Annotated in this window: 117 protein-coding genes, 2 tRNA genes and 1 pseudogene (2 of these 120 cut by a window edge); 48 read left to right on the top strand and 72 right to left on the bottom strand. The window is 66.9% G+C overall.

The features are described from left to right. The 4 genes from ACOZ4O_RS11710 to ACOZ4O_RS11695 all read left to right on the top strand — a co-directional run. A protein-coding gene (locus ACOZ4O_RS11710; RefSeq protein WP_424525489.1) for a hypothetical protein crosses the window boundary here: on the top strand, window positions 1-1319 show its 3' portion. It extends 643 nt beyond the left edge of the window; 1319 of the gene's 1962 nt are visible here — the last part of the coding sequence; the start codon falls outside the window, past its left edge; it ends in the stop codon at window positions 1317-1319. Between the two features lie 62 nt (window positions 1320-1381). Next, a complete protein-coding gene (gene tbsP / locus ACOZ4O_RS11705; RefSeq protein ID WP_424525488.1) occupies window positions 1382-2203 on the top strand; it encodes a transcriptional regulator TbsP in 822 nt (273 codons plus the stop codon). A gap of 39 nt (window positions 2204-2242) precedes the next feature. Beyond that, window positions 2243-3943 carry a YcaO-like family protein gene (locus tag ACOZ4O_RS11700; RefSeq protein ID WP_424525487.1) on the top strand — a complete coding sequence of 567 codons (1701 nt, stop codon included), beginning with the start codon at window positions 2243-2245 and terminating at the stop codon, window positions 3941-3943. 149 nt (window positions 3944-4092) lie between these two features. Then, entirely contained in the window at window positions 4093-5382 is a 1290-nt protein-coding gene (locus ACOZ4O_RS11695) for an aminoacyl--tRNA ligase-related protein (protein ID WP_424525486.1), read from the top strand. A 75-nt stretch (window positions 5383-5457) separates the two neighbouring features. Here ACOZ4O_RS11695 and ACOZ4O_RS11690 read toward each other — a convergent pair whose 3' ends face one another. Further along, window positions 5458-6225, bottom strand: a complete 768-nt coding sequence (locus ACOZ4O_RS11690) for a proteasome assembly chaperone family protein (protein WP_424525485.1) — start codon at window positions 6223-6225, stop codon at window positions 5458-5460. 79 nt (window positions 6226-6304) lie between these two features. On the opposite strand from ACOZ4O_RS11690, the gene ACOZ4O_RS11685 reads away from it, so the two are divergent. Next, window positions 6305-7201, top strand: coding sequence for a mechanosensitive ion channel family protein (locus ACOZ4O_RS11685; protein ID WP_424525484.1), 897 nt, complete (start codon window positions 6305-6307; stop codon window positions 7199-7201). Here the strand turns inward: ACOZ4O_RS11685 and ACOZ4O_RS11680 are convergent. Next, window positions 7182-7586, bottom strand: a complete 405-nt coding sequence (locus tag ACOZ4O_RS11680) for a universal stress protein (RefSeq protein WP_424525483.1) — start codon at window positions 7584-7586, stop codon at window positions 7182-7184. The genes ACOZ4O_RS11685 and ACOZ4O_RS11680 overlap by 20 nt on opposite strands. Before the next feature lie 23 nt (window positions 7587-7609). Beyond that, window positions 7610-8980, bottom strand: a complete 1371-nt coding sequence (locus tag ACOZ4O_RS11675) for a bifunctional metallophosphatase/5'-nucleotidase (protein ID WP_424525482.1) — start codon at window positions 8978-8980, stop codon at window positions 7610-7612. A 70-nt stretch (window positions 8981-9050) separates the two neighbouring features. Between ACOZ4O_RS11675 and ACOZ4O_RS11670 the strand changes: the two genes are divergently transcribed. Both ACOZ4O_RS11670 and ACOZ4O_RS11665 read left to right on the top strand, forming a co-directional pair. After that, window positions 9051-9287: a DUF5816 domain-containing protein gene (locus ACOZ4O_RS11670; protein ID WP_424525481.1), complete on the top strand. Its 237-nt coding sequence runs from the start codon at window positions 9051-9053 to the stop codon at window positions 9285-9287. A 304-nt stretch (window positions 9288-9591) separates the two neighbouring features. Further along, window positions 9592-9897 carry a DUF7116 family protein gene (locus ACOZ4O_RS11665; protein ID WP_424525480.1) on the top strand — a complete coding sequence of 102 codons (306 nt, stop codon included), beginning with the start codon at window positions 9592-9594 and terminating at the stop codon, window positions 9895-9897. On the opposite strand, the gene ACOZ4O_RS11660 is transcribed toward ACOZ4O_RS11665, so the two are convergent. Both ACOZ4O_RS11660 and ACOZ4O_RS11655 read right to left on the bottom strand, forming a co-directional pair. Continuing rightward, on the bottom strand, window positions 9889-11070 hold the full coding sequence (locus ACOZ4O_RS11660; RefSeq protein ID WP_424525479.1) for a pyridoxal-phosphate-dependent aminotransferase family protein: 1182 nt from the start codon (window positions 11068-11070) through the stop codon (window positions 9889-9891). The genes ACOZ4O_RS11665 and ACOZ4O_RS11660 overlap by 9 nt on opposite strands. Window positions 11071-11123: 53 nt before the next feature. Next, complete coding sequence (locus ACOZ4O_RS11655) at window positions 11124-11501, bottom strand: DUF7522 family protein (RefSeq protein ID WP_424525478.1); 378 nt, start codon at window positions 11499-11501, stop codon at window positions 11124-11126. Between the two features lie 97 nt (window positions 11502-11598). Here ACOZ4O_RS11655 and ACOZ4O_RS11650 point away from each other — a divergent pair, with 97 nt between their 5' ends. Then, window positions 11599-12132: a mechanosensitive ion channel domain-containing protein gene (locus tag ACOZ4O_RS11650; protein WP_424525477.1), complete on the top strand. Its 534-nt coding sequence runs from the start codon at window positions 11599-11601 to the stop codon at window positions 12130-12132. Between the two features lie 50 nt (window positions 12133-12182). Further along, a complete protein-coding gene (locus ACOZ4O_RS11645) occupies window positions 12183-12548 on the top strand; it encodes a HesB/IscA family protein (protein ID WP_424525476.1) in 366 nt (121 codons plus the stop codon). Window positions 12549-12555: 7 nt separating this feature from the next. On the opposite strand, the gene ACOZ4O_RS11640 is transcribed toward ACOZ4O_RS11645, so the two are convergent. Genes ACOZ4O_RS11640 through ACOZ4O_RS11615 form a run of 6 tightly spaced genes read right to left on the bottom strand, consistent with a single transcriptional unit; the run spans window position 12556 to window position 17127 of the window. Beyond that, window positions 12556-12753, bottom strand: coding sequence for a dodecin (locus ACOZ4O_RS11640; protein WP_424525475.1), 198 nt, complete (start codon window positions 12751-12753; stop codon window positions 12556-12558). Between the two features lie 31 nt (window positions 12754-12784). Further along, window positions 12785-13423 (bottom strand): hypothetical protein, encoded by a 639-nt coding sequence (locus tag ACOZ4O_RS11635; protein ID WP_424525474.1) that lies wholly within the window; start codon window positions 13421-13423, stop codon window positions 12785-12787. Beyond that, window positions 13420-14184 (bottom strand): hypothetical protein, encoded by a 765-nt coding sequence (locus ACOZ4O_RS11630; RefSeq protein WP_424525473.1) that lies wholly within the window; start codon window positions 14182-14184, stop codon window positions 13420-13422. Before ACOZ4O_RS11630 ends, ACOZ4O_RS11635 begins: the two co-directional genes overlap by 4 nt. Window positions 14185-14225: 41 nt before the next feature. After that, the gene (locus ACOZ4O_RS11625) at window positions 14226-15146 is read right to left on the bottom strand and encodes a metal-dependent hydrolase (protein ID WP_424525472.1); all 921 of its coding nucleotides are present in this window, start codon (window positions 15144-15146) and stop codon (window positions 14226-14228) included. A 55-nt stretch (window positions 15147-15201) separates the two neighbouring features. Beyond that, window positions 15202-16482, bottom strand: coding sequence for a histidinol dehydrogenase (gene hisD, locus ACOZ4O_RS11620; protein ID WP_424525471.1), 1281 nt, complete (start codon window positions 16480-16482; stop codon window positions 15202-15204). A gap of 39 nt (window positions 16483-16521) precedes the next feature. After that, window positions 16522-17127, bottom strand: a complete 606-nt coding sequence (locus ACOZ4O_RS11615) for a class I SAM-dependent methyltransferase (protein WP_424525470.1) — start codon at window positions 17125-17127, stop codon at window positions 16522-16524. Window positions 17128-17233: 106 nt separating this feature from the next. Here ACOZ4O_RS11615 and ACOZ4O_RS11610 point away from each other — a divergent pair, with 106 nt between their 5' ends. Next, window positions 17234-18421 (top strand): hypothetical protein, encoded by a 1188-nt coding sequence (locus ACOZ4O_RS11610; RefSeq protein ID WP_424525469.1) that lies wholly within the window; start codon window positions 17234-17236, stop codon window positions 18419-18421. A 56-nt stretch (window positions 18422-18477) separates the two neighbouring features. Here the strand turns inward: ACOZ4O_RS11610 and ACOZ4O_RS11605 are convergent, their stop codons facing one another. Next, entirely contained in the window at window positions 18478-19563 is a 1086-nt protein-coding gene (locus tag ACOZ4O_RS11605) for a phosphotransferase family protein (protein WP_424525468.1), read from the bottom strand. A 421-nt stretch (window positions 19564-19984) separates the two neighbouring features. Then, a complete protein-coding gene (locus ACOZ4O_RS11600) occupies window positions 19985-20212 on the bottom strand; it encodes a hypothetical protein (protein WP_227261948.1) in 228 nt (75 codons plus the stop codon). A gap of 106 nt (window positions 20213-20318) precedes the next feature. Here ACOZ4O_RS11600 and ACOZ4O_RS11595 point away from each other — a divergent pair, with 106 nt between their 5' ends. Next, the gene (locus ACOZ4O_RS11595; protein ID WP_424525467.1) at window positions 20319-21278 is read left to right on the top strand and encodes a D-2-hydroxyacid dehydrogenase; all 960 of its coding nucleotides are present in this window, start codon (window positions 20319-20321) and stop codon (window positions 21276-21278) included. A 16-nt stretch (window positions 21279-21294) separates the two neighbouring features. On the opposite strand, the gene asd is transcribed toward ACOZ4O_RS11595, so the two are convergent. Genes asd through cofD form a run of 6 tightly spaced genes read right to left on the bottom strand, consistent with a single transcriptional unit; the run spans window position 21295 to window position 25732 of the window. Continuing rightward, entirely contained in the window at window positions 21295-22326 is a 1032-nt protein-coding gene (gene asd, locus ACOZ4O_RS11590) for an aspartate-semialdehyde dehydrogenase (RefSeq protein ID WP_424525466.1), read from the bottom strand. A 50-nt stretch (window positions 22327-22376) separates the two neighbouring features. Then, on the bottom strand, window positions 22377-22556 hold the full coding sequence (locus ACOZ4O_RS11585) for a 30S ribosomal protein S17e (RefSeq protein WP_145848469.1): 180 nt from the start codon (window positions 22554-22556) through the stop codon (window positions 22377-22379). A 24-nt stretch (window positions 22557-22580) separates the two neighbouring features. Next, on the bottom strand, window positions 22581-23180 hold the full coding sequence (locus ACOZ4O_RS11580) for a DUF447 domain-containing protein (RefSeq protein ID WP_424525465.1): 600 nt from the start codon (window positions 23178-23180) through the stop codon (window positions 22581-22583). Beyond that, window positions 23177-24013 (bottom strand): triphosphoribosyl-dephospho-CoA synthase, encoded by an 837-nt coding sequence (locus tag ACOZ4O_RS11575; RefSeq protein WP_424525464.1) that lies wholly within the window; start codon window positions 24011-24013, stop codon window positions 23177-23179. The genes ACOZ4O_RS11580 and ACOZ4O_RS11575 overlap by 4 nt, the downstream gene beginning before the upstream one ends. After that, window positions 24006-24743, bottom strand: coding sequence for a tRNA-dihydrouridine synthase (locus ACOZ4O_RS11570; protein WP_424525463.1), 738 nt, complete (start codon window positions 24741-24743; stop codon window positions 24006-24008). Before ACOZ4O_RS11570 ends, ACOZ4O_RS11575 begins: the two co-directional genes overlap by 8 nt. Next, the gene (gene cofD, locus ACOZ4O_RS11565) at window positions 24743-25732 is read right to left on the bottom strand and encodes a 2-phospho-L-lactate transferase (RefSeq protein WP_424525462.1); all 990 of its coding nucleotides are present in this window, start codon (window positions 25730-25732) and stop codon (window positions 24743-24745) included. The genes ACOZ4O_RS11570 and cofD overlap by 1 nt, the downstream gene beginning before the upstream one ends. Window positions 25733-25822: 90 nt before the next feature. Here cofD and ACOZ4O_RS11560 point away from each other — a divergent pair, with 90 nt between their 5' ends. Genes ACOZ4O_RS11560 through ACOZ4O_RS11550 form a run of 3 tightly spaced genes read left to right on the top strand, consistent with a single transcriptional unit; the run spans window position 25823 to window position 28584 of the window. Continuing rightward, window positions 25823-27070: an HD domain-containing protein gene (locus tag ACOZ4O_RS11560; RefSeq protein ID WP_424525461.1), complete on the top strand. Its 1248-nt coding sequence runs from the start codon at window positions 25823-25825 to the stop codon at window positions 27068-27070. 24 nt (window positions 27071-27094) lie between these two features. Continuing rightward, the gene (locus tag ACOZ4O_RS11555) at window positions 27095-28117 is read left to right on the top strand and encodes an amidohydrolase family protein (protein ID WP_424525460.1); all 1023 of its coding nucleotides are present in this window, start codon (window positions 27095-27097) and stop codon (window positions 28115-28117) included. Window positions 28118-28143: 26 nt separating this feature from the next. After that, window positions 28144-28584 (top strand): universal stress protein, encoded by a 441-nt coding sequence (locus ACOZ4O_RS11550; protein ID WP_424525459.1) that lies wholly within the window; start codon window positions 28144-28146, stop codon window positions 28582-28584. On the opposite strand, the gene ACOZ4O_RS11545 is transcribed toward ACOZ4O_RS11550, so the two are convergent. Together ACOZ4O_RS11545 and ACOZ4O_RS11540 are read right to left on the bottom strand one after the other, a co-directional pair. Further along, the gene (locus ACOZ4O_RS11545) at window positions 28581-29585 is read right to left on the bottom strand and encodes a biotin--[acetyl-CoA-carboxylase] ligase (RefSeq protein ID WP_424525458.1); all 1005 of its coding nucleotides are present in this window, start codon (window positions 29583-29585) and stop codon (window positions 28581-28583) included. The genes ACOZ4O_RS11550 and ACOZ4O_RS11545 overlap by 4 nt on opposite strands. A gap of 211 nt (window positions 29586-29796) precedes the next feature. After that, complete coding sequence (locus ACOZ4O_RS11540; RefSeq protein WP_424525457.1) at window positions 29797-31635, bottom strand: acetyl-CoA carboxylase biotin carboxylase subunit; 1839 nt, start codon at window positions 31633-31635, stop codon at window positions 29797-29799. 102 nt (window positions 31636-31737) lie between these two features. On the opposite strand from ACOZ4O_RS11540, the gene ACOZ4O_RS11535 reads away from it, so the two are divergent. Both ACOZ4O_RS11535 and ACOZ4O_RS11530 read left to right on the top strand, forming a co-directional pair. Then, window positions 31738-33129 carry an NCS2 family permease gene (locus tag ACOZ4O_RS11535; RefSeq protein WP_424525456.1) on the top strand — a complete coding sequence of 464 codons (1392 nt, stop codon included), beginning with the start codon at window positions 31738-31740 and terminating at the stop codon, window positions 33127-33129. 24 nt (window positions 33130-33153) lie between these two features. Further along, window positions 33154-33318 carry a hypothetical protein gene (locus tag ACOZ4O_RS11530; protein WP_424525455.1) on the top strand — a complete coding sequence of 55 codons (165 nt, stop codon included), beginning with the start codon at window positions 33154-33156 and terminating at the stop codon, window positions 33316-33318. Here the strand turns inward: ACOZ4O_RS11530 and ACOZ4O_RS11525 are convergent. The 4 genes from ACOZ4O_RS11525 to ACOZ4O_RS11510 form a co-directional block, all read right to left on the bottom strand. Further along, a complete protein-coding gene (locus tag ACOZ4O_RS11525) occupies window positions 33315-33581 on the bottom strand; it encodes an acc operon protein (protein WP_424525454.1) in 267 nt (88 codons plus the stop codon). The two genes, ACOZ4O_RS11530 and ACOZ4O_RS11525, sit on opposite strands and share 4 nt — an antisense overlap. Beyond that, the gene (locus tag ACOZ4O_RS11520) at window positions 33562-35106 is read right to left on the bottom strand and encodes an acyl-CoA carboxylase subunit beta (protein ID WP_424526172.1); all 1545 of its coding nucleotides are present in this window, start codon (window positions 35104-35106) and stop codon (window positions 33562-33564) included. Before ACOZ4O_RS11520 ends, ACOZ4O_RS11525 begins: the two co-directional genes overlap by 20 nt. Before the next feature lie 93 nt (window positions 35107-35199). Further along, window positions 35200-36543, bottom strand: coding sequence for a sodium-dependent transporter (locus ACOZ4O_RS11515; RefSeq protein WP_424525453.1), 1344 nt, complete (start codon window positions 36541-36543; stop codon window positions 35200-35202). A gap of 96 nt (window positions 36544-36639) precedes the next feature. Continuing rightward, a complete protein-coding gene (locus ACOZ4O_RS11510; RefSeq protein WP_424525452.1) occupies window positions 36640-37596 on the bottom strand; it encodes an NADPH:quinone reductase in 957 nt (318 codons plus the stop codon). Window positions 37597-37704: 108 nt separating this feature from the next. On the opposite strand from ACOZ4O_RS11510, the gene sucC reads away from it, so the two are divergent. Both sucC and sucD read left to right on the top strand, forming a co-directional pair. After that, on the top strand, window positions 37705-38847 hold the full coding sequence (gene sucC, locus ACOZ4O_RS11505) for an ADP-forming succinate--CoA ligase subunit beta (protein WP_424525451.1): 1143 nt from the start codon (window positions 37705-37707) through the stop codon (window positions 38845-38847). Further along, on the top strand, window positions 38844-39713 hold the full coding sequence (gene sucD / locus ACOZ4O_RS11500; protein ID WP_424525450.1) for a succinate--CoA ligase subunit alpha: 870 nt from the start codon (window positions 38844-38846) through the stop codon (window positions 39711-39713). Before sucC ends, sucD begins: the two co-directional genes overlap by 4 nt. A 139-nt stretch (window positions 39714-39852) precedes the next feature. Here the strand turns inward: sucD and ACOZ4O_RS11495 are convergent, their stop codons facing one another. Continuing rightward, window positions 39853-41004 (bottom strand): helix-turn-helix domain-containing protein, encoded by a 1152-nt coding sequence (locus tag ACOZ4O_RS11495; protein ID WP_424525449.1) that lies wholly within the window; start codon window positions 41002-41004, stop codon window positions 39853-39855. A gap of 90 nt (window positions 41005-41094) precedes the next feature. Here ACOZ4O_RS11495 and ACOZ4O_RS11490 point away from each other — a divergent pair, with 90 nt between their 5' ends. The 3 genes from ACOZ4O_RS11490 (at window position 41095) to ACOZ4O_RS11480 (ending at window position 43184) form a co-directional block, all read left to right on the top strand. Continuing rightward, window positions 41095-41379, top strand: coding sequence for a hypothetical protein (locus tag ACOZ4O_RS11490; protein ID WP_424525448.1), 285 nt, complete (start codon window positions 41095-41097; stop codon window positions 41377-41379). Between the two features lie 26 nt (window positions 41380-41405). Beyond that, window positions 41406-42425, top strand: coding sequence for a DNA-methyltransferase (locus ACOZ4O_RS11485; protein ID WP_424525447.1), 1020 nt, complete (start codon window positions 41406-41408; stop codon window positions 42423-42425). A gap of 63 nt (window positions 42426-42488) precedes the next feature. After that, window positions 42489-43184, top strand: coding sequence for a hypothetical protein (locus ACOZ4O_RS11480; RefSeq protein ID WP_424525446.1), 696 nt, complete (start codon window positions 42489-42491; stop codon window positions 43182-43184). Here the strand turns inward: ACOZ4O_RS11480 and ACOZ4O_RS11475 are convergent. Together ACOZ4O_RS11475 and ACOZ4O_RS11470 are read right to left on the bottom strand one after the other, a co-directional pair. Beyond that, on the bottom strand, window positions 43181-43498 hold the full coding sequence (locus tag ACOZ4O_RS11475) for a hypothetical protein (RefSeq protein WP_424525445.1): 318 nt from the start codon (window positions 43496-43498) through the stop codon (window positions 43181-43183). The two genes, ACOZ4O_RS11480 and ACOZ4O_RS11475, sit on opposite strands and share 4 nt — an antisense overlap. A gap of 88 nt (window positions 43499-43586) precedes the next feature. Beyond that, window positions 43587-43661 (bottom strand) — tRNA-Val (locus ACOZ4O_RS11470). A gap of 308 nt (window positions 43662-43969) precedes the next feature. Here ACOZ4O_RS11470 and ACOZ4O_RS11465 point away from each other — a divergent pair. Beyond that, window positions 43970-45676 carry an adenine deaminase C-terminal domain-containing protein gene (locus ACOZ4O_RS11465; protein ID WP_424525444.1) on the top strand — a complete coding sequence of 569 codons (1707 nt, stop codon included), beginning with the start codon at window positions 43970-43972 and terminating at the stop codon, window positions 45674-45676. Here the strand turns inward: ACOZ4O_RS11465 and ACOZ4O_RS11460 are convergent. Together ACOZ4O_RS11460 and ACOZ4O_RS11455 are read right to left on the bottom strand one after the other, a co-directional pair. Then, complete coding sequence (locus ACOZ4O_RS11460) at window positions 45666-46199, bottom strand: cob(I)yrinic acid a,c-diamide adenosyltransferase (protein ID WP_424525443.1); 534 nt, start codon at window positions 46197-46199, stop codon at window positions 45666-45668. The two genes, ACOZ4O_RS11465 and ACOZ4O_RS11460, sit on opposite strands and share 11 nt — an antisense overlap. A 1-nt stretch (window position 46200) precedes the next feature. After that, window positions 46201-46458, bottom strand: coding sequence for a glutaredoxin family protein (locus ACOZ4O_RS11455; protein WP_424525442.1), 258 nt, complete (start codon window positions 46456-46458; stop codon window positions 46201-46203). Between the two features lie 85 nt (window positions 46459-46543). Here ACOZ4O_RS11455 and aspS point away from each other — a divergent pair, with 85 nt between their 5' ends. Next, window positions 46544-47854 carry an aspartate--tRNA(Asn) ligase gene (gene aspS / locus ACOZ4O_RS11450; protein WP_424525441.1) on the top strand — a complete coding sequence of 437 codons (1311 nt, stop codon included), beginning with the start codon at window positions 46544-46546 and terminating at the stop codon, window positions 47852-47854. Window positions 47855-47913: 59 nt separating this feature from the next. Continuing rightward, window positions 47914-48549, top strand: a complete 636-nt coding sequence (locus ACOZ4O_RS11445; protein ID WP_424525440.1) for an NAD(P)-dependent oxidoreductase — start codon at window positions 47914-47916, stop codon at window positions 48547-48549. Here the strand turns inward: ACOZ4O_RS11445 and ACOZ4O_RS11440 are convergent. Both ACOZ4O_RS11440 and ACOZ4O_RS11435 read right to left on the bottom strand, forming a co-directional pair. After that, window positions 48546-49775 (bottom strand): ABC transporter substrate-binding protein, encoded by a 1230-nt coding sequence (locus ACOZ4O_RS11440; RefSeq protein ID WP_424525439.1) that lies wholly within the window; start codon window positions 49773-49775, stop codon window positions 48546-48548. The two genes, ACOZ4O_RS11445 and ACOZ4O_RS11440, sit on opposite strands and share 4 nt — an antisense overlap. A gap of 79 nt (window positions 49776-49854) precedes the next feature. Further along, on the bottom strand, window positions 49855-51129 hold the full coding sequence (locus ACOZ4O_RS11435) for an MFS transporter (protein ID WP_424525438.1): 1275 nt from the start codon (window positions 51127-51129) through the stop codon (window positions 49855-49857). Between the two features lie 77 nt (window positions 51130-51206). Here ACOZ4O_RS11435 and ACOZ4O_RS11430 point away from each other — a divergent pair, with 77 nt between their 5' ends. Together ACOZ4O_RS11430 and ACOZ4O_RS11425 are read left to right on the top strand one after the other, a co-directional pair. After that, on the top strand, window positions 51207-51371 hold the full coding sequence (locus ACOZ4O_RS11430) for a hypothetical protein (RefSeq protein WP_424525437.1): 165 nt from the start codon (window positions 51207-51209) through the stop codon (window positions 51369-51371). A gap of 221 nt (window positions 51372-51592) precedes the next feature. Then, complete coding sequence (locus tag ACOZ4O_RS11425) at window positions 51593-51853, top strand: MarR family transcriptional regulator (protein WP_424525436.1); 261 nt, start codon at window positions 51593-51595, stop codon at window positions 51851-51853. Here ACOZ4O_RS11425 and ACOZ4O_RS11420 read toward each other — a convergent pair. From ACOZ4O_RS11420 to gcvT, 5 genes are all read right to left on the bottom strand, one after another. Beyond that, window positions 51814-52230, bottom strand: a complete 417-nt coding sequence (locus ACOZ4O_RS11420) for a CopG family ribbon-helix-helix protein (RefSeq protein WP_424525435.1) — start codon at window positions 52228-52230, stop codon at window positions 51814-51816. The two genes, ACOZ4O_RS11425 and ACOZ4O_RS11420, sit on opposite strands and share 40 nt — an antisense overlap. Window positions 52231-52262: 32 nt before the next feature. Further along, window positions 52263-53687, bottom strand: coding sequence for an aminomethyl-transferring glycine dehydrogenase subunit GcvPB (gene gcvPB / locus ACOZ4O_RS11415; RefSeq protein WP_424525434.1), 1425 nt, complete (start codon window positions 53685-53687; stop codon window positions 52263-52265). Between the two features lies 1 nt (window position 53688). Then, window positions 53689-55017: an aminomethyl-transferring glycine dehydrogenase subunit GcvPA gene (gene gcvPA, locus ACOZ4O_RS11410; protein WP_424525433.1), complete on the bottom strand. Its 1329-nt coding sequence runs from the start codon at window positions 55015-55017 to the stop codon at window positions 53689-53691. Between the two features lie 153 nt (window positions 55018-55170). Beyond that, the gene (gcvH, locus tag ACOZ4O_RS11405; RefSeq protein ID WP_424525432.1) at window positions 55171-55548 is read right to left on the bottom strand and encodes a glycine cleavage system protein GcvH; all 378 of its coding nucleotides are present in this window, start codon (window positions 55546-55548) and stop codon (window positions 55171-55173) included. 3 nt (window positions 55549-55551) lie between these two features. Beyond that, on the bottom strand, window positions 55552-56631 hold the full coding sequence (gcvT, locus tag ACOZ4O_RS11400; RefSeq protein WP_424525431.1) for a glycine cleavage system aminomethyltransferase GcvT: 1080 nt from the start codon (window positions 56629-56631) through the stop codon (window positions 55552-55554). A gap of 109 nt (window positions 56632-56740) precedes the next feature. Between gcvT and ACOZ4O_RS11395 the strand changes: the two genes are divergently transcribed. From ACOZ4O_RS11395 to hmgB, 5 genes are all read left to right on the top strand, one after another. After that, window positions 56741-57181, top strand: coding sequence for an NYN domain-containing protein (locus tag ACOZ4O_RS11395; protein WP_424525430.1), 441 nt, complete (start codon window positions 56741-56743; stop codon window positions 57179-57181). A gap of 31 nt (window positions 57182-57212) precedes the next feature. Next, the gene (locus tag ACOZ4O_RS11390; protein ID WP_424525429.1) at window positions 57213-58055 is read left to right on the top strand and encodes a TatD family hydrolase; all 843 of its coding nucleotides are present in this window, start codon (window positions 57213-57215) and stop codon (window positions 58053-58055) included. 38 nt (window positions 58056-58093) lie between these two features. Continuing rightward, window positions 58094-58672, top strand: a complete 579-nt coding sequence (locus ACOZ4O_RS11385) for a DUF2150 family protein (RefSeq protein ID WP_424525428.1) — start codon at window positions 58094-58096, stop codon at window positions 58670-58672. A gap of 33 nt (window positions 58673-58705) precedes the next feature. Continuing rightward, window positions 58706-61309, top strand: coding sequence for a PA14 domain-containing protein (locus ACOZ4O_RS11380; RefSeq protein WP_424525427.1), 2604 nt, complete (start codon window positions 58706-58708; stop codon window positions 61307-61309). Window positions 61310-61371: 62 nt separating this feature from the next. Next, window positions 61372-62709 carry a hydroxymethylglutaryl-CoA synthase gene (gene hmgB, locus ACOZ4O_RS11375; RefSeq protein WP_424525426.1) on the top strand — a complete coding sequence of 446 codons (1338 nt, stop codon included), beginning with the start codon at window positions 61372-61374 and terminating at the stop codon, window positions 62707-62709. Window positions 62710-62904: 195 nt separating this feature from the next. Here the strand turns inward: hmgB and ACOZ4O_RS11370 are convergent, their stop codons facing one another. Continuing rightward, window positions 62905-63612, bottom strand: a complete 708-nt coding sequence (locus ACOZ4O_RS11370; protein WP_424525425.1) for a helix-turn-helix domain-containing protein — start codon at window positions 63610-63612, stop codon at window positions 62905-62907. Between the two features lie 78 nt (window positions 63613-63690). Here ACOZ4O_RS11370 and ACOZ4O_RS11365 point away from each other — a divergent pair, with 78 nt between their 5' ends. Further along, entirely contained in the window at window positions 63691-64317 is a 627-nt protein-coding gene (locus ACOZ4O_RS11365; protein WP_424525424.1) for a metal-dependent hydrolase, read from the top strand. Between the two features lie 24 nt (window positions 64318-64341). Beyond that, entirely contained in the window at window positions 64342-64827 is a 486-nt protein-coding gene (locus tag ACOZ4O_RS11360) for an N-acetyltransferase family protein (protein WP_424525423.1), read from the top strand. Here the strand turns inward: ACOZ4O_RS11360 and ACOZ4O_RS11355 are convergent. Then, a complete protein-coding gene (locus tag ACOZ4O_RS11355; protein ID WP_424525422.1) occupies window positions 64790-65341 on the bottom strand; it encodes a transporter in 552 nt (183 codons plus the stop codon). The two genes, ACOZ4O_RS11360 and ACOZ4O_RS11355, sit on opposite strands and share 38 nt — an antisense overlap. 121 nt (window positions 65342-65462) lie before the next feature. Here ACOZ4O_RS11355 and ACOZ4O_RS11350 point away from each other — a divergent pair, with 121 nt between their 5' ends. Beyond that, window positions 65463-66935 carry a replication factor C large subunit gene (locus ACOZ4O_RS11350; protein WP_424525421.1) on the top strand — a complete coding sequence of 491 codons (1473 nt, stop codon included), beginning with the start codon at window positions 65463-65465 and terminating at the stop codon, window positions 66933-66935. A gap of 32 nt (window positions 66936-66967) precedes the next feature. Next, window positions 66968-68023, top strand: coding sequence for a zinc-dependent alcohol dehydrogenase family protein (locus ACOZ4O_RS11345; RefSeq protein ID WP_424525420.1), 1056 nt, complete (start codon window positions 66968-66970; stop codon window positions 68021-68023). Here the strand turns inward: ACOZ4O_RS11345 and ACOZ4O_RS11340 are convergent. Genes ACOZ4O_RS11340 through ACOZ4O_RS11325 form a run of 4 tightly spaced genes read right to left on the bottom strand, consistent with a single transcriptional unit; the run spans window position 68020 to window position 71324 of the window. Beyond that, window positions 68020-68760 (bottom strand): amino acid ABC transporter ATP-binding protein, encoded by a 741-nt coding sequence (locus tag ACOZ4O_RS11340; RefSeq protein ID WP_424525419.1) that lies wholly within the window; start codon window positions 68758-68760, stop codon window positions 68020-68022. The two genes, ACOZ4O_RS11345 and ACOZ4O_RS11340, sit on opposite strands and share 4 nt — an antisense overlap. Beyond that, a complete protein-coding gene (locus tag ACOZ4O_RS11335; RefSeq protein ID WP_424525418.1) occupies window positions 68757-69575 on the bottom strand; it encodes an amino acid ABC transporter permease in 819 nt (272 codons plus the stop codon). Before ACOZ4O_RS11335 ends, ACOZ4O_RS11340 begins: the two co-directional genes overlap by 4 nt. 7 nt (window positions 69576-69582) lie before the next feature. After that, entirely contained in the window at window positions 69583-70404 is an 822-nt protein-coding gene (locus tag ACOZ4O_RS11330) for a basic amino acid ABC transporter substrate-binding protein (protein ID WP_424525417.1), read from the bottom strand. A gap of 53 nt (window positions 70405-70457) precedes the next feature. After that, window positions 70458-71324, bottom strand: coding sequence for a COX15/CtaA family protein (locus tag ACOZ4O_RS11325; protein WP_424525416.1), 867 nt, complete (start codon window positions 71322-71324; stop codon window positions 70458-70460). A gap of 115 nt (window positions 71325-71439) precedes the next feature. Between ACOZ4O_RS11325 and ACOZ4O_RS11320 the strand changes: the two genes are divergently transcribed. Next, window positions 71440-73686, top strand: coding sequence for an NADP-dependent malic enzyme (locus tag ACOZ4O_RS11320; protein WP_424525415.1), 2247 nt, complete (start codon window positions 71440-71442; stop codon window positions 73684-73686). A 183-nt stretch (window positions 73687-73869) separates the two neighbouring features. Here ACOZ4O_RS11320 and ACOZ4O_RS11315 read toward each other — a convergent pair whose 3' ends face one another. Next, on the bottom strand, window positions 73870-74478 hold the full coding sequence (locus ACOZ4O_RS11315) for a ribonuclease H (protein WP_424525414.1): 609 nt from the start codon (window positions 74476-74478) through the stop codon (window positions 73870-73872). 89 nt (window positions 74479-74567) lie between these two features. Here ACOZ4O_RS11315 and ACOZ4O_RS11310 point away from each other — a divergent pair, with 89 nt between their 5' ends. From ACOZ4O_RS11310 to ACOZ4O_RS11255, 12 genes are all read left to right on the top strand, one after another. Beyond that, window positions 74568-76187 carry an ABC transporter substrate-binding protein gene (locus ACOZ4O_RS11310; RefSeq protein ID WP_424525413.1) on the top strand — a complete coding sequence of 540 codons (1620 nt, stop codon included), beginning with the start codon at window positions 74568-74570 and terminating at the stop codon, window positions 76185-76187. 10 nt (window positions 76188-76197) lie between these two features. Next, on the top strand, window positions 76198-77244 hold the full coding sequence (locus ACOZ4O_RS11305) for an ABC transporter permease (RefSeq protein WP_424525412.1): 1047 nt from the start codon (window positions 76198-76200) through the stop codon (window positions 77242-77244). After that, a complete protein-coding gene (locus tag ACOZ4O_RS11300) occupies window positions 77244-78320 on the top strand; it encodes an ABC transporter permease (RefSeq protein WP_424525411.1) in 1077 nt (358 codons plus the stop codon). The genes ACOZ4O_RS11305 and ACOZ4O_RS11300 overlap by 1 nt, the downstream gene beginning before the upstream one ends. Window position 78321: 1 nt before the next feature. After that, window positions 78322-79506, top strand: coding sequence for an ABC transporter ATP-binding protein (locus ACOZ4O_RS11295; RefSeq protein ID WP_424525410.1), 1185 nt, complete (start codon window positions 78322-78324; stop codon window positions 79504-79506). Then, on the top strand, window positions 79499-80716 hold the full coding sequence (locus tag ACOZ4O_RS11290) for an ABC transporter ATP-binding protein (RefSeq protein ID WP_424525409.1): 1218 nt from the start codon (window positions 79499-79501) through the stop codon (window positions 80714-80716). Before ACOZ4O_RS11295 ends, ACOZ4O_RS11290 begins: the two co-directional genes overlap by 8 nt. A 21-nt stretch (window positions 80717-80737) precedes the next feature. Further along, a complete protein-coding gene (locus ACOZ4O_RS11285) occupies window positions 80738-81238 on the top strand; it encodes an HPP family protein (protein ID WP_424525408.1) in 501 nt (166 codons plus the stop codon). Window positions 81239-81263: 25 nt separating this feature from the next. Next, complete coding sequence (locus ACOZ4O_RS11280) at window positions 81264-82172, top strand: DMT family transporter (RefSeq protein ID WP_424525407.1); 909 nt, start codon at window positions 81264-81266, stop codon at window positions 82170-82172. Between the two features lie 225 nt (window positions 82173-82397). Continuing rightward, complete coding sequence (locus ACOZ4O_RS11275) at window positions 82398-85145, top strand: BGTF surface domain-containing protein (RefSeq protein WP_424525406.1); 2748 nt, start codon at window positions 82398-82400, stop codon at window positions 85143-85145. Window positions 85146-85260: 115 nt separating this feature from the next. Then, complete coding sequence (locus ACOZ4O_RS11270; protein WP_424525405.1) at window positions 85261-85509, top strand: type II toxin-antitoxin system HicB family antitoxin; 249 nt, start codon at window positions 85261-85263, stop codon at window positions 85507-85509. Continuing rightward, window positions 85506-85898 carry a type II toxin-antitoxin system VapC family toxin gene (locus tag ACOZ4O_RS11265; protein WP_424525404.1) on the top strand — a complete coding sequence of 131 codons (393 nt, stop codon included), beginning with the start codon at window positions 85506-85508 and terminating at the stop codon, window positions 85896-85898. The genes ACOZ4O_RS11270 and ACOZ4O_RS11265 overlap by 4 nt, the downstream gene beginning before the upstream one ends. Window positions 85899-86044: 146 nt before the next feature. Then, entirely contained in the window at window positions 86045-88432 is a 2388-nt protein-coding gene (locus tag ACOZ4O_RS11260) for a bacterio-opsin activator domain-containing protein (protein ID WP_424525403.1), read from the top strand. 80 nt (window positions 88433-88512) lie between these two features. Beyond that, window positions 88513-89172: a hypothetical protein gene (locus ACOZ4O_RS11255; protein WP_424525402.1), complete on the top strand. Its 660-nt coding sequence runs from the start codon at window positions 88513-88515 to the stop codon at window positions 89170-89172. Here ACOZ4O_RS11255 and ACOZ4O_RS11250 read toward each other — a convergent pair. From ACOZ4O_RS11250 to ACOZ4O_RS11115, 28 genes and pseudogenes are all read right to left on the bottom strand, one after another. Then, entirely contained in the window at window positions 89169-89402 is a 234-nt protein-coding gene (locus ACOZ4O_RS11250; RefSeq protein WP_424525401.1) for a HalX domain-containing protein, read from the bottom strand. The two genes, ACOZ4O_RS11255 and ACOZ4O_RS11250, sit on opposite strands and share 4 nt — an antisense overlap. Window positions 89403-89422: 20 nt before the next feature. Beyond that, a pseudogene (locus ACOZ4O_RS11245) lies at window positions 89423-89692 on the bottom strand (response regulator); the annotation flags it as partial. Between the two features lie 338 nt (window positions 89693-90030). Beyond that, window positions 90031-90100, bottom strand: a tRNA-Pro gene (locus ACOZ4O_RS11240). 49 nt (window positions 90101-90149) lie between these two features. Next, the gene (locus tag ACOZ4O_RS11235; RefSeq protein WP_424526170.1) at window positions 90150-91019 is read right to left on the bottom strand and encodes an RNA-guided pseudouridylation complex pseudouridine synthase subunit Cbf5; all 870 of its coding nucleotides are present in this window, start codon (window positions 91017-91019) and stop codon (window positions 90150-90152) included. Next, the gene (cmk, locus tag ACOZ4O_RS11230; RefSeq protein ID WP_424525400.1) at window positions 91016-91594 is read right to left on the bottom strand and encodes a (d)CMP kinase; all 579 of its coding nucleotides are present in this window, start codon (window positions 91592-91594) and stop codon (window positions 91016-91018) included. The genes ACOZ4O_RS11235 and cmk overlap by 4 nt, the downstream gene beginning before the upstream one ends. Before the next feature lie 43 nt (window positions 91595-91637). After that, complete coding sequence (locus ACOZ4O_RS11225) at window positions 91638-92525, bottom strand: DUF106 domain-containing protein (RefSeq protein ID WP_424525399.1); 888 nt, start codon at window positions 92523-92525, stop codon at window positions 91638-91640. Between the two features lie 63 nt (window positions 92526-92588). Continuing rightward, window positions 92589-93236: an adenylate kinase gene (locus tag ACOZ4O_RS11220; protein WP_424525398.1), complete on the bottom strand. Its 648-nt coding sequence runs from the start codon at window positions 93234-93236 to the stop codon at window positions 92589-92591. A gap of 157 nt (window positions 93237-93393) precedes the next feature. Next, the gene (locus ACOZ4O_RS11215) at window positions 93394-95763 is read right to left on the bottom strand and encodes an amino acid permease (RefSeq protein ID WP_424525397.1); all 2370 of its coding nucleotides are present in this window, start codon (window positions 95761-95763) and stop codon (window positions 93394-93396) included. Window positions 95764-95851: 88 nt separating this feature from the next. Continuing rightward, window positions 95852-97411: a TrkH family potassium uptake protein gene (locus tag ACOZ4O_RS11210; RefSeq protein WP_424525396.1), complete on the bottom strand. Its 1560-nt coding sequence runs from the start codon at window positions 97409-97411 to the stop codon at window positions 95852-95854. Next, a complete protein-coding gene (gene trkA / locus ACOZ4O_RS11205; protein ID WP_424525395.1) occupies window positions 97408-98742 on the bottom strand; it encodes a Trk system potassium transporter TrkA in 1335 nt (444 codons plus the stop codon). Before trkA ends, ACOZ4O_RS11210 begins: the two co-directional genes overlap by 4 nt. A 108-nt stretch (window positions 98743-98850) precedes the next feature. After that, on the bottom strand, window positions 98851-100311 hold the full coding sequence (gene secY / locus ACOZ4O_RS11200) for a preprotein translocase subunit SecY (RefSeq protein ID WP_424525394.1): 1461 nt from the start codon (window positions 100309-100311) through the stop codon (window positions 98851-98853). Window positions 100312-100314: 3 nt separating this feature from the next. Then, window positions 100315-100776 (bottom strand): uL15m family ribosomal protein, encoded by a 462-nt coding sequence (locus ACOZ4O_RS11195; RefSeq protein WP_424525393.1) that lies wholly within the window; start codon window positions 100774-100776, stop codon window positions 100315-100317. Window positions 100777-100778: 2 nt separating this feature from the next. Then, on the bottom strand, window positions 100779-101243 hold the full coding sequence (gene rpmD / locus ACOZ4O_RS11190) for a 50S ribosomal protein L30 (protein WP_424525392.1): 465 nt from the start codon (window positions 101241-101243) through the stop codon (window positions 100779-100781). Further along, complete coding sequence (locus ACOZ4O_RS11185; protein ID WP_330990986.1) at window positions 101243-101878, bottom strand: 30S ribosomal protein S5; 636 nt, start codon at window positions 101876-101878, stop codon at window positions 101243-101245. The genes rpmD and ACOZ4O_RS11185 overlap by 1 nt, the downstream gene beginning before the upstream one ends. Window position 101879: 1 nt before the next feature. After that, window positions 101880-102431: a 50S ribosomal protein L18 gene (locus tag ACOZ4O_RS11180; RefSeq protein ID WP_424525391.1), complete on the bottom strand. Its 552-nt coding sequence runs from the start codon at window positions 102429-102431 to the stop codon at window positions 101880-101882. Continuing rightward, the gene (locus ACOZ4O_RS11175) at window positions 102431-102880 is read right to left on the bottom strand and encodes a 50S ribosomal protein L19e (RefSeq protein WP_424525390.1); all 450 of its coding nucleotides are present in this window, start codon (window positions 102878-102880) and stop codon (window positions 102431-102433) included. Before ACOZ4O_RS11175 ends, ACOZ4O_RS11180 begins: the two co-directional genes overlap by 1 nt. After that, entirely contained in the window at window positions 102873-103592 is a 720-nt protein-coding gene (locus ACOZ4O_RS11170; RefSeq protein ID WP_424525389.1) for a 50S ribosomal protein L32e, read from the bottom strand. The genes ACOZ4O_RS11175 and ACOZ4O_RS11170 overlap by 8 nt, the downstream gene beginning before the upstream one ends. Window positions 103593-103595: 3 nt before the next feature. Continuing rightward, complete coding sequence (locus ACOZ4O_RS11165) at window positions 103596-104129, bottom strand: 50S ribosomal protein L6 (RefSeq protein WP_424525388.1); 534 nt, start codon at window positions 104127-104129, stop codon at window positions 103596-103598. Continuing rightward, window positions 104129-104521: a 30S ribosomal protein S8 gene (locus tag ACOZ4O_RS11160; protein WP_145846470.1), complete on the bottom strand. Its 393-nt coding sequence runs from the start codon at window positions 104519-104521 to the stop codon at window positions 104129-104131. The genes ACOZ4O_RS11165 and ACOZ4O_RS11160 overlap by 1 nt, the downstream gene beginning before the upstream one ends. Before the next feature lie 2 nt (window positions 104522-104523). Next, window positions 104524-104673 (bottom strand): 30S ribosomal protein S14, encoded by a 150-nt coding sequence (locus ACOZ4O_RS11155; protein ID WP_145846467.1) that lies wholly within the window; start codon window positions 104671-104673, stop codon window positions 104524-104526. Then, on the bottom strand, window positions 104670-105191 hold the full coding sequence (locus tag ACOZ4O_RS11150; protein WP_424525387.1) for a 50S ribosomal protein L5: 522 nt from the start codon (window positions 105189-105191) through the stop codon (window positions 104670-104672). Before ACOZ4O_RS11150 ends, ACOZ4O_RS11155 begins: the two co-directional genes overlap by 4 nt. Further along, window positions 105184-105885, bottom strand: a complete 702-nt coding sequence (locus ACOZ4O_RS11145; RefSeq protein WP_424525386.1) for a 30S ribosomal protein S4e — start codon at window positions 105883-105885, stop codon at window positions 105184-105186. Before ACOZ4O_RS11145 ends, ACOZ4O_RS11150 begins: the two co-directional genes overlap by 8 nt. Continuing rightward, a complete protein-coding gene (rplX, locus tag ACOZ4O_RS11140) occupies window positions 105882-106238 on the bottom strand; it encodes a 50S ribosomal protein L24 (protein ID WP_424525385.1) in 357 nt (118 codons plus the stop codon). The genes ACOZ4O_RS11145 and rplX overlap by 4 nt, the downstream gene beginning before the upstream one ends. Window positions 106239-106240: 2 nt before the next feature. Next, on the bottom strand, window positions 106241-106639 hold the full coding sequence (locus tag ACOZ4O_RS11135) for a 50S ribosomal protein L14 (protein WP_424525384.1): 399 nt from the start codon (window positions 106637-106639) through the stop codon (window positions 106241-106243). Next, window positions 106639-106965, bottom strand: a complete 327-nt coding sequence (locus ACOZ4O_RS11130) for a 30S ribosomal protein S17 (protein ID WP_424525383.1) — start codon at window positions 106963-106965, stop codon at window positions 106639-106641. The genes ACOZ4O_RS11135 and ACOZ4O_RS11130 overlap by 1 nt, the downstream gene beginning before the upstream one ends. Next, entirely contained in the window at window positions 106956-107345 is a 390-nt protein-coding gene (locus ACOZ4O_RS11125; RefSeq protein ID WP_424525382.1) for a ribonuclease P protein component 1, read from the bottom strand. The genes ACOZ4O_RS11130 and ACOZ4O_RS11125 overlap by 10 nt, the downstream gene beginning before the upstream one ends. Before the next feature lie 4 nt (window positions 107346-107349). Then, window positions 107350-107547 carry a 50S ribosomal protein L29 gene (gene rpmC, locus ACOZ4O_RS11120; protein ID WP_424525381.1) on the bottom strand — a complete coding sequence of 66 codons (198 nt, stop codon included), beginning with the start codon at window positions 107545-107547 and terminating at the stop codon, window positions 107350-107352. Then, window positions 107547-108250 carry the 3' portion of a 30S ribosomal protein S3 gene (locus tag ACOZ4O_RS11115; protein ID WP_424525380.1) on the bottom strand. It continues 280 nt past the right edge of the window, so only the last 704 of its 984 coding nucleotides appear in the window; the start codon falls outside the window, past its right edge; it ends in the stop codon at window positions 107547-107549. The genes rpmC and ACOZ4O_RS11115 overlap by 1 nt, the downstream gene beginning before the upstream one ends.

Raw genomic sequence — 108250 nt, 5'->3', positions numbered from 1 at the left:
TCGGCGCGAGCGTGACGGTCGCGGACGGCCCGCCGCGCCTCCACGTGCCGACCGCGGGCGTGGACGAATCCCTGGCTGACGGGCGCGCGGCGTCGGTGCTCGAACGCGCGTTCTGGCTGGACACTCTCGCGTGGTACGGCGACCGCGACCGCCTCCGCGCGCTCGACATCGATCCCGGGATAGCGGCCGCGTCACCGGCTGACCGCCTCGCGGACGCGCTCGACGCGCCGTTCGAGGCGGTCTCGCTCCCGGAGTGGCCGCTCGCGATGTACGTCGACCCGACGCCCGAGAACGTGCGGGCGCTCCCGGGCCTCCTCCATCGACTCGCACACGTCTATCCGGCGGAGACGACGCCGCTCGACAGTCAGGAGCTCGTGTCGCGGACGCTCGACGACTTCTACCGAGCGACGCCCGGCCCCGTCGCGACCGTGGAGATGGAGAATCCGCGGCTCCGCGCCGGCCGCCGGCATGGCTGGCTCGCGGACGGCACGCCAATCGACGTGTTCAAGGCCGTACCAGAGGCGTACGACCGGTCCGTCGACCCGGTGAACGGCGAGCTCTCCGTGGACGTGGTGCTGAACGACCCCGCGATGGCGCGCGAACGCGACCGCGTCGCCGACGTGTACCTCAACCGCGCCACCGACTGCCCCATCGACGTGACGCTACACGCGGACCTCACGGTGGCAGAAATCGCGGGCGTGTTCGAGTCCGACACGGACTTCGTCCACTACATCGGCCACTGTGACGAGGACGGCCTGCTGTGCGCGAATGGCCGCCTCTCAGCGAACTCGCTCGACGCTGTGGGCGCGCGGACGTTCTTCTTGAACGCCTGCGGGTCCTACCACGAGGGCGTTCGGCTCGTCGAACGCGGAAGCGCCGCGGGCGCCGTGACGTTCCGGAAGGTCTTGGACGAGCACGCGGCGCAGGTCGGCACGGCGTTCGCGCGCCTGCTCGTCGCCGGATTCGACATCGAGCGCGCGCTCTCCGTCGCCCGACGCCGCATCGTGATGGGGAAGGACTACGCGGTCGTCGGGGACGGCACGTGGTCGCTCCCGCACTCGGGCGTCCGGTCGCCGGGCGTGTTCACGGTCACGCCGACCGACGACGGCTACGAGGTCGCGTACGAGGGCGGGAGCGTCCGGACGCACGGCGAGTACGAGCCGTCGCCGTTCCCGCAGAACCACGCGGGCCCGTCCGGCCGCCGGGAAACCGCGACGCTGACCGAACCGGAACTCCGCGCGGTGCTGTCGGACGCGGACGCGCCGGTGGTGCTGGACGGCGAGTTCGTCTGGACGGACACGGCTGTTACGCGGCTCTGACTTACTTTACTCGCGACCAGTATCGAGTAAATTATATACGATACCCGACCTTACGTGAGGGTATGGCTGCCCAGAACCTACTCGGCGCGACCGTCTCAGAGGTCGTGACCGCGATTCTCGACGAGGAACCCGATACACTCCACGTACGAAACCCGTCAGCGGATGTCATCGAAGCCTTCGTCGACGCTGCGACCGAGACTGACGCCGACCTCCCGTCGGTCCGTCTCGTCGCCGAGGAACGCCTCCTCAAGGACACGATGGACGACTTCATCGTCGCGAGCAACACCGCGGACCTCGTCGAGGCGGACGTGCTCTCGCTCCGCACGACCGAGGAACCGCCGCGGAGTTCGACGTTCGTCACGGACGAGCGCGTCGTCTCCCTGGTCGACGCCGGCAGCGAGACCGGCGGGCTGACGACGGACGACGACTCGTTCGTCGCGGACGTCGTCGCCGCCGCCGAAGCCGACTGGGAATCCGCGGACGAGTTCTCCCTCCGCACGCCCGGCATCACTCGCGTCGAGCGCACGCTCACCGACGAGATCGGAAGTGAGGTCGAGGCGGACTTCAAGTCCGCGCTCGCGGCGATGGAGACCGCGCGCGGCGACGGCGACAGCATCGACGAGGTCACGCTCAGCCTGCTCGTCGCGGCGAAGAACCGCGTGCTCCTCTACGACATCTCGAAGTGGGGCGAGGACGTGGGAATCGCGTCGAAGGCGACGTTCAGCCGCACGAAGACGAAACTCGAGGACCTCGGCCTCATCGACACGGAGAAAGTCCCCATCGATGTCGGCCGACCGCGTCTCCGCTTGAAGTTCGCGGACGAACGCCTGCAGGACGCGAAGCCGAGCGAACTCGCGACGGTCGCGCAGTCCATTCTCGCGTAATCCGCCACGTCTTTCTTCTCGCTCTCTGTTCGCGTAGTCATGAGTGATATCGTCGCGGTCGTCGGTGGCGGGTCGGCCGCGGACGCCGTCCGAAGGGCGCTCGCGGACGCGGACGCCGACGTGGTGGACGCGGACGTATCCGATGCCGCGGACGCGGACCTCGCCGTCGTCGTCGGACTCGCGGGAAGCGACGGGTTCGCCGCCGCGAACCGAACCATCGACGGGCCGTGGATCGCCGTGGAGGTCGGCGGACTCGGCGGGCACGCGCTCGAGGACGTTGACGCGTCCGTCTCCGGCTTCTGGCCGAACGAGGGCTGTTTCGCGTGCCTGCACTCGCGGGTCGCCGCGAACGACCCCGAAGTCGTGGACGCGCCGAGCGCGGACCGGAGCACGGTGCGAGTCGCGGGCGCGCTCGCCGGCCGACTGGCAGTGCGGGCGCTCGCCGGCGAGTCGTTCGGCGGGCATGTCGTCGAAGCGCCGCACACCCAGCGGTCGTTCCTCCCGGTGCCGACGTGTCCCGCCTGCGGCGGCGAGCAGTCCCACACGTTCGACTGGGGCGAGGAGACGCGGAGTGTCGAGGCGGCGGCTGACGCGGCGGCGCGCGCGGTGGACGACCGCGTGGGCGCGGTGGCGATGGTCGGCGAACGCGAGTCGTATCCCGCGCCGTACTACCTCGCGCAGGTGAGCGACACGAGCGCGTTCAGCGACGCGACGGCCGTCCGGCAGGCCGCCGGTGTCGCGACCGACTGGAACGAGGCGTACATGAAGGCCGTCGGCGAGGCGCTCGAACGGTACGCGGCGGGCGTCTACAGGACGAGCGCGTTCGAGACCGCGATGCCGACCCATCCGGACGCGGTCGCGCCGAGCGCGTTCGTGCTCCCCGACGGCGCGCCGACGCCCGCCCCGGACGACGCGCTCCGGTGGGTGCGCGGCGAACACCTCGAATCGGGCGACGACGCCCTTCTCCCCGCGGAGTTCGTGCAGTTCCCGCCGCACGAGGAACGCTACCGGGACTCCATCACCACCGGTCTCGGACTCGGGAACAGTTCGCGCGAAGCCGTTCTCTCCGGGTTGTACGAGGTGGTGGAGCGGGACGCGGCGATGCTCGCGTGGTACTCGACGTACGACCCGCTCGGCCTCGCCGTCGACGACCCGGAGTACGAGGCGCTCGCGAAGCGCGCACGCAGCGAGGGCCTGGAGGCGACGGCGTTCCTGTTGACCCAGGACGTGGACGTGCCCGTCGTCGGCGTCGCGGTCACGCGCGAGGAGTGGCCGCGGTTCGCGCTCGGGTCGAGCGCGTCGCTGAACCCCGACGCGGCCGCCCGGGGCGCGCTCGAAGAAGCCGTGCAGAACTGGATGGAACTCCGGTCGATGGGCCGCGAGACCGCCGCACAGCAGGAGGGCGCTATCGGCACGTACGCCGACTACCCGGGGCGCGTCCGCGACTTCGTGAACCCGGACACCGCGGTTCCGACCGACTCAGTCGGCCCCGACGACATCCCGGAAGACGAACTCGACGCGGTCGTCTCGCGGCTCGCGGACGCCGACCTCGACGCCTACGCCGCCCGCCTCACCACGCGCGACATCGAGCCACTCGGATTCGAGGCCGCGCGCGTCCTCGTCCCCGACGCCCAACCGCTGTTCGTCAATGACCCCTACTTCGGCGAGCGCGCCGAATCCGTGCCCGAAGACCTCGGGTTCAGCCCCGACTTGGAGAAGGCGTACCATCCGTTTCCGTAACTGGTTTGACGACCGAGCGGAGAGAGTTCGGTGATGCATCACGCATCCATCCGCGAGTTCAGCACGGCTCGTGGACGTGTTCCGAGATAGTACTGTTCCTGCCGTCCGTCAGCGCACGCTCCGTAGTTGCGGCTTCAGAGGTGACATGGATGCGTCGTAGCGACGCGTTCCTGCCCGCGAGCCGCGAGACCAGGGGCGCGGGCTCCGAGACGGCGAAACTCCTCGCGCGCGCCGGACTGATTCACGGATTCGGAAGCGGGCTCTGGGGGTTTTCGCCCGCCGGCCACCGCGTCCGCGAGCACGTCACCGCGTGCGTCCGCGAGCGGATGACCGAAATCGGCGCGCAAGAAGTGTCGCTGCCCGGCCTCCAGTACGCCGACCGGTGGCGCGAATCCGGGCGCTGGGCGAGCTTCGAGGGCGAGATGTTCACGTTCGAGAACCGCGACGGGCAGGCGATGTGCCTCGCGCCCAGCCACGAGGAGGGCGTCGTCCACCTGTTCGACGGTCTCGTTCGCTCCTACGACGACCTCCCCCTGCTCGTCTATCAGGTGGACGCGAAGTTCCGGGACGACCGCGCCCGCGACGGCCTGGTTCGCGCGAAGGAGTTCCGGATGAAGGACGCCTACAGCGTCCACACTACCCAGGAGAGCCTCGACGCGACCTACCGCCGCGTCCGCGACGCCTACGAACGCATCCTCACGGATCTCAGCGTGGACTACGCGGTCTGTCGCGCCGAGAACAGCGTGATGGGCGGGACGCGTTCCGAGGAGTTCGTCGCGGTCGTCGACACCGGCGGGGAGCGCCTCAAGCGGTGTCCTGACTGCCGGTTCGGCGTCACGGACGAGCACGGCGACTTCGAGGCTATCGAGGCATGTCCCGACTGCGGCACACGCGTTCGAGAGACCGCCGGTGTCGAGGTCGGACACGTCTTCGACCTCGGCACGCGGTACTCCGACGAAATGGAGTTCACCGTGGACGACGCGGACGGCGACGAGCGCGCGGTTCTGATGGCGAGCTACGGCCTCGGCATCGACCGCCTCGTTCAGACGCTCGCACGCCAGCACGCGGACGAGGACGGCCTCCGGTGGCCCGTCACGGACTGGGGCTGCGTCGCTCCCTACCGCGCCGCCATCGTCCCCATCGGCTACGATGGCGACGTAAAGGAGACCGCGGACGCCATCCACGACGCCTGCGACGGCGTCCTGCTCTACGACGACGCCGACCAGTCCGTCGGCGAGCGCTTCGCTGAATCCGACCTCCTCGGCATCCCCGCGAAAATCGTCGTCGGCAACCACTACCGCGACACCGGCCGCGTCGAACTCGAAACCCGCGACGGCGACCAACACGACCTCGCCCCCGACGAAGTCCCCGACGCGATAGCGAAATACGGAACCAAGTCAGCAGCGCATTCACAACGAGAGGCTCGAAGCGCCCGGTAGTTCGCGGCTTTTTTTAGTGGAGGTTTTTGCAGTGAGTGGGTCGCGATAGCGACCCCGAACTGGAAAAAAGTCCGTCTACATGTACATGCGGTCGTCGGGGCGCTGGGAGTCGTCGACGTCCTCGACGCGGGCGTTGAGTTCGGCGTAGTAGTCGCGGACTTGTTTGGCGAACTGTTGGAGGGGTTCGGTGTCGAGGTCGAGGTCGTAGACGGTGTCTAAGGTGTCGAGGAGGCGGAGGCTGGCTTCGACATCGGGGACTTCGGCGTGGGCGGGGGTGACGTAGGTGGCGGCGGCGAGGTCGGTGTCGATGGCGTGTTCGAGGATGCCGGCGTTGACGCCGTCGAGGAAGCCGGAGCCCATCGGGGGGATGTCGTGGTCGGTGAGGCGTTTCTCGTGGTAGTCGGGGGTGGCGATGTAGAACGTGCGGTGGTCGTCGGGACCGTGGGCGAGCGGAATACCGGCGGGAACGGCGATTTCCTGCACGTCGTTTTCACCGACCCAGTCGGTGATTGCGGTGGTGAGTGCGTCGGCGGCGAGCTGGGGGACGTAGAGTTCGCCGGTGAGGACGGTGATGTCGAGGTCGTCCCGGGAGAAGAATCGGGTGTGGTGGCGGGGTCGGCCGTTCTCGAAGGGCGTGATGGAGGGGAGTGAGTCGACGGTGATGTGGCCGGTTTCTTCGAGGTCGAGTCGGTCGACGAGGTAGTCGACGGCGGTGAGGCCGGCGAGGCCGAAACTGGAGAATCCCGCGATGAGAGCGCCTCTCGGATCGGTTTCGTGGGTGATAGAGAAGTCTGGTTCGTCGTGCGTGAGCGGGGCGGCGGCGAACCGGTTCGCGTTCGTCATGCCCTAGGCTATTCCGGGAAGGGGCTTAGGGGTTGCCGCGGTGGGCAACGGTTTAGGGGGCCGGCGTCGTGCGTCCGGTATGGTCGCGGAGGGATTGGTGTCGCTCGACTGGTGGGGCCGCGAGGAGTGGAACCTCTTGTTCGCGGTCGTCGTCATCGTCGTCGGCTGGTACGCGGGGAAAGTCCTCGTGCGCGTGCTCGGCCGGCGGGTGGCGCGGCGGTTCCAGCGCCCGAGCGTCTCTCGAACCATCCTGCGGGCGCTCCGCGTCGGCTCCCTCCTCGTGGGCGTGTTCGCCGCGATGGGGTTCCTCGGGCTGGGACTCGGCGACCTCGTGCTCTCCGTCACGGTGTTCTCCGCGGTGCTCGGTCTCGTGCTCGCGCCCATCGTCGGGAGCGTCATCAACGGCGTGTTCGTGCTCGCCGACCAGCCGTACGAAATCGGAGACCTCGTGGAAATCACGGACACGGGCGAGCGCGGGTTCGTGGAGGATATCACGCTCCGGTACACGAAGGTGTTCACGCTCGACAACACGTTCCTGGTGGTTCCGAACGGGACGATGCGCGAGCGCGACATCATTAACTACTCCGCGGAGGACGAGCGCACGCGGCTCTCGCTCAAAATCGGCGTGACATACGAGGGAGATCTGGACGAGGCGCGGCGGCTCATCGAGACGGCGGCGGGCGAGGTGGACGACGTCATCTCCGGCGGGCCGGGCGTCCGCATCGGGAGCGCGCGCTATCCCGCGAAACCGACGTGCTACATCGACGAGTACGGCGACAGTTCCGTGAACCTCACGCTCCGGTACTGGGCGCGCGAGCCGTACAAGCTCCTCTCCGTCCGCTCGAAGGTCCAGGAGAAGGTGTGGGAGAAACTGTCGGAGACGGACTCCGTGAACATCGCGTACCCGCACCGGCATCTGGTGTTCGACGACACGAGCGAGCGTCCCGACCCGACTGTCAGCGACCGGGAACGCTGATGAGGTCGCAGTCGAGCTCGGCGCGGAGGAAGGACTCGATGTCGGGCGTGCCGAACAGCCGGCGGAGCGTGCGCCGCCATCGCGGCATCTGTTTGTGGCCGATGACGACCACGTCCGCGCCCTCGTCCGCGACCTCGTCGAGGATGGCCTGTTCGACGAGGAAGCTCCGCCGGACGACGTACCGCGCGAAGTCGAGCGTCCCGAACGCGCGCTCGACGGCGTGCTTGAGCGCGGTTCGCGTCACCCGCCGGTCGTCCTGATAGAGGTTTACGTGGAGAATGGTGAGGTCGGCGCCGCGGTCGCGCGCCTCCTCGATAGCCGCCGAGAGCGTTCCCTTCGAGTGTTCCGTGAGCGGATAGCGAACCGGAACAACGACGAGTGTCATGGGGACGCGTACACTCGGGGGGCCTAAGCCTCCTTCGTCGGCCGCCGCCGAATCCGTCCCTCGACAGCGGGGTCGATACCGAACTCGCGGGCGTACGCGGCGAGCACCTCGTACTGGGTGTCCAGCGTGCCCGTGCGGTGGTTGTGGTCGAGCAGCGGGAACTCGTGGTCGGTGTGGAAGAGGTAGTCGTTCGTCGCCATGGTGTACGTCGCATCGGGGTCGAGCGGGTCGCCGCCGACCGTGACCTCGACGAGTTCTTCTCGTGTCGTGTCCCAGACGAGTTCGACGCCGCTGACGTGGGAGTGCCACCAGTCGGCCTCGCCGAACCCGACGGTCGCGCCGTGGGATTGCCGGAGGACGGTGCGGAGTTCCTCGCCAGTGAGTTCCGCGACGGCGACGGGTTCGTCGAAGGGGACGACGGAGACGAGGTCGCTCACGGTCACGTCGCCCGCGAGGTCGGGGCCAGAGCGGATGCCGCCGCTGTTCTGGAGGCCCACGTCGGCGTCGCCCGCCCACCGGTACGCGTCCGCGACGAAGTTCCCGATGCGGCTCTCCCCGCGGAACGTCGTCGCCTCGGAGCGCTCGATTGGGTCGGTGACATGCGCGACAACTTCGTCCAGCGCGGCGTCGGACTCGCGCTCGCGGAGCGCACCCGCGACAGATTCGTTCACGCCGAAATCCGCGACGCGGTGGCGGGTGACCGCGGGGTCTCGTCCGAGTTCGACCTCGTAGACGACCTCGCCGTTCACGCCCGGACGGGTGAGGAGCGTGCCCTCGATGCGCTCCTGGAGTTCCGAGTGGACGTGCCCGCCGAGCACCACGTCCACGTCGGTCTCGACTGCGAGTTCCTGGTCACCGTTCCCCAGGTGACTCAGCACGACAACGTACTCGGCGCCCGCGTCACGGAGTTCTGCCGCGGCCTCCCGCACCGCTTCGATCGGATTCTCGAACGTCACCGCGCCCGCGTTCGGATTTATCGAGGGCGTTTTGGGGTCGGTGACGCCGGTCACGCCGACGCGAGTGCCGGCGCGCTCGATGACGAGCCACGGCACGACACCCTCGTCCGCCGCGAACCGTTCGCCGTCCTCGCGGACGTTCGCGCTCACCCACGTCTGGGGGGACGCCGCGACCACGCGCCGCGTCGCCTCGACGCCGTAGTCGAAGTCGTGGTTTCCGAACGTCTCCACGTCCGTCCCCGCCGCCTCGAAGAAGTCCACGGCCTGCATTCCTTCCGTCACCAGCGGCAGCACCCCCGGGGACGTGTTGTCGCCCGTGCCCGCGACCACGGTCCCGTCGTCGGCGAGTTCGCGGAGCGCGCCCGCGAGCCGCCCGATGCGCTCGGGGTCGTCGTGGGCGTTCTCCACGTCCGAATAGTGGAGGAAACGAAGACTCATACAGACAGCTATCGGCCCGCGGCATTGAACGTGTCGTCATCGCTAAGGACCGCCATCGCCTTCTCCCGATATGTTCGAAATCACGGCCGACGGCGAGACTCTCTACGTCGCCGAGGACGAGGGCGAACGCGGCGAGAAAGCGCCCTTCCTCACCGTCTACCGCGACCTCGACCGAGAACGCAAATACGGCTGGTACTGTCTCAACTGCGAAACCCTCGACAACGCCATGGACTCCATGGGCCGCATCCAATGCAACGACTGCGGCAACCTCCGCAAACCCGACGAATGGGACGCGGCCCATGAGTGAAGTCGGAGACTTCACTCACGCGCCTGGCTCTCACTCGCGGGAACGCGGCACACGAATAGTTCGAAGAACTACTCGCGTTTACTGAATTCACTCGGTCACAAGAGTTAGACTCTCATCTAGCGTCCTGCGGTAATGGCGCGGTGGCGGTTCTGTCGGCGCATCGGAGATGCGCCGTTCCCCGGTCGGCGAAGCCGACCGGCCTTTTTGGTCCAGATTTTTGCGGGGAGCGGTGCGCGAAGCGCACCCGACCCGCAAAAAGGTGGGCGGTAAAGCTTATCACACTTGTCGATGTAGAGTGTGGTAGATGGTGTCACACATCGGCCCACCGTCTGAGGAAGCCAAGTCGATCTTCGCCGACCTCGGGTACAGCGTCGCGGGCGACGGCGCGACGTTCACGGCGGCCCGGGATTGGAAGGAGGTCGAGGTGCTCGCGGTCACGGACGACGTAGACACGCCGTCGGGCGACCGAATGCGTTGTTTCGTGACGTGGAAAGACTACGTTCCGGACCTCGGGGAACTTCTCGACCGAGCCGCACCGGACTACGACTATGCGGTCATCGGGGTCGAGGAGGACGGCGAGTACGAGGTCGCGCGAGCGCCCTCAGAGTGAGTCGCGGGCCGCGTCGAGACCGCCCGTGGGGTCGACGTTCGCACCGAGGCTGTCGAGGGCGTCGGCGAGCGCGGTGAGGAGGAACGCGACGTTCTTCTCGCGCGCGCCGTGTCCCATGCAGCCGATTCTGAATATTTCTCCGGAAAGGTCGCCGAGTCCGCCGGCGATTTCGAGGTCGTAGTGGTCGCGGAGGAAGTCGATGACGGCGGCATCCGTGACGCCGTCGGGGACGCGAACGGCGTTCAGGCTCGGGAGCCAGTAGTCGTCCTCGGGGTTCAGTTCGAGTCCCATCGCTTCGACGCCTGATTTGAGCGCGCCGGCGACTCTGCGGTGGCGCGCCCAGCGCTCCTTGATGCCCTCCTCGGCGACGAGGCGGAGGGCTTCGCGGAGCGCGTACACGTTCGTGACGGGCGCGGTGTGGTGGTACGCGCGCTCGTCGCCCCAGTAGCCTTCGAGGAGGCTGAGGTCGAGGTACCACGAGCGCGCGGGCGTCTCTCGTGAGAGGACTTTGTCCATCGCGTCGTCGTTCAGCGTGAGCGGGCTCGCGCCGGGCGGACACGACAGGCACTTCTGGGGGCCGGCGTACGCCGCGTCGATGTTCCAGTCGTCCACGCGGAGTTCGACGCCGCCGAGCGACGTGACGGTGTCCGCGACGACGAGCGCGTCGTGACTGTGCGCGATACGCGTGAGTTCCGACACCTGGGGTTGACGGACGCCCGTCGAGGTTTCGGCGTGCACGAACCCGAACAGGTCCGGCTGGTGCGCGTCGAACGCGGCCTGCACGTCCACGGGGTCGAGCGGTTCGCCCCACGGCGCGTCCACGTGAACGACCTCGCCGCCGGCGCGACGCGCCATCTCCGCCATCCGCCCGCCGAAGTAGCCGTTGGTCGGAACGAGCATCGTGTCCCCGGGTTCGACGAGGTTGCCGATGGCGGCCTCCATCGCCGCGCTCCCGGTTCCGGAGACTGGCAGCGTCCACTCGTTCTCCGTCCGGAACGCGTACCGGAGGAGGTCCTGCGTCTCGTCCATGATGTCGACGAACGCGGGGTCGAGATGGCCGACCAGCGGCGTGCTCATCGACCGCAGCACGCGCGGATGAACGGGACTCGGCCCCGGTCCCATCAGGGTGCGGTCGGGCGGCGTCAGTTCGCCGACCTCGGGTGGATTCTGCATACGTCCGCGTACCGACACCGCGGGCAAAAGCGTTCACGTTCCGGCGACGGCGACTACCGGCGGTCGTCGAGCGCGCGCTCGGCCCGGTCGGCGACCGAGTCGGTACCGCCGATGTCGCGGTCGAGGCCGACGGCGAACCCGCGGGTCTCGGAGACGGTGTAGTTTATCTCGACGCCGTCCGCGAAGAACCGAACCGTGCACTCGAAGTCGCCGTGCACGGGCTTGAAGAGGTCGCGGAGGTACGTGCTCTGTAACGCTTCCATCCGCGTCTCCTCCGCGATGCGTTCCATCCGGTCGTCGGCGTAGCCGGACTCCACGTCGTCGCGAACGTAGAGGTCCTCGTAGCCGTCCGCGTTGTAGTGCGTCACGGACCGGAGCGCATCACCGAACTCGCGCCGCAACCGGTCGACGACTGCATCGGCGTCACTCATGCGTGTCTACTGTTCACCGCTCCGCGACCCGTCTCCTTAACCCTCCGGGGTCCGCGCGGCCGCCGTGTTTTATTCGCCGGCCTACCCAACGCGGCGTATGGGCATCATCGACCAGACTGTCTCCGAGTTCGTGGACGGCGTCGTCGGCGCACTCCCGAAAGTCGCGTCCGGCGTCATCTTCCTCGTGCTCGCCGCGATTCTCGTGAAACTCGTCGGGTACGTCGTGAAGGCGTTCCTCCGACGTGTGTTCGACGACCAACCGCTGTACGTCACGTTCTGCTGGACGGTCATCGCCGTCTTCCTCTGGTTCGGCGTGATACTCGGATTCCTCGCCATCGTCGGCCTGAACGACATCGCGGCCGCGCTCGGCACCGCGTCGGGCTTCCTCGCGCTCGGCGTGTCGTACGCGCTCTCCGGGATGATCGCGGACGCGGTCGCGGGCATCTACCTCCTGCGCGACCCCGACTTCAACCCCGGCGACACCGTCACCGCCGGCGACACCACCGGTACCGTGGAACAGATCGAACTCCGGAAGACCCGCATCAGCGTCGACGACGACACCGTCGTGCGCGCGAACGCCGAAATCGAGAAGAAGTGGACGAAGCGCGCGGGCGAGTCGGCGGAGGAGTGAGGACTGCTGGGGGCGGCATCCTTATTCCGCTGGGCGAGGAATAGACGAGTATGAGCACGACTGCCGAGTCCGGCGGCGACGGCACGCCGGTCACGGTCACCGAGGACGCGGCCTCTCAGGCCATCGACCTCCTGGAGAGCGAAGGCCTCGACACGGACATCGCGGGACTCCGCCTGTTCGTCCAGCAGGGCGGCTGCGCGGGTCTCTCCTACGGGATGCGGTTCGACGACGAACCCGAGGGCGACGACACCATCACCGAACACCACGGGCTCCGTGTGTTCGTCGACCCGAGCAGCATGAAGTACATCGAGGGAAGCGTACTCGACTACGAGAACGGCCTGCAGGCCGCGGGCTTCCACGTCGAGAACCCCAACGTCGAAGCCGAATGCGGCTGCGGCGAGTCCTTCCGCACGTAACGCGTAGTTAGTCGAGCGCGAACGCGACCTCTACTTCCGCCTGATACTCGCGGTCTTCGACGCTCGCTACTTCGACGCCTTGTTCGACGACCTCGACCCAGGAGACGTTGTCGAGGGTTTCTTCCGCGCGCTCGATTGCGTCGTCCACTGCGGCCTCGAAGTTCTCCTCGCTTCGTCCGATTAGGGTGATTTTCTTGTACACCATGCGTGCGTGTTGATGACAGGGACCGTTAAAACTACTCGCCACTGACGAAGCGCTCGCGGACCGCGGACGCCACGTCGGCGAGGTACGCCGTTCCCCAGATAGCGACGATGACGCCGCCGAGCGTGTTGTACACGAGGTCCTTGATGGTGTCCTCGAGGCCGTACTGGGTGAGGACGGACCCGCCCTGGCCGAGTGCGTTCCCGGCCTCGCTCAGCGCGAACTCGAGGACCTCCCAGAACACGCCGAAGGCGAGGACGACGAGGAGGATGAGCGCGAACGAGAACCGGGGCGGGAACGCGATGTCGTCGCTGTGTTCGTCGACCGCGCGCGTGAACGCGTAGCCGGCGCCGGCGACGAGCGACGAGGAGAGCGCGTGCGTGACGTGATCCCACCACGCGACGTTCTGGTAGGGGCCGAGCGTGCCGACCGCGTGCAGGAACGCCGCGAGCGTCATCCAGAGGACGAGCCCCGAATCCATCGGGAGGTTGTAGTCGCGCTCCAGAAGCGCGGGGACGTACGTCACGCCGAAGGCGATTGTGCCGTTCACGACGATACCGGGGTTGCCGCGGTCGAGGCCGACGAAGACGATGCCGATGAGCGAGAGCTGCATCGCGCGCGTGATGCGGCGCTGGTTCGTCGCGCTCACGCCGATGGCGTCCCGGAGTTTCATTCGCTTCCCTCCGCGATATCAAGCGATTCTTCAACGCCCTCGGGCAGGCGGAGGCGGGCGTCGGCGCGCCGGCGGAAGTAGCGTTCGAACACGACGCCTGCGAGCAACCCTACGAGGGTCGCGGCGACGAAGTCCCACATCAGGGTGTTGAGCGCGGCTTCCTCGACGCTCGGCGGGACGTAGAGCGCGGTCGGCCCGGTGAACGTTGTGCCGACGAACACGTCGGAGAGCCAGAGCAGGGTGTCGACCGCGCCGCCGTCAGCCACGTCGGCGGGTATTTCGGGCGGTTCGGGGTAGAGGAAGTCCGTGCGGAAGAACACGTCCGAGAGCCACTGGCCGACGGCGAGCACGCCCGCGGTGGCGAGCGTGGAGAGAACGACGAACAGCACGGCGAACCACTCCGTCATGCGGACGGTGGTGAACACGTCGAGTTCGACGGCGACGACGAGCGCGAGCGCCGCGACCGAGAAGTACGTCGCGAGGTCCACGATAAACGGCGTGGAGAGGAGTGCGCGGGCGAGTTCCGGGAGGAACGCGAGCGCGAGCACCTCCCACGGCAACATCACGCGAGGGTTGCTGTAGGCGACCGGCGGGACGACGGCGAGCACGGCGACGACGAGCGTGACGCCGACCCACACCCAGTCGGCGTCGAGCGCGCTCTCCACGGCGACCAACGCGACGAACGCGACCAGTATCCAGGCGAGTACGGCGTTCAGACGCCGGTCTTCGAGGAGAGATCCGAGTTGTTCCGACTGACTCATCACACCTGCTTGGAGGGCGGCCGTTACGAAACTTTGGGGGGCTACGCCGCGACGTACGCGATCGCGTACGCGAGTCCGGCGACGGTGACGGCGGCGAGACCGGTGACGGCCGCAGTCGGGAGCGGTGGGAGGCGGCGTTTCCAGTCCGGGACGACGCCGACGAACCCGACCGCGAGCACGCTGAACACGAACTGGTAGGACGTGTCGAGGGTCGGCGGCGCGATGACGAACGCGGCGAGCGCGTACGCCGCACCTCCCGCGGCGCGGACGTTCAGGTGTCGCCACGGCGAGCGCTCGGTGAGGTGGAGGTAGGTGAGGACGCCGAGCCAGATGGCGGCGAGTTCGACGCCGAACGCGCCGAGCAGGTGGAGCGTCGGGTCGCTCGCGAGCGCGACCCGGCCGTCGAATACGACGCCGGAGAGCGGGTAGAGGAACTGCGGGGCCTCGCCCGTGAACAGGTCGCCGAACGGGTGCGTGACGAGGCCGGCGAGGGCGACCGCCGCGACCTCCCGAGAGCGAAGATTGAGCCGACGGGTGGCGAGCACGGCGACGGCCGCACCTGCGACGACGTACACGCTCATGACGAACGCGCCGAGCGCGCCGCTGGAGACCGCGGCGACGCCGACCAGCGCGAGCAGGACTGGAACGGCGAGCCACCGGTTCCGGGAGTCGTGCGCGGCGAGCGCGAACCCGAGCGCGGCGGGGACGGCGACGACGAGCGAGTGCGTCATCGCGCGGTGAACCACGGTGGACGCGCCCCAGAACGCGTTCGCGGCGGCGAACGCGCCCGCGGAGTCGAGTCCCATGAGGCCGGCGGGCGCGTACACCATGTCCACGTCGGGGACGGCGGCGAACGCGGCCGCGGCGATGCCGAGCGCGAGCGCCTCCGGTCGCGAGCGGCCGAGTCGGAGGGCCGCGAGGGCGACCAGCGCGAACGCGAGCGTCTCGTGGCCGGCGAACATGACTAGGGAAAGCAGGTTCGAGAATATAAGTTCGCCGTCCGTACTGGTCGTCGGACTACTCGTCGCGGAAGCGGGCGTCGACGCTGGCGGCGTGGCCCTCCAGTCCCTCGGCGTTCGCGAGCGTCGTCACGGTGTCCCGGATGTCGCCGAGGGAGTCGCGGTCGAGTCGCTGGACGGTGGTCGCGCGGAGGAACGTGTCCACGCTCAGGCCGCCGGTGACCTTCGCCCGGCCGTTCGTCGGGAGGACGTGGTTCGTGCCGGTGGCGTAGTCGCCGGCCGCGACGGGCGTGTACGGTCCGAGGAAGACACTGCCCGCGTTCGAGATGCGGTCGAGGATGCCCTCGTCGTCGGCGGCCTGAATTGAGAGGTGTTCGGCGGCGTACTCCTCCGCGAACAGCACGGCCTCGCTCTGCGAGCGCGCGACGAATACGCCACTCGCGTCACTTGAGAGGCAGTCCTCGATGATGTCCGCGCGTTCGCGCTCCGCGAGACGCGCGTCTATCTCCTCGCAGACGGCGTCCGCGGTGTCCTCGTCGTCGGTCACGACCACGACGGACGCGTTCGGGTCGTGTTCGGCCTGCGCGAGCGCGTCTGCCGCGACGAACGCGGGGTCGGCGGTGTCGTCCGCCAATACCAGGACCTCGCTCGGCCCCGCGAGGAAGTCGATTTCGACCTCGCCGCGGACTTCGGCCTTCGCCGCGGTCACCCACTTGTTTCCGGGGCCGACCACCAGCTGGACGGAGTTGACGGTCTCGGTGCCGTACGCGAGCGCGCCGACGGCCTGCGCGCCGCCGACGGCGTACACGGTGTCCGCGCCCGCCGCGTGAATCGCCGCGAGCGTCACCGGGTTCATCTCGTCCGCGGGCGGCGTCGCAACCGCGACCTGCGACACGCCCGCGACCTTCGCCGGGACGACGCCCATGATGGCCGAGGACGGGTAGGCGGCCGCGCCGCCGGGGACGTAGACGCCGGCGCGTTCGATGGGGCGGAACCGCCGGCCGAGTTCGCGGCCGTCGAACTCCTCGCGCCAGTCCTCGGGGAGTTGGGCCTCGTGGAACTCGCGGACGTTCGCCACGGCGTCGTCGATGGCGCGCCGGGTGTCCTCGTCGAGGTTGTCGTACGCGCGTTCGGCCTCGTCGGTCACGTCCAGATTCCCCACGTCGGTGTCGTCGAACTCGCGCGCGAACTCGCGGAGCGCCGCGTCGCCCTCCGCGCGAACCCGCGAGAGGATGTCGCGAACGTCCCCGCGAACCGCCTCCACGCCCGCGTCGCGTTCGAAGAGCGCGCGGCGTCGCTCGGGACCGAGGTCCGCGACGCGCTCAGGGTCGAGAGTCATACCCGAATCGAGGGCCGCGAGACGTGAAAACCGTTCGCCTCACCGCCGGCGCAGCACCGCGAACACCGCGGGCGTCGCGCCCCACCGGCGCTCGAACGCCGTTTCCTCGCTGTAGGCGAGTTCCCAGCGGTCGCTCGGGAAGCGCTCGCGTAACTCGGGGACGCTCACGCCGTACACGTCTCGGTCGTTCTCCCGTCGGTCGCCGAGCACGCAGTAGAGGCCGCCGGATTCGAGGATGGCGGTGAGTTCGCGGACGAACGCGTCGCGCTCGGCGTCACCGAGCACGTGGAACATCGCGGAGTCGAGCACGCTCCCGAACCGGAGGCCGGCGTCCGCGAACGCCGACAGTCGGAGCGCGTCCCACACGAGGAAGTGCGCCGGGACGCGCCGCCACCGCGCTTTCTCGCGCGCCTGCGTCACCGCCAGTTCGGAGAGGTCGACGCCGAGCACGTCGTAGCCGTGGCGCGCCGCGAACAGCGCGAGCTCGCCCGTCCCACACCCTACATCGAGAATCGGCCCGTCGAGCACGCCCGCCTCCACCAGCCGAACGAACGGCCGCTGCGGCCGCCCGATGTCCCAGTTCGGCACGCCCGCGTACGCCGCGTCGTACACCCGGCCCAGCGGCCGCTCACTCCCCGCGCTCACCGCGACCACCAACCGTTCATACAGGCCGTTCGACGGACGGCACCGTAGCCGTTCCGACGGCCGCTACCCACTGGACTTTTTTATCGGCACTCCCCACGTGCATAGTATGAGGTCTCCGACACGACGCGCAGTCCTCGTCGGCTGCGTCGCCCTCCTGCTCGTCACCGCCGGCTGTAGCAGCGGGACGCCCACCACCGTCACCGAGACGACCACACCGACGACCAGCGCCGCCACGGGGGCAACGACCAGCACGACTGGCACGCCCACGACGACGGCCGGGACGTGGTCGCCGAACGTCAGCGCGGAACAGTACCCGCCGGGGGTCGCGGCGAACGGCACGCTCGTGAACGTCTCCAGCCTCCTCGACGCATACGTCGCCGCGACGGCGAACGAGTCGATGGTGCTCACGCAGCGGTGGACGAACCCGAACGAGACCGTCGTCCGAAGCTACGCGCACGGCGCGGACCGGACGCCGTACTACAGTACGTTCGAGCGCACCGCTGACGGCCAGCGCGTCACCGAGGCGTTCTACGGGACGGACGCGCGGGAGTACTCCCGAGTCACCGCGAACGGCGAGACGTACTACGGCGTCGTGCAGAACTCCATCACCAATACTCGTGCGTGGACGAACGACGATATATTCGGCCCGCGGTTCGCGCTCTATCAGGCGCTTGCCGCGGGGAACTACAGCGTGAACGGCACCGTCGAGCGCGACAGTCGGACGTTCGTCCGGCTCAGCGCCGACGACGTTTCACTCGCTCAGCGTCATCTGTACGACTCCTACGAGGGAACGGCGCTCGTCACGCCCGACGGCGTCGTCCACGACATCGACGCCGTGACGACCGCGGACTCCGACGGCACGGAGATACGTACCGAGAACTCGATAACGCTCGACGCCGACGCGGAGTGGACCGGACCGCCGTCGTGGGTCGCGGAGGTTCCGCACCTCTCGCTGTCGATAGTCGAGGACGGCAACGCGGTCGCACTCCGGAATACCGGCGGCACGGCGCTCCCGGCGAACACGACGCTCCACGTCAGCGCGTCGACCGAACCCGTCTGGGGACCCAATCCCCCCGCGCGCGCCGGGGACGTAGCGGGCACCGTCACCACGAACGCGCGCCTCGAACCCGGCGACACCGTCTACGTGACCGCGAACCAGAACGGGTCGACCTTCGCGCTCCACGACGAACCCGCGCGCGGCGACTACACGTTCGGGTTCGCCGGCGTTTCCGGGACGGAACGGAACGTCACCTATCGACTGGTGGCGGGCATCGAGAACGCCACGGACGACTGAGAAGCACTACCGCTATCGAGTGAGATGCCCCCGAAACACTCCGAGCAGGCTCGTCTCTACTCCGCCAAGTGTTGGTTCACGACGCTTCGGTGCTCCGCTGCGCGTTCGTTTCGTTCCTCCGGAGACGCATCCTGATACCAGAGCGGGAGACACCCCATCGCGCCCAACCGACAGACGAGTCGATACACGTCGATTCGTTCGCGTACCGACTCGGTAAACTCCCAATCGGTTCTCGCGTCCGCGTAGGCAGTACGGAACGTCTCGCGGAGCCGACTGGTACGCCGGGGACCGTCTGCGACCGGGTTTAGGAGGTAGAACTCCGTCTGTCCGAGATTGTACGCTGGCTCGGCCGAGGAGAGGTTCGCCCAGTCAAGAACGGCACGTGTTTCGCCCGTGTCCGGATCGATCAGCAGATTTCCGGTCCGGTAATCCCAGTGGCAATACGTCGGCTCCTCGGGTTCTGATAAGTCCGGAACACGCTCCCGGACGTGCTCCCGTAACTCCGGCACGAGATCGGCGAAGCGTTCCGGGTCGTCTGCGAGGTCCGGGTAGAAGCCCCCGGCAGTGAGAGTGTCGAGTGTCTCCATGCAGTCAGCCAAAACTGCGTCGTGGAAATCGTCGTGGCGAGGGTAGTCGTCCGTGTCGAGGACACACAACTCGCCGTCTTGCACGCCGATTTTGCCAGGCGCGGGCAGCGGTCCGAGTTCGTGGAGTTCCGCGAGATTCTCGCCAGCTTCTCGAAGCAGCGTCTCACGGGCGGTACGTGGGAGCTCCTCCAAGCGGTTCTCGTAGTTCGCTCCCTCGACGTAGTCCATCACGTAGAACGGAGCGGGATAGTGCCTGTGGTCGTCACAGTACCCGAACACCGCCGGGACGGGAATGGTTGTTTCGCGGTGGACGAGTTCGAGTAGCCGTGGCTCGGAGCGCGCAATAATCGGGTCGACAAAGTCAGCGGTCGTCGCCTTCAGCACGACAGACTGCGGCTCCGGCGTTCGAACCTCGAGGATAGCAACGAGGTCAGTCCCGTAGGGACTCCGTTCGATCGAGGTGACCTGCCAATCGGGCTTGAGTTCCGCGACCATCTCGCGCACCATCGAATCAGAGACGTCAGCATCACCTGACTCGGGTGCTTCTTCAGCCATAGCAGCAATTGCTTTCAGTCGTATCAAAAGTATGCCGATAAATACACACACGTACTCAGTTCCGGGTGCGCTGTACACCAGTCTTCTATTCGAACGAGTCGGGAGCCGGTACGGATGGGAGAGGCGTTGCTCCCGGAATTTTGAGATGGCGCCCGCGACACTAACGGCCGGCGTCATCCCGAGGCGGCGTGCCGCGTCAGCCGGGAAACCCTCGTGGCGGGCGAGCGGTCGGACGCTACCCCGGAGCCGTACTCGCCGGCTCCGAAACCGTGGCTGCGTGACGCAGCCTCCGCGTTCAGTCGAGCAGGGCTCGACTTGTCGCACGCCGGGGTTCTCCAGTCGTCATCGCGCCCGTAGTGGGTGTGCTCGGGTGGGGACAAACGGCGCGCACGGGAGACTATGGCGGGCGCGGCTAAGAGGGCTACGCCTTCGCTTCTTCGAGGAGTGCGTACACCTGTTCGCGTGTCTCGCAGACGCCGCAGACGCACTCCGCGCGCCCGGCCTCCACGAGTTCGTCCATCGCGGTGGCGGCGTCCGCCTCCGAGATACGGGCTTCGTCCGCTATCTCGCTCGGGGAGAGGGGGCCGCGGTTCGCGAGCACCACGCGGGCGAGTTTCGCGTGACAGGACAGGCTCGCATCGTCGCTCATACTCCGAGGGTTGCCGATGCCCGCCAAAAACCCTTGGCAAACCGGCGAACGCGGACGCGACGCGGCGACGGAAACGGATTAGGCGGTCGCGGGCGGAGACGCGAACGTGACTGACCGACCCACGATTACGGTGTTGCGCGCGGACACCCACGGATTGTCCTCGCGCGAGTACGCGGACGCGCTCGACGAACGCCTCCCCGACCACGAGATTCGGTACGCGGCGACCCCGGAGGCCGAACGCGAGGACGTTTCGGACGCCGAGATAGTGACCGGAACGAGCATCGACACCGACCTCCTCGACGCCGCGAACGACATCGAGTTGTTCGCGTGCGCGTACGCCGGCTACAACCACCTCCCGATGGACGCGCTCCGCGAGCGCGGCGTCGCGGTGACGAACGGCGCGGGTATCCACGCCCCTGGTATCGCCGAACAGGTGCTCGGCTACCTGTTGACGTTCGCGCGGAACCTCCAGCAGGGGTTCAGGCAGTCCGAGCGCGGCGAGTGGCGTCACTACAAGGCCCACGGCGAACTCACCGATTCGACCGTCACCATCGTCGGATTGGGCGCTATCGGGACCGAGGTCGAACAGCGCCTGCGCGGGTTCGGCGCGCACACCATCGGCGTCCGGTACACGCCGGAGAAGGGCGGGCCGACGGACGAGGTCGTGGGGTTCGACCCCGCGGACGTGCACGACGCGTTCGCGCGCAGCGACTACGTGGTGCTCGCGTGCCCGCTCACCGAAACCACGGAAGGACTCGTGGACGCGGCGGCGTTCGAGACGCTCGAACCCGACGCCGTGCTCGTGAACGTCGCGCGCGGCGGCGTCGTGGAGACGGACGCGCTCGTAGACGCGTTGCGCGGCGAGAGCATTCGGGGGGCGGCGCTCGACGTGACCGACCCCGAACCGCTCCCGCCCGACCACGTGCTCTGGACGCTCGACAACTGCCTCATCACGCCGCACAACGCCGGCCACACCCCACGACACTGGACGCGGCTCGCGGACATCCTCGCGGAGAACGTCACTCGTCTCGAAGCGGGTGAAGAACTGAAGAACCGCGTGGACTGAACGAAACAGGAACGGACTACAGCCAGCCGTCGCGCTCGAGGAGTTCGCCGTTCAGGACGCTCGCGCCCGCGGCGCCGCGGATGGTGTTGTGCGCGAGCGTGTTGTACTGGATGCCGCTCTCCGTCTGCTGGATGCCGCCCGCCGCGACCGCCATGCCGCCGCCGAGCATGCGGTCGAGACGCGGCTGGGGGCGGTCGAGTTCCTCGAACACGTGAACCAAGGGGTCGGGCGCGCTCGGGAGGTCCTGGGTCTCCGCGGACGCGAACGCCTCCGCGACTTCCGCGACGCTGGGGTCGTCGTCGAGTTCCGCCCAGACGTTCTCCAGGTGGCCGTCCAGGGTGGGAACGCGATTGCACGAGGCAGAGACATCCACGTCGTGCCAGTCGACTTCCGCGCCCGTGAACTCCCCGAGGAGTTTCCGGGACTCGGACTCCATCTTGGACTCCTCGCCGCCGATGTGGGGGAGGACGTTGTCGAGGATTTCCATCGACGTGACGCCGGAGTAGCCCGCGCCCGACACCGCCTGCAGGGTGGCGACGTGAACCGTGTCGAGGCCGAAGGAGTCGAGCGCCTTGAGAGTGGGAACCATCGTGATCGTGGAGCAGTTCGGGTTCTTCACGAGCGCGCCGTCCCAGCCGCGCTCGTCGCGCTGGACCTCGATGAGGTCGAGGTGGTCCGCGTTCACTTCGGGGATGACGAGCGGCACGTCGTCCGCGGTGCGCTCGTTCGACGAGTTCGAGGACACCACGTAGCCCGCCTCACAGAAGTCGTGCTCGACGCGCTCCGCGACCGACGACGGGAGCGAGGAGAAGAGGAGGTCGACGTCGTCCGGAATCGCGTCCGGTTCGGTTTCGCGAACTTCGAGGTCCGCGACGTCCTCCGGAATCGGCGTGTCCACGCGCCACTTCGCCGCCTCCCGGTAGGTGTCGCCCGCGGACTGTGGACTCGCGGTAACGGTCGCCAACTCGAACTCGTCGTGCTCGGCGAGCAACTGGATGAATCGCTGTCCGACAGCACCAGTCGCTCCGAGTACGCCTACGTTTACCATACCCCCCTCTAGTCGGGAAGAACTTCAAAGCGCTTCGGTTGCGGGGAAAACTACTGTCGCTTGTGCGTGATGTAGCCCGCGATGCGGTTGCGGACTTCCTTCGACTCGATGTTCGTGAGTTCCACGACGGCGTCCTTGTTGTGCTCGAAGTCCTCGCGGCTGAACGCGTCGGGGTATCGCTCCATGAGGATGTTCCCCGTCTTCTTGACGTAGTCGGGCTTGATGGCCATATCGGGGGTTTGTTCCGCCGAGCGTTAAAAGGATTCGTTCTCGTACGCGCTGTACGACGCGACGAGCGCCATCGCCTCGCGCTCGCGGTCGCCGCCGCAGCGCTCGACGACGTCCGCGAAGTAGTCGAGTCGCTCCCGGAGCGTTTCCTCGTCGTAGGCGGGTACGTCGAGTCGGGACGCCGCCACCGTCGCCTCCACGACGGCGTAGTACCCGCGGTTCGTCGTCGGCACCGACTCGCGCACGACGCGGGCCTCCACCGGCGTCAGCGCCCACTCCACCCACTCCGTCCCGTCGGACTCGCCCGCGTCGACGCGTTCGACCGTCACGCGCGCCCAGGCGTCCGCCGCGTCCAACACGGGGTCGTCCGTCTCGTGAACCGAGAGCGCCGCCCGCACGAACAGGACGGGGTCGGTCGTGAACTGCACGTAGCCCTCGCCGCGGCGCTCGAAGTTCCCGCGCGTCCGCGTCCGCCCCCACGTCGTCGCCGTCGCGGGCGACTCGCCGTCCTCGCCGCTTCGCGGCGCACGGACGCCGAGGGCGGCGGCGTTCCACCGGTCGTTGGGTCCGCGCGTCGTCACCACCGTCTCGGTGACGCCCCGAAGGGCGGCGGGCCAGTCGGTCACACCGACACCCCGCGTTCGAGCGCGACGAACAGCGCGGCGCTCGTGATGTCCGCCGTCGTTCCGGGGTTGACGCCGCGCGCCACGAGGTCGTCCGCGAACGCCGCCACGTCCGCCCGCGGCGCGTCCAGAAGTTCACTCGCCCGTTCCGACACCTCGCGCGCGGTTTCGGGGCCGTGCTGGCCGGCGACCAGCGAGTCCGGTTCGTCCGCGAGCAGGAAGAGGAAGGCGTCCGCCGCGCGGTCAAGTATCAACCCGTCGCCGGACTCGATGTGGTCCGCGGCGGCGAACGTCCGCGGGAACCCCGAGGTCCACTCGACGGCGTTCCCGTCCGCGGGCGCGCTCTCCGCCATGACGTCGGAGAGCGTGAGACCACGAGATTCGAGTTCGGGGACGGCGTCGCTTCCGCGGCGTACGTCGAGGGCGTACGCGTCGTCGGGGAGGTCGGGGACGGCCACGTCGACGTGGTCGAACGCGCGGTAGAACCCGGCGGCGTCCGCGACCGTCGTGTGTTCGACGACGTTCGAAACCGATTCAGGCGTGAGGCCGCGCTCGGCGGCGGCGCGGACGAGCGGCGTGAGGAGGAGGAGACAGCCGAACTGGGTGTTCCCGCCGGACTGGTCGCTCATCCCCGCGACGGCGCGCTCGAACGCCTCGCCGACGGGCGCGCCGGATTCCGCGTCAGCGAGTCCGGGACGCGCGCCGACCGCGCCCGCGAGGAAGTGCTCGAATCGCAAGCCCGCGAGGTCGCGGTGTCGGTCGACGTTCCCGGGTTTCGGCGTGCCCGCGACTTCGAGGAGGAGCGCGAGTTCGGCGTTCGCGGCGGGGCTACGCATCGAACCACTCCGCGGTGGCGTCGCGGACGCGCGCGAGGACGCGAGGGTTGTCGCTCGGCCGACCGACCGACACCGCGTCCGCGCCGTAGTCGAGGTACTCGTGGACGGTCTCCCGGCCGCGCACGCCGTTGTTCGCGACGAGGAATCCGTCGAACGACTCGCGAACCTCCCGAATCACGGGCTCAGAGTCCATCGCGTCGACGTGCAGGCAGTCCGCGCCCGCCGAGTCGAGTCGGGCGGCGAGCGCCGGGAGGTCGACGCCGTCCACCTCGGCCCGTACCTTCACCGAAACCGTCGCGCCCGCGTCGCTCGCGGCCGCGACCTGCTCGGCCAAGCGTTCCCCGTCGCGGAGGAGGGACTCGCCCGCACCCGCGTCGCACATTTCGGATTGGCGGCAGTGCGCGTTCACCTCCAGCACGGCGTCCCGGCGAGCGCACTCGCGGGAGGCCGCGCGGAGCGGCGCGAGCGTCGTCGTCCGAACGTTGAACCCCGCGCGGATGTCGGCATCGGCGAGCGCGTCGAGTTCGCCGGCGAGGAAGTCGATGGGGTCGTCGGGGAGGAATTCGGTTCGGTCGCGGTCAGCGACCATCTCGCGCGCCGCCCGCTGGGTCGCGTCGTCCAGTGCGAGGCCGCCGAGGACGGCGAGGCCCGCGTAGTCGCTCGCGTCGCGCGCCCACGCCGCGTCCGCTTCGCCGCTCAGGCTCGCGAGGGCGACGCGTGGTTCGAACATCACGCCACCTCCAGCGCGTCCGCGACGGCCTCGGCGACCCGGTGCGCGTCGGCGTCATCGTTCATCCGCGTGTCCGTCCGCACCGTCGGGCGCGCGAGGTCCGTGCGGTCGTCGGTGTCGAGCACGAACGCGTCCGCGAAGTCGTAGGCGTCCGCGACGCCGCGCGTGCTCGCGTCGTACCCCTCGGCGTCCATGAGTTCGGCCGCCGGCCCGCTGAACACCTCGTCCTCCACGAACGGCGACACCGCCACCACCGTCGCCTCCCGGAGCGCTTCGCGCAGTCCGTCGAGCGCGAGCATCGGCCCGATGCTCGTAATCGGGTTCGACGGCCCGACGACCACCGGCCCCTCGCGTATCGCCGCGAGCGCCGCGTCGCCGGCCTCGGCGTCCGCCGCGCCGCGGAACTCCACGTGCTCCACCGTGGGTTCTGCGCGCTCCGCTACCCAGTACTCCTGGAAGTGGAGTTCGCGCTCGGGGGTGTGGACGATGCTCGCCACCGGGTCGTCGCTCATCGGCACCACGTCCTCCGGGACGTCGAACGCGTCCGCGAGCGTCCGCGTCACCTCCGTCAGGGTGTGCCCCTCGTCGAGGAGGCTGGTTCGAAAGACGTGCACCGCGCGGTCCCTGTCGCCGAGTTCCATGAACTCCCACGCGCCCGAGAACCGCCGCCACCGCGCGATGTCCCGGCCCGCCGTCTGTTTGTCCGGGGGAAGGTAGCGGGGTTCGGGGGCGATGTCCGCCTCGGTCGCGAGGCGTTTCAGTTCCTCGTGGGTCTCCGTCGTGTCGCCGGCGATGCCCCACCACGTCTCCCGGTCGAGCACGCCGCCGCCGTCGAACAGTACCGTGTCGATGTCCGGCGAAACGAGGACGCCGCCGAGCTCCACGTCGTCGCCCGTGTTCCCCACCACGGTGTGCGGGCCGTCGAACACCGAGCGCGCGCCGGCGAGGAGCTTCGGCGTCCCCGTACCGCCGGCGAGAAACGTCACCATACAGGAGCGTGCGGCCGCCGCGCGCTAAACGCTTGCGTCGCCGGCCGACCTGGCCGGTCGTTTTTACGTGATGCCGGCGAACCCCGGAGTATGCACACGGTGAAGGACAGCGTCCACGACCACATCGAGGTCGAGGGCGTCGCCGCCGCCCTCCTCGACACCCCGCAAGTCCAGCGGTTGCGCCGCATCAAGCAACTCGGCACGGTCTCCTTGGTCTATCCGTCCGCGAACCACACGCGCTTCGAACACAGCCTCGGCGTCTACCACCTCGCGTCACGAGCGCTCACCCATCTCGGCATCGACGGTCCGCGCGCCGAACGCGTGCGCGCCGCCGCCGTCCTCCACGACATCGGCCACGGACCGTACAGCCACAACGTCGAGGACCTCATCCACCGCCACACCGGCAAGTACCACGACGACGTGGCCGGCCTCGTCGAATCAGACCCAATCGCGGGCGTACTCGACGACTACGGTCTCGACCCCGAGCGCGTCACCGCGCTCGTCACCGGCGAGGACGAACTCGGCCAGCTCGTCGCCGGCGAACTCGACGTGGACCGCATGGACTACCTCGTTCGGGACGCGCATCATACGGGAGTGCCCTACGGCACCATCGACACCGGCCGATTGGTGCGCGAGTTGACGTTCATCGACGGCCGCCTCGTGCTGAAGGAGGGGAACGTCCAGACCGCGGAGTCACTCCTGCTCGCCCGCGCGCTGATGAACCCGACCGTCTACAGCCATCACGTCGCCCGCATCTCGAAGGCGATGTTGCGCCGCGCGAGCGAACGCCTCCTCGACGCCGGCGACGTGACCGGCGAGCGCCTGCGGCGGATGGACGACTACGAACTCCTCGTCCGCCTCCGCGAGCACGACGCCTCGCGCGCGCTCGCCGACCGACTCGCGGACCGCGACCTCTATAAACGCGCCGTCTGGGCCGAACTGGACGACGTGGCGGACGACGTGTTCGACCCCGAGGAGCCGCTGTTCGACCCCGACCACGACACCGTGCGCGCGTTCGAGGCCGACATCGCCGCCGACGCCGACGTCGACCCCGCGCACGTGATTCTCGACGTGCAGGGCCAGCCGTCGATGCGGGAGTCCACCACGGGCGTGCTCGTGAACGGCGACGTCCGGCGGCTGGACGAACAGTCCACGCTCGTACGCGCGCTCCAGATGGCGCAGCGCGAGCAGTGGCGACTCGGCGTGTACGCGCCCGACGACCTCATCGAACCCGTCGGCCGCGCCGCGGAGCGCGTGCTCGGCCTCGACATGGACGGCGCGCTCATCAGTGAAACCACCACGGGCGAGTACGCGAGCCTCGACGACTACAACGAATAAGGCGATGGCGGCCCGACAGCGAGTATGGAACTCGACGGAACCATCCTCGCCGGCCCGACGTTCGACGCAATCGAGGGCCGCGTCGTGGTGGAGGACGGCGAAATCGCGGCGGTCGAAGAGGCGGAGACGGACTCCGACGACATCGTTCTCCCGGCGTTCGTGAACGCGCACACCCACATCGGGGACTCCATCGCGAAGGAGGCGGGGCGCGGGTTGACACTCGAAGAACTGGTCGCCCCGCCGGACGGCCTCAAGCACCGATTGCTCCGGGAGGCGTCGCGCTCGGAATTGGTAGCGGCGATGGGGCGCTCGATGTCGTTCATGGAACGCACGGGCACCTCGGACTTTATCGAGTTCCGGGAGGGCGGCCGGCGCGGCGTCGAGATGCTCCGCGAGGCCGCGGAGGGCCGCGCGCTCCGGCCGTTCGTGATGGGGCGTGGTGACGCAGACGACGTGCTGCCGGTGGCGGACGGCTACGGCGCGACGGGCGCGAACGACGACCAGTTCGGCGCGGAGCGCGACGCCGCGCGCGACGCGGGGAAACCGTTCGCGATTCACGCCGGCGAGCGCGACGCCAGCGACATCCATCCCGCCATCGACCTCGACCCCGACCTCCTCGTCCACATGGTGCACGCCGACCCCGAACACCTCACGCGCGTCACCGACAACGACATCCCCATCGCGGTCTGTCCGCGCTCGAACCTCACGACGGGCGTCGGCCTCCCCGACATCGCCGAACTGAGCGACTTCACGACGGTCGCGCTCGGCACGGACAACGTCTTCCTCAACAGCCCCTCGATGTTCCGGGAGATGGAGTTCGCGGCGAAGCTCAGCGACTGCACCGCGCCCGAGATACTGGGCATGGCAACCCGGAACGGCGCGGAGATACTCGACCGCAACTACGGCACCGTCGAGGAGGGCCGGGAGGCGCGCCTGCTCGTGCTGGACGGCGATTCGGACAACCTCGCGGGCTACCAGGACGCGGTGCGCGCGGTCGTGCGGCGCGCCGGTGCGAGCGACGTGAAGCGCGTCCTCCTCAAGAGTTAAGCCGCGTGCGAGCCATTCACACGTAAATGGGGCTCTACGACCGGGTTCTCGTGCCGACCGACGGCTCCGCGGAGACGCGTCGCGCGGTCGAACACGCCGTCTCGCTCGCGGCGGAACACGACGCCACCCTCCACGCCGTCTACGTCGTCAACACCGCGACGTTCGCTTCGTTGGGAGCGGAGACGACCACGGAGGGCGTCTCGGACCTGCTCGCGGACGAGGGCGAGGACGCGCTCGACGCCGTCGCCGAGGTCGCCAGCGAGGCGGGCGTCCCGGTCGAACGCGTGCTTCTCAACGGCACGCCGAGCCGCGAAATCGTCCGGTACGCCGAGGACAACGACATCGACCTCATCGTGATGGGAACGCACGGCCGCGGCGGCATCGACCGCCTCCTCCTCGGGAGCGTCGCGGAGAAGGTCGTGCGCTCCAGTCAGGTTCCCGTTCTCACCGTCCGCGTCGCGGACTAAACCGGCCGCAGGTGCTCGCAGTCGCCCGCGTGCACCACGCGGCGCTCCTCGCCCGTGTCGACGACGAGCGCGCCCGTCTCGGTCACGTCCACCGCGCGTCCGACTAAGTCCCCGTCCGGAAGGTGGACGCGGACGCGCCGCCCGAGCGTGCTCGTGCGCTCGCGCCACGCCGGCAGCACGCCGTCGAAGTCATCTCGGAGTTCGTCGAAGCGCTCCAGCACGCGCTGAACGAACACCCGGCGGTCGACCCGTCCCGCCTCTGAGCGGAGACTCGTCGCGCCCTCGTAGAGGTCCCCGGGGTCGACGTTCGCGTTCACGCCCACGCCCACCACCACCCACGACACCCGCCCCGACTCGCCCTCCATCTCCGTCAGAATCCCCGACAGCTTCCGCCCTCCAGAATCCTCCGACGTGCCCTCGTTCGCGTTGCTCACGAGACTGTCTCCGGACGACGCGTCCGGCGTGCCCTCGCTCGCGTTGCTCACGAGGACGTCGTTCGGCCACTTGATGGTCGCGTCCACGCCGTGTTCGCGCGCGGCGTCGGTGACGGCGACGGCCATCGCGAGCGTGAGGAGGGGGGCGCGGGCGGGCGGGATGTCGGGGCGGAGGACGGCGCTCAGCCAGATGCCGCCCGACGGCGACTCCCACGCGCGGTCGCGCCGACCACGCCCGCCCACTTGGCGGTCCGCGAGCACGACGACGTTCTCCCGGCCGTCGGTCGCGAGTTCTCGCGCTCGGTCGTTCGTGCTCCCCACGGTGTCGTGGTACTCCACGTCGAACGACGCGTCCAGCCCGAACGCGACGGCGTCCGCGCCGTACTCGGGTATCGCGGTGAGTTCGTAGCCGTCCTCGGTGCTCTCGACGCCGAACCCCTCGTCGCGGAGCGCCTCGACGTGCTTCCAGACGGCCGCCCGGGAGACGCCGAGTCGGTCGGCGAGCGTCGGACCCGTCACGGGGCCGTCCGCGAGCGCCGCGAGGACGGCCTGCCGGGTGTCAGTCATACCGGAAGCTAGGGCTGGGCGCGGTAAGAAGCCCGCGTTAGGCGACGTCGTTCCCGCGCTCACCGCGTCCGCGATTATTTTGTAGAGGATTCTGATCGACCCCGCGTAGACGATAGCGCCGCCGAGGAGCACGAGCGCGCCGCCGAGGAACAGCATGCTCGTGTTCGGCTCGGCGGCGTACCCGCACGACCGAAAATAAAGGTTGGGTCGCTTACTCGATGACGACGAGCACGTCGCCCATGTCGACGGATTCGCCCTCCGACACGACGACCTGCGTGACCGTTCCGCCGCTGGACGCGACCACGTCGTTCTCCATCTTCATCGCCTCCAGCACGAGGAGGACGTCGCCGGGCGCGACCTCGTCGCCCTCCGCCACGTCGACGGAGAGGATGGTGCCCTGCATCTCGGCTTCGACGCGCTCGCCGTCGCCCTCCACGACCACTTCGTCGTCGCTCTCGTCCGCGCCCTCAGCGCGCTCGGGGCGCTGTCCGGTACTCCCGTCGCCGCCCGCGGAGACCTCGATAGGTGCCGCGCCGCGCTCCTCCAGGTCGACGTCGAAGCGCTTACCGTTGACCTCGACGGTGAACTCGCGCTCCACCACGTCCCCCTCGCCGGACTCGGAGGTAGTCTCCGTCCCCCACGTCTCCTGGGCATCGGCGACGGCGTCCTGGTCGAGTTCCTCGTCCAGGTACTTTGTCGTGTGCTCGCCCGCGACGAACGCGTCGTCCGTCAGCATCAGGCGGTGGAAGGGAATGATGGTCGGAATGCCCTCGATCTCGTACTCGGCGAGCGCGCGCTGCGAGCGCTCGATGCACTCCTCGCGAGTGTTCCCCCAGACCACGAGTTTCGCGATCATCGAGTCGTAGTCCGTCACGAGGTCGTCGCCCTGCCGGAGCGCGTCGTCCATCCGCACGCCGATGCCGCCGGGCGTGTCGTAGGTTTCGAGCGTCCCGCCGGTCGCGGGCGCGAACTCCTCGGCGGCGTTCTCGGCGTTGATGCGGAATTCCATCGCGTGCCCGTCGAGGTCGACGTCGTCCTGCGCGAAGTCGAGCTCCTCGCCGGCCGCGATTTTGAGCTGCCACTTCACGATGTCGATGCCCGTCAGTTCCTCCGTGACGGTGTGTTCGACCTGAATCCGCGTGTTGACTTCGAGGAAGTAGAAGTCGGCGTCCGCGTCGAGCACCTCGCCCGCGCCCTCCTCGCGGGTGTCCTCGACGAGGAACTCGAACGTCCCCGCGTTGTAGTAGTCCGCGGCGTCCGCGCCCCGGCGCGCCGCCTCGCCGATCTGCTCGCGGAGGTCGTCCGTCAGCGCCGGACTCGGCCCCTCCTCGATGACCTTCTGGTGGCGGCGCTGGAGGCTGCAGTCGCGCTCGCCGAGGTGGCGGACGTTCCCGTGGTGGTCCGCGACGATCTGGACCTCGATGTGACGGGGATTCTCCAGATAACGTTCGAGGTACACGGTGTCGTTGTCGAAGTACGCCTCGCCCTCGCGCTGCGCGGATTCGAGTTTGTCCGCGACCTCGTCCGGCCCGTGCACGACCTTCATCCCGCGACCGCCCCCGCCGCCCTCCGCCTTGATGGCGACCGGATAGCCGTGCTCCTCGCCGAACGCCTCGACTTCCTCAGGGTCCGTCACCGGGTCGGTCGTTCCGGGGACGATTGGGACGTCGGCGGCGGACATCGACTTGCGCGCCTGCGTCTTCTCGCCGAGGCGGCGCATCGAGTCGCTGCGCGGCCCGACCCACGTCACGCCCTCCGCGTCCTCGACCTTCCCCGCGAACTCCGCGTTCTCCGCCAGGAAGCCGTAGCCGGGGTGGATGGCGTCCGCGCCCGCCTGCTGGGCCGCGTCGATGACGGCCTCGTGGTCGAGGTAGGAGTCCGCCGCCCGCGCGGGCCCGATGTTGTACGCCTCGTCCGCGTACCGGACGTGGCCCGCGTGCTTGTCCGCCTCGCTGTACACGGCGACGGTGTCGATACCGAGTTCCTCGCACGCGCGCATCACTCGCACGGCGATTTCCCCGCGGTTCGCCACCAAAACCTTCTCGAACATAGATGGGGGTTCACTCACCGGCCTACTCATTGTGTCGGTTCAACGTGAGTCGAGACGGGAACCGATACCACTAACCGGCCCACCCCCACCAGTGGGTGAAGGATGACCGTACGCGCCTGGCTCACCGCCACGTTCGACCTCGACGACCACGACACCGACTTCAGAACGGAGATTCTCGCGGGACTGACGACGTTCCTGACGATGAGCTACATCGTCGTCGTCAACCCCGCGATACTCGCCGCGACGGAGGACAAACCCGGCATCGCGATTCCCGGATACACCGTGTCCGAAGTCCAGCAAATGCTCGCCGTCGTCACCATTCTCGCCTCCGCCGCGGCGATACTCGTGATGGCGTTCTACGCGAACCGACCGTTCGCCCTCGCACCGGGCCTCGGCCTGAACGCCTTCTTCGCGTACACGGTCATCGGCGTGATGGGAATCCCCTGGCAGACCGCGCTCGCCGCCATCGTCACCGAGGGCGTCCTCTTCATCGTCCTCACCGCCGTCGGCGCACGCGAATACGTCGTGAAGCTCTTCCCCCAGCCGGTGAAGTTCGCCATCGCGAGCGCGCTCGGGCTCTTCCTCGCCATTATCGGCCTTGAGGGAATGGGCGTCATCGTCAGCCACCCCGACACCATCGTCACGCTCGGAAACATCGCCCAGAACCCGGTCACCGTGCTCGCCGTGCTCGGCCTGTTCGCCACGCTCGCCCTCCACACGCGGGACGTGCGCGGCGCGATAATCCTCGGCGTGCTCACGACCACCGCCGTCGGCTGGGCCGTCGCGTCGCTCGGCATCGCCCCACAGCTCGCCCCATCCGTCCCCGAGCCCCAGTACGACATCACGCCGCTCGCCGGCGCGTTCGTCGAGGGCTTCCAGCACGTCGAGGCGTTCGGGTTCGCGCTCGTCGTGTTCACGTTCTTCTTCATCGACTTCTTCGAGACCGCCGGCACCCTCACCGGCGTCAGTCAGGTCGGCGGCTTCCTCGACGAGGACGGCAACCTCCCCGAGATGGAAAAACCCCTGATGGCAGACGCGATCGGCACGACCGTCGGCGGCATGCTCGGCACGTCCACCGTCACCGCCTACATCGAATCCGCCACCGGCGTCGAAGCCGGCGGCCGGACGGGCCTGACCGCGCTCGTCGTCGGCCTCCTGTTCCTGCTCGCGCTCGCGTTCGTCCCGCTCGCCGCCGCCGTCCCCCTCTACGCGAGCCACATCGCGCTCGTCGTCGTCGCCATCATCATGCTCGGGAACGTCAGCGAGGTCGACTGGGACGACCCGACGCACGCCGTGCCCGCCGGCCTCACCATCATCGTGATGCCGTTCACGTACAGCATCGCGTACGGCATCGCCGCCGGCATCGTCTCCTATCCCCTCATGAAAGCCGCCGCGGGCGAGTACGACGAGGTCAGCCTGGGCCAGTGGCTGCTCGGTGCCGCCTTCGTCTTCTACTTCGCCGTCCGCACCAGCGGCGTTCTCGCCACAATCTAAGACCCCGGAACTCGAAGGACGGGTATGCTCGATTCGACGGGAATCTTCGTCTCCGCGGTCGCGTTCAGCGCGCTCGCGTGGGCGGCGCTGATACCGACGCCCGCGCTCGCTGCGTACCCGCTCGCCGCCGCCACCGCCGGCGCGCTCGTCGTGTTCGCCGCCGGCGCGGCGAGCGGCCGATACCGCTAGAAGCGCTCCGTTCGTCCCGCCGCACTCCACGCGTCAGTCGGCGCGCCGTCCGGCACCCGGACTTCGCGGGACTGGAGGTTGGCCACGCGACCAGCGAACCCCCAGCGCTCGCCGTCCCACGACGGTTCGTCGGTCTCGGCGGCGGCCGCTGCGGCCGCGGCTTCCCGGTCGCGGAGGTGCGCGCTCACCGCCGCCGCGATGGCCGCGGCCTCGTCCTCGCTCGCGTCGTCCGGGAGCGAGACGTTATAGCGGGATGTTTCCATGTTTCTTCTCGGGCTGGTCCACCCGCTTGCCTTCGAGCATTTCGAGGTCGTCGATGAGCCGCGGCCGCGTTTCCTGCGGTTCGATGACGTCGTCGAGGTAGCCGCGGTCGGCAGCAGTGTACGGGTTCGCGAACTTCTCGCGGTACTCGTCGATAAGTTCCTCGCGCTTCGCGTCGGGGTCGTCGGCCTCCGCGAGCTCCTCGCGGTAGAGGACGTTCACCGCGCCCTTCGGCCCCATCACGGCGATTTCGGCCGACGGCCACGCGTAGTTCACGTCCGCGCCGATGTGCTTCGACGCCATCACGTCGTACGCGCCGCCGTACGCCTTCCGCGTGATGACCGTCATCAGAGGGACGGACGCCTCGCTGAACGCGTAGAGGAGTTTCGCGCCGTGGCGAATGATTCCGTTGTGTTCCTGGTCGGTGCCGGGCAGGAACCCGGGCACGTCCACGAACGTGAGTATGGGGATGTTGAAGGAGTCGCAGAACCGCACGAACCGACTGCCCTTCTCGGACGCCTCGATGTCGAGCGTCCCCGCGTTCACTCGGGGCTGGTTCGCGACGATGGCGACGCTCCGGCCGTCCAGTCGCGCGAACCCGACGACGAGGTTCTTCGCGAAGTTCTCCTGCACCTCGAAGAACGATCCCTCGTCCACCACGGAGTCGACGACGTTCGTCACGTCGTACGGCTTCCGGGGCTGGTCGGGGACGATGCTCTCCAGTTCCTCGTCGCGGCGCTCGGGGTCGTCCCAGGGTTCGACGCGCGGCGGGTTCTCGACGTTGTTCTGCGGGAGATAGGAGAGGAGGCGGCGGATGTTGTCGAGCGCGTCCTCCTCGGAGTCCTCGGCGAAGTGCGCGACGCCCGACGTGCTGGAGTGCGTGGTCGCGCCGCCGAGTTCCTCGAACCCGACTTCCTCGCCAGTGACGGTCTCGATGACGTCGGGGCCGGTGATGAACATGTGACTGGTGTCCTTCACCATGAACACGAAGTCCGTGATGGCGGGCGAGTAGACCGCGCCGCCAGCGCACGGCCCCATGATGGCCGAAATCTGGGGGATGACGCCGGACGCCTGCTGGTTCCGGTGGAAGATGTCCGCGTACCCGGCGAGCGCGTCAACGCCCTCTTGGATGCGTGCGCCGGCGGAGTCGTTCAGGCCGATGACGGGCGCGCCGACCTCCATCGCCTTGTCCATCACCTTCGTCACCTTCTCCGCGAACACCTCGCCGAGACTCCCGCCGAACACGGTGAAGTCGTGCGCGAACACGAACACCTTCCGCCCGTTGACCTCGCCGTATCCCGTCACGACGCCGTCTCCGGGAATCTGGTCTTCCTCCATCCCGAAGTTGTGGCTGCGGTGGGTTCGGAGTTGGTCGAACTCCTGGAAGGTGTCGTCGTCGAGGAAGTAGTCGATTCGTTCGCGCGCCGTCATCTTCCCCTTCTCGTGCTGGGACTCGATGCGGTCCTCGCCGCCGCCCTTCGCGGCCTCGGCCTTCTTCTCGCGGAGCTCCTCGATGCGGTCGTCCATCGTCATCGACTCGAACACCCTGTCATTACGCGAGCCAACGACCAGCAGTCAAAAAGGCGTTCCGACCTTGCCATACCGTCCCACTACCTGCGGTCAGCCGAGGAAGACCGCGGATTCGAGGACACCCCCCACCACGAGGAGTTCCTGAACGCCGAGGACGAGCGTCAGGAGGATACCGGCCGGGATGACGATTCGAACGAACCACAGCCAGACCGTGTTGAACGTCGCGCTCACGCCCGACCCCTGCGTGAGTTCGTCCACCGCGCCGGACGGATAGACCCAGCCGATGAACAGCGCGAGCAGGAGGACGGCAGCAGGGAGGAACAGGTCGTACGCGAGGAGGTTGAACCACATGAGGTAATCGGAGTAGAGCGCGGACGGAACCCCAAGTAGGAAGACGAGCGCTCCGACGCCGACCGCGACGGTAGGTCGACTGTAGGACGTGTTCTCAACCGCGAACGACGTGACGACTTCGAGGAGGCTGATGGCGCTCGACAGCGCGGCGAGCAGGAGGACGAAGAAGAACACGACGCCGACGAGTTCGCCGGATGGAATCTGCCCGAACGCGCCGCCGAGCGTCTTGAACGCCGTTCCCGAGCCACCCGAGCCAGGTTCGATGCCGAGATTGAACAGGATTGGGAAGACGACGAATCCCGCGAGCAGTCCGACGAGCGTGTTGAAGATGACGATGATACCGCCGTCGCGGGGAAGGCTGTCGTCGCGGCCGAGGTAGGAGGAGTACGCGATCATCGCACCCATCCCGAGTGAGAGCGTGAAGAACGCCTGTCCGACCGCCGAGGGGAGGATGGACGCGATATTGTTGACGATGACGTCGACGTCCGGCGAGAGGTAGTACTCGTAGCCCGCGCCCGCGTTCGCGAGCGTCGACGCCCAGACGCCGAGGCCGAGCAGGAGGACGACGATGCTCGGGACCATCACCTTCGCGGAGCGCTCGATGCCGTCCTCGACACCGAACGCGACGATACCGATGACGAGCAGCATGAACACCGCGTGCAACGCGACCGCTTCGGGACCGGTCGCGACGGCGTTGAAGTACCCGGTCGCGTCACCGAAGTACGCGCCGGTGACGCTTCCGCCGAGGTAGCGCAGCACCCAGCCGCCGATAACGCTGTAGAAGGAGAGAATCCAGAACGCGGTGAACGTCCCGACGATGCCCGCGACGGCCCACGCGCCGTGGCCGAGTTCGCGGAAGGCGTCTATCGGGTTCCGCCGGCTCCGTCGGCCGACGACGAACTCCATGAGTATCGCGGGGAAGCCGATGAGGAAGACGACGGCGAGGTAGACGACGAGGAACGCCGCGCCGCCGTTCTGTCCGGCTTGGAACGGGAATCCCCAGATGTTTCCGAGACCGACTGCGCTACCGACCGCCGCGAGGATGAACCCGAGACGGCTCTCCCAGGTCTCTCGTTCTGCCATAGTGTATCACGACAATCGACCACCCGGATACTTAAGCGCATAGAAGGACGCCCAGGAAACCGCTCGTGCGAGCCCGATTACTTCCGGATCAGACACTTACGGCGTGATGACGAGCTTCCCGAACACGGAGTCGTTCAGCACGGCGTCCTGCGCGGCCCCGGCCTCGTCGAGGTCGTACGTCCGCGACACCTCGGGCGCGAGGAGGCCCGCCGACAGCAGGCGCGCGAGCCGACCGAGAACCGCCGAGATGTCGGGCGTGTTGAACATGCTCATCAGCGACACCGTGAGCTCCGCGCGGCGCGCCGCCGTGATGTCGGAGAACCCCGCGGCGGCCGTGGTGTTCCCGATGCCGACGAGCCGCGCGCCCTGCGCGGCGACCGCCGCGTCGAAGTCGAGGTACTCGTCCAGCCGGTGGTCGAGAATCACGTCCGGCCGCCCCGCCTCCACGACCGCGTCCGCGAGGTCGTCGCGCTCGTAATCGAGCACGACGTCCGCGCCCAGATTGGGGAGCGAGCGGCCGTACTCCTCGTTCGCGGTCGCGAGCACGGTCGCGCCCGCGGCGTCCGCTATCTGGACCGCGACGTGTCCGACGCCGCCGCTCCCGCCGTGAATCAGGCACGTCTCCGCCGGGTCGAGGTTCGCGTGGTCGACGAGCGCGCGCCACGCCGTCACGCCCACCAACGCGACCGCCGCGCCCTCCGCGTACGACACGCCGTCCGGGAGCCGCGCGAGCTGGTCGGGTCGCGCGACCGCGTACTCCGCGTACGTCCCCTGCTGGGTGCGCCCCAGACCGGTTCCGAACACGCGGTCGCCCTCGCTGAACGCCGTGACGTTCGCGCCGACGGACTCGACGACGCCCGCGAGGTCGGCGCCCGGCGTCATCGGGAACGCCGGCGGCTCCCGGTTCCCCCGGCGGCTGTACGTGTCAACGGGGTTCACGCCCGCGGCGGCCACCTGCACCAGTACCTCGTCCGGCCCGGGCGTCGGCGTCGGCACGTCCTCGACGCGAAGCACGTCCGAGCCCCCTGTTTCGTGGAATTTGACTGCGCGCATACGCCGACTCGTCGCCGCGAACCCCGATAAGTGTTCGTCGTTCCCGGAGTGGTACGCTTGCACAAATGGACGGCTTTAAGCGACGGCCGACGGGAGTAACGAACGCACATGAGGCTTCACGAATATCAGGCGAAGGACGTATTCGCCGACGCCGGTATCCCGACGCCCGGCTCGGAGGTCGCGTCCACCGTCGACGACGTCGTCTCCATCGCGGAGCGACTCGGGTATCCTGTCGCGGTGAAGGCGCAGGTTCACGTCGGCGGACGGGGGAAAGCCGGCGGTATCAAGCTCGCCGAGGACAGCGACGAAGCCCGTGAGGCTGCCGAGGACATCCTCGGAATGGACCTCAAGGGCTACACCGTCGAGAAGGTCCTCGTCGAGGAAGCGGTCGACTTCACGAACGAACTCTACGTCGGCGTGACGATGGACCGCGGCGAGGGCAAGCCCGTCGCGATGGTGTCCACCAAGGGCGGCGTCAACATCGAGGAGGTCGCCGAGGAGGACCCCGACGCTATCGCCCGCGAACACATCGACCCCGCGTTCGGCATGCATCCCTATCAGGCGCGGAAGGTCGTCTACGACGCCGGCGTCGACAAGGCCGTCGCGCGTGACGTGGCGAGCATCCTGACGACGCTCTACGACCTCTGGGCGTCCAAGGACGCCGCGGACGCCGAAATCAACCCGCTGATGGTCACGAGCGACGACGAAGTCGTCGCCGCGGACGCCGTCCTCAACATCGACGAGGACGCGCTGTTCCGTCACCCCGACCTCGCGGAGATGGAAGACGAAGCGGCAGGCGACGAACTCGAAGCGAAGGCGAACGAGTACGGCTTCGACTACGTCCGCCTCGACGGCAACGTCGGCATCATCGGGAACGGCGCCGGTCTCGTCATGACCACGCTCGACCTCGTCGACCACTACGGCGGGAAGCCCGCGAACTTCCTCGACATCGGCGGCGGCGCGAAAGCCGAGCGCGTCGCGAACGCCCTCGACATGGTGTTCAGCGACGAGAACGTCGACTCCGTCGTGTTCAACATCTTCGGTGGTATCACGCGCGGTGACGAAGTCGCGAAGGGCATCAACGAAGCCCTCGAACAGTTCGACGAGATTCCGAAACGCGTCGTCGTCCGGCTCGCCGGCACGAACGCCGCGGAAGGCCGCGAAATCCTGAACGACGAGCTCGTCACCGTCGAAGAAACCCTCGAAGGCGCCGTGCAGCGCGCCGTCGAATACGCGGAGGAAGACCAATGAGTATCCTAGTTGACGAAGACACCCGCGTCGTGGTACAGGGTATCACGGGCGGCGAAGGCAAGTTCCACACCGAACAGATGCTCGAATACGGGACGAACGTCGTCGCCGGCACCTCGCCCGGCAAGGGCGGCCAGGAAGTCGCCGGCGTCCCCGTCTACGACACGGTCGACGAAGCCGTCGAAGCGGAGGACGCCGACGCGTCCGTCGTGTTCGTCCCGCCGGCGTTCGCCGCTGACGCCATCTTCGAGGCGCTCGACACGAGCCTCGACCTCGTCGTCGCCATCACGGAAGGCATCCCGACGCAGGACATGGCGAAAGTGAACAAGCGCCTGCAGGAAGTCGACACCCGCCTCCAGGGCCCGAACTGCCCCGGCATCATCACGCCCGGCGAGTCGAAGCTCGGCATCCTTCCCGGCAACATCTTCGAGTCCGGGAACGTCGGCCTCGTCTCCCGCTCCGGCACCCTCACCTATCAGGTCGTCGACACGCTCACGTCCCGGGGTATCGGCCAGACCACCGCCATCGGCATCGGCGGCGACCCCATCATCGGCACGGACTTCATCGACGCCCTCGAAGCGTTCGAGAACGACCCCGACACGGACGCGGTCGTCATGTGCGGCGAAATCGGCGGCGAGGACGAGGAAGAGGCCGCCGCCTACATCGCCGAGAACATGGACACGCCCGTCGCCGGGTTCATCGCCGGCCGCACCGCACCCCCCGGAAAGCGCATGGGGCACGCCGGTGCAATCGTCTCCGGCAGCGGCACCGGTACCGCCGAATCGAAGATCAACGCCCTCAACGACGCTGGCGTCCCCGTCGGCGACACCCCCGCGGAAGTCGTCGACCACATCGAAGACCTGCTCTAGCAACCCCTAAACGGTCGCCGGAGGCGACCGTTTACCCGTTGCAGATCCCCACCCGACCGCGCGGCGGTTGGGTCGAATCGCGACTGCGTTTTTCTTGCGGAATATCGAGCGGTCGATACCGTCGTGGGCGGTCGTGTTGCTACTCGGCGAGGAGTTCGTCGAGGAGGTTGCGGTGGGCGGCGCGGAGGTGCTGGTGGAAGGTCGCGGGCGCGATGTCGAGTGCGTCGGCGAGGTCGTCGCCGCTCGCGTCGCGCGGCCACTCGAAGTAGCCGTTCTCGTAGGCGGCAGTGAGGACCGTTCGCTGGCGGTCGGTGAGCGCGTCGAGCGCATCCTCGTGGGTCGCGTCGGCGCGGTCGATTTCGCGCTTCGACGCAATGGAGACTGTGGCGGCGACGGCGTCAAGACGGTCCACGACGGCGGGGATGGTCGCACCGGGCGCGAGTCGCGCGGTGAGTTGGGCCGTGCCGTTCTCCACGCTGCCGTCGGCGAGCGTCGCGCCCACGTCTGCGAGCGCACCGAGCACCGACCCGGCGGGGCGCGTCGTCTCCACGACCACGCCGCCGGACGGCGGTTCGGACACTCGAACGGTGTCGTCCGTCGCGTTCCGAACGCGTTCCGCGGTCGCGTCCGGGCCGGTGATGCCGAACGTCACAGTGAACCCCGCGGATTCGTCGGTGTAGCCGAGCATCGTCGCGCGACAGTCGAGGTCGCGGGTCGCGTCGTAGGGGAACAGTCCGGCGTCCGTGACGCGGAGGTCGAGTTCCACGAGGCGGCCCGCGTGGAGGCGACGCCGGCGTTCCGACGCCGCCAGCCCCGCGCCGACGAGCGCGCCGACCTCGGACAGCATCCCTACGAACGCCGGGGGGAGAGCGTCCTCGCGCGCGGCGTGCGTGACGAGAACGCCGTACAGGGCGTCGCTCCACTGGAGCGGAACGGCCGCGACCCGTTCGACGCCACGGGCCTCCGCGGCCGTTCGGCGTTCCTCGTCGGCGACCGCGTCGACGGACGCGACGGCGGGTTCGCGGTCGGCGAGCGCGCGCCCGACCGGCCCGCCCTCCCCGCCCGTAGTCGGTTCCAACGCGCGCTCGAAGTTGTCGTCGAGTGGCGCGGCCGCTCGCGGTTCGACGGAGGCAGTCATCCGCCGCGTCCCGAGCCACGCGTACGACACGCCCTCGACGCCCGCGACCGCCTCGCAGACGCCGTCTTCGAGGTCGCTCCGGCCGGACGCCTCGACGAGGCGGTCACATACCCGGTGGAAGAGCGCGTTCTCCCGGGAGAGCCGCGAGTCCATACCGAGAGTGCGGTACGCCGACACTTAGGCGCGTTGTCCGACCTCGCGGAAACCGCACCACACTTCTCCCCCGCCCGCGTACCCGACTCCATGTCCGTGTTCGGCTCGGTTCGCGCGTTCCTCAATCGGTTCGTTCACCCGTGGATCGCCGCCATCGTGCTCTCCGGGCTCTCCCTCATCACCGTCGCCGCGGTCGCGGCCGTCGTCGCGGTCGCCGCGGGGAACCTCGGCTACTATCGGTTCGAAGCGCGGTTCGTCCCGCTCTCCGCGCTCGTCTCCCTCCTCGGCATCCTCGTCATCGCGGTCTGCATACTCTACCTCGCCGTTCTCCGCGTCCTCCAGGTCGCCGGGCTGGCGGAGAGGAAAACACCCTAGTGGCGGCCCGTCGAGTACGCGAACGAATGCAGACCACCCACCGCACGCTCGCCGCGGACGCCCGCGACATGGCCGCCATCCCCGACGGCTCGGTGGACCTCGTCGTCACCTCACCCCCGTACCCGATGATAGAGATGTGGGACGACCTCTTCCGCGAGGCCGACCCCGCGGTCGGGGACGCGCTCGACGCCGCGGACGGCGAGGCGGCGTTCGAGCGGATGCACGCCCAGTTGGACGCGGTCTGGGACGAACTCGCGCGCGTCCTCGCCGAGGGCGGTATCGCGTGCGTGAACGTCGGGGACGCCACGCGGAACCTGGACGAGTTCCGCGTCTACCCGAACCACGCCCGCGTCACGAGCGCGCTCACGGAACGCGGGCTGAGCCCGCTCCCCGAAATCGTCTGGCGGAAACCGACGAACAGCGCCGCGAAGTTCATGGGGAGCGGGATGCTCCCGCCGAACGCGTACGTCACGCTCGAACACGAGTACGTCCTCGTCTTCCGCAAGGGCGGGAAGCGCGGGTTCGAGCCGATGGACGACGACCGCTACGCGTCCGCGTACTTCTGGGAGGAGCGAAACGAGTGGTTCAGCGACCTCTGGACGGACATCACGGGCGAACTCCAGTCGGTCGAGAACGCCGACCGCGAGCGCTCCGCGGCCTTCCCGTTCGAACTCCCCTACCGCCTCGTGAACATGTACTCGACGCGCGGCGATCTCGTTCTCGACCCCTTCTGGGGAACCGGCACCACCACGACCGCCGCGATGTGCGCCGGCAGGAACTCCGTCAGCTACGAACTCGACGCGTCGCTCGTCGAGCGGTTCGCGGACACCGTCTCGGCGCTCCCGGAGCGCTCGCGAACCGTGGCGCGCGAGCGCCTCGACGCCCACCGCGCGTACGTCGAACGAACCGACGACGACCTCGCGTACGACGCGTCGAACTACGACGTTCCCGTCCGCACCAAGCGCGAACGCGACATCCAACTCTACGCAGTCACCGACATCGAAGCCATCGAGGACGGCTACCGCGCCACCCACACCCCGGTCTGAGCCGCCCGAGATTCGTCCGAACGGCCGCTCGCTTTTTGTCGCGCGCGCCGGAACGCCCGACTGATGGGTGAGCACGCGATTCCGAAGGGCGTCGACCGCGACACCCTCCTCGACATCATCTCGGGGTGGGCGGCGGCCGGCGCGACCGACGGCCCGGTGTACACGAAGGACGCGGCGAGCGAACTCGACGTGAGCGACGCCGTCGGCCGACAGACGCCGTTCCTCGAATCCCTCAGCGTTCTCGAACCCGACGGCCAACAGCACGAACTCACCGCGGACGGCGGCCGATTCGCGAGCGCGCTCCGGGACGGCGACGAGGACGCCGCGCGCGACCACGCCCGACGCCTCCTCGACGACTGGCCGCCCACCGCAGACATCCGCGGCGTCCTCCGCGACAACCCACTCACCGAGGACCGCCTCCACGCCTTGCTCGCCGCCATCACCGGCCACGAACCCGAGGGACGCGCCGACACCGGCCTCCACACGCTCCTCGACCTCTACGACTGGGCGGGCGTGCTCGACCGCGACGACGACACCTACCGACTCCCCGACGACGCGAACGAGACTCAGCCCACCGACCTCGACAGCCTGGTGACCACGCTCCTCGCGAGCGACGCGCTCGACGTGAACACCGACCCCGGAACCCAAGCCGGAAGCGACGCGCTCGCGCTCAGCCTCGACCTCAGTCTCGACGCCGAACCCGACGAAATCGAAGCCCTCGTGCGCGCAATCCGCCGCGGCCTCACCGACGAAAACTAGTCCAGTTGCCGCCACCGCGACGACGTGCTGAGCGCCGTCACCACGCCCTGCACGTCCCGCTGCGTCGTCTCGTAGAACCGCTCGCGACCGACCGGCGTCCGCACCCGCAACAGCACCGTCTCCCGCGTCGCCACGAACACCGACACCTCCCACGACGACCCCACGGTCCCCCACCGACCGCGGAGCGACGACGCCGCAGCATCGGCGACCTGCGACCCATTCTCCCAGTTCTCCCGCGACACCCGAGACACCTCGAACGGCACCACCTCGGGCAACCGCGCACGCGACCCACCAGCGGAACCACGACTAGGCATACCACACCAACCGCGCTCCACCGACAAAAATTGTCGGAATCACTGCGCACGGATTCGTCGCTCACTGAACGTTCACGACAGAAGACAGTGGGTCGGGGCGGATTCGAACCGCCGGCCTGCTCCGTGTGAAGGAGCCGTCATAACCGAACTAGACCACCGACCCTCACTCATCGGTAGTCGGGTGGAAAACTTAAGACTGCTTATTCCGACCGGGCGTTGTTGGGGCGGTCGCGAGACGTAGTGCGGTCGTCCTGGGCGGTCGTACCGGTGCGTTCGGCGTGGTGTCGGCGGCCACCGCAGCAATATTTTAGGCTGACCTAAATCGGAACGCTTTAGTCGTTGTTAGGCGTGCCTAAAACTAGCGTCGGTTGGCATCACTTCCGGCGTTGTCTGTCCCACTCCGGCGGCTATCACAACCGCTTTCACGCCGCCGGAACACCCCATTCCTATGCCAGAGACGGAGTGGTCCCCGTGAGCGACATCCAGCGCGTCGCACGCGGCGACCAGCACGCCGACCTCGTCGTCCGCGGCGGCCGCGTCTACCGCCCCGAAACCCGACAGTTCGACAGCGTGGCCGTCGCGGTCGTGGACGGCACTGTCGCCGCGCTCACCGACGACCCCGACCGCGTCACCGGCCCCGACACCACCGTCGTCGAAGCCAGCGAGAAAGCCGTCGTCCCCGGGTTCGTGGACGCTCATACCCACGTCGACCTCCACCAGGCGTTCGACTACGCGTACCAGTACGCGCTCCGCGGCGGCACCACCACGCTCGTCACCGAACTCGCGTCCTGGGGCGAACTCGCCGGCCCCGACGCCGTCGACGCGATGCTCGACGCCACCCGCGACCTCCCCGTCTCCGTCTACACCACCGTCCCGCCCGGCCCCTGCCTCGACACGTTCACCAGCCCGCTCTGCACGCCCGACGACCTCGCCGCCACCCTCGACCGCGACCGCGTCGTCGGCGTCGGCGAAGCCGCGTGGATTCACGCCGTCGGCGAACCGAGTCCCGTCCACGACCTCTACGACGCCGCGCACGACCGCGGGCTCACCGTCGGCTCCCACGCCGCCGGCTGCCGCGGCGATGCGCTCGCGGAACTCGCGACATGGGTGGACGACGACCACGAATCCATCAGCGGCCGCGACCACGTCGCCAGAGTCGAGAACGGCGTCCACAGCATCGCGCGCGTCGGCACCATCCGCGACGACGCGGAAGCCCTCGGCGAGGCCTACGCGGACGTCGGGGACGCCGACTTCTCGCTCTCCACCGACGGCACGTGGCCGCGCGACCTCGTTGACGGCGCGATGGACACCGCCGTCGAGCGCGCAATCGAGGAAGGCGTCGACCCCGTGGACGCGCTCCGGATGGCCACGCTCACGCCCGCGAAGCACTTCGGACTGGACGGGAAGGGCACGCTCGCGCCGGGCTCGGACGCCGACATCCTCGTCCTCGACTCGTTGGACGACGTGGACGTCTCCACCGTCGTCGCGGGCGGCGAGGTCGTCGTGGACACCCACGACCTCCAAGTCAGCCCTCGACCCCACGACTACCCCGAAGACGCGTCCGACACTACGCCCCGACTCCCCGACGACTTCCTCACGGTTCCAGCGCCCGACGACGCCGAGCGCGTGCGCGCCATCAAGCACGAGGGCGGCCTCCTCACCTCGGAGACGACCGTCACGCCGGACGTTCGGAACGGCGAACTGCACGCGAACCCGGACGCGGGCGTGCTGAAGGCCGCGCTCTACGACCGGAGCCCCGCGGACCGCGGCGGGTTCGTCGGCTTCCTCACCGGCGTCGGCATGGACGCGGGAGCGGTCGCGACCACCATCACGTGGGAGACCGCGGGCGTGCTCGCCGTCGGCACGAACGACACGGACATGCGAACTGCGGCCGACCGCCTCGCCGACCTCGGCGGTGGCTGGGTCGTCGTCGAGGACGGCGAGGTCGTCACGGAACTCCCCGCGCCGCTCTACGGCTTCTGCACCACGCTGGACGTGACCGAAACCGAACAACACATCGGCGCCGTCGACGAAGCCCTCCGACGCATCGGCGTCACCGCCGACCGGCCGTTCCTCGCGCTCCAGACGCTCACGTTCGTCGGCGTTCCCGCGCTCAAACTCACCCCGGACGGCTACGCGGACGTGAAGAACAGGGAGACCGTCGGGCTCAGTACGTAGGCGACTCCTCGGGCACGCCCTCGCGGGCGTTCACGAGGCGCGCGAACTCGAACAGCGCGTCCGACAGCCGATTCAGGTACGCGACCGCTTCCTCGTTTATCTCCTCCTCGCCGGCGAGCGCGACGACGCGGCGCTCCGCGCGCCGACACACCGACCGCGCGTGATGGAGTTTCGCCCCCGCCTCGCTCCCACCGGGGAGGACGAAGCGCTGTAACGGCTCCAGTTCCTCGTCCGCGGTGTCGATGAACGACTCCACCTGCGCGGTGTGTTCCTCCGCCACCACCGGGTCGCCCTCCTCCGGTTCGGGGTTCGCGAGGTCGGCCTGCACGACGTGCAGGTGGTTCTGAATCGTCTCCAGCCAGCCGTCCACGTCCTCGTAGCCCGTCGGTCGCACCGTCCCGAGCAGCGAGTTCGCCTCGTCCACCGTCCCGTAGGCCTCGATGCGGTGGCTCGTCTTCGACACCCGCGACATGTCCCGGAGGTCCGTCTGCCCCTCGTCGCCGCGCTTCGTGTAAATCTTCATCTCAGGCCTCCGCCCGCGGCGCGAGCGTCCGCTCCACGTACTCCAGAATGTTGCTGCTCTCCGGCATCGTCACGCCGCGCTCCTCGTCGATGAGGACGGGAACGGCGCGCTGGCCGCTCACGCGCTTGACCTCGTTGCGCTTCGAGTGCAAGCCCTCCACCCACTTCGTGTCGTAGTCGATACCGTGGTCGTCGAGGGCGTCATGAACCCGCTGGCAGTACGGACACCCGTCGAGCGAGTACAGCACGAGGTCACTCATACACGAAACTGGGACGGCCGGCCACATAGAAGTTTCCGGGCAAGATAGCAGTAGTCAAGTGGACGAGTAGACTACGCGACTGTAGATGATAGACCGCACCTACACCGGCGACGTGACGCCGGAGATGGACGGCGAGACCGTCGCCGTCGCGGGGCACGTCCACGAACTCCGCGACCTCGGCGGCCTCGTCTTCGTCATCGTCCGCGACCGCGACAGCCTCCTGCAGGCCGTGTTCAAGGAGGACCGCGAACCCGAGCTATTCGAGGCCGCAGAAGACCTCGGCGCGGAGGACGTCGTCCGCATCGAGGGCGAAGTCACGGAGTCCGGGCAGGCCCCGGGCGGCGTCGAACTCGTCCCCGAATCCCTCGACCTCATCGACGAGGCGGACGCCCCGCTCCCGCTCGAAATCTCGAAGGACGTCGACGCCGACCTCTCCACGCGCCTCGACAACCGCGGCATCGACCTCCGCCAGCCCGACGTGAAAGCCATCTTCACCCTGAAGTCGGTGCTGATGGACGCGATGGAGGACTGGTTCGAACAGGAGGGCTTCGTCGACGTGGACACCCCCCTCATCTCGAAGGGCGGCGCGGAGGGCGGCGCGGAACTGTTCCCCGTCGTCTACTACGAGGAGGAAGCCTTCCTCTCCCAGAGCCCCCAGCTCTACAAGCAGATCCTGATGGCGTCCGGATTCGACAAGATCTACGAGACGGGCACGGCGTTCCGCGCGGAGGACTTCGCGACCAGCCGCCACGTCTCCGAAATCGCGATGTTCGACGTCGAACTCGCGTACATCGAGGACCACAACGACGTGATGGACGTGCAGGAGGAGAGCCTCCGCTACGCGCTCGAACAGGTCGCGGAGCACGCCGCACCCGAACTCGACGAACTCGGCGTCGACCTCACCGTCCCCGACGAGGACTTCCCGCGCGTCACGTTCGACGAGGCGCTCGACATCCTCGAAGACGAGTTCGGGCACTTCCCGGACGACCCGACCGACCTCGACACGAAGGGCGAGAAACTGCTCGGCGAGTACTTCGAAGACCAGGGTCATCCCGCCTTCTTCGTCGTCGGCTACCCCGACGAGAAGTTCTACTACATGCAGAACGTCGAGGGCGACGACATCGCCTCCCGGAAGTTCGACCTCATCTACAAGGGCCAGGAGCTCTCCTCGGGCGGCCAGCGCCAGCACGACGTGGACGCGATGCGCGAGATGATGCAGGCGGAGGGCGTGGACGAGTCGAACTTCGAGTTCTACCTCAACGCCCTGAGCTACGGCACGCCGCCCCACGGCGGGTACGGCCTCGGTATCGACCGGCTCGTCCAGCAGGTCTGCGAGCTCGAGAACATCAAGGAGGCGATCCTGTTCCCGCGCGACCCGAACCGCCTCGCGCCCTAAAGCCGGCAGCGCGCGCTCACTCGCGAACGCCTTTTCTCGCGGCGACGAATCCTCCGGGTATGCGCGTACTACTGCTCGGCGCGAGCGGACGCATCGGCCACCGAATCACGGACGAACTCCTCGACCGCGGCCACACCGTCACCGGCGTCTCCCGGAGCGGCGTCGACGACATCGAAGGCGAGGACTTCACGAGCGTCGTCGGCGACGCCACCGACCCCGACCAGATAGCGCGCCTCGCCGCCGGCCACGACGCCGTCGCGTCCGCGCTCGGCCCCGCAGGAAGCGAGACGCCCGACGTCCTCCCCGAGATGATGGACGCCGTGCTCGCGGGACTGCGTCGCGCGGACGTCGACCGCCTCGTCTGGACGGGCGGCGCGGGCGGCCTGCACGTCGCGCCCGACACGCTGCTCGTCGACACCGACGAGTTCCCCGACGACTGGGAGGGCCTGGCGCGCGCCGCAATCGACGCGCTCCGCCGCCTGCGCGAGGCCGAGGACATCGAGTGGACGTACGTCGCGCCCGCGGCGATGATAGAACCCGGCGAGCGCACCGGCGAGTACAGAACGAGCGTGGACGAACTCGTCGCGGACGACGACGGCGAGAGCTACATCACGATGGAGGACTTCGCGGTCGCGTTCGTGGACGAACTCGAAAACGAGGCGTTCGTCCACGAGAACGTCGGCGTCGGCTACTAGAGGTCGCCGTTCATGATGGCCGCGACCTCGTCGCGGTCGAACAACTGCTCCTCCTCGGGAATCGCGGGGTACGGGCCGCCGTCGTAGCCCGGCCACTCGCCGAACTGCTCGGGGTAGAGCTGTTTCGCGGTCATCTCGAGCTGGAAGAGGTTCATCACGGGCCCCTGGAGGGGGTTGCCGCCCGCGTACACGCGGTCGTTCTGCACTGCGGAAAGCCGGCTGCCGACCGCGTTCTCTTCCATGCTCTGCCGGACGCTCGAAATGTCGTAGTAGGAGTAACTGTAGCGGTTGATGATGACGTCGGGGTCGACTTCGAGCATCGTCTCGTAGTCGTACGCCGACTGGTAGGATACGTCGCTCTCCGTGAACGCGCCCGGGGCCTGCATCGGTCGCGTGTGGGCGTGCGCGAACCCGTCCGCGTTGAACTTGGAGGGGTAGAAGGTGCCGTCGATGAAGATGACGGACGCGACGGTCGGCCGTTCGGACTCCGGCGGGAGGCCGGACTGGATGGTCGAGAGCAGGTCGTCGTGAATCGCGGCGAGCGCGTCGTAGCGCTCCTGCGCCTGGAACACCTGCGCGACTTTCTCCGATATCTCCCAGAGCGTGTAGTACTCGTAGCTGTCCGCGTAGGCCGCCGGTGGTTCGGTGTTCCGGCGGCTGAGAACGTTCCCGAACCAGGGCGCGACGTCCTCTCCGATGGTGTTCACGTCGTCGATGTCCCACCCGTCGAAGCCGACGACGAGCGCGGGGTCGATGAGGTGGAGGTCGCTGTCGAGGTCGTAGAACACCTCCTTGTCGACGGTGATGCCGGTGCCGCCCTGATTGAGCTGGGTGAGGCCGGACTGGTCGAAGGAGACGCCGTCGAGCTGGTCGTAGTAGGCGTGGAGCGACCCGGCGGCGTTCGTGCTGAATCCGAGGGAGTTCACGGCGTCGCCGTAGCCGTACGCGACTGCCATGTCGGCGTAGAGGAGGCTGTACACCATCACGTTCGTCGGCGGTTCCTCGAACTCGACCTCGCCGACGGGCGCCATCGACACCGAGTACGGTCCGCTCGCATCGGTGGTTCCGGCGGTCGTGGCGTCCGTGGTCGCCTGCGTCGTCGTGTCGGTGGTCGTTGTCGCGTCGCTGCCGCCCTGACAGCCCGCGAGCAGGGCGCTGCCGGCGAGCGCGCCGGCGGATGCGATGTATCTCCTGCGCGTCGTGTTCGTGGGTTCGTCCGAAGCCATACGATTTAGGCAGGCCTAAAGAACTAAATGCGTTACTGTCTGCCCCCGGGACGTAGAGTTTCGTATAGTCGCCTATGGTTTATTGTGGTTGGAACCGCTTGCCGCGGGCGAGGAAGTAGAGGACGCCGAGCGACCCGACGACGGACGCGACGGCGAACGCGAGAACTGGGTCCCTAGTGTAGAGCAGTCCGCCGAGGAGGGCGCTCGGAATTACGACGACGTTCCGCACGAGGTAGTACGCGCCGGTGGTGCTCCCGCCCTCGTCGCGAGCAGCGGGACCGACGATGAGCGCCTTGTGCGCGGGGAGGCCGGCGAACCGGAGCCCGGAGAACGCGAACAGCGCGACGAACACCCAGGGGTCGGCGGGCGCGAGAATCAGAAGGACCGGAAAAATCGCGTATACCGAGAACCCGAGCGCGACGACGGGTTTGAGGCCGGCGCGGTCGGCGAGCCGGGCGACGGGGAGCATGCTAAGGAGCGCGACAGCCATCTCGACGGCGAGCAGCACGCCGAAGAACGCGGCCGGGGCGAGCGTGACGCCGAACCCCGTGAAGGAGACGGTGCGGAGGTCGGTGACGACGAGCACGAAGAACACGTACACCATGCCGTTCCCGAAGCGGACGAGCGTGTCCGCGACGAGGAGCGGGCGGAGTTCGCGCGGGAGGCCGCGGAGGTCGTCGAGGACGCTCGACACGCCCGAGAAGGATTTTCCGAGGGAGTCTCGGCTGGCGTCGTACAGCCAGTGCTGGCCGAGCGTCGCGAGCAGCGCGAACGCGACGCCGACGAGGAGCACCCCCCGGAACCCCGCGGTGAAGTCCGCGGTGAGCGCGAGGATACCGGCGGCGAGCAGCGGTCCGAGGAGGAAGCCGACGCGGCGGAAGGTCTCCGTGCTCGCGAACCCGGTGGCGAGCCGGTCGGGCGAGACGCTCTGCTTCACGATGGCGAACGTCGCGCCGAGTCCGAGGGATTTCCACGCCTGCGTGAGGAACAACCCCAGGAAAATCCAGAGCCACGCTGGAACGGTCGGCGTCGCGAGCACGGGCGCGGCCCACCACACGAGGAAGCCGAGCGTGGAGAGCGCGCCGAACAGCGTGAGCGCGCGCCGCGACCCGACGCGGTCGGAGAGCCGGCCGCCCGGATACGGGTAGACGGCGCTCACGAGGTTGCTGACGCTCCCGTAGAGTCCGACGACACCTGCGCTCGCGCCGAGGACGCTGAGGTATTCGGGGACGTATCGACTCGTCATCTGGAACGCGAGGCTGAACGCGAACATCGCCACGGACACGACGAGCACGCCGCGTTCGAGCGCCGCGAACTGTCGGAACGCGTCCAGCGGGTCCGGGCTGTCGGCCATCACGTGGGTGCTCGCGCCCCCGACTATTGAAGGGTCGGACCGAACGATTCAACACGACACGGGTCGAGACGCCGAGTATGGCCCGCGAACTCGACCACGACTGCCCGGAGTGCGACGAGGAACGCGAGTTCTACCGCAGCGCCGCGACGCACCTCCACCTCGGCCTGAAGACGAAGTGGCACTGCCCCGAATGCGACTTCGGGTTCGTCCGTATCAACGGAATCGACTCCACAGCGGTCTAACGCGCCCTTCTTCGCCCGTTTTATCCCGGTGAGACCGCAGTCCGCGCTCCGGCCCATAAACCGTATTTTGGGATAGGAAATCGAATAGATGGGAGTGGTGGATGAGTGCGCGGGTGGGTCGTTAAGTGAGTGGTTGGCGCTCGTGGATACCGGCTATGTCTGTCGCGAGGGAAACCGCTACGACCATCCAGTGAGATGAGCGGATATGGCACAGCAGTCCAGTGGTCGTTTTTGCCGAATCACGTATTGAGTCCCTCCCGCCGAGCGCGAAGCTCGTGTACAAGGTTCTGGAACTGGAGTCGCCGCTGACGCAGGCGGATATCAGGGAGCGCAGCCGACTGTCGAAGCGCACCACAAGGCACGCCATCGGGTTGCTCGCGGACGCGGGGCTGGTGGACGATCGCGTGTACCCGCTCGACGCGCGGAAGAAACTGTACGCGCCTCAGAGCCCGGTGAAGCCGTCGACGGGGATGACCGAGTAGTCGACGGTGAGCGTGTCCTGAGTCGCGCGGACGCGCCCGACGAACTCCGATATCTCTTCGAGCGTGCCGTCGAGAATGAACAGTTCCATGCAGTAGTGGTCGCCGACGTGGTTGTGGACGTTCGAGGACACGAGCCCCTCGTACTCGTGGCGCAGTCGAATCATGCGCTCCTCGACGGTCGTGCTCTGGTAGTCGAAGAGGACGGTGACGACGCCGAGGAGTTCGCGGTCTTCGAGGCGTTTGTCCTCGAACTCGCCGAGGAGGTTGCGCGCGGCTTCCCGGAACACTTCGCTGCGGCCGGTGTAGCCGTGGGAGTCCGCGAAGTCGTCGATCCGTTCGAGGAGTTCGTCCGGCATGGAGACGCTGACGACGGCCATATGCTAACTCGGCCGGGAGAGATTATTAATCCTTAGTTATCGAGGGCGTACCAGGAGAGCCGTGGATTGCGCGCGGCTTCGGTCTGGTCGATGCGGCGCGCGGTCGTGCGTTCGGGCGCGTCCGCGAGCGCGTCGTCGTCCTCTCCGGCAACGGCGTTGAACGCGGCGGCGAGCTGGTCGAGCGTGCGCTTGCTCTCGACCTCGGTCGGTTCGGTCATCAGCGCTTCGCTCACGATTTCCGGCCACTTCGTCGTCGGCGGGTGGACGGCGTAGTCGAGCATGCGCTTCGCCACGTCGGCGGCGTCCTGGTCGCCCGCGGACGCGACGAACTCGTGGTGGAACGGCTCGAACGGAACGTCGTACTCGACCTGTTCGGCGAGGTAGTTCGCGTTCAACACGGCCTTCGCGGAGGCGTCGCTGAGGCCGTCGTCGCCGAGTCGGGCGATGTACGCGTACGCCTTCACGAGCACGAGCCAGTTCCCGTAGAACCCGTGGACCTTCCCGATGCTGGAGTCGGGTTCGAAGAACTCGAAGGCGTCGTCGGTCTCTCTGACCTGTGGGTTCGGGAGGAACTCCGCGAGGTCCTCGGTGACGCCGACCGGACCGGCGCCGGGGCCGCCGCCGCCGTGCGGGGTGGCGAACGTCTTGTGGACGTTGAAGTGCATGATGTCGAAGCCCATGTCGCCGGGGCGGGCGCGTCCGAGGAGCGCGTTCAGGTTCGCGCCGTCGTAGTAGAGCAATCCGCCGGCGTCGTGGACGATGTCCGCGATCTCCTCGATGTCGCGCTCGAACAAGCCGAGCGTGTTCGGGTTCGTGAGCATCAAGGCGGCGGTGTTCTCGTCGACCGCGGCGTCAAGCGCGTCGAGGTCGACGCGGCCGTCCTCGGCGGACGGGAGTTCGACCACGTCGTAGCCGCCGAGCGCGGCGGACGCGAAGTTCGTGCCGTGCGCGGAGTCCGGAATGACGATTTCGTCGCGCTGCTCGCCCTCGCCCTGGGACTCGTGGTAAGCCTTTGCGAGCAGGATGCCGGCGAACTCGCCGGCCGCGCCCGCTGGCGGTTGGAGCGTTACCGCGTCCATGCCGCCGATTTTCGCGAGTTGCTCTTGGAGGCCGTGGAGGAGGCCGAGCGTTCCCTGCACGCTCTCCTCGGAGCGGTCGGGGTGGACGGCCGCGCTCGGGCGCGCCGCGAGGTCCTCGGTGAACTTCGGATTGTACTTCATCGTACAGGACCCGAGCGGGTACGGGCCGGTGTCAACGCCGTAGTTCTGCTGGCTGAGCCGGACGTAGTGCCGGGCGAGTTCGGGTTCAGAGAGGTCGGGAAGTTCGAGCGAGTCCCGCGTGAGGTCGTCCGGCAGCGACGACTCGACCTCGACGTCTTGGGTGCTCTTCTCGGAGAGCAGTGGCTCGTACTCCACGTCGTCCTCCTGACTGAACCGGGCTTGGTCGTAGCGCTCCATCTCAGGCCACCTCCTCGAACGCCGCGATAAGGTCGGGTATCTCGGGTTCGTTCGCGTCCGTGACGCAGACCTGGAGTTCGTGGTCGCCGACGGCGTGCACGGCGAACCCCTCGGCTTCGAGGTCGTCCGCGACCGCCGGTGCGGGCTGGTCGGTGTGCGCGACGAACTCGCGGAAGTGATGGCCGTCGTTGACGGGCGCGCGAACGCCGCGAACGTCGTCGAGGTCGCTCGCGAGGTCGCGGGGGAGTTCGACCATTCGCTCCGCGAGGTCGACGAGCCCCTGCGGGCCGAGCTGTGCGGCGTGAATCGCCGCGCGGAGCGCGACCCACGCCTGGTTCGTGCAGATGTTCGAGGTGGCGCGCTCCCGGCGGATGTGTTGCTCGCGCGTCTGGAGCGTCAGCGTGTACGCGCGCTTGCCCGCCGAGTCCTCGCTCGCGCCGACCAGCCGGCCGGGGACCTGCCGGAGGAAGTCCTCCCTGCACGCGAACAGCCCGAGTCCCATGCCGTAGCTCGTGGGCATGCCGAGGACGGCGGCGTCGCCGACGACGACATCCGCGCCCACGTCCGCGGGGCGCTGGAGGAGGCTGAGCGCGACCGGGTCGCTGCCGAGGCAGAACAGGGCGTCGTGGTCGGCCGCGAGCGAACCAATCTGCTGGAGGTTCTCCTCGATGACGCCGTCGGTGCTGGGGTTCTCCGCGTACACGAAGAGCGTGTCGTCGTCCGCGGTCTCGCGGAGCGCGTCGAGGTCGACGGTTCCGTTCTCCGTGGGGTAGGTTTCGACGGTGAGGTCGTTGCCCGCGACGTAGTTCTCGACGACGCCGACGCGCTCCTCGCGCGTGTTTTCGGGGAGGAGGACGCGCGTGCCGTCCGCCTGTCGGACGCGCTTGGCGAGCAGGACGGCCTCCGCGAGCGCGGTCGCCGCGTCGTACATCGAGCAGTTTGCGATTTCGAGGCCCGTGAGCTCGACGAGGAGGCTCTGGTACTCGAACAGCACCTGGAGGAAGCCCTGCGTGACCTCCGGTTGGTACTGCGTGTAGGACGTGATGAACTCGGAGCGCTGGCTGATGGTGTCCACCAGCGAGGGGACGTAGTGGTCGTAGTGGCCGCGTCCGAGGAACTCCGTCAGGTCGTCGTTCGCCGCGAGCAGGTCACCGACCTCGCGCCGGGTCTCCTGTTCCGTTCGGGCGTCGAGGCCGTACTCGCCGTCGAACCGGACCGACTCCGGAATGTCGAAGAGGTCCTCGACGGAGTCGGCGTCGACGGCCGCGAGCATCTCCGCCGTCTCGTCGGGCGTGTGGGGCGCGTACGGGCTCCCTCCCGCGCCGCTCATCGCGTCTCACCACAGTGTGTTCGCATACGTGTCTCATGCGAACGCGCGGATATCATACTCCCGGTTCCGGAACGCGAACCACCCCGGAAAAATACACATTCGTGCATCACACCCGGGCGAATCAGCGCCGGAGTGCGCACGGACGCCGCAGAATCACTCGATTTGCTCGCGGTACTCCTCGGCGGTGAGAAGGTCGTCCAAGTCGCTCTCGTCCACGCCCTCGACTTCGAGCATCCAGCCGTCGCCGAACGGCTCGTCGTTCACGAGTTCGGGCGCGTCTTCGAGGTCGGTGTTCGTGTCCGAGACCTCGCCGGAGACGGGGCTGTAGAGGTCGCTGACGGCCTTGATGGACTCCACGACACCGAACTGGTCGTCCTGCGCGAGTTCGTCGCCCTCGTCGGGGAGTTCGACGAACACCACGTCGCCGAGTTCGTCCTGCGCGAAGTCACTGATACCGACGCGTCCGGTGTCGGGGTCGTACCATTCGTGCGATTCGAGGTAGTACAGGTCGCTGGGTACGTCGAAGCTCATGGTTCAGTCGAGGAAGCGGGGTGTCCTAAGTTCTGCCTTCTTCTCGTCGCCGCGAATCACGACGCCGACCCGGTCGCCCGGTTCGAAGTCGACGGAGACGTAGCCCAGTCCGATGGGTTCGTCGAGGGTCGGGCTCATCGTCCCGCTCGTGAGTTCGCCGATGACCGTGCCGTCGCCGTCGGTCACGTCGTAGCCGTGTCGGGGGACGCCGCGCTCTCGGAGCACGACGCCGCGGAATTTCTCCTCGACGCCCTCCTCTTTCACGCGTTCGAGCGCGTCCCGCCCGACGAACTCCGTATCGAGTTTGACCGTCCACCCGATACCCGCCTCGTAGGGCGTTCGCGGGTTCGACTCGGCGTCGAAGTCCTGTCCGGAGAGCAATAGGCCGGCTTCCATGCGGAGAGTGTCGCGCGCGCCGAGCCCGCACGGCTGGCAGTCGAACGCGTCCCAGACCGTTTCGGCGTGTTCGTTGTCGTAGACGAGTTCGAAGCCGTCCTCGCCCGTGTAGCCCGACCGGGAGACGAGACAGGGGACGCCCGCGACCTCGGTTCGCGTGGTCTCGAACATGGAGAGGTCGAGCACGTCGCCCGCGCTCGCGTCCGCGACGAGGTCGGGCGCGTTCGGACCCTGTACGGCGACCATTCCGTACTCAGTCGTGTGGTTCTCGACGGTCGCGTCCAGTTCCCAGTCGTCCCGGTGGCTGGTCCAGCGGTCCATCATCTCGTCGTCGTGGCCGGCGTTCGGGACGAACAGGAAGCCGTCCCGGTCCGGGAGGGCGTAGACGACGGTGTCGTCGATGAGGTGGCCGTCGGCGTTCACGATGCTCGAATACTGGGCGTCGCCCGCGTCGAGCGCGCTCACGTCGTTCGTGGTGAGGCGCTGCAGCAGGCGTTCGGCGTCCGGGCCCGATACCTCGATTTGGCCCATGTGGGAGACGTCGAAGATGCCGGCGTCCTCGCGGACGGCGGCGTGTTCCTCGCGGATGGAGTCGAACTCGACGGGCATCTCCCAGCCGCCGAAGTCGGTGAACGTCGCGCCGGCGGCGTCGTGGACGTCGCGGAGCGGTGGAGTCCGCAGTGACATACCGGAGTCGTCTCACGCCGGGGTGAAAACTACGCGGGTTCGATAGCGGCGAGAGCAGGTGTTGGCGTGGACCGGAACCATTAGGCGCGGTCGGCCCCCTCTCGGTAGTATGGGACTGCGCGACCTCGTGGACGGCGGGCGGCGGGTGGGCCTGTTCGTCGACGGGCCGAACGTGTTGCGCGAGGAGTTCGACGTGGACTTGGACGACGTGCGGGAGGCGGCGGCGGACGCCGGGACGCTCGCGGTGACGCGGCTCTACCTCGACCAGCACGCGACCCCGGGATTGATTCAGGCGGGCGAGGCGCGGGGCTACGACGTGCGCGTGACGAGCGGGGACGTGGACGTGAAGCTCGCGGTGGACGCGACCGAACTCGCGGTGAGCGGCGGCGTCGACGTGCTCGCCATCGCCTCGCGCGACATCGACTTCAAGCCCGTGCTGGAGAAGGCCGCGCGGGAGGGCGTGGAGACGCTCGCGGTGACGCCCGGCGAGCACGGGAGTTCGGACGCGCTGCGGAACGCGGCGACGGACGCCGTGCTCCTCGAAGAGTAGGTTATTCAGTCGGCCGCCCGCTACCACGGGTATGCGCGACCTCGGCACGCCGGTTCTGGACAACCACATGCACCTCGACCCCGAGCACGCGCGGGGCATCGAGGCCGTGAAGGACTTCGCGCGGAGCGGCGGCACCCACTTGCTCGTGGTGAACAAGCCCTCGTGGCACCTCGGCCCGCTCCCCGAATCGAGGGATGGTTTCGAGCACGTCTTCGAGACGACCATCGACGTGGCGGCGCGCGCGAGCGAGGAACTCCGGGGGCGGGCGTGGCCCGTGCTCGGCGTCCACCCCGGCCTGATTTCGCAGTTGGTCGACGACGGCTACAGCGCGGAAGACGCGGGCGAGCTGATGCAGGCGGGTCTGGAGGTGGCGGCGGAGTACGCGGTGGAGAGCGACGCGGTCGCGCTGAAGTCGGGGCGGCCGCACTACGACGTATCCGAGGCCGTGTGGGCGGCGTCGAACGACGCGATGCGGCACGCGTTCACGCTCGCGGCCGACCGCGACCTCGCCGTCCAACTCCACACGGAAGCGACCGAGGACCTGACCCAGGTCGGCGAGTGGGCGGAAGCCGAGGGATTGTCCGCGGAGCGCGTGGTAAAGCACTACGCGGCGGGCGAACTCGCGGGCGTGACGCCGAGCGTGATGAGCGAAAAAGACCGCCTGGAACGCGCCGCCGAGGCCGGGAAGCCGTTCCTGATGGAGACGGATTTCGTGGACGACCCCGACCGGCCGGGGATGGTGATGGGACCGAAGACCGTCCCACGGCGAGTGAACTGGCTGCTCGAACACGGCTACGAGGCGGCGGTGCGGAACGCGCACGTGAAGACGCCCGCGGCGGTCTACGGTATCGACACGCACGCCACCCTGGCCTAAAAGAAAGGACTTTCACCCGGGCGGCCGGCGTTGTGGGTATGAGTGAGAACGAAGAAGAGTACTACGCGGACGAACGCTGGCAGAACTGGCTCGACCGACTGAGGGACGAGGACCTCGACCCCGAAGAAGAGGACTCGGCTCGTCTCCTCCTGAACCTCCAAGACGACGTGGCCATCGCGGTCGCGAAAATCGTCACCGACTACCAGGACGGCGACCTGGACGAGGAGGAGACTCTGGACGAACTCGCGAAGATCCGGGACACCGTGCTCGCGGAACCCGACATCGCGGACGAGGACACGCTGATGCTCGTGGACGGCGTGCAGACGAGTCTCGTCGCCGTGTTCTACTCCGCGGAGCAGTACGTCGCGGACGGCGTCGCGGACGAAGCCGACGTGACGGAGTACGTGCAGGCCGCCGCCGGCGCGGAAGAAGAAGAAGAGTTCGACCGCGCGCTCGGCCTCGCCGCCTGCGCGGGCACCCGAATCATCGACGGCGAAGAACTCCCGATGGAGCTCGCGGACGACCTCGAATACGGACTGGTCGTCGAGTGGGTGAACGGCCTGGACAGCCTCCAGAGCGCCCTCGCACAACCGGAAGTCGTCGAAGAGGACGAGTAAGGATTTATCCCGCTCGGACGGGAAACAGAGGTAATGCGACTCCTGGAGGACGAGCGCGGGGTGACCGTCCAAATCGGCGCTATCCTGATGTTCGCCATCCTCGTCATCCTCCTCTCCACCTACCAGGCGTACGTCGTCCCCCAGGAGAACGAGGCCATCGAGTTCCAGCACAGCCAGGAAGTCGAATCGGATCTGGTCGCGGTTCGGAACGCGGTTCTCAGCGCGGCGGCGTCCGGCGGCGGCCGCCCCGAGTCCGTGGCGCTCGGCACGCAGTATCCGGTGCGGACGTTCTTCGTAAACCCACCGTCAGCCACGGGAACACTGCAGACGGAGGCGGTCGGGAACGCGACCCTCTCCATCGCGAACGTCACGGCGGTCGGTGACCCCGAGACCGAGGATTTCTTCGAGCGACAGAACGGCACGCTGACGTATCCGACGAAGTCGCTCGTGTACGACGCCCAGTACAACGTCTACGACGGCGCGCCCTCGCGCGTGCTGGAAAACGGCCTGCTGTACAACGACTTCGGCGACGTACACACGGTGCCGTCGGCGTCGACCCAAGTGGTCGTCGATGGCACGACCATCACGCTGGTCGCGCTGAACGGGAGTTACTTCCAGAACGGCGTGACGGCGTCGGCCGTCGACCCGAGCGTGTTGAGCGGACCGTCCAATCCCGTGGACGTAACGAACACGACCGGGAACGTCACGATAACGTTCAGTTCGCGGATGCCGGCGTCCGAGTGGCGCAACCGAACCTCGCTTGGGAACCAGCAGCACGTCGTGAGCGTTACGCAAGCCGGGGAGAACCAGGTACGGGTCGTTCTTGAGGACGGCGTCGAGTACTCGCTGCGCGCGGCGAAAATCGGCATCGGGTCACAGACGGCCGATACGGACGCCGCGTACATCACCCGCGTCGGCGACAGCACGGTCCGAGTGGGCGACCCGGTGACGTTCGAGGTTCGAGACGAGTACAACAATCCCGTTCCGAACGCCGACGTCACGGTGTCCGGCGGGACTGTCGACGGGTCGGCGACCCAGTCGACAGGAAGCGACGGCCGCGTCACCTACGAGTTCAGCGACGTGAGTTCGAACACCCGCGCGACAATCGGCAGCGACACCGACGACGCGGACCGAGTCGAGTTCGATGTCGAAGAGGCGACTGGTGGCGGGAACGGAACCGGTAGCGCTCCGTACAGCATCGAGTGGCAGCCGGAACTGATGGATGACCAGCCCGGTGTCGAGTACGTTAACGGAACAATCGTCATCACGCCGAGCGAGGCGTCGTCGCCGATAGACGCGATTTCGCGGGCGATCACGTCCGCGAACAACGGCGTGAGTGGGGTGTTCGTGGATTACTCGACGGAGAACGCGTCCGTGGCTACGTTCCCCTCGTCCTCGTCCAACGACGACACGAACGCGACCGGGTACTCGACAGTCTCGATGACGTACGACACCGGGAATACGACGGTCTACGTGTCTGGACTCGTCGGGAGCGACACACTGCCGGTGTCCGTACAGCGAGCGGAGAACGGCGTCTACTACCGCTACTACGAAGGCGATTACGGTGGTGGCGGAATGCCGAACTTCGACGCGCAGACGCCGCAGGCCACCGGGAACGTCGATACGTTCGACATCAGCCCCCGAGAGCGCGATAACGACTTCGGGTTCCAGTACACGGCGTACATCGAGGTCCCGGAGAGCGGGACGTACACGTTCTCCACGAGTTCCGACGACGGTAGTCGGCTCTACATTGACGACCAGCTCGTGGTGAACAACGACGGCGAGCACCCAGAGCAGACGGTTTCCGGCGATATCAGTCTGTCCGCGGGACGACACAACATCACGGTGACGTACTTCGAGAACCAGGGAGAAGAGGTACTCACCACGTCGTGGGACGGTCCCAGCTTCACAGAGGAAGAGATACCGTCAAGCGTGCTGACGCCACGAGTGCCGAGTGACGACGGTGGCGGGACGAGCGAGCCGACACCGGAAATTGCGTTCCGGCTCGATGACCTCACCCACCAAGACCAGGATTCGGTTGAGTATATCGGGTCGTACAGTGTTTCGAACACGAATAGTTCGTTCCAGCGTGTCGAGGTGGATTACACGAACACGAACGAGAACAGCGCGAGTCAGACTCTGCAGAAGAGCGGAACGCGAGGTGGGCTAACGTATACGAGTTCGAATGGGGCAGGAGATGCGTACGACGTAACGGTTCGAGTTATCTATAGCGACGGAGCAGGTGGCGAATACGTGGTGGCTTCGGAGACCGTCTCAGACACAGCGGACGCAGTAAATCCATCCGGCAACGACAACATTGGAACGTCCGCAACCGCTACACTGGACAGTTCAACAATTACAGACAAATCTAGCAATGGGCAGGGCCCACGCTATCGGTTCGACTACACGGTCTCAGCTAGTGGAAGTCACTCGCAGACTCGTCTTGTCGCCGTTTCAACGACCACAGGAGGAAAAGCCGAAACGACACGAACAGCACGGAGCGGCAATAACGTTAGAGTGAGCCCAGGATATGGATACGACGAGGAGTTCAAGGTGACTATACTCGTGTTCGGGGGAGATGGTGCAGTAGTCGATTCATATGCAGTGATAGATGATGCTGACGGCAGCGGACCTTGATTTCGACGTTCGTCGAACACCCTATCGACAAGTCCATATAGGTGGTGTCTAAAGACGCGAGTATGACAGCAGTCGGTATCGACGCGGTCGAAATCTGGACGGGGAAACTGAAGCTCGACCTGCCGGAGACGTTCGCGCCGCAGAAGGGCGACGACCCGGCGAAGTACACGAAGGGACTGGGGTTGAACGCGAGTTCGTTCCCGGACGCGTACGAGGATATCGTGACGATGGGGGCGAACGCGGCGTACAAGCTGATGGAGCGGAAGGGCTTGGAACCCGACGATATCGGGCGTATCGACGTGGCGACGGAGTCCGCGTTCGACAACTCGAAGCCGGTTTCGACGTACGTCGCTGGCTGCTTGGAAGACGTGTACGAGGGCGACTTCCATCACGCGAACAAGGGCGAGCGGAAGTTCGCGTGCATCGCGGGCACGCAGAGCATCGACGACGCGTACAACTGGATCAAGGCGGGGCGGAACCGCGGTCGTGGCGCGTTGGTCATCGCGACGGACACGGCGCTGTACGCGCGTGGCGACGCTGGCGAGGCGACGCAGGGCGCTGGCGCGGTGGCGATGTACATCACGGAAGACCCGAGTCTGGTGGAAATCAGCCACGAGCAGGGGTACGGGTCCGCGGACGAGACCGACTTCTTGAAGCCGAACCAGCAGTTCCCGAGCGTGGACGGGAAGCGCTCGGTGCAGGTGTACCTCGCGCGGATGCGCGAAGCTCTGGAGGACTACGAGTCCGTCGCGGGCGACGTGGAACTGGACGGGTTCGAGTACGCGCCGTTCCACACGCCGTTCCCGGGGATGGTGCGGAAGGCCGCGCTGCTCGCGTACCGGCACGTCATTCGAGGCACCGAACACGAAGACGATCTCGCGGGCGAAATCGGCCGGCAGCCTCGTCCCGACGAGTTCGACGACGAGGAAGCGTACCAGGAAGCGATTCGGGAGTACATGGACGCGCTCGGTGACACCGAGAAGTACCAGGACTGGTACGCGGAGGTCATCGATCCGACGCTCTCCATCAGTCGCGAGGTCGGGAACTGGTACACCGGCTCCGTCCACATCGCGCGGATGAGCGCGCTCATCGAAGCCGCCGAGGAGGGCACGGAGATGGCGGGGAAGACGCTGCTCGTCGGTTCGTACGGGTCGGGCGCGCAGGCGGAGATTCACGCGGAGACCGTCGTCGACGGCTGGCAGGACGAAATCGAGGCGTGCGACATCTACGACCAGATAGACGACCGCTACGACATCTCGTTCAGCGAGTACGAGCAGGTCCACGACCGCCACAACCACGAGAAGCGCGTGGAACTGGAGCCGTTCACGCAGCCGGAGGGCGAGTTCGTGTTCGACGGCTGGGGGCCGATGAACGAACGCAAGTACACGTTCGTCGAGTAACCGACCGCTTCTTTTCCAGCCCACCTACGCCAGCCGCGAGCACCGCAACCACGCCCACAATCAGCGCCGTAACCGACAGCCGAACGTTCACCAGGGAAGCCGCCGCCACCCGGCACTGTGACTTAGCGAGTGCGTCACGGGTGCGAGCGAAATCCGTCGACAGCGCCCGTGACCGAGCGGTGTCGGCGTGCACGCCTACGGGAACTCGCGGAGTTCGTCCAGCATCGCGTCCGTGTCTTGGTTCGTGATGGCGAGCGAGAAGCCGTCGCGTTGAGCGAGTCGGGGCGCGTGCTCCCAGAGGTCGTCTTCGTCGATGCCGTGGAGGAGTACGGCGTTCGGCGTGGGGTTGACGACGCGGAGCGCGACGAGCGGTGACTCCCCGCGGGAGACCTGCGTGAACACGAGCACGCGGTTCGTGCTCTGGCCGTAGAGCCGATAGAAGTCCTCGGCGGAGAGTCGCGTGATTGCTTCGATGCTGTTGATGACGGTGTGGCCGCTCACGCGGTCGCGGTCGCCGGCAGCTATCTCGGTGGCGTCGACGGCGTCGTAGAGGTCGGTGAGCGGGACAGTCGTCGAGTACTCGCGGAGGTCGAGCACCACGTCGCTCTCGAAGCCCGCGGAGAGCACGCGGCCGTACTGGCGGATGCGGTCGCCGCCCCGCGCCTCGTCGATGTCGAGCAGGCCGGTGACGAGGCGGTTGACGAGGCCGATTCCGGGGGAGTCGCGGCGGCCGCTCTCGTAGTCAGAGATGACGGACGAGGAGATGTCGAGTTCGTCCGCGAGCGACGTCTGGGAGACGCCGAAGTCCGTCCGCCACTTCCGGAGGGTGGCGCCGGGGTCGTCGCTCAGCGTGACTTCGCCGGCGATGCGTTCCGCGAGGTGTGCGCGCGCGTCCCGGTCCATACACTCTCCTTCGTCCGACGGCGAAAAAGCGTATCGACGGGCGACGAAGCCATGGTATTCGAGCGCTAATCACACGGTATGCCGTCGACCATCGTGCACGTCGCCATCGGCGGAATCGTCGCCGTCGCCCTGCTCGGACCGGCGTTCGACCGGCAGAGCGTCCTCGTCGTGCTCGCCGCCGCAGCACTCCCCGACATCGATACCGTCATCGGGTTCTGGGTTCACGGCGGCCACCGCGCAGTCCTCCACAACCTCGTGCTCCCGGCGGTCGCGCTCGGCGCGCTCACGCTGGACAGACGGCGACCCGCGTCGTGGCTTCGCCGTCGGTACGGCGACCGCGGGGTTCGGGTGGCGTTCGTCGCGCTCGCGGCGTTCGTGTTCGGCGGTGTCCTCCCCGACCTCGCAGTGAACGGCGTGAACGCATTCTACCCGCTCCACGACCGGTTCTACACGGTGAACGGCGAACTCCTGTTCTCGAACCAGCGCGGCCTCGTGCAGACGTTCGTCGACCTCTCGCCCGACGGCGGCACGGTCGGCGGGACGACGGCGGACACGCACTACTCCACGGGAGTCGACCCGACCGCGGGCACGGAGCCATCGAACGTGGAGCGCGTGTTCCCGGTCGTCACGTCGGGGTTCCGGTTGCTCGTCGTCGTCCTGAGCGGGTTCCTGCTCGCGGCGCGGTTCCGGGAGCGCCAGCGCTAACTCCGCCGACGCGAGACGAGGCGTATGGTCACGGTACGCGAGTACGACGGCGACGCAGAGGGACTCTGGCGGTTGAAGCGCGCGTTCGAGACCGGACTGGGCGAGGGAACGGGCGACGACGCGAAGGCGGCGGTGTACGAAGCGAAGCTCACCGAAGAGTACCGCGAGGAGTACCTGTCGTGGGTCGCGGACTGCATCGAGGAGAACGCGCGCTGCGTGCAGGTCGCGGTCGACGACGGACGGCTCGTCGGGTACGTGTTCGTGTTGCCGGCGTCGCTCGCGTACGTCTGGGATGCCGCAGTGCTGAACGAGGTGTTCGTCGCGGAATCCTATCGAGGCACGGGCGTCGCGGATGAGTTGATGGCGGCAGCGCTGGACGCTGCGCGAGAGATGGATCTCCCGCTGGATAGGATGGTCTTGGACGTGGACGCGGAGAACGAGCGTGCGCGGGCGTTCTACGACCGGTACGAGTTCAGTTCGTGGGGCGAGCTTGTGGCGCGCGACCTCTGAACCAGCCGGTGAGTGCGCCGCCGAGAATGCCGAAGACCAACGGGTAGAGCGCGCCCGCGGCGACGGCGAGCGCGGGGTCGGGGCGGATGGTGAGGTCGCCGCGCGTGACGGTGAGTACGAAGACGCCGACGACGACCAGCGGCAGGAATCCGAGCGCGACCGTGGCGCCGACGCGCGCACCCGCAGTCGGGGTGGTTGCGTTCACTGTGAACGCGACGCCAGCGCCCGCGAGCGCGAGCAGGACGCCGGGGACGATGTGGACGAGCGGGCTCGCATCCGCGAGGAGGTTTTGTGAAGTGTTCCAGTAGGTGAGCGGGACGTACATCGCGTTGTAGGCGAGCCAACCGACGGCGGTCCACGTCGGAACCGCGTCCTGCCCGAACACGTCGAGAACGAAGTTCAGCACGGCGAGTTCGTCCTCAACGTCGCCGGCGGCGACCGCGTACGTGAGCGCGTACCCGGCGACGTACGCCAGCGCGCCGCCGACGGCTCCGCAAGTCCAGATTCGAATCACAGTCGGGAGTCGGTGTGAACGACCGTAGCCGTTACGCCCCATAAACCGATAGTTAGGATATCAAATCGAGGTCGGTGGGGCGTTCGCAACCACTAAACGCCGCTCGCCCCTACCTCGGGTAATGTCTGACTGGACGGAGAAGTACCGCCCGTCGTCGCTCTCGGAGGTCCGGGGGAACGACAAGGCCCGGAACGCCCTGAAGGAGTGGGCGGAGACGTGGGGAGAGCACCGGGAGGCGGTTATCGTCCACGGGTCGCCTGGCGTGGGGAAGACGTCGGCGGCGCACGCGCTCGCGAGCGACATGGGCTGGGACACCATCGAGTTGAACGCGAGCGACAGCCGGACGAAGGACGTCATCGAGCGCGTCGCGGGGGAAGCGGCGAAGTCCGGGACGCTCACGGGCGGTTCGGGCGGACGGAAGCTCGTCATCATGGACGAGGCGGACAACATCCACGGGAACGCGGACCGCGGCGGCGCGCGGGCGGTGACGCGGCTGGTGAAGGAGGCGAGCCAGCCGATGGTGCTCATCGCGAACGAGTACTACGACATGTCGAACGGACTCCGGAACGCCTGTCAGGAGATCGAGTTCCGGGACGTGTCGCGGCGAAGCATCGTGCCCGTTCTGCGCGACATCTGTCGGCGGGAGGGTGTGGAGTACGAGGACGAGGCCTTGGACGCGCTCGCGCGGAAGAACGCGGGCGACTTGCGGTCGGCGGTGAACGACCTGCAGGCGCTCGCGGAGACGGACGAAGTATTCGAAGCCGAAGACGTGGTGACGGGCGACCGGGACACGACGGAGGGGATCTTCGACTTCCTGGACGGCGTCATCAAGAACAAGGGCGCACAGGAGTCCCTGCAGGCGGCGTACGACGTGGACGAGACGCCGGACGACCTCCTGAACTGGGTGGAGGACAACGTCTCGAAGGACTACACCGGCGCGGAGCTGGCGGACGCGTACGGCTTCCTGTCGAACGCCGACAAGTGGCTGGGGCGGGTGCGTGCGACCCAGAACTACTCGTACTGGCGGTACGCGACCGACAACATCGCCGCGGGTGTCGCGGCCGCGCGCCAGGGCGACCACGGCGGGTGGACGCGGTACGGGCCGCCCTCATACTGGTCGAAGCTCGGGAGTTCCCGCGGCACGCGCGAGAAGCGAGATTACGTCGCCCGCCACATCGCGGAGTCCGCGGGCGTGAGCATGTCGAGCGCGCGCCGGGAGCTGATTCCGTTCCTCGCGGCGATGACCCACCACTGTAAGAACCGCGAACTCACGGTGGCGATGACGGCCGCCTACGACCTGAACGAGGACCACGTCTCCTTTATCACGGGCAGCGGGAAGACCACGAACAAGGTCGAGTCCATCGTCGAGGACGCCCAGGAACTCCGGGAGGAACGCGCTGTCGAGCACTCGGGCGGCGCGTTCGAGGGGCAATCTGACCTCTCGGACGCGGACGGAACGGAGACGGAAGAGACGGGCGCGACCGATACGGACGGTGACGCGGAGGACGTGTTCGTCAACGAGGACGACAGCGAGGGGTCGGTGGACGAGGAGGAGGCGGACGACGCGCAGTCGGGATTGGAAGACTTCTTCTAGGGACCTAACTCGGTGGAGCGCACAGGAGGGGTATGCGCGCGGCAGTCCTGCGGGCGTACGGCGAACCGCTGAGTATCGAGGAGCGCGACCGGCCGTCGGCGGCCCCGCACGGGGTCGTGGTTGAGGTGGAGGCGTGCGGCGTGTGTCGGAGCGACTGGCACGCGTGGAAGGGCCACGGCGAGTGGGCGGACGACGACGTGCCGCTCGGTCAAGTCCTGGGTCACGAGCCAGCGGGCCGGGTGGTCGAGGTGGGTGAGCGGGTGTCGGAGTTCGCGGTGGGTGACGACGTGGCGGTGCCGTTCTGCCTCGGGGACGGGTCGTGTCCGCGGTGTCTGTCGGGGCACGGGAACCGCTGCGAAGACGGGTACGCGCTCGGGTTCGAGCCCGCGGTTCCGGGCGCGTTCGCGGAGTACGTCGCGGTTCCCCACGCGGACTACAACGCCACGCATCGCCCGGAGAGCGTGTCCGCACGCGCGGCGGCCGCGCTCGGCTGTCGGTTCATGACGGCGTTTCACGCGCTCGCGCACCGCGCGCCGCTCGCTCCGGGCGACTGGGTGGCTGTCCACGGTTGCGGCGGCGTCGGCCTGTCGGCGGTGCAGGTCGCAGACGCGCTCGGCGCGCGCGTCGTCGCGGTTGACGTCCGCGAGGAAGCGCTGGACGCCGCGGCGCGAATGGGTGCTGCGGAAACCGTGAACGCCGACGAATCGGACGTTCCCGCGGAGATTCGGCGGCGGGTCGGCGGCGCGCACGTGTCGCTGGACGCGCTCGGGAGCGCTGAGACGTGCCGGGCGTCCGTCGAGAGCCTTCGTTCCGGTGGGACGCACGTCCAACTCGGCCTCACGACGGACGCCGAGAAGGGCGAAGTGAGTCTCCCGACCGACTACATGACGCGACACGAACTCTCCTTCCTCGGGTCGCGCGGGATGTCGCCGACGAGCTACGACGAACTGTTCTCGCTCATCGACGCCGACAAAGTCGACCCGGACGCGCTCGTCACGCGCGAACTCTCCCTGGACGAGGTACCGGCGCGGCTGGCGGCGATGGACGACTACGGAACGAACGGCGTCGAAGTGGTGACGGAGTTCTAGACTTCGAGGAACTTGGAGAGGAACTGCTTCGCGCGGTCCGTCTCCGGGTTCTCGAAGAACTCCTCGGGCTGTGCTTCCTCGACTTTCTCGCCGTCGGCCATGAGGACGATGCGGTCGCCGACCTCGCGCGCGAACCCCATCTCGTGGGTGACGACGAGCATCGTCATTCCCTCGTCCGCGAGGTCGCGCATCACGGAGAGGACTTCCCCGACGAGTTCGGGGTCGAGCGCGCTCGTCACCTCGTCGAACAGCATCACGTGCGGCCGCATCGCGAGCGCTCGCGCGATGGCGACGCGCTGCTGTTGGCCGCCGCTGAGCTGGTGCGGATAGGAGTCGGCCTTCTGTTCGAGGCCGACGCGCTGCAGGAGGTCGCGCGCCGTCTGCTCGGCGTCGTCCGCGGCGATGCCCTTCACTTTCCGCGGGGCGAGCGTGACGTTCTGCAGGGCGGTCTTGTGCGGGAAGAGGTTGAACGACTGGAACACCATCCCGATGCGCTGACGGAGGAGATTGATGTCCGTCTCGGGGTCGGTGAGGGAGACGCCCTCTAAGCGAATTTCGCCCGATTGAATCTCCTCCAGGCGGTTCGTACACCGGAGGAGCGTTGACTTCCCGCTTCCAGAGGGGCCGACGACGACGACGACTTCGCCGTCCTCGACGTCGAGGTCGATGTCCTTGAGGACGTGGTTCTCGCCGAAGTACTTGTTCACGCCGTCGAAGACGAGTTGTGGGTCGCTCATTCGTTGTCACCTCCGGGGCTCGCGCGCCGCTCGAAGTACGTCACGACGTAGCTCAGCGGGAGCGTGAGGCAGAGGTAGGCGACGGCGACGAGCAGAATCGGCGTCCACGGGTCGAACGTCGTCGAGTAGACGTCCCGGAACTGACTGAGGAGTTCGGGGACGGCGATGACGGTGAGGAGTGAGGTGTCCTTGATGAGGATGACCTGGTCGTTCCCCATGGCGGGCAGGGCGTTCCGCCACGCCTGCGGGAGCACGACCTCGCGCATCGCGCCGATGTAGGACATGCCGAGCGAGCGCGCGGCCTCCATCTGGCCGTCCGGGACGGAGTTGATACCGCCGCGGATGGCTTCGCCGATGTACGCGCCGTGGTTGAGTGTCAGTCCGAGGATGGCGGCCGGTATCTCCCAGTTCTGGATGGGGAAGTCGGGGCCGCCGAACAGCGTCGGGATGCCGTAGTAGATGACGATGAGTTGGAACAGCAGTGGGGTTCCGCGGAAGAACTCGACGTAGCCGACCGTCACGCCCCGTGTGAGGGTGGAGCGCGAGATCCGGCCGAGTCCGACGAACACGCCGAGAATCACGGAGAGGACGCCGCCGACGACGAAGATGAACAGCACGAGGAGGTAGGCGTCGACGAACCGCGGGAAGATCGTTTCGAGGAGTCCGAGGTCGACGAGGGAGGCGATGCGGTAGAGGAGGTAGAGGACGGCGGCAGCGAACACTACCGCGACGACCTGTCCCGCGAGCCGGACGTTCCTGTCGGTCAGGAGACCCGTGTTCGTTTGGGGGTCGGTCTCGGAGAAGGCGTCGGCCATCGGGGGGTTAGCCCTCGAAGTACTCGTTGTAGATTTCGTCGTACGTTCCGTTCTCGCGGATGGTGGCGAGCGCCTCGTTGACTTGTTCGCGGAGGTCGTCGTCGTCCTGACGGAACGCGATGCCGTACTCCTCGACGGTGAGCGTCAGGTAGGGCGGCGCGTTCTTCCCCTGTTCGACGGCGGCGCCGTCGCCCTCGACGAACCGGAGTTGGTCCTCGTTCTGGGAGATGTACTGGGCGTTGACGGTGTTGTCGTTGATGATGGCGTCGACCTGATTGTTCAGGATGGCGTTGAACGCGTCCGCGATGAGGTCGTACTGCTTGATGTCGAGGTCGCCGCCGAACTCCTCCTTGAGTTCCGCGGCCGCCGTGGAGCCGGTCGTTCCCTTCTGGACGCCGATGGTCGTGCCACGGAGGTCTTCCTTCGTGGTCACGTCGCTGTTCTGGGGGACGACGATGGTCTGGTACGCGGTGAAGTAGGGGTCGGAGAAGTCGACTTTCTCCGCGCGCGTGTCGTTAATCGTCATCGCGGACATGATGACGCGGAAGTTCCCGTTGTTCAGCGCGCTGATGATGCCGTCGAACGCGGTCTGATTGAACTCCGGCGTCATTTCGAGCTGTTCGCCGAACACGGCCGCGGCGATGTCCACGTCGAACCCGACGAGCGTGCCGTCGGCTTCCCGGTATTCGAACGGCGGGTAGGGGATGTCGCTCCCGATCTGGATGGTGTCTTCGCCGCTGCCGCCGAACCCGAGACAGCCTGCGAGTCCGAGGGTCGCGGCGCCCGCGGCGGTTCCTTTGAGGTACGTGCGTCTGCTAGTTCCGTCCATACGACCTTCATTAAACGGCATCACGTATAAACTGTTTACCCATACCGCAACGTTCACTCGGCGGTCGAGCGGGCGCGACCCCCGCTGGTGGCGGTGCGCGCGGCGATGCCGGCGGCGGCGAGCGCGAGCGCGGCGGCAGCGTACGCGGCGACTTCGACGGGTGTCGTGACGAGTACCAGTCCGACGGTGAGCGCGGTTTCGCCGAGGTAGAAGCCGACGGCGGCGCCGGCGGCGGTGCGGGCGCGCGTCGAGAGCTCGCCGGTGTTCCAGCAGAGCGCGGCGAGCAGCGCGGCGAACCCGAGGAGTGCGGCGAAGTGGTAGAGCGTCTGAACGGTCGCGGTGTAGGTGAGGAGGAGGTCACGGACGAGCAGGAGATGCGCGAGAAACGCGCCCGCGCCGACCGCGAGCGCGGTTCGTGGCGCGTTCGAACTGATGCGGCCGTCGCGCTGGTACGCCCACGCGGTCGCGGCGACCAGCGCGGAGAAGATGGCGAACGCGGCGATGAAGTGAAGCGACTGGACGGACGGCGTGTACCCGCCCTCGACGAGGCCGGCGAAGGTGACGGTGGTGCCGCCGAGGACGACCTGAAGCGGCAGGAGGACGAGGGCTGTCCAGCCGGCGCGGCTCGCGTTCGTGCCGGGGAAGCGGTGCTGGAGGACGAGCGCGTTCCCGAAGATGACGAACCCGACCGCCATCGCGACGAACCGGTGGAACCACTCGATGAACTGGGGGAGCGTGAGGCCAAACGGGGAGAGCTGGCCGGCGCAACCGGGATACGTCTCGTTGCAGGTCGCGCCCGCGCCGACGGCGGCCGTGTAGAGGCCGAGCAGGAGGAGGAAGAACGTCACGCCGGTGGTGGCGAGCGCGATCTCCGGGGCGTGGTCGTCCAGCCACGCGACGGCCCGTCGATGGAAAGCCATAGTCGGGTGTTCTGCGGCGTCCTACTTAGGGACACAGGTCCTGTCTTCGTCGTCTGTCGAATTGGTCTTCGACGGGTTCGGGTAGTTTTTTGGCGTTCGGTGTCGGGGGTTCGGTATGGGACTCGACGAGGACGCCTTAGACTACCACCGTGAAGACCCGCCGGGGAAGATAGAGATATCGACGACGAAGCCGACGAACACGCAGCGCGACCTCTCGCTCGCGTACTCGCCCGGGGTCGCCGCGCCCTGTGAGCGAATCGCGGAGAACCCCGACGACGCCTACCAGTACACGGCGAAGGGGAACCTCGTCGGCGTCGTGTCGAACGGGTCGGCCGTTCTCGGCCTCGGTGACATCGGCGCGCAGGCGTCAAAGCCCGTAATGGAGGGGAAGGGCGTGCTGTTCAAGCGGTTCGCGGACATCGACGTGTTCGACATCGAACTCGACCAGCAGGACGCAGAAGACATCGTCACGTCGGTGTCGGCGATGGAACCGACGTTCGGCGGCATCAATCTGGAGGACATCAAGGCCCCAGAGTGCTTCGTCATCGAGAACCGCCTCCGGGAGGAGATGGACATTCCCGTGTTCCACGACGACCAGCACGGGACGGCCATCATCTCGGGCGCGGCGCTCCTGAACGCCGCCGACATCTCCGGGAAGGACCTCGAAGACGTGGAGGTCGTGTTCTCGGGCGCGGGCGCGTCCGCAATCGCGAGCGCCCGGTTCTACGTCTCGCTCGGCGTCCGGAAGGAGAACATCACGATGTGTGACTCCTCGGGACCTATCACGCCCGACCGCGAGGACGTAAACGAGTACAAGCAGGAGTTCGCGCGGGAGACCGACGCCGACGACCTCGCGGGCGCGATGGAGGGCGCGGACGTATTCGTCGGGCTCAGCGTCGGCGGTATCGTGAGCGAGGAGATGGTGCAGTCGATGGCGGAGGACCCCATCATCTTCGCGATGGCGAATCCAGACCCCGAAATCGGGTACGTCGAGGCGAAGACCGCGCGCGACGACACGGTCATCATGGCGACCGGGCGGTCGGACTACCCGAACATGGTGAACAACGTGCTCGGGTTCCCGTTCATCTTCCGGGGCGCGCTCGACGTGCGCGCGACCGACATCAACGAGGAGATGAAAGTCGCGGCCGCGGAGGCGCTCGCCGACCTCGCGCGCCAAGACGTGCCGGACGCGGTCGTGAAGGCGTACGGCGACCAGCCGCTGCAGTTCGGCGCGGAGTACATCATTCCGAAGCCGCTCGACCCCCGCGTGCTGTTCGAGGTCGCGCCCGCGGTCGCGGACGCCGCGATGGAGACCGGGGTCGCCCGGCAGTCCGTCGACCTCGAGGAGTACCGCGAGCGCCTCGAAGCCCGCCTCGGCAAGTCGCGGGAGATGATGCGGGTCGTCCTGAACAAGGCGAAGAGCGACCCGAAGCGCGTCGCGCTCGCCGAGGGCGACAACGAGAAGATGATTCGCGCGGCCTACCAGCTCCAAGAGGAAGGCATCGCGGAACCCGTGCTCCTGGGCGACCGGAACACCATCGAGGGAACGGTGAGCGGGCTCGGCCTGGACTTCGACCCGGACATCGTGGACCCGGACGAGGGCGACCACGACGCGTACGCGGACCGGCTCCACGAACTCCGCAAGCGCAAGGGCGTGACGCGGAGCGAGGCCGGCGAACTCGTCGCGAAGGACTCGAACTACCTCGGGAGCGTGATGGTTGAGGAGGGCGACGCGGACGCTCTCCTCACCGGCCTCACCCACCACTATCCGAGCGCGCTCAAGCCGCCGCTCCAGGTCATCGGCACGGCTCCGGACGCGGACTACGTCGCGGGCGTCTACATGCTGACGTTCAAGAACCGCGTCGTGTTCGCCGCGGACACCACGGTGAACCAGGACCCCTCGAAGGAAGTGCTGGCCGAGGTCGCAGAACACACCGCGAACCTCGCGCGCCGCTTCAACGTCGACCCGCGCGTCGCGATGCTCTCCTACTCGAACTTCGGGAGCGTCGACACCGAGGGCACGCGGAAGGTCCGTGACGCCGCGGCGTCGCTGCGGGAGGACCCCGATATCGACTTCCCGGTGGACGGCGAGATGCAGGCCGACACCGCCGTCGTCGAAGACATCCTCTCCGGGACGTACGACTTCGCCGACCTCGACGAGGCCGCGAACGTCCTCATCTTCCCGAACCTCGAAGCCGGAAACATCGGGTACAAACTCCTCCAGCGCCTCGGCGGCGCGGACGCCATCGGCCCGATGCTCGTCGGGATGGACGAACCCGTCCATGTCCTCCAGCGGGGCGACGAAGTCAAGGACATCGTGAACCTCGCGGGCGTCGCCGTCGTCGACGCACAAGAAGAATAATCACCGTCCGAGCGCGCCAGAGGCGCGCTCGGCTTTTTCCCTCCAGGTTTTTGCAGTGAGTGGGTCGCGATAGCGACCCCGAACTGGAAAAAGGTGGTCGTGGACCTCGCGGGCGTCGCCGTCGTCGACGCGCAAGAAGAATAGCGGCCGGTTCCGTTTTTCGTCGCTCGTTTTTCCGGTATTTTAGCGATTCGCGCGGCTCGGCGGCGGAATCTGTGGTTCGGGTTCGTCGAGGCCGGGGAGGAGGCACTTCGGGGGTTCGTCGTTGACGTGGGCGTACTGGTCGGGGGCGTTCGCGAGGACGTGCGCGGGGTTCCGGCCGCTCGGGAGGCTGGCGGCGCGGAGTTCGGTGAAGGAGGCGACGCGTGCGCGGATGCCGCGCCAGTGGTGGCCGACCGTTGACGGCACGGACACGTCGCGGAGCGGCCGGTAGTCGGGGCCTTTCGCGGCGAGCGCGGCGAGGTTGACGTTCGCCGCGACCTCGTCGTGGTCGACGAGCACGCCGACGCGAGCGTCGCGGGGGGCGCGTGCGGCGAGCACGTCGAGGCCGAGGTGGAGCGCGCGGTACTCCGCGACGTTGTTGTCGGGGACTTGGTCGGGGACGGCGAGGCGGGCGACGCGCTCGCCGCTCCGGGATTCGATGATGACGCCGAGACCGCCCGTTCCGTCCACGTAGGACCCGTCGGTGGCGACGTAGAAGTCTCGGTGATGGGTGTGTGGCGGATGGGCGATGTGAGGGGTCGGCGCGTCGTCGAAGAGTGTTCTGAGGCTGGAGCGCCCGGCGTGCGCCATGTTTCGTGATTGACTCGGTGAGACTTAAACTGTGCGCCGGTAGGGGCGACAGCACAGCCTATATATGCGTTCACGTGTGAGAATTGGGTATGACAGGTAGTGACGAACATAGTTCGACGAGTCGGCGGACGTTCCTGACCGGCGTCGGTGGCGCGGCCGTGACCGCTGCGCTCGCCGGCTGTCAGGGCGGTGGAGACACGACCACGGAGACGACGACGTCCGGGACGACACAGGGAACGACGCAGACGACGAGCGGGAGCCAAGAGTTCCCCGTGACCATCACGCAGGGCCAGATGCCGACGACGCTCGACCCCCAGGACCACCGGTCGACGCCGACGGACAACGTCGTGCTGCACACGTACGAGGGCCTGCTCTCTCGGACGCGCACGGGCCAGATGCAGGCGCAGCTCGCGACCGACTGGGAGCGCGTGGAGGACGGTCGCGTTCGCTTCCAGATTCGGGACGGCCCGACGTTCCACAGCGGGAACGACCTCACGCCCGGTGACGTGGCGTACTCCATCAACCGCATCGTCGACCCCGATGTCGGCATCAACAGCCCGCAGTCGGACCAGCTTGCGGGCGTGACGGGCGCGGAAGTCGTCGACGGCGAGCGTGCGGTCGACGTGATGTCTGACGGCCTGAATCCCGCGGTGTTCTCCCTGTTCGCCTCGTACGGCGACGTGATGGAGCAGGCGTGGGTGGAGGATAACGACGCCGACTACATCGCCACCCACATGAACGGTACGGGGCCGTTCGAGTTCAGTAACTACGAGCAGGGCGTGCAGGTCGTCCTCGAACGCTTCGACGACTACTGGCAGGAACCCGCGTCGATTTCTGAGCTGACGTTCAACTCGGCGAGCGAGTCCAGCACGCGCGTGAATCAGCTTCTCGCGGGTGAGACGGACGTGGTCGTGAACGTGCCGCCGCAGGACATCTCGCGCGTGCAGAACGGTGAGGACACCCGCATCGACGCGGTGTCGAGTTCGCGCGTCCTCTACAACGGGATGCGGTACGACGTGGAGCCGTTCGACTCCGTTGAGTTCCGGAAGGCCATGAACTACGCGGTGGACCTCGACGCAATCATCGAAAGCGTGCTCGACACGTTCGGGGACGCGACGAGTCAGCCGACCCTCCAAGGGTTCGTCGGGTACAACGAGGAGCTGAGTCCGTACCCCTACGACCCCGACCAGGCCGAGCAGCTCGTGGAGGACAGCGGGTACGCGGGCGCGGAGATCGAACTCCACAGTCCGGTCGGCCGCTACCTGAAGGACGTGGAGATCGCGCAGGCGGTCGTGAACCAGATCGACGAACTACCGAACGTCTCCGCGAGCCTGAACCAGCGCGAGTTCGCGTCGCTCGCGGGCGAACTCACGGACGGCGATATCACGACGAGTCCGCACTGGTACCTCATCGGCTGGGGGAACGCGACGTTCGACGCGAGCCAGACGCTGATTCCGCTCCTGACGAGCGACGGCGCGCTCACGTCGTACAAGAACGACGAGTTCGACTCGCTCATCGAGCAGGCGCAGAGCGAGTCCGACACCGAGCAGCGCCGGGAATACCTCGAACAGGCGAACGCGCACGCGAACGAGCAGGCGCCCTGGATCTTCCTGAACCGCCAGTACAGCGTGTACGGCGTGTCCCAGCGGATCTCGTGGCGGGCGCGTCGTGACGAGCGTATCGACGCGTACGCGATGAGTCAGACGTAACTCCTCCGTCATGTCTTTCGCTCGCTTCATCTCGAAACGGATACTGCAGGGTATCCTCGTCATCTGGGGCGTGGTGACGGTGGTGTTCCTCCTGCGGTATCTGACGCCGGGTAACCCGGTGTCGTTCATCGCGCCGCTCGACGCGGGGCCGGAGCTCCGGGCGCGTATCGCCGCGGAGCTCGGGCTGAACCAACCGATATACACCCAGTACTGGAACTACCTCACGGGCGTGATGCAGGGCGACTTCGGGCAGTCGTACATCGTCGCGAAGGGACTGCCCGTGTCGGATGTCGTGTTCGGTCGGTTACCGGCGACAATCGAGATGGCGGTCGCGGCGTCCGTCGTCGCTATCGTGCTCTCGATTCCGCTCGGCGTCATCAGCGCGACGAACCGCCACGAGCCGAGCGACTACGCGGCGACGACGTTCTCGCTGGTCGGTATCAGCACGCCGAACTTCTGGCTCGGTATCATGCTCGTGCTCGTGATGGCGATCCAGCTCGACCAGCTCACGGGCGCGTGGGCGTGGCTGGGCTGGTTCAGCCCGCCGACGAGCGGGATGGCGCGCTACCAAGGGAGTCCCGTGCTGTTCTACGACGGCCTGCGGTACCTGCTGTCCGGGAACACAGCGCCGATGATAGAGTGGTTCCAGCACATGACGCTTCCGGCGATAACGCTGGGAACGTACTTCACGGCACTCATCACGCGGCTCACGCGGAGCGGGATGCTGGACGAACTCGGGCAGGCGTACGTGCAGGCGCTCCGGGCGAAGGGGCTGCCGGAGACGCGGACGCGCTACCGGCACGTGCTCAAGAACACGCTCATCCCCATCATCACGGTGCTCGGCCTGCAGTTGGGGACGCTCATCGGCGGCGCGGTCATCACGGAGAGCGTGTTCGACTGGCCGGGCCTCGGGTCGCTCCTCATCGACGCCATCAATCGGCGTGACTGGACAGTCATTCAGGGGTCGCTCATCGTCATCGGCTGCGGTTTCGTCCTCATCAACATCCTCGTCGACGCGCTGTACGCGTACGTCAACCCCCAGGTGGTGAACGACTAATGAGTCTCCTCAGTGATTTCTTCGACTGGCTGTTCGGCGGCATCGCCGCGGTGCTCGGGAAGGCGGCGTCGCCGCGGACGATTCGGAACCTCAAGTCCGAACTGTCGCGGAGTCTGCTCGCGAAACTCGGCGTGGCGTTGCTCGTCGTTATCGTCCTCGCAGCGGTGTTCGCGCCGTTCATCGCGCCGAACAACCCACAGGTACAGCACTTGAACCAGACGCACCTGCCGCCGCTCGGGTTCAGCGCGGCGACGACGCAGACGACCTCCGAGGTGGTGAACGGCTCCGTCACTGTCGTGGAGAAGACCGTGTGGGTGAATTCGACAGCGGAGTATCCGCTCGGCACGAACTCGCTCGGCCAGGGGATGTTCTCGCGGGCGCTCTACGGCGCGCGTGTGAGTCTGCTCGTCGGACTGCTCGGGTCCGGTATCGCCGCGTTCGTCGGCGTGGCAATCGGGCTGTCCGCGGGCTACTTCGGCGGGAAGGTGGACGACGCGCTGATGCGGAGCGCGGACGTAATGCTCGCGTTCCCGTCGCTCGTGCTCGCAGTCGCGCTCGTCGGCCTGTTCGGCAAGCAAGGAATCGCCGTGCACGACCCGTTCGTCGCGCTCGGCCTCGCGCCGGGGATGCCGGCGACGTTCAAGATACCGGGAACAGTCATATTGGTGGTCGCGCTCGTGAACTGGGTGTGGTTCGCGCGGGTCGCGCGCGGCGAAGCGCTCACGCTCGTCGACCAAGAGTACGTGAAGGCGGCGCGCAGCGTCGGCGCGAGCAACTTCCGCATCCTCCGCTCGCACGTCCTGCCGAACGCCATCACGCCCATTCTCGTGCTGGCGACGATTCAGGTCGCGGCTATCATCCTCCTCGAATCCTCGCTGTCCTTCCTCGGGTTCTCGGGCACCACGCTCTCGTGGGGTTTCGACATCTCGCAGGGACGACAGTACCTCGCGACCTCGTGGTGGATTTCGACCGTGCCGGGACTCGCTATCGTCCTCTCAGTGATCGGAATCAACCTCATCGGGGACTGGCTCCGGGACGCCCTCGACCCAGGTATCGAGGGGGAGGGAGGTGTCTGAGATGACGGACGTGCTTCGCGTCGAGGGTCTCTCGACGCGGTTCTTCACGGAGCAGGGCCAGGTGAACGCCGTCGAGGACGTGAGTTTCACCATCGAGAGCGGGGAAGTGTTCGGCGTCGTCGGCGAGTCGGGGAGCGGGAAGTCCGTCACCGCGCTCTCCATCGTCGACCTCGTCGAGAACCCCGGCAAGGTGACGGACGGCGAAATCTGGTACCGGCACCCCGACCTCGCCGAGCGCGCACGCGAGGACTACGCTGAGGAGGTGGTGGACGGCGAGTACGTCGACCTCCTCCAGTTGCCGGAACGGGAGCGGCGCGCGCTCCGCGGCCCGGACTTCGGGATGATCTTCCAGGACCCGATGAGTAGCCTCAATCCCTCCGTGACGGTTGGCGAGCAGATCGCGGAGGCGGTGGAGGTGCAGCGGCGCGCGGAGGCGAACCCGCGCGCCACTCGGTCGCGGACGCAGGGCTACGGGCTCGGCTCGCTGTTCGCGGACGCGTTGTTGCCGACGAAGAACTACGTCTCCGAGGCGTCGCGGGCGCGCGCTATCGAACTTCTTGACCTCGTGGGGATTCCGGACCCCGAGGAGCGCTACGAGGAACATCCCCACCAGTTCAGCGGTGGAATGTTGCAGCGCGCGATGGTCGCGATGGCGCTCGCGGGCGAACCGGACGTGCTCATCGCTGACGAACCGACCACGGCGCTCGACGTGACGATTCAGGCGCAAATCCTCGACCTCCTCAAGGAGTTGCAGGAGGAGCGCGGAATGAGCGTGATGCTCATCACGCACAACCTCGGCGTCATCGCGCGGATGGCGGACCGGGTCGGCGTGATGTACGCGGGCGAAATCGCGGAGCGCGGAACGCTCGCGGACGTGTTCGAGGAGTACACGCATCCGTACACGGCGGGGCTTCTCGGGAGTATTCCCGACCTGGACGACCCCGCGCCGCGACTGAACCCCATCGAGGGGAACGTCCCCAGTCTGCTTGACGAGGAGATGGGGAGCGGGTGTTACTTCGCGGACCGCTGTCCGAAGGCAATGGAGGAATGCCTGGAGAAACCGCCGGAGTTCGCGTGCGAGAGCGGGAGCGACGAGCACGCGGCGAAGTGCTACCTCGCGGACCACGAGTACGACGAGGCGCGTGCGCTCCCGGACGACTACTTCACGGGTGATAGCGATGAGTGAGACGTTACTCTCGGTCGACGATTTGGAGAAGTACTACTACGAGCGGGACAGCCTCCTCGACACCGTGCTTCGGCGGGAGCCGGACGCGGTGCAGGCCGTCGACGGCGTGTCGTTCGACGTCGAGGAAGGGGAGACGCTCGGATTGGTCGGCGAATCGGGTTGCGGGAAGTCCACGACTGGTGAGACCGTGCTGCGGCTTCGCGAACCCACCGGCGGGACGGTGGAGTTCGACAGCGCGAACGTCGGAGAGATGAAAGGCGAGGAGATGAAGGAGTTCCGGCGGCGCGCCGGCATCGTCTTCCAGGACCCGTTCGCGAGCCTCGACCCCCGGATGACCATCGGCCAAATCGTGCGAGAGCCCTTGGACGTACACAACGTGTCGGGGGCGGACGAGCGCGTGCGCGAACTCCTAGAGCGCGTGGGGCTGTCCGCGGACCAGTTCGACCGCTATCCCCACGAGTTCTCGGGCGGGCAGCGCCAGCGCGTCGGCATCGCTCGCGCGCTCGCGCTGGAACCCGACTTTCTCGTGCTGGACGAACCCGTGTCGGCGCTCGACGTGAGCGTGCAGGCACAGATACTGAACCTCCTCGAAGACCTGCAGGAGGAACTCGGCTTGACGTACCTGTTCATCGCGCACGACCTCTCCGTCGTCCGCCACATCTGCGATAGGGTCGCCGTGATGTACCTCGGCGAAATCGTGGAGACGGGTGACGTGGACGGTATCTTCGAGAACCCACGGCATCCGTACACGCAGGCGTTGCTGGAGAGCGTGCCGCGCGCGGACACCCAAGAGTCCGAGCGCGAGGTGCGGACGCTGAGCGGGGACGTGCCGTCGCCGCGGAACCCGCCGTCGGGGTGTCGGTTCCGTACGCGGTGTCCGCACGTCATCCCGCCCGACGGCCTCGACATCGACCAGGAGGCGTTCCGGTCTGTGATGGACCTGCGTGACCGCTTGGAGCGCGGGGACTTCGGTCCCGATGACGTAGACTCTCCCGACGAGTGGACGGAGCACGTGTCGGCTGAGTTGTCCGGGCGTGCGCGCGACGCCGTGGAGGACGCGTTCGAGTCGCTCGCGGCGGGCGGCGGTGACGCGGCCCGCGAGCGGTTGCGGGAGACGTTCCAGACCGTGTGCGAGACGGACGCGCCCGAGCTCGGCGAGGGCGAGCAGCCCGCGGCCTGCCATCTGGACGACCCCGCAACCACTACGTAGCGGGGCCGTCTCACTCCGGGTATGACGCTGCTCGTGCGCGACGTGATGACGGCGGACGTAGAGACGGTTGACGCCGACGACGAGGTCGCTGAAGTCCTCGGGAAGCTCTCTCGACGGAAGTTCAACGGGTTTCCCGTCCTGGAGGACGGCGAACTCGTGGGCGTGGTGACCCAGCGGGACTTCGTGGACTTGTTCGAGCCGAGCGACCGCACGCTCTGGATTCCCATCGGCCTCCCGCCGTTCCTGGAGACGGTGGAGTACGCGTTCGACCTGTCGTGGGACGAGCTCGACGCGGAGCTCGATCTGGCGGCGGCCGCCGGGAAAGCAGTCCGCGAGGTGATGACGCGGGATGTGGAGACGGTGTCGCCGGACGCGTCTATCGACGACGTGCTCGACATCCTCGCGACGGACGACCCGAACGTGAACCGCGTGCCCGTGCTGGACGACGGCGACCTCGTGGGCATCATCACACGCGAGGACGTGGTGCGCGCGCTCCGCGACGAGCGCGCATCGAAACCCTAACCGTCCCGTCGGTTCGACTCTCGGTGTGTCCCGGTATCGGAACCTCTCGTTGTTTCTCGTGCTCGCCGCGGCGTGGGGGGCGGCGTTCATGGCTATCAAGGCCGGATTGAGTTACTTTCCGCCCGTGTTGTTCGCGGCGCTCCGGTACGACGTCGCCGGGGTGTTGATGCTCGCGTACGCGGGGTACGCGACCGACCACCTGCTTCCGGAGGGGCGGCGGGAGTGGCTGGCGGTCTGGGTTGGCGCGGTGTTCCTCATCGCGGGCTATCACGCGCTGTTGTTCGTCGGGGAGACGAGTCCGGACGTGACGAGCGCGTCCGCCGCGGTGGTCGTGAGCCTGAGTCCCGTGCTGACCACGGGGTTTTCGCGGGTGTTCCTGCCGGAGGAACGCCTCGCGCCCGCGGGCCTGCTCGGATTGGTGCTCGGATTGGTGGGCGTGGTGGTGCTCGCCGACCCGGGGAGCGCGGCGTTCGAGTCCGGCGTGCTCGGCGAGGCGCTGGTGTTCGGCGCGGCGGCGTGCTTCGCGTTGGGGAGCGTGCTCACGACCTACTTGGACGCCGACCTCCCCATCGAGACGATGGAGGCGTGGTCGATGCTGCTCGGCGCGCTCCTCATGCACATCGTGAGTCTGGGTCTCGGGGAGCCGCTGGCGGTGGACTGGACCTGGGAGGCCGTGGCGGCGCTCGCCTACCTCTCGCTCGTCGCGAGCGCGCTCGGCTTCCTCATCTACTTCGACCTCCTCGACAGGCTCGGCCCCATCGAAATCAACCTCGTGTCGTACGTCGCGCCCGTGTTCGCCGCCGTATCGGGGTTCCTCGTGCTCGGTGAAGCGTTGGACGCGACGACCGCCGCCGGGTTCGCCGTCATCTTCCTCGGGTTCTGCCTCCTGAAACGCGAGGCGATACAAGACGAAATCGGGTCGTGGCGAGTGTGACGCGCCCACGCCCCTAGCCAACAGATACCGTATTTAAACGAATTTTCTCCGATTCTGCACAAAGCATTTACGCGGCCTGAGGCGGCCGTCTAGCAGTCGCCCGCGATGGTGAAACACACAAAGCATTTAATGGAGGCTACGTAAAGAGTGAGTGTACCCCTACCCATGTGCGTCAGCGAGTACGCAGCGAGCCGAAAGCCGACGTGCGACCCCTAGAAACAAACTATGACAGGAAACAATAAGATTCGCGGCGTGCTCCTCAGCGCGCTGATGGTCATGTCTGTGTTCGCAGGCGCAGTTGCCTTCACGGGTGCTGTTTCTGCAGAGCAGACGAGTGGCTCTATCAGTGCCGTTGACGACGCGCCCAGTGCAGCCACAAGCCACGAGGTCAACATCACCATTGGGTCTGACCTCGATGGTGATTCGCTGAACCGCATCCAGATTGACTACGGCACAAGCGCATTCGACCTAAGTAGCGTCGATAACGTTAACGACATTACGTTCGCTGAGCTCAACGGTAGCGACATCACTGCGAACGTTAGTACCGTTAACGTCGACAACGGCCAGACGCTTCAGGTCGACTTCGGCAGTGGTGTTAACCTCAACGAAGGCGACGTACTGAACGTCACAGTCAACAACGTCACGAACGCTGACAGCAGTGGCGACTACGAGACGCGTGTTGACGTTAACCCGCAGACGGACCCCAACACGTACGCGACACCGACCCTTTCCATCGGTGTGTCCTCAAGCGATCAGGAGGTCACCGTCTCGCAGGGCCCGGTTGAGTTCAACTCCCCGAGCGAAAGCAAGCACTTCGTCGAACTCGTGACGGAGGAAGGCACTAACTTCTCAAGTGAGCTCGGAGACGGTGACTTCACCGTTTACGACCGTAACGGCAACGAAGTGACGACTGCCACGAAGTCCACCACCTACACGAACGACGACGGTCGTCTCGTCATCGACGTTGGTAAGAACCTGAACGACGGTGCGAAGCTCGAGCTCTTCGGCACGAACCACACCATCACCGCGACGTCTACAACCCTCGAAGAGGGTGAAGGCGACGGTATCGCCTACAAAGGTGAGAAGGTCGCTGTCGTCAACCTCAGCTCGACGAACGTTCCGTTCGAGCTCTCCGGTAGCGACGACGGCTTCCTCACGTCCCGTTCGACTGGCACGAACAGCTTCGTCGCTGTCCTCGGTACGAGCGACCGGAGTACGAGCCAGGACTACACGGTTACGTTCACTAACACGAGCGTCAAGAGTAACCTCACGCTCCGCAACCTCGGTCTGAGCGCGTCGCTCGGTAGCAACTCGGTCACGACCGACGAGACCGTCGACGTGACGGCCTCCTCAAACGTTGCGGGTCGTAACGTTGAGGTTCAGTTCCTGAACTCTGATGGTGACGTTGTTCAGACGAACACCACCACCATCGACAGTGACACCACCGTCACTGAATCCCTCGGAGTGCCGAGCACTACCGGTAACTACTCTGTTCAGGTTCTCGACATCCAGACCGGCATCATTGCGGAAGCCGGTACACTTACCGTCAACGAACAGACGGCTGGTTCCATCGACTTCGCCGGTGATGCGAGTTACTCGGTGAACCAGGGCGGTATTGTCGAGATTCCGGTCGAGTTCACTGGTGAAGCCACAAAGGCCACGGTCGTCATCGGTGACGAAGACGAATCCGGCTACCAAGCAAACGTCACGGTCACCGACGGCGGTGACAAAGACGGTACTGTCACGATCCTGTTCAACACGTACGAGGCTGGTAATTCGACGAGCCTCGCGGACACGGTCAGCGTGAAGAACAGCGACGACGACAGTATCAGCACGGACAGCCAGACGAAGCTCAGTAACCTCCTCGACACGGGAAGTTACAACCTCTACGCGACGAACGGTGGCAGCGTCTCCGACGCACTCACGTCCCCGGACACGGTCGGTTCCATCTCCATCACGGAGCGTTCGACCAACGGCGTGAAGACTTGGACTGCACCGAGCGGCGCTTCCCTTAGCGACGCCAGCGACGTCCAGAGTCTCCTCGCGTCCGGTTCGCTCACGGAAGACAGCTCCATCGTGACGAGCGACTACGTCGTTCACCAGATTTCGGCGACCGGCCTCGGTGGCCTCGTCGACTCGAAGAATGACCTCCAGACTGCGTTCACGTCTGGTGCGCTCGAACTTACGGTCAAGCAGACCAATCCTGACAAGAACCGCGTCGGTAAGGTTCTGAACGTGTCTGCATCTACGGGTAACACCACGTTCATCGCGGACGCGGACAACAACACGTACTACGTTGCGTTCAAGCCGGACAAGGTTACGTGGGAACGCGGCCTTGGCGGTGACCCCGCATCCGTGAAAGCGGGAGACAACTTCAACGTCACGGCGACTGTTACTGACGACCGCCTCCTCCGTGGTGGCGACAATCAGTCCGTCATGACGTCCTTCAGCACCGTTTCGGGCTCGGTGTCCTACGCACAGGACCCGGTGAACGTCACGGCGACGTCGAACGTCTCCATCTCCGGTTCGTCCACGTACGCACCGGGTACGACGCTCAACGTCATCATCCAGTCGACGTCTGACTCGGAGCCGCCCTTCTACAAGAAGATGAAGGTGACGGTCCAGCCCGACGATTCGTGGACTGCAACCGGCTACGACCTCACCACGCCGAGCGGCATCAACGCTGGAGACACGTTCACTGTCTCGAACAGCCTGACCAGCTCGACGGCGTCCGGTAACGTTGTCGAGGCACAGACCACGACGACGAGTACGACGTCTACGACGAGTACGACGTCCACGACGTCCACGACGACGAGTACGACCACCACGTCGACGACTACCACGACGACCGCCGCTCCGTCCACGACGACGACGGAGGAAGGTTCGTCCGGTAGCACGCCTGGCTTCGGTGTCGGACTCGCGCTCGTCGCGGTCCTCGGCGCTGCGCTCCTCGCGCTCCGCCGCGACAACTAAAATAACGACTGACCGCCGGTAGCGGTCATACGCGGCATTTCTCTTTGTTTTCACTCGCGTAGTGGCGACGCAGTGCAGCCGAATGCTTTTACGCGATACCGGTGTATTCAGGGGTATGAGCGTGTATCGAGAGATTCGACTCGTCGAGGAAGGAGACGGGCGGTGGGCTGCGACGGACGAAGCGGCAGGAGTGACGGTTCGCGCGGACTCGCGAAGTGACGCTCTCTCCGAACTCGACGGCGTTCTCGCGGAGCGACGTGCTCGTGACGACGCGACGCCGCTCGGGAGTCGGCTGCGTGGGATGGCGGACGACATCGACCCGGACGCAGTCGAGGACGTGCGAGACGTGCGGGAACACGTATGAGGGTGTTTCTCGATACGAACGTGTTCATCGCGGCCGTTGCGGACGAAGCGACGCACGGTGCGTCCGCGGTCGAGATTCTGGATAGCGAGCACGAGCTAGTGAATTCTCTACTGAACGTGATGGAGCTACGGGCGGTACTCACGAAGAAGCACGCAGTCGAAGCGAAACGAGCACGAGAAATAGAAGACGAGGTACGGAGCGGAATCGAAGTGGTTGTCCCGGATTCGGAGGACGTACTCGACGCGAACGAACTACAGCAGGAGACACTCCTGTATCCGATGGACTGTCTGATTCTCGCGTGTGCTGAGGGGTGTGGTGCGACACTCGTCTCGTTCGACAACGAACTCGTGGAAAACAGAGCAATCGAGCCGGCGGACGTGGTATCGTAAAAGATAGTCCATAATCGGTCACACGCGGCATTCTTCCTTTGTTTTCACTCGGGTAGTGACGACGCTGTCGCGGCGTTGTTGATTTCGCTGTGTGCGTGTAGCAATGAGAGGAATAGTGGTTTACGTGCTGGTTAGATAGTGAGCGTATGAGTGACGGTTTGCGGGTGCTTGTCGTGGACGACGACGAGGCGGTTCTGTCGGTGGCGACGGAGTTTCTCGAACGGCGGGGCGTGGACGTGGTCAGTGTGTCGCGGGCTGTCGACGCGCTGGAGCGGTTGGACGAGGGGTTTTCGTGCGTGGTGAGTGATTACGAGATGCCGGAGATGGACGGCCTCGAACTCCTAGAGCGCGTTCGGGCGGCGCGGCCGGAGTTGCCGTTCGTGTTGTTGACGGGGGCGGGGAGCGAGGACGTGGCGAGCGACGCGATCAGTCTCGGGGCGACGGAGTACGTGCAGAAGCGACCCGGGCGCGGACGGTTCGATATCCTCGCGAACACCGTGGTGAACGCGGCGGAGGCGTACGAGACGGAACGGGAGTTAGCGGCGAGTCGGGCGTTCGTGGAGGACGCGCTGGAGGCAGTGCAGGACGTGTTCTTCGTCGCGGACCGCGCGGGGACGGTGACCCATTGGAACTCGCGACTGGAGGACGTGCTCGGCTGTGTGGAGCCGGGCGAGCGCGACCCAGACGAGTTCGTCGCGCCGGACGACCGGCCGGCCGCGGCGGAGGCGTTCGAGGCCGCCATCGAGGACGGAAGCGCGCGCGTGGACGCGACGGTGCGGACGGAGACAGGGGACGTGCCGTACGAATTCACGTTCTCCCGAATCACGGACGACGACGGGCGAGTGACGCACGTCGCGGGGGTCGGGCGGGACGTGAGCGAGCGGGTGGCGCGCGAGCGGGCGGTGGCGACACTGCACGAGACGACACGCGCACTCGTGGGGGCGGAGACGCCGAGCGACGTGTTCGAGCACGCGGTCGCGGCGGCGGACGGCCTGCTCGGCCTGTCGCGGACGGCGTTCTATCGGTGGGACGCGGACGAGCGCGCGCTCGTCGCGGCGGCGGCGCGCGGCGCGTCGACGGACAAGCTACCCGTATTAGGAGATGGATCGCCGGAGTGGGCGGCGTTCGTCGCAGAAGAGACGCGGACCGTGAACGCGAGCGACGCGTTCGAGGGCGCGACGGCGTTGGTGGTGGCGGTCGGGTCGCACGGCGTGCTCGTCGCGGGCGCCGAATCGGACGGATTCGACGACGTGGACGTGTCGGTGGTGGAGGTGTTGGCGGCGAACACGGCGGCGGCGCTCGACCGCCACGACCGGGAGGCGGCGCTACGGGAGCAAGAACGCGAGCTGGCGGCGAAGACGGAGCGCCTGGAGGAGGTGAATCGGACGAACACGCTCGTCCGGCGGACCCAGGCGGGATTGCTTGGCGCGTCGACCCGAGAAGAGGTAGAGCGGTCGGTGTGTGAGTCGCTCGCCGCGGACGACGAGTACGTGTTCGCGTGGACGGGAGCCGTGGACGACGGCGAGGTGTCGCCGCGGGCGTGGGCGGGCGCTGGCGAGTCAATCCTGGACGCGCTCGCTGTGGAGGACGCGACGGCGTCGCCGGCGTGGCGGGCAGCGGAGCACGCCGAACCAGTCGTCGTGTCCGACCTGGTGGCGGCGGCTGGCGGGGGCTGGCGGCGGCGCGCGCTCGCGGCGGGCGCGGGGTCCGCGGCGGCGTTCCCGTTATCCTTCGATGGCGGGTCGTACGGCGTGCTCGCGGTGTACGGCCGGCGCACGGACCAGTTCGGCCCGGAGGAGCGCGACATACTGAGCGAGCTCGCGGCGACAGTGGCGAGCGCGGTGAACGCCGTGGAGCGAAAGGAAGCCTTGGTGACGGGCGGCGGCGTGGAGGTGGCGTTCCGGGTGCCGGATGCAACCGGGCCGGTGTCCGCGATGGCGCGCCGGACGAACGCGACGTTCGAACTGGAGGAGGTCGTGTCGAAGGAGGACGGGTCGTGGCTCGTGTACGTCGCGGTGGCCGACGTCGACCCGGACGCGGTGGCTGCAGCGGCGGACGCGCTCGTGTCGGTGACGTCCGCGGACGTGTTCGACTCCGACCGGGAGCGCACGCTCGTCGGCCTGGTCGTCTCGGAGTTCCCGGCCGTCGACGTGCTGGCGGCGCACGGTGCGTCCGTTCAGTCGTTGACGGCGACGCCCCAGGAGGTGGAGGTGTCGGTGACGGTGCCGCGGACGCGGTCGGTGCGGGAGCTGGTGGCGGCGTGCGAGGAGCGCCTGCCCGGTATCGAATTGGTGCGGCGTTCCCAGCCGGCGTCCCAGCCGGCGGTGCTCGTGGAGGGCTTGACGGAGAAACAGCGAACGGCGCTCCGAACGGCGTACGAACACGGCTTTTTCTCGTGGCCGCGCGAGCACACCGGTGAGGAGGTCGCGGACGCGATGGGTGTGAGTGCGCCGACGTTCCACCAGCACCTCCGGAAGGCGCTCGGCGCGGTGTTCGCGGAGGCCTTCGGCGACCAGTCCGACCTAAACGATTAGGGTGGGCGGCGGTCGCGTTCCATATGGTTCGGCAGTAACGCTTGGCCGGTTCGTGAGAGATAGTCACATGATAACAGCCGATGTCTCTGAATCAGTCCGCACGGAACGCATGCGGCACGTCGACGACCGAGTCGCGGCCGAGCGACGATGACGCAGTCCTGTTCGAGGAGGTGCAGCACGCGCTCTGCGAGGACGGGTTCGCGTCACCGCCGGAGGGGAGACACCTCGCGCAGTGGGTGCGGCGGGAACTCCGGTCGTCGCTCGGGAACGTCAGCGTGGACGTGCAGACCGGGAGTCGGGAGTGCGACCTGCTCGTCGCGGACACCATCGGCATCGAACTCGTGGACGGCCTGTCCGCGTACGGCCACGCCGGCATCCACCGCCACCTCGAAACCGTCGGCCGGGACTGCGACTACCTCATCGTGTTCGTGCACGAACTCCCGAACGACTGCCGGGACGCGTGGTGGATGGTGAAACGCCGCTGCACGCCCCACGGCCTCGGCGTCACGGACATCGCGTTCGTCAAACCCGACGCCGGAGAAACGGCGACGACAAAACGCTCCCCGCTCACTGCGTGGTACCTCCTCACACCCGCGATGCTGTTCGTCGCCGCATACCTCGCCGTGGGCGTGACGGAAGCGACACGCATCTCGACCCACCCGATGCTGGCGCTCATCGTCCCCGCCATCGGCGCGGTCTGCTTCCTCGCGCTCGTCCTGAAGTGCTTCGGCGACACCTAAGCGACATCCCGGAACAGCGCGCGAACGGTCTCCGGGTTCGTCGTCCCCACGCGACTCTTGCGCGTCTCGAGCTCCCTGCAGAGCGCCGCGTACCGGTCGTCGGCCGCGAGCGCGTCTGATGACTTCGCGGCCTCCAGCGACGCTTTCGCGGCCGCCGTCTGATAGTACTCGCGGATGCCCGACGGGTACTCACGGAGGCCCACGAGCCGTTCGACCGTCTCGACGAGCACGCGCCGGTCGACGGCTTCACGAGGTAATCGTCGAACCCGAGCGAAACCACGTCGAAGTCGGGTTCGACCGCCGTCACCATCGCGACGCGACACCCGAGCCCACGCTCGTCAATCGTGTCGAGGAGTCGGTCACCCGCGCCGTCCGGGAGGCGGCGGTCGAGCAGGACGACGTCCACCGTGTCGTCGACGATATCGCGAGCGGCGTCGAGCGTCGCCGCCACCCGAACCTCGTAGCTATCGGCGAGCCAGGCCGTGTAGAGGTCGCGAACGGACTGCTCGTCCTCGACCACGGCGACGGTGTTTCGGGACACGAACTACCCGAACGTTCCCAAGAGACTGATAAAAGCTTTCTACCAAACATCGTAAAACGACCACGCCAACCCTGGACCCCACGCGTTCCATAGAGTGTCTCCATGAGAGCTTCGACAGAAGTGATCTCTGAATCAGCGTCCTGCATTGTTTGAACCCGCACACCCCGTCGAGCGCCGCGCTCTTTTTAGGGGCTTCTTGGCGCTCAACGCGCACCACCCCTATTTGAATGAGCGAGTTTAGTACGGACTGACATCTGCGAAAGTTGAGTCGTTGTATGCCCGAACTCCGTATTACCGGAATCTGGGCAGTTGAGAAGTGGGCCCGCCGAGATTCGAACTCGGGTCCGACGCACCCCATGCGCCGAGGATACCGCTACCCCACGGCCCCACACGTGTTTCGAGGAGTGGCCTGGGGTTAAGGGCTTCGTTTCGCGGGCTACACGAGAACGCGTTCGAGCGTGACGGCTTCACCGGATTCGGCGTCGAGGGCGTCTGTTGCGCGGCCGAGACAGACGGCGGCGCCGTTCGGGGTGGTGCACGCGACGAGCGCGCCGGACGTGGGGTCGTCGTGGTCGATGACGCCGGGTGCGTAGACGGGCGCGCCGTTCGCGACCTCACGCGCCGCGGAGGGAGCGATGGTGACGTGGGGGAGGTGGGTGAGCGCGTTCTCGGCTGGCTGGACGACGGCGCGAATCCAGTCTTCGGTGCCGCGTTCGCGCCACTCGGCGAGCGCGTCCACGTACTCGTGCATCGTCACGAGGTCCGCGTCGTCGAACGGGCCGGTCGTGGTGCGGCGGAGGTGGCCCATGTGCGCGCCCGTCCCGAGCGCCAGCCCGAGGTCGTGACAGAGCTTGCGCACGTACGTCCCGCTCTCGCACTCGATGCGGAGCAACGCCTGGCGGTCCCGGACTTCGAGCACGTCGAGCGTGTAGACCTCGCGGACGCGGAGGCGGCGGGAGACCGCCGACTTCCGCGGCGGTTTCTGGTAGAGCGGGCCCTCGAACTCCGACACGACGTCTTGGAGGTCGTTGGGCGCGTCGTCGTGAAGTTCGAGCACCGCGACGTACTCCTTCGAGCCTTCGAGGAGCGCGGGCGCGAGCCGGGGCGCAGTTCCCGTGAGGACGGGCAGACAGCCGGTGACCTTCGGGTCGAGCGTGCCCGCGTGCGCGGCCTTCTCCACGCCCGCGAAGTCCCGAATCCACGCGGACACCTCGTGCGCGGACGGACCCGGTGGCTTGTCGAGGTTCACGACCCCGAATTCGAGCAGGCTCTCGACCGACCGCTCCGTTGGTGGTGCGCGCATCAGAACTCGTACGTGACGTTCTCCACCGGTGTCGGTCCCTCGTCCGCGCCGGGGTCGTAGCCCTCGACGGCCGCGCGGAGGATGTCGAGCGTCGCCGCCTCCCCCCAGCGCGCCGTGTTCACGGCGAGGTCGTAGATGGAGCGGTCGTCGAAGTCGATACCGTAGTACTCGCGGTAGCGCGCGGTCTCCGACGCCTCGCGCTCCTCCGTCTCCGCGAGCGCGTCCGCGACGGGTTTGTCCTCGCGTTCCGCGATGCGTTCCGCGCGAACGTCGAGCGGCGCGTCCAGCCAGATCTTGAGGTCCGCGTACTCGCCCGCCATCCAGCCCGACAGCCGGGACTCCAGGACGAGGTCGTCGTGCGTGCGCGCCGTCTCCCGCAACTGCGCGTCGAGGTCGCGGTCGATCTGGTCGTCCGTCTCCGCGAGTTCGTTGAACTCCGCGAGCGAGAGGCCGCGTTCGTCCGCGAGCGCTCGAAAGATGTCGCCGCCGGAGACGTGCTCGTAGTCCAGTTCGTCCGCCAGCGCGGCGGCGTTCGTGGACTTCCCGCACCCCGGCGGGCCCGAGATAGTAATCAACATATCAGTCCTCGGCCCGCGCGAAGTAAAGAGGTTGTGAACCGCGTCAGGCCGTGTCCGGACCGGTCTGCACGTTGAGGGCCTTCCGAAGGATTTGGCCGATGCTCATCGTGCAGAAGAAGTACCAGACGATCCACGCGGGGAAGAACCCGGCGACGCCGTCCAGCAGTCGGAGCTCGCCGAACATCGGGAGGACGATGTGGTGTTCGCCCGAGTCGACGTGGCCCGCGAGCAGCATCCAGTACATCCAGAGGAACACCGGGATGGTGATGAGCATAATCCACACCATCGGCCGGAACTGCTGCTTGAACATGCCGAGCTGGTCGCCCATCAGGTCCATCTGTTCCTCGCGGAGCTGTTCGAGGCGCTCGTCGTTGTCGTTCGCGCGCGCTTCCTTCTGTGCGTCCTGAATCTCCTGCATGCGCTCCTGGTGTTCGCCCATCCCGGACATGTCCATGAGGTTGTCCTGGAGGATGGTGGAGTAGAGACCGGTGAGGGTCGCGAGCACGAGGATGACGAGGTAGAAGGGAAGCATCGCGTCGAGCGGCCCGAGAATCACGTCGAGCACCTCGCCGACGCTGTTCCGGACGCTGTTAATGGTGTATCCCGCCATCATCGCGAGCGCGCCGACGGCCGCCATCTTGTCCCACTGCGACCAACTCGAATCGTCGTCGTCATCGACGTCCACGTCCTCCGAGAGCGCGTCGCGGATTTCGTCCGTGTCAGCGAGCCGGAAGCCGTCGTCGGCGTCCTTGAGCACGCCCTTCTCGATGAGGCGTCCCCACTGCCCAGTCGTCACGTCCTCTTTCACGTCCCGCCACTTCAGGGCGTCCTCCTCGCCGTCTTCCTGTTGGGCGAGAAGGCGTTCGAGGGCGTCCGCTAGCTCGGGGTCCTCGCGGATGAGCGACCGGACTTTCTGTTCGGTTCGAGCCATCTATCTATGCAGTCGGTAGCGGGCGTTCATCAACCTGTCCCTACTCGGCCGCGTTCGACTCGGTTAGGCGTCGGCGAGGTGAGCGTCCACCGCGTCCTCCACGTCCGCCCAGACCTCGTCCGGCGTCTGCTCGCCGTCGATTTCGACGAGGAGGCCGGCGTCCCGGAAGTAGTCGATGACCGGCTGCGTGTTCTCCTCGTAGACGGTGATGCGTTCGCGCGCGGTCTCCTCGGTGTCGTCGTCGCGCTGGTAGAGGTCGCCGCCGCATTCGTCGCAGGTCCCGGCCTCCTCGGGCGGATTGAAGTCGACGTGGTAGGTCGCGCCGCACTCCTCGCAGACGCGGCGGCCGGTGAGCCGGCGGACGAGTTCGTCGTCGGCCACGTCGAGGTAGAGCACCACGTCGAGGTCCGTGATGTCGTCGAGGTACTCCGTCTGGGACTCGTTACGGGGGTAGCCGTCGAGCACGAAGCCGTCGGCGTCGTTCAACGCGGCCTTCACGATTTCGTTCACGACGGGGTCGGGGACGAGTTCGCCGGCGTTCATGAACTCCGCGGGCGTGCCGTACTCCGTCTCCATGTGCTTGTTCGCGCGGAGCGCGTCGCCCGTGGTGACGTGTTCGATGCCGTAGTTCTCCGCGAGTCGGCGACTCTGCGTTCCCTTTCCAGCGCCCGGTGCGCCGAGGATGAGAATCCGTGGGTCGGCGTCGGTCATACGTTTCAGTGCCCGCGGCACGGGCATAAAGCGGTCGATTGCGGGAGAAATCTCCGCCGGAATTCGACCGAGAGAACTCGCCAGACGACGACGTTTCACGCCCATTCCCAGCGAACGCCCGACCCAGACGGCCTGTAGTACCTGCGGGACGCTCGCGTTACTCCCGGCGGAACAGCTCTTGGATGCGCGAGGTGATGCCGAGGTTCTTCTTCGTCATGATGACGGTCGTCTCCGCCCGGCGTCCGACCTCCTCCGGGATGGCGCCGAAGACGAGTTCCTGAAGGAGGCCCTCACGCGTCGTCCCGATGAGCGTGAGGTCGTGATCGTTCGCCTCCTCGACAAGCGTGTCCGCGACATCGTCTCCCTCAAGCACCTCCTGTTCGACGGGGAAGTCGAAGAACGATTCAGCGGTCTCGGCGAGGAGGTGCTCGGCGTCCGTGACCTCTTGGTCGCTCGCGTCCGGCGAAACCACGGTAACGAGGCGTACATCCGCGTCCTCGGAGTGCGCGATGGCCTCCGCCGTTTCCGCGGCGAGTTCCGCGTGAGGGCCGCCCGCGGTCGGGAGGAGTATCGTCTCGATGTCCTCGCGCTCCTCTCCAGTTTTCTCGACGTACACGTCACACTTCGCCTCGCGGGCAACGACGTCAACGTTGCTGCCGAGCACGATGTCGCGGCGGCGACTGGTGTTCGACCACCCGAGGAGCGCGGCGTCGCACTCGTACTGTTCGACGGTGTTGAGAATGGCCTCGGAAACGTCGTGACCGATGCGGACGGTGCCAGAGACGGGAACGTCCTCGTCAGCCGCGAATTCCATCGCCTGGTCTATCGTCTCCTTCTGTGCGTCCGCGTACTGGCGACCCTTCGAGAGCGGGGTCTGTGCAGGGAGTTTCACGGCACTCATTACGAGCACCTCGCCGTTCCGGTCCTGCGCGATGTCGATGGCGGTTCGCATGAGTTGCTCGACGTTCTCCGGGTTCGCGATAGACACGAGCACGCGGTAGTCACGCTCAGACGGTTCGCGGTCAGCGATTACCGTCGGCGTCTCCTCCTCGACGCGCTCGTCACTCTTCCCGGACAGCACAAGCACGTAGAACGCGACACCGACTATTTCGGCGGCGACACCGAGAAGGAAGCTCGACAGTTCGACGTTCACGAGGAGCACGAGGTTCGCGAGCACCGCGATGATAGGTACCCAGGGGACGAACGGGACCTCGAACCCGCGGTCGATATCAGGGTTCTTCCGACGGGACCGGATGATGGCGAGGTTCACGACCACCAGTCCGAAGAGCAGCATGAAGTCCGCGAAGTGCGTGAGCGATTCGATGCCGAAGTGGAACTCGACGCCGAACAGGGAGGGAGCGTGACCGCCGAGCAGGACGGTGAACGCCATGATGTAGAGGAGAATGAACCCGCCCGTGAGCAGGACGCTCTTGTAGGGCGTGTTGAAGCGGTCGTGGAGGTCGTTGAACTGCCGGGGGAGGTGGTCGCGGCGCGCCATCGCGAGCTTGACGCGGGAGCCGGCGAGGATGGTGGCGTTTGCCGCGGAAACCATCGAGAGGAGCGCGCCGGCGATGATGACGTAGAAACCGATGTCGCCGAGGTAGTACTGGGCCGCATACCCCATCGCGACCTCGCCGTTGGTCGCGATGAACTCGCGAGCGCCATCGAGCGTCGTCACGTCGGTCTGCTGGACGAGCAACTGGAGGAACTGCTCGTCGTGGACGGCGAGCACGATGACCAGCACGACGAGCGTGTAGATGACCGTCACGAGACCCATGCTGATGAAGATCGCTTTCGGGACGGTCTCACCTGGCGACTTGATTTCCTCGGCGTTCGTCGCAATCGCTTCGAATCCGAAGAACGTGATGAATACGAGCGCGCTCGTCAGTCCGATGTTCCGGAGGTCGGCGAACCCTTGCGTGTTCTGCGCGAGCGAGTCCAAGACGACATCGGCGCGGAACGCTTGGAGTCCGCCGTAGAGGAAGAGGACGATGAGCGCTATCTTCAGAGCGGTAACGGCGATCTGGAACATTCCCGTCTCCTCGGTTCCTTTGAGGTTCACGGCGACGAGCAACCCGAGAACGACGACACCGGATATCCAGAACGGAAGCGCTGACGGAATGTCAAAGAGAGGATAAATAAACCGATGGAACCAGTCAGCGAAAGATGCGACGTAGAAAGCTGCTGAGGCTGGATACCCGAGAATCATCGACCAGCCGACGATGTACGTCAGGTCGGTGTCGAACACGTTCGCGACGTACATGTATCCGCCGCCGGATTCGGGATAGATCGACGCGAACTCGGCGTACGCGAACGCCGTGAACGATGCGACGATTGCGGCCGCGAGGAATGCGACGATCGCCGCGGCGCCGACGTTGTTCACCGCGAGACCGGAGAGAACGAAGATACCGGCCGCAATCATCGTCCCGACGCCGATTGCGATGGCGCCGACGATGCCGATATCCCGGTTGAGTTCGGTCTCGACAGCCGAACCCCCGGTATCGGGCGGGCTTCCTGAAGAACTCATTAACCGCCAGTTTCTGTCCGACTGCAATAAAATTGGAGGCTTCGATAGTCCGTGGGGCGCTTCAACTCGCAAGTCCGCCGGACGACGGTTAGTTCGTCCAGTAGCTTCGGGTGAGGAGGACGAGCACGGGAAGGATTTCGAGACGGCCGACCCACATGAACGCGACCATCAGGAGTTTCGTGGGTTCGGAGAACGGAATATAACTCCCCATCGGGCCGGCGAACCCGAACGCCGGTCCGACGTTCCCGACGGTCGAGGCGGTGGCGGCGAGCGCCTCGAACACCGTCAACGGTTCGCCGCCGTGCGTTCCGAGGACGGCGACGAAGAACGTGCCGACGAGGACGATGCTGAGATAGAGGAGCGTGAACGCGTGGATGCCGCGCACGGACTTCTCATCGAGCGCGCGTCCGCCGAGCCGCACCGGCTTCACCGCGTCCGGGTGGACTGCCGTGAACAACTCGCGCTTGATGGATTTCGCGACCACGATCCAGCGGACTATCTTGATGCCACCGCCCGTGCTGCCTGCACTCCCGCCGACGAACAGCAGTGCGAACAGGAGGTACTTCGAGGACTCCCCCCAGAGGGTGAAGTCCATCGACGCGTACCCCGTGGTAGTGGTGATGGCAGCCACCTGGAACGCGGCGTGCCGGAGCGCGGGTTCGACCGCGCCCGCGATGCGGCCGACGTTCTCGACGTTCGTGAGTTGCCCCGTGAACAGGAGGCCGGCGGCGACCGCGGTGAGCACGCCGAGCGCGCCGGCGTACCCACGGAACTCCGCGTCGTCCAGAAGGTCACGGCCGTTCCCGACGGTGGCGTGCCAGAACAGCGCAAAGTTCGTCCCCGCCGCGACCATGAACGGGATGATGATCCACTGCGCGACCGCGGAGAACGCCTCGATGGAGCGCGCCTCAGGACTGAACCCGCCGGTCGGCATCGTCGTGAAGCCGTGTGCGACCGCGTTGTAGAGCCCCATATTCGGCGCGAACCCGAAGTAGTTCGCTCCGTAGAGGAGGACGACTTCGAGCGCGGTGATACCGATGTAGAGGCCCCAGAGCGCACGTGCCGTCTCCGCGATGCGGGGCGTGAGCTTCTCCAGCCCGGGACCGGGTGCTTCCGCGTCCATCAATTGCGCGCCGCCGACCGAGAGCTGTGGGAGGATAGCGAGCGCGAGCACGACGATACCCATTCCGCCGAGCCACTGCGTCACCTGCCGCCACATCATCAGCGCCCGCGAGTGATGCTCGAACGAGATATGGCCCATCACGGTCGCTCCGGTCGTGGTGAACCCGCTCATCGACTCGAACAACGCGTTCACGGGGTTCCCGAGCGTTGACTCCGGACTCCCCGCGGCGATTCCCGGGATGCCGTGCGCTTCGAGGAGGTAAGGGACCGTGCCCGTCAGGCTCACCGCGAGCCACGTCAGCGCGACCATCAGGAACGCCTCGCGTGACCCCAGGTCTGGGTCGTCGTCCAACTGTTCGAGGAGCCAGCCCGCGCTGAACGCGATTGCGATAGTCGCGACGAACACGGGGACACCCTCGCCGTAGTAGACCGCGAGCGCGAGCGGGAACAACAGGGGGACGGACAGCCACTTCACGACCGTGCCGACGAGGCTGACGCTCGCCCGCCACTCCACCCACGTGTTCATAGTTTCTCCGCGACCTCGTCGTGCGCCTCGCTCGTCACGAGCGCGATGACGTGGTCGTTCGGTTCGACGACCGTGTCACCGCGCGGCGTGACGAACTCGCCGTCGCGCGTAATCGCACCGATGACGAACCCCGCGGGGAGGTCCGCGACCGCTTCCCGGATCGGCCGTCCGACGAGTACGCTGTCCGCGTCGACCTCGACTTCGAGGACTTCGGCCTTGTCGGGTTCGATGATGGCGACGTTCTCCGCCTGACGCTCGCGCGTGAAGCGCGTGATGTCCTCCGCGGTCACCTCGCGCGGGTTCACCGCCACGTCCACACCGACTGTCTGGAACAGCGGGACGTACTGGGGGTTGTCCGCGACCGCGACCGTGCGCGCCGCGCCGACGCGCTTCGTGAGCAGCGCGACGAGCAGGTTCTTCTCGTCCGAGTCCAGCATGGAAACCACGAAGTCCGCGTCCCCGACGTGTTCGCGTTCGAGGAAGTCGCGGTCGGTCGCGTCGTGCTGGAGAACGGTCGTGTTCGGGAGGAGTTCCGCGAGTTCGCGCGCCCGCGCCTCGTCCTGTTCGATGAGCGTCGGCGACAGTCCGCGCTCCTCTAGGAGTCGCGCCACCTGATACGCCGTGGTGCTCCCACCGACCACCACCACGTCCTCAACGTCCGTCTGCGCCTCCGGCGACACCGCGCCCGCGAACGCCTCCACGCGGTCGGGCCGCCCGATAACCACAATCTGGTCGTTCTGCTCGATGACCGTGTCACCGCGCGGCAACACGACCTCCTCGTCGCGCACCAACGCCACGAACGTCAGCGCGTCGAACGTATCCGCCTCCGCGACCGTCTGCCCCGCGAGCGGGCTCGTCTCGTCCACCTCGAACTCCGCCATCTGCACGAGACCGTTCGCGAACGGGTCCACGTCCCGCGCCGTCGGCAACCCCACGATGCGCACGATGGCCTGCGCCGTCAGGAGGTCCGTGCACACCATGAAATCCACGCCGAACACGCCGCGCGAGCGCTGCCACGTCCGCAGGAAGGACGGCTGCTCGACGCGCGCAATCGTGAACGCGTCCGTGACCGTCTTCACCGTCCCGCACGCCGCGAGGTTCGTCTCGTCCTCGTCCGTACTCGCGATAACCACGTCCGCGGACCCGACATCCGCCGCTTCGAGGTCGTCCAGGGACGTTCCATCACCCTGAATCGCGAGCACGTCGTGTTCGAACGTCAGCGAATCTACGCGCTCGCCGTCTACGTCCAACACGACGATTTCGTGCGCGTCAGCCAGGCTCCCCGCGATACTCGACCCGACTTCGCCCGCACCGATGACGAGGATTCGCACTCAGCGAACACCCCGAACGTCGTACATACACGGGCTCTCGAACCCCAAACAAAAGACCGTTTCGAGCCACGGCTACGCGGCGCGAAAAAGCGAAAGGAAGAACCGGGATTAGTCGCCGAACATCTGGCGCATCATCGGATGCATGTCCATCATCTGCTCTTCGGCTATCTCCTCGTACAGTTTGTACGTGATGGAGATGGTGAGCAGGAGGCCGGTCCCGGTGACCTGGCCGATAGTGCCGAGCATGTTCGCCAGCACGGCGAGCAGCCCGACGAGCGCACCCCCGATGACGGTCACCTGGGGGATGTAACGCTCCATGACTTTCTCGATGACGCCGACGTTCTGCCGGAACCCGGGGATCTGCATGCCCGAGTTCTGGATCTGTTTCGCGGTCGCCTCAGGACCCATGTCCGCGGTCTCCACCCAGAAGATGGCGAAGATAGCACCGCCGACGAGCATGAACGTGAGGTCCACGCTGACGCGGAGCGCGATCTCCCACCACTGATGGGTGGCCGCGGACTGCCCGAGCCACGGCATCCACTCGCCGCGGCTCTGAATCGGACTGAAGAAGTAGAACAGTCCGTTCACCGCTTGGCCGTCGGAGTAGACGCCGAGCCAGTTCGGCATTCCGGCGTCGCCGAGTTGGTTGTGGAGGAGGCGGCCGAGGAAGCCGATGTTCATCTGGACCGCGCGAACGAGGATCATCGGCAGGACGCTCGCGTAGATGAGCTTCACTGGGAACCGACCCCGTGCGCCCTTCACGCGAGCGTGACTGAGCGGAATCTCGACGCGAACGCTCTCCGCGTACACGACGACGCCGTAGATGAGCGCGGTCGTGAAGATGGAGAGCAGTGCGGCGTCGATGAGCAGGAACCCGAGGCCCTGCGACGTGAGCAGCGGCGGCACCGAGAGCGACCCGGTGACGATGCTGAACCACGTCGCGAGGATGCCGGCGGACGGGTCGATGATGCCCGTGACGAGGCTCTGCGAGACGCCCGCGACGATGAACAGTCCGATACCGGACCCGACACCCCACTTGGAGACGACCTCGTCCATGAACAGGATGAGGACGCCACCAACGGCGATCTGGGCGAATATCAGGATCTGCATGCCGAACGAGCCGATGCCGAGCGCGCCGTAGACGGCTTGCTGCGGCGGAAGGTAGTTCCCGAGGAACACCATCGGCAGTCCGGTGATGACGATCATCGCGAGCACGAGGACTTTCTGGAGACCCTGATAGAGCGCCTGGTCTCGCGGGTCGCTCGTGTCCAACCCGAGGAGGTTCGCACCGCCGAGGAGTTGGAGGACGATGCTCGCCGTAACGATCGGTCCGATACCGAGCTGGAGCACCGACCCCTGCGAGCCTGCGAGCAGGCTCCGGAACCGTCCGAAGGCGTCGTTACCTGCGAGACCGCCCGCGCCCCAGACCGGGATGTTCGTCAGGAAGAAGTAGAGGACGAGGATACCCGCTGTCCACGCCAGCTTGCGCTTGAACGGGACGTGTCCTTCCGGTCGCTGGACCGCGGGCATCCGCGTGAGGACCGGTTCAGCAGCCTCCTTCCAGCCCATCGGTTAGTCCTCGTTCTCTTCTTCCGCGCGCTCGGAGAGGACGGCGTCTCCGCCCTCTTCCTCGATGAGTTCGACCGCGGACGCGGTGAACGCGTCCGCCGTGACTTCGAGCTGGTTCCGGACCTGCCCGCCGCCGAGCACCTTCACGGCGTCGGCCTCGTGGCCGTCCTCGACCACGTCGCGTGCGTCGATCCGGTAGCCGAAGTCCGTCTCCTCCGCGAGACCGTCCGCCGCGAGCAGCGCGACGTCCTCGTCGAGTTCGCGGACGGAGACCTCGAGCACGGTCTCCTGGACCTTCTCGGGGCGCGTGAAGCCGTGTTTGCCGAGCGGTTCGTAGTTGTGGAACTCGTGTTTGTCGCGGCCCGCGTTGCCACGGCCACCACGGTGACCGGCGCCACGCCGGTTCTTGTGACTGCCGCCGCCGTGCGTGCGCGTGCCGCGCTGGCGTCGTTTCTTATCAGTCATTGTTATCGCATCTCCGCGAGGAGGCTGTCTATCTCCTCGGTCGTGTGCTTGCCGAGCTGGCCACCGTCGGCCTGCGGCTTCTTGATTCCCTTGTGACCGCCGCGGGGCGGGTGAAGGCGGAGGACGGGTGCGAGACCCGCTTCGCGGAGCGTCGTCTCCTCCGCGAGGAGGGCGGACGCGAGGTCCTCGATGGAGTCGTACTCCGTGTTCTCCGCGAGCCACTCGTCGTCGACGTCCGCGTCACCCTCCAGGGGTTCCGCGCGCTTCTCGAGCAGCGTCACGAGCACGTCCTCGCTCGGTTCGCCGTACGCGACGTAGTCGTTGACCTTCGCGACCATCCCCTCGTAGGTGTCGGTCTCGGGGACGAGCGCGCAGTGGTTCACGCTGTGCAGGTTCAGCATGTCGAGCGTGTCCTCCACGGTCTCACGCATGTTCACGTCGCCGCGGAGCTGCACGACTGCCTGCATCACTCGATCACCTCGCGCTTCTCGCGCGTGCGCTCGGGAATCCGGGCCTCCGCGGTGTTGCGGAGCGCGTTGAACGTCGCTTTCGCGAAGTTCACCGTCGTCCGGGTCTTCCCGGACGAACGCGTCCAGATGTCCTCGATACCGGCGAGGTCGAGCACGTGTCGAACCGTCTCACCGCCCGCGAGACCGAGGCCGCGCGGGGCGGGACGGAGTTCGACTTCGACGCTCCCGGCCTTGCCGGTCGTCTTGAGCGCGACCGTGTGCGGACGCCCACAGCCACACTCCCACGACCCACAGCCGCGGGAAACGTCGATAATGTTCAGTTTCGCGATACCGATCGCCTTCTCGATGGCGCCACCGACCTGGTCGTCACGCCCCTCGGCGTAGCCGACGAAGCCGTCGCGGTTTCCGACGACAACGGAGCATCGGAACTTCACGCGGCGGCCGGAGTCCGTCATGCGCTGAACCATGTTGATGTCCAGCACTTCGTCGTCCATCCCCGGGAGGAGAGTGTCGACGATTTCGGGCTCCTTGAGCGGGAGGCCGGTGTTGAGCGCGTCCGACATCGTGTCGATCTCGCCGTCCTGGACGAGGCGACCGAGGCGTGTCTTGGGTTGCCAGCTGTCGTAGCTCATGTTAGTCCTCCGTAATCGTTTCGAGCACGTCGTCGAAGTGCTCGGGCAGTTCCGTGGCGTCGAAATCGCCGCTGTACAGACCGTCTTCGAGCGACTCCGCGTACTCCGCGATGTCCGAACCGCGAGTACGCTGCCAGTCGGCGAAGACATCGTCGTTGTGCGGGATGTCGAGGCCGGCGTCGATGGCGCCTTCCTGAATCGCGAACACCTTCGACCCCTGCGTCGCCGTGTTCAGGCCGATGTCGAGGACTGCTTCCTCGTAGCCGGCTTCGACGGCTCGCTGTCCGGCGAGAATGCCGGTGAGGTACGCGCTCGGGAGGTTGCCCGTTGGGGCTTCCCAGCCGTACTCGGAGAGGTCTTCGGATGTTGCGCTTGCGACGGTTTCGTCGCCGTGGGGTCCGGTAACGACCAGCTGCGCCGTGACGTGGTTGTTGCTCTTGCGAGCGACAAGCCGGGGTTTCCCCGACTTGAGGAGGCGCAACCTCTGATGGTAGTCGGTCCGGACCTCGCGGCGTCGCCGCATCGGCACCTTATAGCGTGGTCCAGTTGCCATTAGTTTTCACCGTAGTGTTCGTCAATGTACGTTTCGAGGCGTGCGACGCTGTCGAACTCGCCACCGTTCGCCATGTTGTAGAGTTCGCGGTACTGGCTCGGCGTGAGTTCACCGTCGTCGCGGAGTTCGCGGAGCGTCCGTCGCTGCGCGCGAATCTTCGCCTCCCACTGTTCTTTCTCGTTCTGGCGGGCGCCCGCCTTCCCCTTCCGGGTACCGGGACCCTTCCGGTGGCCGTACGCGCGCTTCTCGTTGCGCTCGCGTGCGCGGCCACGGGAGTTCCCGCGGGCCTCCTCGGACTGAATGATTCCTTCGTCGACGAGTTCGCGGATGTCCTCTCGCGTGATGGCGTCGACGATTTCGCCCTGTGCGTCGGGGTCGAACCAGACGCGGTTCTCACCGACGTCGAGGACGTCGGCTGCGAGCCGCTTCTGTGCGCTCAGGTCACTCATTGTCTCCCTCCACTTCGACTTCCACGTAGGTGGGGTTGAGGACGCGAATCCCGAGTTCCTCCGCCTTCTCCTCGATGGTCTCGCGCTTGCGCGCGCCGACCTTCGAGGCGATGCGGGCGGCTTCCGTATCGGGGTCGACGTCGTCGAGGTCGTTCGCGTTGTGCACGAGAACGTCCTCGAACCCGCTCGGGTGCTTGCCCCGAACGGCGGTCGGCGAACGGAAGCCGGCCTGGACGGTGTCGCCCTTCCCCTTGATACCGCGGCGCTGCTTCGAGAGCGTGCCGCGGGGGCGTCGCCACGACGTGGAGACGCGCTTTTTCTTGTGGTGGTCCTGTCGGTTGAACTGGGGCGTGCCGATGCGGCCGCGCTGCGTGAGCAGGCGCTTCGTCTCCTCGTCCAGGTCGGGCGTCTTCTCCGCGTGCCCGCGCGGGACGAGTTCCGTCTCGACTTCCTCCTCCGATTCCTCTTCTTCGGTCTCCGACGGCTCGGCCTCCTCGACCTCGCCCTCCGTCTCGGACTCGACTTCGAGTCCGCCGACGTCGGCCTTGATACGGGCCGCAAGTGCGTTTCCGACGCCGTCGACGTCGGCCAGTTCGCTCTGGCTCGCCGCCTTCACGTCGTCGATGGTCTCGTAGCCGGCCTCGCGGAGCGCTTCGGCCTTGGACGGTCCAACGCCGGAGATGTCTTCGAGTTCCTGTGGTTCGTCAGCCATGCGTTAGGCACCTCCCGTGGGTTTCTCGACGATGTACACGCCGTCCTGGAAGACGCGCGTGTCCTTGTCCGTCACACGGGTGAGCTGTTCGATGTCTGCGGCGGTCTGGCCGACATCCTCCTTGCTGGGGCCGGAGAGGGTGAGTTCCTCGCCGTCCACCTGGACGTCGGTGTCGCCGCGGACAGGCGTGCGTCGGGGCGCGCGCTCACCGAGGAAGTTCTCGATGACCACTTCGTCGCCCTCGACGTTCACCTGCATCGGGAAGTGAGAGTAGTGGACTTCCATCCGGTACTCCCAGCCGTCGCTCACGCCGTGGAACATGTTCGAGAGGTGGCTCTCGAACGTCCCCATCGTCGCGGTCGTCTTGCGGTTCTCGGTGTCGCTCTCGATGACGACCTGGTCGCCATCGACCGACACGGTCACGTCGGGATACCAGAGGCGTCGCGTCACGGACCCCTCCGGGCCGTCCACCGTCACGTCGAGGCGGTCGACCTCGACCGTCACGTCGTCCGGAATTTCGAGTTCTATTCGTGCCATTAGTAGACGTATGCGATTACTTGGCCACCGACGCCCTGTTCGCGGGCCTCGTAGTGGCTCATGATGCCGCGGCTGGTCGTCACGACGAGCGTCCCGTAGTCACGGGCGGGGAGGAACCGCTTCTCCCACTTCTCGAAGTCGTCGACGCCCGCAGAGTAACGGGGTTTGACCGGGCCGCACTCGTTGATGGCACCCTTCAGTTCGACCTCGAACGTGCCGCCCTTGCCGTCTTCGACGTATTCGAACCCGTCGATGTACCCGCGGTCGTAGAGGACCTCGAGGACGGAGCCGACCATGTTCGAGGCGGTCGATACCGTGTATGTAAGGTGGCCAACGCTCTCGGAGTTATCGAGTCCCGAGAGGGCGTCGGCGAGTGGGTCTTTTCCTGTCATTGTTAGCTGTACTTCTTGAATCCCATCGTCCGAGCGATCTCGCGGAAGCACTGTCGGCACAGCCAGATGTCGTACTTCCCGACGAGACCCTGATTGCGGCCGCAGCGGCGGCACTCGTGGGACTGACCGGTTTCTTCGTGTTCGTCGCTCATGCGTCCACCTCGACGTCGAAGTTCGCTTCGAGGAACGCGATGGCGTCCTCGGGCGTCAGTCGGTGGTTCGACGGGATCTGTCGCGTGCGCGTATCGCGCTTCGACACGCGATAGCCGCCGCGAACGAGGTTGACGGTGACGTCAAGCCCGTAAATCCCGACGTTCGGGTCGTACTCCTGGCTCGGGAAGTCCGTGTGTTCCTCGACGCCGAAGCTCACGTTCCCAGTCTTGTCGAACTTGGATTCCGTGAGGTCGGCAGTGGGGAGCGCACGAGAGAGGAAGTCCTCTGCCTCCTCGCCGCGGAGCGTGACCTTCGCGCCGATCGGGTCGCCCTGGCGAATCCCGAACTCGGGTTCGGTGCTCTTCGCGGTGGTGCGAACGGACTGCTGACCGGCGATCTCTTCGAGGATTTCCTCTGCGTTCTGGAGGTCGCGGCCACCCTGGCCGACGCCCATGTGGACGACGACCTTCTCGATGCGCGGTTCGCGCATCTCGTTGTCGAACTCGGCTTCACTCATCGTCATCACCCACGAAGTTCTCGTCGATGACGACGACGTAGTTCTGCACGGTCTCGAACATCCCGTCGTCGGTGTCGACGATGATGGTGTTGTCCGCGCTGCCGGGAGAGATCTGGATCTCGCTGATTTCGCCGATTTCGCCGGCGTGCTGGCCGGCGACGGCGGTGACGAGTGCGCCCTCCTCGAATTCGAAGTGCGCGACGACCTCGTTCGTCTCGTTGTCGATGACGACCGAGTCGGTCCCGCTGTAGCCGTCTTCCTCGACCAGGATGTTCTGGCCGTCGTGGAGGTTGAGCTGGACGTCGCCACCGCTGACGAGCGTCTTGTCCTCGATCTTCCCAAGCTTCGAGCCGGCGGCGTCCTCGTCGATGGCCGTGAGGCCGAGGCGGCCGCCCTCGTCGGGGAACACGCGGTAGTACTCGTCGCGGTCGGGGAACGCGAGGATGTCGAACATCCCGATGGGACGATTGACATCGTTCACGGTCGCGCCGTTGACGAGCACGCCCGCGTTGTTGATGGCGTACTTCGCTTCCTTCTTCGTGTTCACGTACTCCAGAACGTCACGAAGCACGACGACGAGCGGAACGCCGGATTCCCCGTGGGGGCCGGCGGTCGCCTTCGCCGTGAACGTGTCCGTCTTCCGCTCGACGGGCCACGACTTCGGAACGGAGAGTCGTTTCTGGTGTTTCGTCATTCGTTGTCACCTTCGATGCGTTCTGCGCGCACGTCGTCCTCCAAGTCGAGCTCGGTGACGACGAGGTTGCTCGCGTCCAGGGGACGCGGCACGTCTTCGCCGTCCGCGGCGTCGACCGTCACGTCCTCCACGTAGACGGAGGCGTCGCGAAGGTCGACGTTCGTGACTTCGCCTTCCGTACCGGCGAAGTCGCCGCGCTGCACCTCGACGGTGTCACCAGCGTTCACGCGAACGTGACGCTGACCGTACTCCTCGCGGAGGTCTTCCGCGAGGTGGGCGCGGACCTGCTTCTGTCGCTCGTGGAGGCTCGCGCGCTCCGATCGAGTTCGCTGTTTGTGTGGTTGTTCAGACATATCTATACAATCATCGTCGCGGTGCTTGCGATGCTTCCCCAGCGCTCCGCGACCTCGCGCGTGATCGGGCCCTTGATCTCGGTCCCGCGGGGTTCTTCCATGTCGTCGATGATGACGGCCGCGTTGTCCTCGAACTTCACGCGCTGTCCGTCCGGACGCCGGATGGACTTGCGCTGCCGCACGATGACGGCTTCGAGGACCTGACGGCGCATCTCGGGCGTCCCCTTCGTGACGGAGACGGTGATCTTGTCACCGACGCCGGCCTTGGGGTGACGGTTCTTCGTCCCCTGGTAGCCGGCGACGCTCGTGATCTTGAGTTCTCGCGCACCAGTGTTGTCCGCACACGTGATGAGCGAGCCTTTCTCAAGACCCTGCGTGACGTCTGCCTTGATTGCTTCCATTAGTCTTCACCCTCCACGAGTTCGACGACCACGTGAGATTTGGTCTTCGAGAGCGGTCGGGTTTCAGCTATACGAACCGTGTCGCCTTCCGTGAGGTCGAAGCAGTCCGGTGCGTGAACACTGACGCGCGAGCGTCGCTTCATGTACCGGTCGTACTTCGGCACGAATACGTCGTATTCGCGCTCGACGACGACGGTTTTGTCCATGGCCGTACTAGCGACCTCGCCTTCGATGACCTGACCGCGCACGGAAAGGTTTCCGTGGAACGGACAGCTCTCGTCAGCGCAGGTGCCTTCGGGCTCGGATACGTTCAGTCCTATCGCCATTGTGAATTGACTCCTTTCTCTGTTCGCAACGCGGGTCGTGAGAGCAGAACGACTCCATCCACCGTAACGTAGGCCGCGCCGTCGCCCGTAGTTTGGGTCTCCGAATGTGGATCGCCACTGGCGGGTTTCGACGCGGTCCCAGCCGCCTTCGGGGCGGCTGCGGGTTCATCTGTGAGTCTGACCTCTAACGTCGTTCCTACTTTTGGAACGCGCTTCACGCCTGAAGAACCTTCGGGTTCCCCCTCGCGTATGAGGAGGGTTCGCATCGTCTCGTCGACGATACGGCCCGCGATACCGACCCGCGACGGGTCGGTCGAGTCGACGACCTCCGCGTGGAGGCCGACGAGTTCGTGTCGCGGGAGGGTCTCCGGCGTGAGCATCCCGCTATTCGTCTTCGTTCTGGATCGTCTTGATCCGCGCAATCGTCTTCCGCAGTTCGCTGATGCGGCCGGGGTTCTCCGGCGCGCCACCCGCGGCCTGCACGGCCTTCGCGTTGAGGAGCTCGGTCTCGAGCTCGTCGATTTCGGCCTCGCGCTCCGCGGGCGTCATGTCTCGGATTTCTTCGACGTGGAGGATCGCCATTATTCTTCACCCTCCTCGTCTTCCTCGTCCATTTCCTCGAGGAGTTCTTCGGCTTCCTCCTCGACGCCGGATTCGAGGTCGTCGAAGTCTTCCTCGTCGACGTCCTCGGCGTCGGCTTCGACGTCAGCCGCGAGTTCGTCGAGTTCCTCCTCGATGGACTCCTCGGAGTCCGGCGGGGAGGTCGAGCTCGCGCCTTCCTCGGCCTCGAACTCTTCGTCGTCGATGACTTCTTCGGCGACGTCGTCGGGGATGTCCTCGACGGCGTCCTCGCCCGGCGCTTCGCCTTCGGGACCGCCGAGTTCGTCGTCCTCGGGTTCGCCTTCGAGGAGTTCCTCAACGCTCTCGCCTTCGAGGTCTTCCTCGTCGACGATGAGGTCCTCGATGTCGGCGTCCTCCGCGATTTCGAAGTCGTCGGGGAGTTCCGCGTTCGGCGGGATGATCTTCACGTTCACACCGATGGTGCCGAGCTTCATCACCGCGACACCCTGGCCGTGGTCGACGATCTCCTCGGCGGGTTCGCCGTTGTGCTTGATGTAGCCGCGGTTGAACTTCTCGACGCGGCTCCGGGCACCGGTGACCTTCCCGCTCAGGACGATCTCGGCGCCCAGTGCGCCGGACTCCATGATGCGGTCGATGGTCGTGTGACCGGCCTTCCGGAAGTACCAGCCGCGCTCGAGCGCGTTGGCGAGACGGTCCGCGACGA

Source organism: Salarchaeum japonicum, from assembly GCF_049705945.1.
GTDB lineage: Archaea > Halobacteriota > Halobacteria > Halobacteriales > Halobacteriaceae > Salarchaeum > Salarchaeum japonicum_A.
This window is presented reverse-complemented; position numbering and strand designations above follow the sequence as displayed.

What these genes read in the sequence shown, in the direction of transcription:
- tbsP (WP_424525488.1), top strand. Translation starts at nt 1,382, where the DNA reads ATGGCTGCCCAGAACCTACTCGGCGCGACCGTCTCAGAGGTCGTGACC.
- ACOZ4O_RS11700 (WP_424525487.1), top strand. Translation starts at nt 2,243, where the DNA reads ATGAGTGATATCGTCGCGGTCGTCGGTGGCGGGTCGGCCGCGGACGCC.
- ACOZ4O_RS11695 (WP_424525486.1), top strand. Translation starts at nt 4,093, where the DNA reads ATGCGTCGTAGCGACGCGTTCCTGCCCGCGAGCCGCGAGACCAGGGGC.
- ACOZ4O_RS11690 (WP_424525485.1), bottom strand. Translation starts at nt 6,225, where the DNA reads ATGACGAACGCGAACCGGTTCGCCGCCGCCCCGCTCACGCACGACGAA.
- ACOZ4O_RS11685 (WP_424525484.1), top strand. Translation starts at nt 6,305, where the DNA reads ATGGTCGCGGAGGGATTGGTGTCGCTCGACTGGTGGGGCCGCGAGGAG.
- ACOZ4O_RS11680 (WP_424525483.1), bottom strand. Translation starts at nt 7,586, where the DNA reads ATGACACTCGTCGTTGTTCCGGTTCGCTATCCGCTCACGGAACACTCG.
- ACOZ4O_RS11675 (WP_424525482.1), bottom strand. Translation starts at nt 8,980, where the DNA reads ATGAGTCTTCGTTTCCTCCACTATTCGGACGTGGAGAACGCCCACGAC.
- ACOZ4O_RS11670 (WP_424525481.1), top strand. Translation starts at nt 9,051, where the DNA reads ATGTTCGAAATCACGGCCGACGGCGAGACTCTCTACGTCGCCGAGGAC.
- ACOZ4O_RS11665 (WP_424525480.1), top strand. Translation starts at nt 9,592, where the DNA reads ATGGTGTCACACATCGGCCCACCGTCTGAGGAAGCCAAGTCGATCTTC.
- ACOZ4O_RS11660 (WP_424525479.1), bottom strand. Translation starts at nt 11,070, where the DNA reads ATGCAGAATCCACCCGAGGTCGGCGAACTGACGCCGCCCGACCGCACC.
- ACOZ4O_RS11655 (WP_424525478.1), bottom strand. Translation starts at nt 11,501, where the DNA reads ATGAGTGACGCCGATGCAGTCGTCGACCGGTTGCGGCGCGAGTTCGGT.
- ACOZ4O_RS11650 (WP_424525477.1), top strand. Translation starts at nt 11,599, where the DNA reads ATGGGCATCATCGACCAGACTGTCTCCGAGTTCGTGGACGGCGTCGTC.
- ACOZ4O_RS11645 (WP_424525476.1), top strand. Translation starts at nt 12,183, where the DNA reads ATGAGCACGACTGCCGAGTCCGGCGGCGACGGCACGCCGGTCACGGTC.
- ACOZ4O_RS11640 (WP_424525475.1), bottom strand. Translation starts at nt 12,753, where the DNA reads ATGGTGTACAAGAAAATCACCCTAATCGGACGAAGCGAGGAGAACTTC.
- ACOZ4O_RS11635 (WP_424525474.1), bottom strand. Translation starts at nt 13,423, where the DNA reads ATGAAACTCCGGGACGCCATCGGCGTGAGCGCGACGAACCAGCGCCGC.
- ACOZ4O_RS11630 (WP_424525473.1), bottom strand. Translation starts at nt 14,184, where the DNA reads ATGAGTCAGTCGGAACAACTCGGATCTCTCCTCGAAGACCGGCGTCTG.
- ACOZ4O_RS11625 (WP_424525472.1), bottom strand. Translation starts at nt 15,146, where the DNA reads ATGTTCGCCGGCCACGAGACGCTCGCGTTCGCGCTGGTCGCCCTCGCG.
- hisD (WP_424525471.1), bottom strand. Translation starts at nt 16,482, where the DNA reads ATGACTCTCGACCCTGAGCGCGTCGCGGACCTCGGTCCCGAGCGACGC.
- ACOZ4O_RS11610 (WP_424525469.1), top strand. Translation starts at nt 17,234, where the DNA reads ATGAGGTCTCCGACACGACGCGCAGTCCTCGTCGGCTGCGTCGCCCTC.
- ACOZ4O_RS11605 (WP_424525468.1), bottom strand. Translation starts at nt 19,563, where the DNA reads ATGGCTGAAGAAGCACCCGAGTCAGGTGATGCTGACGTCTCTGATTCG.
- ACOZ4O_RS11600 (WP_227261948.1), bottom strand. Translation starts at nt 20,212, where the DNA reads ATGAGCGACGATGCGAGCCTGTCCTGTCACGCGAAACTCGCCCGCGTG.
- asd (WP_424525466.1), bottom strand. Translation starts at nt 22,326, where the DNA reads ATGGTAAACGTAGGCGTACTCGGAGCGACTGGTGCTGTCGGACAGCGA.
- ACOZ4O_RS11585 (WP_145848469.1), bottom strand. Translation starts at nt 22,556, where the DNA reads ATGGCCATCAAGCCCGACTACGTCAAGAAGACGGGGAACATCCTCATG.
- ACOZ4O_RS11575 (WP_424525464.1), bottom strand. Translation starts at nt 24,013, where the DNA reads ATGCGTAGCCCCGCCGCGAACGCCGAACTCGCGCTCCTCCTCGAAGTC.
- ACOZ4O_RS11570 (WP_424525463.1), bottom strand. Translation starts at nt 24,743, where the DNA reads ATGTTCGAACCACGCGTCGCCCTCGCGAGCCTGAGCGGCGAAGCGGAC.
- cofD (WP_424525462.1), bottom strand. Translation starts at nt 25,732, where the DNA reads ATGGTGACGTTTCTCGCCGGCGGTACGGGGACGCCGAAGCTCCTCGCC.
- ACOZ4O_RS11560 (WP_424525461.1), top strand. Translation starts at nt 25,823, where the DNA reads ATGCACACGGTGAAGGACAGCGTCCACGACCACATCGAGGTCGAGGGC.
- ACOZ4O_RS11555 (WP_424525460.1), top strand. Translation starts at nt 27,095, where the DNA reads ATGGAACTCGACGGAACCATCCTCGCCGGCCCGACGTTCGACGCAATC.
- ACOZ4O_RS11550 (WP_424525459.1), top strand. Translation starts at nt 28,144, where the DNA reads ATGGGGCTCTACGACCGGGTTCTCGTGCCGACCGACGGCTCCGCGGAG.
- ACOZ4O_RS11545 (WP_424525458.1), bottom strand. Translation starts at nt 29,585, where the DNA reads ATGACTGACACCCGGCAGGCCGTCCTCGCGGCGCTCGCGGACGGCCCC.
- ACOZ4O_RS11540 (WP_424525457.1), bottom strand. Translation starts at nt 31,635, where the DNA reads ATGTTCGAGAAGGTTTTGGTGGCGAACCGCGGGGAAATCGCCGTGCGA.
- ACOZ4O_RS11535 (WP_424525456.1), top strand. Translation starts at nt 31,738, where the DNA reads ATGACCGTACGCGCCTGGCTCACCGCCACGTTCGACCTCGACGACCAC.
- ACOZ4O_RS11530 (WP_424525455.1), top strand. Translation starts at nt 33,154, where the DNA reads ATGCTCGATTCGACGGGAATCTTCGTCTCCGCGGTCGCGTTCAGCGCG.
- ACOZ4O_RS11525 (WP_424525454.1), bottom strand. Translation starts at nt 33,581, where the DNA reads ATGGAAACATCCCGCTATAACGTCTCGCTCCCGGACGACGCGAGCGAG.
- ACOZ4O_RS11520 (WP_424526172.1), bottom strand. Translation starts at nt 35,106, where the DNA reads ATGGACGACCGCATCGAGGAGCTCCGCGAGAAGAAGGCCGAGGCCGCG.
- ACOZ4O_RS11515 (WP_424525453.1), bottom strand. Translation starts at nt 36,543, where the DNA reads ATGGCAGAACGAGAGACCTGGGAGAGCCGTCTCGGGTTCATCCTCGCG.
- ACOZ4O_RS11510 (WP_424525452.1), bottom strand. Translation starts at nt 37,596, where the DNA reads ATGCGCGCAGTCAAATTCCACGAAACAGGGGGCTCGGACGTGCTTCGC.
- sucC (WP_424525451.1), top strand. Translation starts at nt 37,705, where the DNA reads ATGAGGCTTCACGAATATCAGGCGAAGGACGTATTCGCCGACGCCGGT.
- sucD (WP_424525450.1), top strand. Translation starts at nt 38,844, where the DNA reads ATGAGTATCCTAGTTGACGAAGACACCCGCGTCGTGGTACAGGGTATC.
- ACOZ4O_RS11495 (WP_424525449.1), bottom strand. Translation starts at nt 41,004, where the DNA reads ATGGACTCGCGGCTCTCCCGGGAGAACGCGCTCTTCCACCGGGTATGT.
- ACOZ4O_RS11490 (WP_424525448.1), top strand. Translation starts at nt 41,095, where the DNA reads ATGTCCGTGTTCGGCTCGGTTCGCGCGTTCCTCAATCGGTTCGTTCAC.
- ACOZ4O_RS11485 (WP_424525447.1), top strand. Translation starts at nt 41,406, where the DNA reads ATGCAGACCACCCACCGCACGCTCGCCGCGGACGCCCGCGACATGGCC.
- ACOZ4O_RS11480 (WP_424525446.1), top strand. Translation starts at nt 42,489, where the DNA reads ATGGGTGAGCACGCGATTCCGAAGGGCGTCGACCGCGACACCCTCCTC.
- ACOZ4O_RS11475 (WP_424525445.1), bottom strand. Translation starts at nt 43,498, where the DNA reads ATGCCTAGTCGTGGTTCCGCTGGTGGGTCGCGTGCGCGGTTGCCCGAG.
- ACOZ4O_RS11460 (WP_424525443.1), bottom strand. Translation starts at nt 46,199, where the DNA reads ATGAAGATTTACACGAAGCGCGGCGACGAGGGGCAGACGGACCTCCGG.
- ACOZ4O_RS11455 (WP_424525442.1), bottom strand. Translation starts at nt 46,458, where the DNA reads ATGAGTGACCTCGTGCTGTACTCGCTCGACGGGTGTCCGTACTGCCAG.
- aspS (WP_424525441.1), top strand. Translation starts at nt 46,544, where the DNA reads ATGATAGACCGCACCTACACCGGCGACGTGACGCCGGAGATGGACGGC.
- ACOZ4O_RS11445 (WP_424525440.1), top strand. Translation starts at nt 47,914, where the DNA reads ATGCGCGTACTACTGCTCGGCGCGAGCGGACGCATCGGCCACCGAATC.
- ACOZ4O_RS11440 (WP_424525439.1), bottom strand. Translation starts at nt 49,775, where the DNA reads ATGGCTTCGGACGAACCCACGAACACGACGCGCAGGAGATACATCGCA.
- ACOZ4O_RS11435 (WP_424525438.1), bottom strand. Translation starts at nt 51,129, where the DNA reads ATGGCCGACAGCCCGGACCCGCTGGACGCGTTCCGACAGTTCGCGGCG.
- ACOZ4O_RS11430 (WP_424525437.1), top strand. Translation starts at nt 51,207, where the DNA reads ATGGCCCGCGAACTCGACCACGACTGCCCGGAGTGCGACGAGGAACGC.
- ACOZ4O_RS11420 (WP_424525435.1), bottom strand. Translation starts at nt 52,230, where the DNA reads ATGGCCGTCGTCAGCGTCTCCATGCCGGACGAACTCCTCGAACGGATC.
- gcvPB (WP_424525434.1), bottom strand. Translation starts at nt 53,687, where the DNA reads ATGGAGCGCTACGACCAAGCCCGGTTCAGTCAGGAGGACGACGTGGAG.
- gcvPA (WP_424525433.1), bottom strand. Translation starts at nt 55,017, where the DNA reads ATGAGCGGCGCGGGAGGGAGCCCGTACGCGCCCCACACGCCCGACGAG.
- gcvH (WP_424525432.1), bottom strand. Translation starts at nt 55,548, where the DNA reads ATGAGCTTCGACGTACCCAGCGACCTGTACTACCTCGAATCGCACGAA.
- gcvT (WP_424525431.1), bottom strand. Translation starts at nt 56,631, where the DNA reads ATGTCACTGCGGACTCCACCGCTCCGCGACGTCCACGACGCCGCCGGC.
- ACOZ4O_RS11395 (WP_424525430.1), top strand. Translation starts at nt 56,741, where the DNA reads ATGGGACTGCGCGACCTCGTGGACGGCGGGCGGCGGGTGGGCCTGTTC.
- ACOZ4O_RS11390 (WP_424525429.1), top strand. Translation starts at nt 57,213, where the DNA reads ATGCGCGACCTCGGCACGCCGGTTCTGGACAACCACATGCACCTCGAC.
- ACOZ4O_RS11385 (WP_424525428.1), top strand. Translation starts at nt 58,094, where the DNA reads ATGAGTGAGAACGAAGAAGAGTACTACGCGGACGAACGCTGGCAGAAC.
- ACOZ4O_RS11380 (WP_424525427.1), top strand. Translation starts at nt 58,706, where the DNA reads ATGCGACTCCTGGAGGACGAGCGCGGGGTGACCGTCCAAATCGGCGCT.
- hmgB (WP_424525426.1), top strand. Translation starts at nt 61,372, where the DNA reads ATGACAGCAGTCGGTATCGACGCGGTCGAAATCTGGACGGGGAAACTG.
- ACOZ4O_RS11370 (WP_424525425.1), bottom strand. Translation starts at nt 63,612, where the DNA reads ATGGACCGGGACGCGCGCGCACACCTCGCGGAACGCATCGCCGGCGAA.
- ACOZ4O_RS11365 (WP_424525424.1), top strand. Translation starts at nt 63,691, where the DNA reads ATGCCGTCGACCATCGTGCACGTCGCCATCGGCGGAATCGTCGCCGTC.
- ACOZ4O_RS11360 (WP_424525423.1), top strand. Translation starts at nt 64,342, where the DNA reads ATGGTCACGGTACGCGAGTACGACGGCGACGCAGAGGGACTCTGGCGG.
- ACOZ4O_RS11350 (WP_424525421.1), top strand. Translation starts at nt 65,463, where the DNA reads ATGTCTGACTGGACGGAGAAGTACCGCCCGTCGTCGCTCTCGGAGGTC.
- ACOZ4O_RS11345 (WP_424525420.1), top strand. Translation starts at nt 66,968, where the DNA reads ATGCGCGCGGCAGTCCTGCGGGCGTACGGCGAACCGCTGAGTATCGAG.
- ACOZ4O_RS11340 (WP_424525419.1), bottom strand. Translation starts at nt 68,760, where the DNA reads ATGAGCGACCCACAACTCGTCTTCGACGGCGTGAACAAGTACTTCGGC.
- ACOZ4O_RS11335 (WP_424525418.1), bottom strand. Translation starts at nt 69,575, where the DNA reads ATGGCCGACGCCTTCTCCGAGACCGACCCCCAAACGAACACGGGTCTC.
- ACOZ4O_RS11330 (WP_424525417.1), bottom strand. Translation starts at nt 70,404, where the DNA reads ATGGACGGAACTAGCAGACGCACGTACCTCAAAGGAACCGCCGCGGGC.
- ACOZ4O_RS11325 (WP_424525416.1), bottom strand. Translation starts at nt 71,324, where the DNA reads ATGGCTTTCCATCGACGGGCCGTCGCGTGGCTGGACGACCACGCCCCG.
- ACOZ4O_RS11320 (WP_424525415.1), top strand. Translation starts at nt 71,440, where the DNA reads ATGGGACTCGACGAGGACGCCTTAGACTACCACCGTGAAGACCCGCCG.
- ACOZ4O_RS11315 (WP_424525414.1), bottom strand. Translation starts at nt 74,478, where the DNA reads ATGGCGCACGCCGGGCGCTCCAGCCTCAGAACACTCTTCGACGACGCG.
- ACOZ4O_RS11310 (WP_424525413.1), top strand. Translation starts at nt 74,568, where the DNA reads ATGACAGGTAGTGACGAACATAGTTCGACGAGTCGGCGGACGTTCCTG.
- ACOZ4O_RS11305 (WP_424525412.1), top strand. Translation starts at nt 76,198, where the DNA reads ATGTCTTTCGCTCGCTTCATCTCGAAACGGATACTGCAGGGTATCCTC.
- ACOZ4O_RS11300 (WP_424525411.1), top strand. Translation starts at nt 77,244, where the DNA reads ATGAGTCTCCTCAGTGATTTCTTCGACTGGCTGTTCGGCGGCATCGCC.
- ACOZ4O_RS11295 (WP_424525410.1), top strand. Translation starts at nt 78,322, where the DNA reads ATGACGGACGTGCTTCGCGTCGAGGGTCTCTCGACGCGGTTCTTCACG.
- ACOZ4O_RS11290 (WP_424525409.1), top strand. Translation starts at nt 79,499, where the DNA reads ATGAGTGAGACGTTACTCTCGGTCGACGATTTGGAGAAGTACTACTAC.
- ACOZ4O_RS11285 (WP_424525408.1), top strand. Translation starts at nt 80,738, where the DNA reads ATGACGCTGCTCGTGCGCGACGTGATGACGGCGGACGTAGAGACGGTT.
- ACOZ4O_RS11275 (WP_424525406.1), top strand. Translation starts at nt 82,398, where the DNA reads ATGACAGGAAACAATAAGATTCGCGGCGTGCTCCTCAGCGCGCTGATG.
- ACOZ4O_RS11270 (WP_424525405.1), top strand. Translation starts at nt 85,261, where the DNA reads ATGAGCGTGTATCGAGAGATTCGACTCGTCGAGGAAGGAGACGGGCGG.
- ACOZ4O_RS11265 (WP_424525404.1), top strand. Translation starts at nt 85,506, where the DNA reads ATGAGGGTGTTTCTCGATACGAACGTGTTCATCGCGGCCGTTGCGGAC.
- ACOZ4O_RS11260 (WP_424525403.1), top strand. Translation starts at nt 86,045, where the DNA reads ATGAGTGACGGTTTGCGGGTGCTTGTCGTGGACGACGACGAGGCGGTT.
- ACOZ4O_RS11255 (WP_424525402.1), top strand. Translation starts at nt 88,513, where the DNA reads ATGTCTCTGAATCAGTCCGCACGGAACGCATGCGGCACGTCGACGACC.
- cmk (WP_424525400.1), bottom strand. Translation starts at nt 91,594, where the DNA reads ATGTTGATTACTATCTCGGGCCCGCCGGGGTGCGGGAAGTCCACGAAC.
- ACOZ4O_RS11225 (WP_424525399.1), bottom strand. Translation starts at nt 92,525, where the DNA reads ATGGCTCGAACCGAACAGAAAGTCCGGTCGCTCATCCGCGAGGACCCC.
- ACOZ4O_RS11220 (WP_424525398.1), bottom strand. Translation starts at nt 93,236, where the DNA reads ATGACCGACGCCGACCCACGGATTCTCATCCTCGGCGCACCGGGCGCT.
- ACOZ4O_RS11215 (WP_424525397.1), bottom strand. Translation starts at nt 95,763, where the DNA reads ATGAGTTCTTCAGGAAGCCCGCCCGATACCGGGGGTTCGGCTGTCGAG.
- ACOZ4O_RS11210 (WP_424525396.1), bottom strand. Translation starts at nt 97,411, where the DNA reads ATGAACACGTGGGTGGAGTGGCGGGCGAGCGTCAGCCTCGTCGGCACG.
- secY (WP_424525394.1), bottom strand. Translation starts at nt 100,311, where the DNA reads ATGGGCTGGAAGGAGGCTGCTGAACCGGTCCTCACGCGGATGCCCGCG.
- ACOZ4O_RS11195 (WP_424525393.1), bottom strand. Translation starts at nt 100,776, where the DNA reads ATGACTGATAAGAAACGACGCCAGCGCGGCACGCGCACGCACGGCGGC.
- rpmD (WP_424525392.1), bottom strand. Translation starts at nt 101,243, where the DNA reads ATGCAGGCAGTCGTGCAGCTCCGCGGCGACGTGAACATGCGTGAGACC.
- ACOZ4O_RS11185 (WP_330990986.1), bottom strand. Translation starts at nt 101,878, where the DNA reads ATGAGCTACGACAGCTGGCAACCCAAGACACGCCTCGGTCGCCTCGTC.
- ACOZ4O_RS11180 (WP_424525391.1), bottom strand. Translation starts at nt 102,431, where the DNA reads ATGGCAACTGGACCACGCTATAAGGTGCCGATGCGGCGACGCCGCGAG.
- ACOZ4O_RS11175 (WP_424525390.1), bottom strand. Translation starts at nt 102,880, where the DNA reads ATGAGTGACCTGAGCGCACAGAAGCGGCTCGCAGCCGACGTCCTCGAC.
- ACOZ4O_RS11170 (WP_424525389.1), bottom strand. Translation starts at nt 103,592, where the DNA reads ATGGCTGACGAACCACAGGAACTCGAAGACATCTCCGGCGTTGGACCG.
- ACOZ4O_RS11165 (WP_424525388.1), bottom strand. Translation starts at nt 104,129, where the DNA reads ATGGCACGAATAGAACTCGAAATTCCGGACGACGTGACGGTCGAGGTC.
- ACOZ4O_RS11160 (WP_145846470.1), bottom strand. Translation starts at nt 104,521, where the DNA reads ATGACAGGAAAAGACCCACTCGCCGACGCCCTCTCGGGACTCGATAAC.
- ACOZ4O_RS11155 (WP_145846467.1), bottom strand. Translation starts at nt 104,673, where the DNA reads ATGAGCGACGAACACGAAGAAACCGGTCAGTCCCACGAGTGCCGCCGC.
- ACOZ4O_RS11150 (WP_424525387.1), bottom strand. Translation starts at nt 105,191, where the DNA reads ATGAGTGAAGCCGAGTTCGACAACGAGATGCGCGAACCGCGCATCGAG.
- ACOZ4O_RS11145 (WP_424525386.1), bottom strand. Translation starts at nt 105,885, where the DNA reads ATGACGAAACACCAGAAACGACTCTCCGTTCCGAAGTCGTGGCCCGTC.
- rplX (WP_424525385.1), bottom strand. Translation starts at nt 106,238, where the DNA reads ATGTCTGAACAACCACACAAACAGCGAACTCGATCGGAGCGCGCGAGC.
- ACOZ4O_RS11135 (WP_424525384.1), bottom strand. Translation starts at nt 106,639, where the DNA reads ATGGAAGCAATCAAGGCAGACGTCACGCAGGGTCTTGAGAAAGGCTCG.
- ACOZ4O_RS11130 (WP_424525383.1), bottom strand. Translation starts at nt 106,965, where the DNA reads ATGGCGATAGGACTGAACGTATCCGAGCCCGAAGGCACCTGCGCTGAC.
- ACOZ4O_RS11125 (WP_424525382.1), bottom strand. Translation starts at nt 107,345, where the DNA reads ATGCTCACGCCGGAGACCCTCCCGCGACACGAACTCGTCGGCCTCCAC.
- rpmC (WP_424525381.1), bottom strand. Translation starts at nt 107,547, where the DNA reads ATGGCGATCCTCCACGTCGAAGAAATCCGAGACATGACGCCCGCGGAG.